67 protein-coding genes and 2 pseudogenes are annotated in these 112,832 nt (G+C 45.1%); 29 read left to right on the forward strand and 40 right to left on the reverse strand.

Annotated features, from left to right (window positions below; translation table 11 throughout):
* Together QZ918_RS01645 and QZ918_RS01650 are read left to right on the forward strand one after the other, a co-directional pair.
* Positions 1–282: hypothetical protein (locus QZ918_RS01645; RefSeq protein WP_293330288.1), on the forward strand; the 282-nt coding region annotated here is incomplete at its 5' end.
* 731 nt (positions 283–1,013) lie between these two features.
* Positions 1,014–6,023, forward strand: a complete 5,010-nt coding sequence (locus tag QZ918_RS01650; RefSeq protein ID WP_293330292.1) for a PAS domain S-box protein — start codon at positions 1,014–1,016, stop codon at positions 6,021–6,023.
* Between the two features lie 414 nt (positions 6,024–6,437).
* Here the strand turns inward: QZ918_RS01650 and QZ918_RS01655 are convergent, their stop codons facing one another.
* The 3 genes from QZ918_RS01655 to QZ918_RS01665 form a co-directional block, all read right to left on the reverse strand.
* The gene (locus tag QZ918_RS01655) at positions 6,438–8,105 is read right to left on the reverse strand and encodes a diguanylate cyclase domain-containing protein (protein ID WP_293330295.1); all 1,668 of its coding nucleotides are present in this window, start codon (positions 8,103–8,105) and stop codon (positions 6,438–6,440) included.
* Positions 8,106–8,680: 575 nt separating this feature from the next.
* Positions 8,681–9,148, reverse strand: a complete 468-nt coding sequence (locus tag QZ918_RS01660; protein ID WP_293330298.1) for a response regulator — start codon at positions 9,146–9,148, stop codon at positions 8,681–8,683.
* Entirely contained in the window at positions 9,145–9,294 is a 150-nt protein-coding gene (locus tag QZ918_RS01665) for a hypothetical protein (RefSeq protein ID WP_293149999.1), read from the reverse strand. Before QZ918_RS01665 ends, QZ918_RS01660 begins: the two co-directional genes overlap by 4 nt.
* Positions 9,295–9,303: 9 nt before the next feature.
* Between QZ918_RS01665 and QZ918_RS01670 the strand changes: the two genes are divergently transcribed.
* Complete coding sequence (locus QZ918_RS01670; protein WP_293330301.1) at positions 9,304–9,471, forward strand: hypothetical protein; 168 nt, start codon at positions 9,304–9,306, stop codon at positions 9,469–9,471.
* 165 nt (positions 9,472–9,636) lie between these two features.
* Here QZ918_RS01670 and QZ918_RS01675 read toward each other — a convergent pair whose 3' ends face one another.
* The 9 genes from QZ918_RS01675 to QZ918_RS01715 form a co-directional block, all read right to left on the reverse strand.
* A complete protein-coding gene (locus QZ918_RS01675) occupies positions 9,637–11,544 on the reverse strand; it encodes an ATP-binding protein (RefSeq protein ID WP_293330304.1) in 1,908 nt (635 codons plus the stop codon).
* Positions 11,545–13,482 carry a response regulator gene (locus QZ918_RS01680; protein ID WP_293330307.1) on the reverse strand — a complete coding sequence of 646 codons (1,938 nt, stop codon included), beginning with the start codon at positions 13,480–13,482 and terminating at the stop codon, positions 11,545–11,547. It lies immediately after the preceding gene.
* Positions 13,483–13,923: 441 nt separating this feature from the next.
* Positions 13,924–14,121 (reverse strand): hypothetical protein, encoded by a 198-nt coding sequence (locus tag QZ918_RS01685; RefSeq protein WP_293330310.1) that lies wholly within the window; start codon positions 14,119–14,121, stop codon positions 13,924–13,926.
* Positions 14,122–14,287: 166 nt separating this feature from the next.
* Complete coding sequence (locus QZ918_RS01690; protein ID WP_293330314.1) at positions 14,288–14,464, reverse strand: hypothetical protein; 177 nt, start codon at positions 14,462–14,464, stop codon at positions 14,288–14,290.
* Entirely contained in the window at positions 14,461–17,619 is a 3,159-nt protein-coding gene (locus QZ918_RS01695; RefSeq protein WP_293150005.1) for a PAS domain S-box protein, read from the reverse strand. The genes QZ918_RS01690 and QZ918_RS01695 overlap by 4 nt, the downstream gene beginning before the upstream one ends.
* A complete protein-coding gene (locus QZ918_RS01700) occupies positions 17,616–18,014 on the reverse strand; it encodes a response regulator (protein WP_293150007.1) in 399 nt (132 codons plus the stop codon). Before QZ918_RS01700 ends, QZ918_RS01695 begins: the two co-directional genes overlap by 4 nt.
* 52 nt (positions 18,015–18,066) lie before the next feature.
* Complete coding sequence (locus QZ918_RS01705; protein WP_293330317.1) at positions 18,067–20,640, reverse strand: CBS domain-containing protein; 2,574 nt, start codon at positions 20,638–20,640, stop codon at positions 18,067–18,069.
* A gap of 409 nt (positions 20,641–21,049) precedes the next feature.
* Positions 21,050–27,136 (reverse strand): trifunctional serine/threonine-protein kinase/ATP-binding protein/sensor histidine kinase, encoded by a 6,087-nt coding sequence (locus QZ918_RS01710; protein ID WP_293330320.1) that lies wholly within the window; start codon positions 27,134–27,136, stop codon positions 21,050–21,052.
* A gap of 146 nt (positions 27,137–27,282) precedes the next feature.
* On the reverse strand, positions 27,283–28,407 hold the full coding sequence (locus QZ918_RS01715; protein WP_367275168.1) for an RNA-guided endonuclease InsQ/TnpB family protein: 1,125 nt from the start codon (positions 28,405–28,407) through the stop codon (positions 27,283–27,285).
* A 1,449-nt stretch (positions 28,408–29,856) separates the two neighbouring features.
* Here QZ918_RS01715 and sds point away from each other — a divergent pair.
* The gene (gene sds / locus QZ918_RS01720) at positions 29,857–30,828 is read left to right on the forward strand and encodes a solanesyl diphosphate synthase (RefSeq protein ID WP_293330323.1); all 972 of its coding nucleotides are present in this window, start codon (positions 29,857–29,859) and stop codon (positions 30,826–30,828) included.
* Positions 30,829–31,330: 502 nt separating this feature from the next.
* On the opposite strand, the gene QZ918_RS01725 is transcribed toward sds, so the two are convergent.
* A complete protein-coding gene (locus QZ918_RS01725; protein ID WP_293330326.1) occupies positions 31,331–31,795 on the reverse strand; it encodes a hypothetical protein in 465 nt (154 codons plus the stop codon).
* A gap of 464 nt (positions 31,796–32,259) precedes the next feature.
* Here QZ918_RS01725 and QZ918_RS01730 point away from each other — a divergent pair, with 464 nt between their 5' ends.
* The 4 genes from QZ918_RS01730 (at position 32,260) to QZ918_RS01745 (ending at position 37,480) form a co-directional block, all read left to right on the forward strand.
* Complete coding sequence (locus QZ918_RS01730; RefSeq protein ID WP_293330329.1) at positions 32,260–32,403, forward strand: hypothetical protein; 144 nt, start codon at positions 32,260–32,262, stop codon at positions 32,401–32,403.
* 33 nt (positions 32,404–32,436) lie between these two features.
* Positions 32,437–33,618, forward strand: coding sequence for a heterocyst differentiation protein HetZ (gene hetZ / locus QZ918_RS01735; protein ID WP_293150019.1), 1,182 nt, complete (start codon positions 32,437–32,439; stop codon positions 33,616–33,618).
* Positions 33,611–34,684, forward strand: a complete 1,074-nt coding sequence (locus QZ918_RS01740; RefSeq protein ID WP_293330332.1) for a hypothetical protein — start codon at positions 33,611–33,613, stop codon at positions 34,682–34,684. The genes hetZ and QZ918_RS01740 overlap by 8 nt, the downstream gene beginning before the upstream one ends.
* Before the next feature lie 402 nt (positions 34,685–35,086).
* Positions 35,087–37,480, forward strand: a complete 2,394-nt coding sequence (locus tag QZ918_RS01745; RefSeq protein WP_293330335.1) for a transglutaminaseTgpA domain-containing protein — start codon at positions 35,087–35,089, stop codon at positions 37,478–37,480.
* Positions 37,481–38,012: 532 nt separating this feature from the next.
* Here the strand turns inward: QZ918_RS01745 and QZ918_RS01750 are convergent.
* The 3 genes from QZ918_RS01750 to QZ918_RS01760 form a co-directional block, all read right to left on the reverse strand.
* A complete protein-coding gene (locus QZ918_RS01750) occupies positions 38,013–38,627 on the reverse strand; it encodes a type II toxin-antitoxin system PemK/MazF family toxin (RefSeq protein WP_293330338.1) in 615 nt (204 codons plus the stop codon).
* A gap of 4 nt (positions 38,628–38,631) precedes the next feature.
* Complete coding sequence (locus QZ918_RS01755; RefSeq protein WP_293330341.1) at positions 38,632–39,114, reverse strand: type II toxin-antitoxin system antitoxin SocA domain-containing protein; 483 nt, start codon at positions 39,112–39,114, stop codon at positions 38,632–38,634.
* 419 nt (positions 39,115–39,533) lie between these two features.
* Positions 39,534–40,004, reverse strand: coding sequence for a DUF4079 domain-containing protein (locus QZ918_RS01760; RefSeq protein WP_293330344.1), 471 nt, complete (start codon positions 40,002–40,004; stop codon positions 39,534–39,536).
* Between the two features lie 96 nt (positions 40,005–40,100).
* Here QZ918_RS01760 and QZ918_RS01765 point away from each other — a divergent pair, with 96 nt between their 5' ends.
* Entirely contained in the window at positions 40,101–41,582 is a 1,482-nt protein-coding gene (locus QZ918_RS01765; protein ID WP_293330347.1) for an ankyrin repeat domain-containing protein, read from the forward strand.
* Between the two features lie 309 nt (positions 41,583–41,891).
* Here QZ918_RS01765 and QZ918_RS01770 read toward each other — a convergent pair whose 3' ends face one another.
* A complete protein-coding gene (locus QZ918_RS01770) occupies positions 41,892–42,842 on the reverse strand; it encodes a 2OG-Fe(II) oxygenase (protein WP_293330350.1) in 951 nt (316 codons plus the stop codon).
* A gap of 429 nt (positions 42,843–43,271) precedes the next feature.
* Positions 43,272–44,816: a bifunctional phosphoribosylaminoimidazolecarboxamide formyltransferase/IMP cyclohydrolase gene (purH, locus tag QZ918_RS01775; protein ID WP_293330353.1), complete on the reverse strand. Its 1,545-nt coding sequence runs from the start codon at positions 44,814–44,816 to the stop codon at positions 43,272–43,274.
* A gap of 547 nt (positions 44,817–45,363) precedes the next feature.
* Here purH and QZ918_RS01780 point away from each other — a divergent pair.
* On the forward strand, positions 45,364–47,181 hold the full coding sequence (locus tag QZ918_RS01780) for a PAS domain S-box protein (RefSeq protein WP_293330356.1): 1,818 nt from the start codon (positions 45,364–45,366) through the stop codon (positions 47,179–47,181).
* Positions 47,182–47,317: 136 nt separating this feature from the next.
* Here the strand turns inward: QZ918_RS01780 and glcD are convergent, their stop codons facing one another.
* The 3 genes from glcD to QZ918_RS01795 all read right to left on the reverse strand — a co-directional run bounded on the left by glcD (position 47,318) and on the right by QZ918_RS01795 (position 50,673).
* The gene (gene glcD, locus QZ918_RS01785; protein WP_293330359.1) at positions 47,318–48,793 is read right to left on the reverse strand and encodes a glycolate oxidase subunit GlcD; all 1,476 of its coding nucleotides are present in this window, start codon (positions 48,791–48,793) and stop codon (positions 47,318–47,320) included.
* 13 nt (positions 48,794–48,806) lie between these two features.
* Positions 48,807–49,691, reverse strand: coding sequence for a DUF6671 family protein (locus QZ918_RS01790; RefSeq protein ID WP_293330361.1), 885 nt, complete (start codon positions 49,689–49,691; stop codon positions 48,807–48,809).
* Positions 49,692–50,280: 589 nt separating this feature from the next.
* Positions 50,281–50,673, reverse strand: coding sequence for a DMT family transporter (locus QZ918_RS01795; protein WP_293150051.1), 393 nt, complete (start codon positions 50,671–50,673; stop codon positions 50,281–50,283).
* A 157-nt stretch (positions 50,674–50,830) separates the two neighbouring features.
* Here QZ918_RS01795 and QZ918_RS01800 point away from each other — a divergent pair, with 157 nt between their 5' ends.
* The gene (locus QZ918_RS01800) at positions 50,831–52,009 is read left to right on the forward strand and encodes a glycosyltransferase family 2 protein (RefSeq protein ID WP_293330364.1); all 1,179 of its coding nucleotides are present in this window, start codon (positions 50,831–50,833) and stop codon (positions 52,007–52,009) included.
* A 263-nt stretch (positions 52,010–52,272) separates the two neighbouring features.
* Positions 52,273–52,953 (forward strand): class I SAM-dependent methyltransferase, encoded by a 681-nt coding sequence (locus tag QZ918_RS01805; protein ID WP_293330367.1) that lies wholly within the window; start codon positions 52,273–52,275, stop codon positions 52,951–52,953.
* Positions 52,954–53,431: 478 nt separating this feature from the next.
* Here the strand turns inward: QZ918_RS01805 and QZ918_RS01810 are convergent, their stop codons facing one another.
* Positions 53,432–55,399, reverse strand: coding sequence for a hypothetical protein (locus QZ918_RS01810; RefSeq protein ID WP_293330370.1), 1,968 nt, complete (start codon positions 55,397–55,399; stop codon positions 53,432–53,434).
* Between the two features lie 789 nt (positions 55,400–56,188).
* On the opposite strand from QZ918_RS01810, the gene QZ918_RS01815 reads away from it, so the two are divergent.
* On the forward strand, positions 56,189–56,422 hold the full coding sequence (locus QZ918_RS01815; RefSeq protein WP_293151796.1) for a hypothetical protein: 234 nt from the start codon (positions 56,189–56,191) through the stop codon (positions 56,420–56,422).
* A gap of 538 nt (positions 56,423–56,960) precedes the next feature.
* Here the strand turns inward: QZ918_RS01815 and QZ918_RS01820 are convergent.
* From QZ918_RS01820 to QZ918_RS01830, 3 genes are all read right to left on the reverse strand, one after another.
* Positions 56,961–57,656, reverse strand: a complete 696-nt coding sequence (locus QZ918_RS01820; RefSeq protein WP_293253566.1) for a potassium channel family protein — start codon at positions 57,654–57,656, stop codon at positions 56,961–56,963.
* Between the two features lie 302 nt (positions 57,657–57,958).
* Positions 57,959–59,293, reverse strand: a complete 1,335-nt coding sequence (locus QZ918_RS01825; protein ID WP_293330373.1) for a TrkH family potassium uptake protein — start codon at positions 59,291–59,293, stop codon at positions 57,959–57,961.
* Positions 59,294–59,423: 130 nt separating this feature from the next.
* The gene (locus tag QZ918_RS01830; protein WP_293330376.1) at positions 59,424–59,582 is read right to left on the reverse strand and encodes a hypothetical protein; all 159 of its coding nucleotides are present in this window, start codon (positions 59,580–59,582) and stop codon (positions 59,424–59,426) included.
* Between QZ918_RS01830 and QZ918_RS01835 the strand changes: the two genes are divergently transcribed.
* Positions 59,576–60,529: a methyltransferase domain-containing protein gene (locus QZ918_RS01835; RefSeq protein WP_293330379.1), complete on the forward strand. Its 954-nt coding sequence runs from the start codon at positions 59,576–59,578 to the stop codon at positions 60,527–60,529. The genes QZ918_RS01830 and QZ918_RS01835 overlap by 7 nt on opposite strands.
* On the opposite strand, the gene QZ918_RS01840 is transcribed toward QZ918_RS01835, so the two are convergent.
* Positions 60,509–60,805 carry a hypothetical protein gene (locus tag QZ918_RS01840; RefSeq protein ID WP_293330381.1) on the reverse strand — a complete coding sequence of 99 codons (297 nt, stop codon included), beginning with the start codon at positions 60,803–60,805 and terminating at the stop codon, positions 60,509–60,511. The genes QZ918_RS01835 and QZ918_RS01840 overlap by 21 nt on opposite strands.
* Positions 60,806–60,873: 68 nt before the next feature.
* On the opposite strand from QZ918_RS01840, the gene QZ918_RS01845 reads away from it, so the two are divergent.
* On the forward strand, positions 60,874–61,869 hold the full coding sequence (locus QZ918_RS01845; protein WP_293330383.1) for a homogentisate phytyltransferase: 996 nt from the start codon (positions 60,874–60,876) through the stop codon (positions 61,867–61,869).
* Here QZ918_RS01845 and QZ918_RS01850 read toward each other — a convergent pair.
* Entirely contained in the window at positions 61,808–62,074 is a 267-nt protein-coding gene (locus QZ918_RS01850; RefSeq protein ID WP_293330385.1) for a hypothetical protein, read from the reverse strand. The genes QZ918_RS01845 and QZ918_RS01850 overlap by 62 nt on opposite strands.
* Positions 62,075–62,182: 108 nt before the next feature.
* Here QZ918_RS01850 and QZ918_RS01855 point away from each other — a divergent pair, with 108 nt between their 5' ends.
* Positions 62,183–72,292 (forward strand): tetratricopeptide repeat protein, encoded by a 10,110-nt coding sequence (locus QZ918_RS01855; RefSeq protein ID WP_293330387.1) that lies wholly within the window; start codon positions 62,183–62,185, stop codon positions 72,290–72,292.
* Positions 72,293–72,545: 253 nt separating this feature from the next.
* On the opposite strand, the gene QZ918_RS01860 is transcribed toward QZ918_RS01855, so the two are convergent.
* Complete coding sequence (locus QZ918_RS01860; protein ID WP_293330389.1) at positions 72,546–75,749, reverse strand: glycosyltransferase; 3,204 nt, start codon at positions 75,747–75,749, stop codon at positions 72,546–72,548.
* Positions 75,750–75,948: 199 nt separating this feature from the next.
* Between QZ918_RS01860 and cobA the strand changes: the two genes are divergently transcribed.
* The 3 genes from cobA (at position 75,949) to QZ918_RS01875 (ending at position 79,795) form a co-directional block, all read left to right on the forward strand.
* On the forward strand, positions 75,949–77,538 hold the full coding sequence (gene cobA, locus QZ918_RS01865; protein WP_293330391.1) for a uroporphyrinogen-III C-methyltransferase: 1,590 nt from the start codon (positions 75,949–75,951) through the stop codon (positions 77,536–77,538).
* A gap of 403 nt (positions 77,539–77,941) precedes the next feature.
* Positions 77,942–79,129 (forward strand): tetratricopeptide repeat-containing S1 family peptidase, encoded by a 1,188-nt coding sequence (locus QZ918_RS01870; RefSeq protein WP_293151773.1) that lies wholly within the window; start codon positions 77,942–77,944, stop codon positions 79,127–79,129.
* Positions 79,130–79,216: 87 nt separating this feature from the next.
* Positions 79,217–79,795 carry a Uma2 family endonuclease gene (locus QZ918_RS01875; protein WP_293330393.1) on the forward strand — a complete coding sequence of 193 codons (579 nt, stop codon included), beginning with the start codon at positions 79,217–79,219 and terminating at the stop codon, positions 79,793–79,795.
* Positions 79,796–79,910: 115 nt separating this feature from the next.
* Here QZ918_RS01875 and QZ918_RS01880 read toward each other — a convergent pair whose 3' ends face one another.
* Genes QZ918_RS01880 through QZ918_RS01890 form a run of 3 tightly spaced genes read right to left on the reverse strand, consistent with a single transcriptional unit; the run spans position 79,911 to position 86,380 of the window.
* Positions 79,911–80,603, reverse strand: coding sequence for an SDR family NAD(P)-dependent oxidoreductase (locus QZ918_RS01880; protein ID WP_293330395.1), 693 nt, complete (start codon positions 80,601–80,603; stop codon positions 79,911–79,913).
* Positions 80,604–80,639: 36 nt separating this feature from the next.
* On the reverse strand, positions 80,640–81,224 hold the full coding sequence (locus QZ918_RS01885; protein WP_293151763.1) for a YdeI/OmpD-associated family protein: 585 nt from the start codon (positions 81,222–81,224) through the stop codon (positions 80,640–80,642).
* A gap of 29 nt (positions 81,225–81,253) precedes the next feature.
* Positions 81,254–86,380 carry a CHAT domain-containing protein gene (locus QZ918_RS01890; protein ID WP_293330397.1) on the reverse strand — a complete coding sequence of 1,709 codons (5,127 nt, stop codon included), beginning with the start codon at positions 86,378–86,380 and terminating at the stop codon, positions 81,254–81,256.
* A 207-nt stretch (positions 86,381–86,587) separates the two neighbouring features.
* Here QZ918_RS01890 and coaE point away from each other — a divergent pair, with 207 nt between their 5' ends.
* From coaE to QZ918_RS01905, 3 genes are all read left to right on the forward strand, one after another.
* Positions 86,588–87,316 (forward strand): dephospho-CoA kinase, encoded by a 729-nt coding sequence (gene coaE / locus QZ918_RS01895; RefSeq protein ID WP_293330399.1) that lies wholly within the window; start codon positions 86,588–86,590, stop codon positions 87,314–87,316.
* Between the two features lie 536 nt (positions 87,317–87,852).
* Positions 87,853–88,056, forward strand: coding sequence for a heterocyst-inhibiting protein PatX (patX, locus tag QZ918_RS01900; RefSeq protein ID WP_293151754.1), 204 nt, complete (start codon positions 87,853–87,855; stop codon positions 88,054–88,056).
* A gap of 193 nt (positions 88,057–88,249) precedes the next feature.
* The gene (locus tag QZ918_RS01905) at positions 88,250–88,486 is read left to right on the forward strand and encodes a hypothetical protein (RefSeq protein ID WP_293330401.1); all 237 of its coding nucleotides are present in this window, start codon (positions 88,250–88,252) and stop codon (positions 88,484–88,486) included.
* A 353-nt stretch (positions 88,487–88,839) separates the two neighbouring features.
* Here the strand turns inward: QZ918_RS01905 and QZ918_RS01910 are convergent, their stop codons facing one another.
* A complete protein-coding gene (locus tag QZ918_RS01910; protein WP_293330460.1) occupies positions 88,840–90,243 on the reverse strand; it encodes a TldD/PmbA family protein in 1,404 nt (467 codons plus the stop codon).
* A gap of 283 nt (positions 90,244–90,526) precedes the next feature.
* On the opposite strand from QZ918_RS01910, the gene QZ918_RS01915 reads away from it, so the two are divergent.
* Positions 90,527–92,116 carry a sensor histidine kinase gene (locus tag QZ918_RS01915; RefSeq protein ID WP_293330402.1) on the forward strand — a complete coding sequence of 530 codons (1,590 nt, stop codon included), beginning with the start codon at positions 90,527–90,529 and terminating at the stop codon, positions 92,114–92,116.
* Positions 92,117–92,438: 322 nt separating this feature from the next.
* Here QZ918_RS01915 and QZ918_RS01920 read toward each other — a convergent pair whose 3' ends face one another.
* Entirely contained in the window at positions 92,439–94,637 is a 2,199-nt protein-coding gene (locus tag QZ918_RS01920) for an ATP-binding protein (RefSeq protein WP_293330404.1), read from the reverse strand.
* Positions 94,638–95,159: 522 nt separating this feature from the next.
* Between QZ918_RS01920 and QZ918_RS01925 the strand changes: the two genes are divergently transcribed.
* The 3 genes from QZ918_RS01925 (at position 95,160) to QZ918_RS01935 (ending at position 97,686) form a co-directional block, all read left to right on the forward strand.
* The gene (locus QZ918_RS01925; RefSeq protein WP_293330406.1) at positions 95,160–95,288 is read left to right on the forward strand and encodes a hypothetical protein; all 129 of its coding nucleotides are present in this window, start codon (positions 95,160–95,162) and stop codon (positions 95,286–95,288) included.
* Between the two features lie 139 nt (positions 95,289–95,427).
* Entirely contained in the window at positions 95,428–96,243 is an 816-nt protein-coding gene (locus tag QZ918_RS01930; protein ID WP_293151744.1) for a hypothetical protein, read from the forward strand.
* Positions 96,244–96,738: 495 nt separating this feature from the next.
* Positions 96,739–97,686, forward strand: a complete 948-nt coding sequence (locus tag QZ918_RS01935; RefSeq protein WP_293151741.1) for a DUF1350 family protein — start codon at positions 96,739–96,741, stop codon at positions 97,684–97,686.
* A 49-nt stretch (positions 97,687–97,735) separates the two neighbouring features.
* Here QZ918_RS01935 and QZ918_RS01940 read toward each other — a convergent pair whose 3' ends face one another.
* The 7 genes and pseudogenes from QZ918_RS01940 to QZ918_RS01970 form a co-directional block, all read right to left on the reverse strand.
* The gene (locus QZ918_RS01940) at positions 97,736–99,007 is read right to left on the reverse strand and encodes a hybrid sensor histidine kinase/response regulator (RefSeq protein ID WP_293330408.1); all 1,272 of its coding nucleotides are present in this window, start codon (positions 99,005–99,007) and stop codon (positions 97,736–97,738) included.
* Between the two features lie 18 nt (positions 99,008–99,025).
* Positions 99,026–101,818, reverse strand: coding sequence for a hybrid sensor histidine kinase/response regulator (locus QZ918_RS01945; protein ID WP_293330410.1), 2,793 nt, complete (start codon positions 101,816–101,818; stop codon positions 99,026–99,028).
* A gap of 151 nt (positions 101,819–101,969) precedes the next feature.
* The gene (locus QZ918_RS01950) at positions 101,970–104,687 is read right to left on the reverse strand and encodes an ATP-binding protein (protein ID WP_293330412.1); all 2,718 of its coding nucleotides are present in this window, start codon (positions 104,685–104,687) and stop codon (positions 101,970–101,972) included.
* Positions 104,688–105,021: 334 nt separating this feature from the next.
* Positions 105,022–105,288 (reverse strand): annotated as a pseudogene (locus QZ918_RS01955) (ATP-binding protein); the annotation flags it as partial.
* A gap of 171 nt (positions 105,289–105,459) precedes the next feature.
* A complete protein-coding gene (locus QZ918_RS01960) occupies positions 105,460–106,953 on the reverse strand; it encodes a UDP-N-acetylmuramoyl-L-alanyl-D-glutamate--2,6-diaminopimelate ligase (RefSeq protein ID WP_293151726.1) in 1,494 nt (497 codons plus the stop codon).
* A gap of 100 nt (positions 106,954–107,053) precedes the next feature.
* Positions 107,054–108,328 (reverse strand): annotated as a pseudogene (gene iscB / locus QZ918_RS01965) (RNA-guided endonuclease IscB).
* 241 nt (positions 108,329–108,569) lie between these two features.
* The gene (locus QZ918_RS01970; protein WP_293151810.1) at positions 108,570–108,875 is read right to left on the reverse strand and encodes a glutaredoxin family protein; all 306 of its coding nucleotides are present in this window, start codon (positions 108,873–108,875) and stop codon (positions 108,570–108,572) included.
* A 215-nt stretch (positions 108,876–109,090) separates the two neighbouring features.
* On the opposite strand from QZ918_RS01970, the gene QZ918_RS01975 reads away from it, so the two are divergent.
* The 3 genes from QZ918_RS01975 to QZ918_RS01985 all read left to right on the forward strand — a co-directional run bounded on the left by QZ918_RS01975 (position 109,091) and on the right by QZ918_RS01985 (position 112,650).
* Positions 109,091–110,143: an acyltransferase family protein gene (locus tag QZ918_RS01975; RefSeq protein WP_293330414.1), complete on the forward strand. Its 1,053-nt coding sequence runs from the start codon at positions 109,091–109,093 to the stop codon at positions 110,141–110,143.
* A gap of 491 nt (positions 110,144–110,634) precedes the next feature.
* Entirely contained in the window at positions 110,635–111,918 is a 1,284-nt protein-coding gene (locus tag QZ918_RS01980; RefSeq protein WP_293330416.1) for an ATP-dependent DNA ligase, read from the forward strand.
* 159 nt (positions 111,919–112,077) lie between these two features.
* On the forward strand, positions 112,078–112,650 hold the full coding sequence (locus QZ918_RS01985) for a Uma2 family endonuclease (protein ID WP_293330418.1): 573 nt from the start codon (positions 112,078–112,080) through the stop codon (positions 112,648–112,650).
* The last annotated feature ends 182 nt before the right edge of the window (positions 112,651–112,832 follow it).

The following is a 112,832-nucleotide window of genomic DNA, read 5'->3' on the forward strand; positions in this document are numbered from 1 at the left end:
GACTTTAGTCCTTCTTTATTAAAGGTTCGTAGTGAGGACTTTAGTCCTTCTTTATCAAGGGTTCGTAGTGAGGACTTTAGTCCTTCTTTATTAAAGGTTCGTAGTGAGGACTTTAGTCCTTCTTTATTAAAGGTTCGTAGTGAGGACTTTAGTCCTTCTTTATTAAAGGTTCGTAGTGAGGACTTTAGTCCTTCTTTATCAAGGGTTCGTAGTGAGGACTTTAGTCCTTCTTTATTAAAGGTTCGTAGTGAGGACTTTAGTCCTTCTTTATACAAAAGATAGGAATAAAGTTCTCACTACAAACTGGCGTTACTTGTCAGTAATTCAACCGAGACAATTTGATAGTATGTTCCGTAAATTCACTGTAACTGAGCTAGGTTCGCAGTCAGGAATGTAGTCCTTCTCCATCTGCGATGTTTTGCCCAGTCTCTTGCTATTTCCTTGCCAAAAGTTGTAAATTAAAATAGAGTAGATTTGCAAGATCGCTAAAACTACGATAAATTTGGGTAACCAGGTTTGGAGTGAGGCCGACAAATTGCAGCAAATAGCTCAATTATATAGTAACCGCCACATCGGCGCGGACGTAAATAACCTCATCAATAAAGCCTAGACTTGTTTATGCCTCAACGCTTTAATTCCCCTACTTAAATGTCAACTGTCCCAGGTCAACTGTCAAGGCATACAAATAAATCTCGGGCGTCTGCAAGCACTCAGCCACCCTACAGCCTGCGGTTCAAGTTTCCCAAAAATGATGCCATTCCCTCAAAAGAATGCAACTCGCCGTACTCTCAACCATGAGAGTCATCCACTATTTCCAATTATTCAATTTTTTAAATTTTTAATATAAAATGATAGGAGCTAGGTAGCTGCATCCGCAGCAGTTTTTATTGGATAAATAAAAGTAGCAAACTGATATCGCTCGAAAAAAATAATGCAACTTTAGACAAGCGCGAAACCCGACACTCATCAGTAATTCCCAAATCTAAAATCTAAAATCTAAAATCTAAAATGGTATGACCTCTGTTCTTGAATCAACTTTAACGCCTGCTTGCTTGAAAGTTCTTTTAGTAGAAGACTGTGCCCAAGATGCAGCACTAATTCAAGAACTGCTGTCCGACGATCGCGAACTGAGAGTATCAATTGAGACAACCAATGTAGTTCGCATCGGGGAAGCGATAGAAATTTTAAGCAGCGATGTTTTTGATGTAATTTTATTAGATTTAACCCTCCCTGATAGCCCAAAATTTAATACTTTCTTCCGCCTCCAAGATGGCGGAATCAATATTCCGATCGTCATTTTGATAGGGGCGGATGAAGAAGAATTGGCTGTCAATTTAATTGCCGCCGGCGCTCAAGATTATCTGGTGAAAAAAGAATTAGACAGCCGACTGCTGGTGCGGACGATCGAGTGCGCGATCGCCCGCCAGAAGCGACAAGCAGAATGGCAAAAAAGTCAAGGAAAATACCCCCAGGTTTTTGACAAGATCAAAGAAGTAGTTTTTGAAACAAATATTGCGGGCAATTGGACTTTTCTCAATCCTGCTTGGACGAAAATTACCGGATTTACGGTTGATGAAAGTTTAGGAAATTTCTGTTTGAGTTACATTCATGTTGACGACCAACACCAATATTTAAATTCCTCTAAAAATCTGACCGAAAATCAAGAAATATCCTGTTGCTATCAAATTCGATATCTTACCAAAAATGGCGAAATTCGCTGGGTAGAAGTTCAGGAATTTTTGATTTTTGGCAAAAACGGCGCGGCGCAGGGAACTACTGGGACTATTAACGATATTACGGATAAAATTTTAGCCAGAGAGGAAGCGGAAGCTAATAAATCTTTTTTGAATTATACGATCGATGCAGTTGCGGATCCAATTTTTGTCAAAGATGAACAGCACCGCTGGATACTGTTAAATGATGCTTTTTGCAAGCTGATAGGCAAGCAGCGCGAGGAACTGCTAGGTAAATCGGATTACGATTTTTTTCCCAAAGAAGAAGCTGATTTTTTTTGGGAGAAAGACGAACAAGTGTTTGGAACTGGGGAAGAAAACAACAGCGAGGAAATATTTACGGATGCGAGCGGTGCTAAGCACATTCTTTCTACAAAAAAAACCGTATTTAAAAATACTGACGGCAGTAAAATACTCGTCGGAATAATTCGAGAGGTAACAGAGGATAAGCGGAAACTATTAGCACTGCAAGAAACCCAAGCTAGACTCCAGCAAATTGCTGCCAATTTGCCGGGAGTAATTTATCAATTTCGCTTCTCAAGCGACGGCAAACAATGTTTTCCTTACATTTCTTCTGGCAGCCGCGATTTATATGAATTGGAACCTGAAGATATTCAGGAAAATTCGGAACTTATGTTCAGTTGCATTCATCCAGACGACCTCCCAAAAATTCAAGAATCTATTGTTTATTCTGCGGCAAATATGGAGCCGTGGCAGCAGGAATGGCGCGCGATTATGCGGTCTGGAAAACTTAAATGGATGCGAGGTGTTTCGAGACCGGAACGAGTTAATTTGACGACGCTCATAGGGTCCGAAGGCGATATTGTTTGGGAAGGGATGATACTGGATATTACTGATTTAAAAGAGACGGAAGCGGCTTTGCGGGAGAGCGAAGCAAGATTTCGATCGCTAATTGAGAATATTCCGGGCGCTATCTGTCGCAATTTATACGATGCTGATTGGACGATGGTGTTTGTGAGTGACGAACTTGAGGCAATTAGCGGCTATGCTGCTGGGGATTTTATTCACAACAACCGCTTGAGTTTTGCTAGCATCATCCATAAGGCAGACAGGGAAATGCTCGATCGACAAATCAGAGCGGCGGTAGACTCGAAACAGCCGTATCATGTAGAATACCGGATTGTGCGTGCTGACAGGTCGGTGCGCTGGGTGTCCCAAAGGGGTAGGGCGACTTACAATCCAGAAGGGTTGGTTTTGTGGCTTGACGGAGCGATTTTTGATATTACCGATCGCAAAAACGCCGAATATACCCTGTGTTTGGTAACTCAAGCTGTAGACAGTGCTAGCGATGCGATCGCGATCGCAGATTTAGACGGCTATTCAATTTATCACAATCAAGCATTTATTCAACGCTACGGCTATACAGTTGAGGAACTAAATAATGCCGGTGGCCCAGCAGTAATGTACGCCAAATCTCAAGAGTTAAGAAAATTATTTAAAGTCCTGCGGAAAGGTTTGTCATGGAGCAATGAAATTGCACTCAGGGCTCAAAACGGCGAAATTATCGAAACTCAATTGCGAGCTGACTGCATTAAAGATAGCGCCAGCAAACCAATAGGAATGATGGCAATCATTGCTGACCTTACAGACTTAAAACGCGCCGAATCAGCCTTAAAATTCAGTCAAGAGCGATTGCAGTTAGCGGTTTCAGGCAGCTCTTTGGGGCTGTGGGATTGGAATATAGCTACTGGCGAAACTTATTTCGACTCGCAGTGGAAATCAATGCTCGGTTACGCAGACACTGAAATTGACAACAACTTTCAAGGTTGGGAAAATTTGCTGCATCCCGAAGACAGAATCAGAGCAAGAGAATCTTTAAATTTATATTTTGAAGGTGGCATCGAGATCTATGAATTTGAATTTAGGCTCCTCAACAAAGCCGGAAATTGGCAGTGGATTTTGGGGATGGGCAAAGTAGTCGAGTACGACGAATGGGGTGCGCCATTGCGGATGACGGGTACTCACAAAGATATCAGCGCCCGCGTTGAAGCCGAAGCCGAAAAAACGCAGTTAATCGCATCTCTACAAGAACTTGCCGACCAATTGCAATATGCACAAGAAATTGGCCGCATGGGAAATTGGGAATTCGACATAGATACCGGTCTTGTTAATTGGTCTACCGAAGTGTTTCGCATTTACTGTAGAGAATTTAATTGGCAGCCGACAATGACACAAATTTTAGAGCAAATTCATCCCGATGATAAGGAAAGCGTTACAGAAGCTTTGCAAAAGGCGGTGAATGAAGGGATAGCTTTCGACATCGACCACCGCATATATTGTCCACCAGCAGAAATCCGGCACGTTAACTGTAAAGGACAAGCTGTTAAAAATGACTTCGGTCAGGTGGTGCGACTGTTTGGCACGGAAATCGATATTACCGATCGCAAAAAAGCAGAAATTGCTTTGCAAGAAAGCGAACAGCGATTTCGGGCTGTATTTGAACAAGCGGCGATCGGGATTGTTAAAGTGTCGCCCGAAGGTAGTTTCTTGAATGCAAATCAAGGCTTCTGCAAGATTATCGGATACTCAGAATTGGAACTAAAACTGCGAAATGTTTGGGAAATTTCTCACCCCGAAGATGTAGAAGCAGATGTCGAGTCTGCCCAAAGACTGTTAGCTGGGGAAATTTTGAATTATTCACTTGAGAAACGCTTTGTGCACAAAGACGGTTCATTTGTTTGGGCTAATGTGACTGTATCTTTAGTGCGGGACGGGTTTGGGGAACCAAGCTACGGAATTGCTGTGATTGAAGATATTAATCACCGCAAACTTGCCGAGTCTATCTTGCGCCAGCAATTAAAACAAGAACGCTTGGTGGTAGGGATGCTGGAACGCATTCGCTCTTCTCTAAATTTAGAAGAAATCTTGACAAAAGCTGTTGCTGAAGTACGACATTTTCTGCAAACAGACCGGACAATTATTTATCGGTTTAATCCCGATTGGAGCGGTTTTGTAGCAGTTGAGGCGGTGGGTGAAAATTGGCGGTCGCTTCAGGGAATAAGTATTAACGATTCTTGCTTTAAAGACAGCTATGGTTCTGCTTACCAAAACGGTCGCACTGTAGCTGTGGATGATATTTATAAAGCTGGTCTTTCTGAGTGCTACATTAATTTATTAGCTCAATTTCAGGTGCGAGCTAATTTGGTAGTGCCGATTTTGCAAGGTGAGAAGTTGTGGGGCTTGTTGATTGCTCACGAGTGCGCTGGCTGCCGCCAATGGCTAAAAATTGAGGTGGAGTGTCTCAAACAAATTAGCGTGCAGTTAGCAATCGCGATCCAGCAATCGACGCTTTTTGAGCAAGCACAAACTGAAATTGCCGATCGCAGACAAGCGGAGTCAGCTTTGCAGGAATCGGAAGCGCGCGAACGTTCAAAAGCGCGAGAGTTGGAAGCAGCTATTAACAAACTCAGAACCACTCAAGCTCAGCTCGTTCAAAATGAAAAAATGGTGAGTTTGGGTCAGTTAGTTGCTGGTGTCGCTCACGAAATTAATAACCCAGTTAGCTTTATTCACGGCAATCTCAGTCCGGCTCGCCGTTACAGTTTAGATTTGTTGGAATTGATTAAAATTTATCAAGATTACTGTCCTAATCCTCCGGCTCAAGTGTTAGATAAACTCAATGAAATAGACTTGGATTATATTGCTGACGATTTCCCGAAATTGTTTACTTCTATGCAAGTAGGAACCGAGCGAATTGTCGAAATTGTCAAATCATTACGCAATTTTTCCCGGTTGGACGAGTCTGCTGGTAAGTCGGCGAACATTCACGAGGGAATTGACAGCACTTTGATGATTTTGCAAAATCGCTTGAAATCTCACAGCAGCCGTCCGGGGATTCAGATTGTTAAAGATTACCAGTTATTGCCGCAAGTTGAATGTTTTCCGGGCGAGTTGAATCAGGTATTTATGAATATTTTGATTAATGCGATCGATGCTTTGGAGGAACGGGACAAGGGGCGGACGATCGAGGAGTGCGATCGACATCCCAGTACGATCGCGATTCGGACTTATGAGGCTGCTGCGGGCTTCGTAGCGGTATCTATTGCGGACAACGGCGGGGGGATACCGGAGCCAGTGCGATCGAGGCTGTTTGACCCGTTTTTCACGACTAAGCCTGTGGGCAAGGGTACGGGCTTGGGACTGTCGATTTCTCACTCGATTGTAGTCGATCGCCACGGTGGCAGATTGACCTGTATTTCGACACTGGGAGAGGGATCGGAGTTTTTGATTGAAATTCCCGTGCGATCGAATTTAGCGAATACAAACTAAAATTTGGGAGATTTGGTAATACTAATTTTATAGTGCAATACGGTTGACTTAAGAAGGATCTGACTTGCCAAAAAATCCTGTACTGCCTATAAAATCGTCAGATGAACTTCCCCAAAAAGTGTTAAGTAAACCGTATTGTTTTATAGTGGTCATTCATGTAACTGGATCAGATATCAACCCAAAAACCCCGGCGGTTGGAAACCGCGTCTACACAAACAAAACCTGCCTCCGCAGGTTCAAGAGTCGTAGCGTAGCGGGGCGTAAGCCATCGCATATTTCTCTCGAATTCCATATTTCTTAGTCCGCCTCCGCAGGTTGAAGAGTCACTCGCACATTTCTCTCAAATTCCATATTTCTTAGTCCGCAGAGGCGGACATCGTTTGTGTAGATGCGGTTTCCAACCGCCCAGCATTTCTACAAACCGAGAGCGGTTAAAGGGGAAGATTCCGGCTTGCTGGCGTGACAAATACGATTTTTGCCTTCGGTTTTGGCTTGATAAAGGGCGCTGTCAGCGCTGCGAATTAGGCTGTCAGGAGATTGCTGGGCAGAAGGAATCGCTGTGGCAATTCCGCAACTGACGGTAACGTAGGAACCGATCGACGATCGCGCGTGGGGCACTTGCAAGCTGGCAATGCGATCGCAAATTTTCCGGGCGACAATGTTTGCCCCTTCAGCGCTGGTGTTGGGCAGCACTATGGCAAATTCTTCGCCGCCGTAGCGGGCCGGCAAATCCCCAGCCCGCTTGGCACAAGAGGCGATCGCCCTGGCAACTTGGCGCAAACAATCGTCGCCGCCGAGGTGCCCGTAAAAGTCGTTATAAAGTTTAAAAAAGTCGATGTCAAACATAATTAAAGACAGCGGCAGTTCCTCTCTTGCCAATCTGCGCCACTCTAACATCAAAACGCGATCGAACTGGCGGCGGTTGGCAATGCCCGTCAGTCCGTCAGTCGTGGCCAGTTCCTGCAATTTTTGATTGGCTATTGCTAGCTGGCGGTAAAGTTGAGATTGTTCGATCGCGATCGCTACTTGATTCGCCAAGTGCTGTAAAAAATCTATTTCCCACTGCTGCCATTCCCTCGTCTCGCTGCAATTGTATGCTGTCAGCATTCCCCACAAATTATTGCGATTTTCTCTCTCTAAATCCGGCGCACTTTTTCCCTGTGCCTGCGGTTTGCCAACAGCCGGCAGCGAGAGATAATTTTCGGCTGCATATTGATTTTTTTCGGCTTCCCAAACAGTGCCTTCTAGTCTTTGGTTTGCCGTTTCCCAGTCGCCCGATTGCCAAATTGGCACGCTTAAAACTGCTGCAATTTCACAATCTGCCAGCAATTCTTTGCAACTCCCAGACAATGCGGCAGTGTTGACATCTGCTATTGCTTGTACAGACTGGGATTCAACCAAAACTAAACATGACACCGCCAAAGCAGCATTAATATTTTGGTTTTCAATATAACCGTCTGGCAAACCGTCACCTGCGACGATCGCACCTTTTTGCTCTTCCCCGTCAAATTGAGACGCCCAATCCTGACAGCGATAAATTAAAACCCGGTCTGTTTTGAGAAATTGGCGCACTTCTGCTACGGTACTTTGAAGAATGCTTGCCGCGTCTATTGACGATCGAATATGTTCGATCATTTGTCCCAACAGCCGCTCTCGGATCGCCTGCTGTCGCAATTGTTCTTCGACTTGCTGGCGTTCGATCGCGTAATGGATTGCTCGCACCAGCAGAGTTCTCTGAAATCTTCCCTTTACCAAACAATCTTGAGCGCCCGATCGCAATACCGACAGCGCCGTATTCTCATCATTGCTATCCGTCAGCACCACAACTGGCACTGTGGGCGATCGGGCTTTCAAGACGGCGAGATCCTCGCTTCCCCCCAAGCCGTCTGACACTGACAAGTCTAATAGTACGGCGTCAAACTTTTCTGCTTCCAGACACGCGAGTCCCCTCTCTAGAGATGTAACAGTTTGGAGGCGAAACAGAGCATCGCTGAATGACCCTAAAAGATCTTCGATCAGCGTCGCATCTGCGAGGTCATCCTCAACCAACAAAATTTTCAGACATTGGTTACGTGTTAACACAACTATAGCGTTTGGAGCAGGTTTAAGGAAAGTTTTTGTTTTGAGAGCGATACGGGCGATCGGCACTAAACAACAATAATATCTTCTAGCGGCGGGTTGAACCCGGATGTTTAACTAGCAGGCCGTGGAGCCTTGCTCTCACCCAACCTCCCCATCAGCCTGTTTATTTGTACCTACCTACTTATTTGCTTATTTGCGATCGGGCTATTTATTCCCCGAATATCCCCTAAATCCCCCTTAAGAAGCGGAACTTCGATCGGATTCTTATCCCCACCTTTTTAAGGGCAGTTAGGCAGGATCTGCCTTAATAGAATCGTATTGCAGCAATATGTCGGTCTATCAAATTCAGTTTAGCAGAAATAATTGGTTGAAAGCCGAAATCCTTTTAGGAACAAGTTAAAAGAAGACTATTCATTACTCCAATCCTCTTCCTTTTAAGTAGAGGTCGCCCTCTTGCGGTCAACTGTCAACTGTCAACTGTCAACTATCAACTGTCAACTATCAACTATCAACTGTCAACTGTCAACTGTCAACTGTCAACTGTCAACTGAAACTATCTAGCCATCAATTAAAGCTTACAGATCGGGGGGCGGGAGCGAAACGATTTCAAACCAATACTGGCATAAAATCTTCATTACTTCCACCAATCCTTGAAAAGTGACTGGTTTAGATATGAAAGAATTCGCACCCAAGCGGTAGCAAAGCAAGATATCTCCGCTGCGGTGCGACGTTGTGAGAATCACCACCGGAATTTGTTGAAACTGGGGGTCATATCTGATCGAAGTTAGTGCTTCTCGCCCGTCAAGCCTCGGCATATTCAGATCCAAAAGTATCAGGTCTGGTCGATGCCAATTGCTGCCACCAGCATATTGACGGCGACGGTACAAATAGTCTAGCACTTGTTCTCCATTTTCCACAAATTCGCTTCTGATTGGTAATCGAACTTCTCGCAGTGCTTCCTCCACCAAAAAGCGCGTGTCCTCGTCATCGTTTGCTATTAAAATAGTAAATTTTTTCTTTTCATTTTTCTTTGGATAATTCACAGCTTGGCCTCACGACTAACTAATTTTGTGAGGTAGCGGGACTTGAAGCGGTTTGCGATCGCCTGCAAAGCATCTGTTGCCACGACGATCTGGCAAATCTGGCCCATAACACTGAATTTGTGTTGCAGCAATTGGCGGTTTTGCATAATTCGCAAATGTTTGTCACTAATCTTTGTTTCACTTGGCAGTCTCTCCGAGCACCGGCAAACGGCAAAGACATCAGAAATGCTTGTCCGCAAATTACTACTAAAACTACTGCATCCCAAAGCCAGATGATCTGGATACAGTGGAAACAAACTGACAAGTCTGGCGCACACCGCTGATTTTTAAGTTGTATAGAGATCGAGCTAATATCATTATACTGAACGATTTTTAGCTTGATGTCATCAGTGAATATGCTAAAATTTATGAGTATTTGTGTAAAAAATGATAAAAATATTTATAGTTTAACTAAATGACTGCTGACCGATCCAAGCAGAATGCTGATTTCACGGTGCAACAGGAACAGAAAAATAAAAAGTCGAGCCTCGACCGGGTGCTGATTCTACCCAAAGCCGGCCGCCATGCCGCTCGACAATTCTCAGACAAATCGCTAAACCGATACCTGTTCCCGAATACTCTTTTTGGGTGTGCAAGCGCTGAAAAATCTGAAAAATTCGTGGATGGTGCTGTTCGGGAATGCCAATACCGTTGTCCTGCACCGCAAACACCCAGTTATCTCCCTGACGCGCAGCGCCCACCTGTACCACCGGCGCCTCGCTGGTACGGTATTTAATGGCATTGCCAATTAAATTTTGAAACAGTTGCAACAGTTGAAAACAGTCACCTCTTACCATTGGCAAATCGCCCCTAGTTACAGTAGCTTGATGCTTGCGGATTGCCAACTGCAAATTAGCGCAAGCATCCTCAAAAACCTGATTGCAATTTATCAGCTCAAAAGGTTTCTGACTGCGGCCCACTCGCGAATACTCCAGCAAGTCATCAATCAGCGCCTGCATCCGCACGCAAGAATTAACAATATTGCCGACAAATTTATTCCCCTGGGCATCAAGTTGGTTTTGATAGCGCCGTTCTAATAGTTGAGCGTAGCCTGCAATCGTGCCCAAAGGTGCTTGCAAATCGTGAGAAGCCACGTAGGCAAACTGTTCTAATTCGGCATTAGAACGAGTCAGTTCTTCAGCATAACGGGTTTGAGTTTCTAAACTCGCTTGCAGCAATTCTTGTACCAGCTTGCGCTCGGAAACATCCTCGATCGCACAAATCAAATATTGCGCGGTTCCCTCAGCATCGCGCATTACCGAAACAGTAACATTCGCCCAGCACACTTCCCGATCTTTGCAGATCAAACGCTTTTCCCGAGAAAAAGTTTGAATTTCCCCGGATAACAGCAACCGCACGTATTCTCTGCCAGCTTCGATGTCATCAGGGTGAGTAATTGCCTGCCAATCAAGCTGCAACAATTCCGATTCTGCATAGCGGACAATTTGGCAAAAGCCGGGATTTACTCGCAAAAATTCACCTAAAAGTGTGGTTTTAGCGATGCCGACTGCTGCTTGCTCAAATATCGCGCGGAAACGTTCTTCACTTTCTCGCAGGGCAATTTCTCCTCGTTTGCGATCGGTGATATTGCGAAATGTTACTGCCAGACCGTCGTTTAATTTGACCGCGACAATGTGCAGCCAAGCACTTGTCTCTGAATTGTGTTCGTAATAAAATTCTTGGTCTAAAATTTCTCCGGTTTCTACGACAGAAACGTACAAATCAAATAATCCATTATTCCGAACCTCGGGAATTTCTGCCAACAAATGATTGCCAACGATCGCATTTAATGGCCGACCAGAAATATTGTTGGCAGCAGGGTTGACTAACAACCACAGGAAATCTACAATCTTTCCCTGACTGTTGCGGACGGCAGAATAAGCCACCACACCATCTAAGGAACTATTTAAGATGCTAGCAAGCAGCGACTGCGACTGTTGCAGTTCAGTGTTTTGCTCTTTTAGTTGCTGTTGCAGTTTTTGCAAGCAGACTTGCTTGTCGATGCGCGCTAAAACTTCTTCTACTTGAAATGGCTTGAGAATATAGTCGGCGCCGCCCACTCGAAAAGCTTGTAATTTATCATTAATCTCATCTAATACACTTAAAAAAATCACCGGAATTTGTTCGGTTTCCGGTGTAGCTTTCAGTCTCCGACAAACTTCATAACCGTTCATTTCCGGCATTCTGATGTCGAGCAAAATTAAATCGGGGCAATGGGCGATCGCAGCCTTCAACGCCAGTTTACCGCAAATAGCCCGACAAACTTGATACCCCTGGGCAGTTAGCAGCTCGGATAAGAACCGCAGATTGCTCGGTTGGTCGTCAACCACCAATACTTTAATTTCACTATGCTCCATTTATTTTAAAATAGATTGAGTTAAATCCATTATCCTGTCGAGTCGGTAATCTGCCAGCAAATCTTTTAAGGCCTCAGCTAACGTTGGATGAGTTTCCGAAATGCGATCGACAATTTGAATCGCCAGATCTTCATCAACATCATTAACTGCGTCGTAGAGTTCCTGCACCCAACTTCGAGGCATCTGGGCGAGCAGCGGCGAGAAAAATGAATCTGGTTTTTCGCTCACAAAATAACGCCGTAAAGCCCCGATAGGGAGCGCGGGCCATTCTTGATAGATATAGCGCACTCCCAAGTAAGAAGCCATCTTATCAAAGAGCATTTGCTCTTGAAAAGGTTTCCGCACAAAATCGTCGCAACCTGCGGCAAGAATTTCGCCTTTTTTTTCCTCAAAGGTGCTAGCAGTCAGAGCAATAATTACAGTTCGACGCTCAGATGGTTTCTCTTTAGCTCTAATTTGTCTGACGGCTTCAAAACCGTTCATTACAGGCATTCGCGTATCCAGCCAAATTAAATCAGGGTGCCAACTTTCCCAAAGTTCAACAGCTTGGAGGCCGTTTTCCGCTTCTCGGACTTCAAAACCAATTGGTTGCAGCATTTTCACCAGCAGCAGCCGATTTTCTTGATTGTCGTCAACTGCTAAAATCCGATAAACCGGTTGATCTGGTTGTAGTGCGATCGCCCGCTGCAATGTCGCCACTGTTATTTCAGACGAAGTAGCGGGAAATACTCGGATATTAAATTTAAAAATGGTTCCCTCACCTAAAACACTGTCTACCTCAATATCTCCGCCCATGATCTCTACATATTTTTTAGTGATTGTCAAACCCAATCCCGTACCGTCAGCCGCTTGTTTGCCAGCTTCTGTTTGCACGAAAGCCTCAAATAACTTGTCAATTTCTGCTGTTGCTATGCCAACTCCCGTGTCTTCAACTTCAAACAAAATAAAATAGGAATCGTCCGAATTAGAATTAGGATCCACCTCCGATTTTGCAGGCTGCTGGTTGGCTTGCACGCTCGCGCGCAGCCAAATATTACCGCAATTTGGTGTAAATTTTATGGCATTTCCCAGCAAATTAATTAAACATACGCGCAGCTTTTTTTCATCAGTTTTGATGTATTGGGGAACATTCGGCTGCACGGAAAATCTTAGTTGCAAATTTTTGGTTTCAGCTTTGATTTGAAACATCTCTTCGAGAGTGTCGAGAACTTGATAAAGGTCAAAGCTGCGTTCATCTAAGCCAATGATCCCAGCTTCTATTTTGGACAAGTCTAAAACATCGTTAATTAATTCCAGCAAATGTTGACCGCTGCGGTTGATAATTCGGAGATTTTCAATATTTTCGTGGCTGAGCAAAGAGTCGCGGCTCATGACTTGGGTAAAACCCAGGATGGCGTTCAGGGGAGTCCGCAATTCGTGGCTCATGTTGGCAACGAATTGACTTTTTGCTAGGGATGCAGCGGCTGCGGCTTCTTCGGCTTTTTTGCGTTCTATTATTTCTTGTTGCAGTTCTGTATTGCGATCCATCAATTGTTTTTTCAGTCTTTGGATGGTCAGTTGATGTTCGATTCTCGCTAAAACTTCTGCTACATGAAATGGTTTGGTTATAAAATCTACCCCTCCTACTTTAAAGGCGGTTACTTTGTCTAATACTTCATCTAAAGCGCTAATAAAAATAACTGGAATTTCTGATGTTTTCGGATCGACCTTGAGCTGCGTGCAGACTTCATAGCCGTCCATTTCTGGCATTTTTATGTCGAGCAAAATCAAGTCTGGAGAACCTGAACGCGCGGCTCTGATTGCCATTTTGCCGTTGATTACGCCCCGGACTTTGTAGCCGCGATCCGACAGCGTTGCTGATAAAACTTGCAAATTTTCGGGAGTGTCGTCAACAATTAATATGTTGCCTTTATTATTGTGTGTTTGAGTGGTGGTCATTGATGGTATTTTTGTTAAATTTATAATTGCTGAAATTATGAAAACCAATTAAATCGTCATAAAAAATCGGTAAGTGGGAAAGGAGCGAGTCTTTAGACCTGAGAGGAAAACGACTCGGCGATTTCAATCGCCTTGAATCCCCTTTCGGGGTTAGAGGGGTATGGTTGCCCCTCTGTGGAGATATGGTTGTCTCCGAATCCCTTTCGGGTAATGTTCGCCTCGACCTGGTTATAAAGGCTTGTTAGACCTGCAACACTGTTTCAGTGACTTTAAAACTATTTAATTGCAGATGACAGAGCGGAAAACTGGCGTCGCATTCTCCGGTGTCGTGACCTAAATAACGTCTCCTCGACAAGAGGGGTCTGGTCAGAACAGCTTGCAATTTCTTACAAGCTCAGTGGCTTGAGCCCTGAGTTCCTGACTATAGCACTCGCTCCAGCATCAACTACTTCTATATTTACAGAACTTACCTACAAAAAACCGAGAAACCGGGTTTTTCAACCAAGATAGAGAGCCTTCAACAGTTGACAGTTGATAGTTGACAGAAGGAGAGCGACCTCTACCTAGAAAGAAGAGGATTGGAGTAATGAATAGTCTGATTTTAATTTCTCCCTCGAAGGCGGGCGGGCTTTCAACCAATTCTTTCTGGTAATACGATTTTAGATTTTAGATGGGGAATGAATGATTCTATAAGGGTTTGGAGCGCTGGCAAAGCAGTTGCTTTTTTTGTGTAACTGGTATAACGAGATATTTTCGTTATAAGACCCAGTTTCTTCGTCCACCTTTATACTGATTTAAATAATTATCAAAGATAGTTTAGCCGATCGCCCAGGAGCAAGTTTAGCAATAGTCGATCGACCTCAACCATCAACAATCCCGAACCCGCCCCTCTCCCCTCGAACCTCTCCCCTCTAACCTCAACATCCGTTAAATCCGTTACATCCGTTATAAAATCCGTTGCCGAACTTCCTTCTTCCCTCAAACATTTCTAAATTCCTCAATCAAATCAATAATCCGATCGCACCGGAAGTTATTCGCCAAATCGGCAATCGCGCTGCGGTAACCAGCATCAACAGGAGGAATCGACAACAGCAGCCGAAAAATCTCCTCGTTATCAACCGAATCCGCCGCCTCGTACAACTCATCAACCCATTGGAGAGGCATAGCTTCAAAAAATGAAGAATTCAGCGCAACAGGCAAAGGAGCCGTCACAGTCGGCGCCGAAACGTCACCACCAGCAACAGGATCGGAACTTAGCGAAGCTTCTCGATCGTAAACATAGCGGACACCCAGATACTTAGCCATCTTTTCCAGAATGACTTGTTCCCGAAAAGGCTTAGCGACAAAATCATCGCACCCAGCAGACAAAATCACCGATCGCTCTTCATCAAAAGCACTCGCCGTCAGAGCAATAATCACCGTTGCTTGACCCTTCAAATGCGCTTTAATCTGTTTAGTAGCTTCGTAGCCATCCATCACCGGCATCCGCATATCCATCCAAATCAAATGAGGTTCCCAACTCGACCACACGGACAAAGCTTCAACGCCATTTTCAGCCTGCCGCACAGTAAAACCGAGAGATGACAGCATTCTCACCAGCAACAAACGGCTTTCCAGGCGATCGTCCACAGCTAAAATGCGGTATTCCGGCTGTCCGGGTTCCAGGCCCACAACGCGACGAGTTGTTTGAGCAACCTGAATTTCCACTGCATTAGGGAGCGAAACTTTAACATCAAATCTAAAAATACTGCCGTTAGCGACGCTGCTTGTCACCGTCATTTCTCCTCCCATTAACTCAACGAACTGTTTGCTGATCGGCAAGCCTAAACCAGTTCCTTCATGAGCTTTTCTTCCGCTTTCTGTCTGAGCAAAAGGCTTAAACAAACTATCCATTTCTTGGGCAGAAATTCCCGCCCCCGTGTCTTCCACTTCAAAGAGCAAGCAGCAATTTGCGATCGGCCCAATCTCTTCGTTATTTCTGTTTGACAACAGCTCATGTTTGATTCTCAAGTTAACACCACCTTCTGCCGTAAACTTGATCGCATTTCCCACCACATTAATTAATACTTGACGCAACTTACTTTCATCTGTTTCTACATATTGAGGGAGGTTGGGCGCAGCATCACAAATTAACTGCAACCCTTTTTTTTCGGCTTGCAGCTTCAGCATATCTTCAGTATTTTCTAGCATTCTGTGCAAGTCGAAGGTGCTGTTATTGAGTGTCACCAGCCCGACTTCGATTTTTGACATTTGCAGAATATTGTTGATCAGATCGAGCAAATGTTCCCCGCTGCGGCTAATAATTCCTAAATATTGCTGTTGGTCACTACCGAGGGCTGCGTCGCGCGCCAGCAGTTGACTGAAACCGAGAATCGCGTTGAGGGGAGTTCGCAATTCGTGGCTCATATTCGAGAGAAATTCACTTTTAGCCTTGTTGGCTCTGTCGGCTTCTTCTTTGGCTTTTTGCAGCGATATTTCTGCTTGTTTGCGCTCAGTAATATCGCTGGCTGTGCCTGTGGTACCGATGATATTTCCTGCTGCATCCAATCGCGCGATCGCCTTTGTATTGACATCTATCTGCCTGCCGTCTTTCCCTAATACTATACTTTCGTACTGAAACACAGCATCTCCCGTCAGCAAGTGCTGCTGAAGTTCTCGGTTCCGGTCTATTTGGGCAGGCGCCAAGAAATCGCTAAAAGAATAGCCTAGCATTTCTTCCGGCTCATAACCGTAGATTTGTTTGACAGCTTGGTTGACAAAAGTCAGGTGTCCTTGGGCATCGCAAGACCAGATAATATCTTGGGAAGTTTCAACTAAATGACGGTATTTTTCTTCGCTTTCTGCTAATGCTATTTCCGCCAGCTTGCGGGCAGTAATGTCCATCAAAGTTGTGAAGAGTTTAGTCACTTGCCCTTGTTGGTTGACAACTACTTCTCCTTTGGATTCAATGTAGCGGATCGAGCCGCCTTCACTTGTCTGTGACGGGCAAGTATCCGCAGCAATTGTCGGTTCCGGGCGCAGGATGCGATATTCCAAACTGTAGGATTTGCCGCTAGCAATAGCAGCGTCGATCGTTGTTTGCCATTTTTGGCGATCGTCCGGATGCACGTATTGTGCAAATTCACTTAGTGTTGGCGCAGCCTCGGTTGCATCGAGATCGAAAATATGAGATAATTCTTCCGACCAAGTAGTTGTATTGGCAGAAAAATCGCATTCCCAATTGCCGACGCGGGCGATTCTCTGCGCTGCTGCTAAGGATGCAGCTAGAGCCCGGAGTTTTTCTTCTGCCAATTTGCGATCGCTAATATCTTGAATCACAGAAATCACGCAGGTTTCGCCGTGAATGTCAATGATTTCAGCAGACACCAGCCCGGTTCTGAGTTCCCCAGTTTTCGTGCGCCAATCAAATTCGTAGTTACGAACAATTTTTTGTTCGTCTAACATTGCAAACAACTTGGCGCGGGCTGGTTCGCTTTCCCAAAGATTCAAATCAAGCGCCGTGCGATCGATAATTTCTGCTATCGAATAACCAATTGTCTGACAAAAAGCCTCATTGACTTCTAAATAACGACCGTCTTTAAGTCGGGCAATAGTAATCGGGTTGGGAGAAGAACGAAAAGCTTTAGCAAACTTTTCCTCAGACAAGCTCAGTTGTGCAGTCCGCTCCTCAACTAAAGTTTCCAATTCTTGATTCAGCTTTTGGAGTTGAGCATTTTGTTCCCCTAATTGCTTCTCCATAAAATAGCTGTTGACCGCTTCTTTTAAGGTCAACTTCAAATCTTCTGACTGCCAAGGCTTAGATATGTAGCGGTACAATTTAGCATATTTAATAGTATTCGCCACAGCTTCGAGGTCTGCTTGCCCCGTCAGCATGATTTTGATGGTTTTTGGTGAAATTATGTGAATCTGCTTCAGTAATTCGTCCCCTTTGATATTGGGCATCAGGTAGTCGGAAATCACAGCCACGATTTCGCAACCCTCTTCCAGCAATTCATCTATCAACTCTAAAGCCTCTTCGCCGCCTTCGGCTGTTTCTAATAAATGTTCTTCTCCTAGGGCTTTTTTTAACTCAATCTTCAAACTTTCAAGAATGATCGGTTCGTCATCCACGCAAATAATCACAGGTTTATTGTTCATATTTTTGCTAAACCAGATTTTATAGTTTCTACTAATTCTTGACCGTCCCACGGCTTGTACAAACAGCGGTGCAAGTTTGCCTGCTCTTTCACCCGTTCTATTGCTATTTCGTCAGCTTGCCCGGTCAGCATAACTTTCACAATATTGGGATATTTTTGGTGAACCCGGATCAAAAATTCATCTCCTTTAAGACCCGGCATCAACCAGTCAGATACTATGACCAAAATATCGCTTTCCTCTTCTCCTTGAATTTCCTCAATAATTTCGAGAGCTTCATCGGCATTTTCTGCTACTTCATAGAGGTAATCATCACCAAATTCTTTTTTCAGTTGAATCTTCAAGCTGTTTAAGATTACAACTTCATCGTCAACACACAAAATTACTGGTTTTGGCATAAAATTTTACTCTTTTTTTATTTTAAAATGGACGGGCAGATTGAGCCAAATTTTAATTTCTCTCAGTGATTTCGATAGGCAAGGATACAGTAAATTTGGTTTGACCTGGCACGCTTTCTACTTGCAGTTTACCTTGGTGTTTTTTAATGATTTTATGAACGATATCCAATCCCAAACCGCTGCCTTCTCCAGGAGGTTTAGTAGTGAAAAATGGCTCAAAAATTCTAGGCATAATCTCTGGAGGAATGCCGGGGCCGCTGTCGGTAATACTGACTGATATTGCGTTATCTTGGTGTTTGACCTCAATTTTTAACATTCCTTTGTTGCCCATCGCTTGTAAAGCATTATGAAGCAAATTTGTCCAAACTTGATTTAGTTCATCAGGATAGCATAGCATAGAGGGTAAATCATTACCATAATTCCTGACGACTTCCACACCATGTTTGATTTGGTAGTGGTAAAGCGTTAAAACAGTATCAATCCCGTCGGTAATATTGGCGATCGCCTTGGAACCCGACTGGTCGTAACGAGAATAGCTTTTCAAGGCAAAAACAATTTTGGCTGCCCTATCTGTCGCAGTAACAATATTTTTAGTGCTTTTTTGTACCGTAGCAAATTCGTAAGCGGTTTGTAAAATATTTGGACTTGCGCTGTCTTTCAACAAAGGTAAAAAACGTTCGAGATTATTGCAAATACCAATATCTAACAAGGTACAAGCAAGGCTGTCAGCGTCGTCAATTTTTTCTAATTCTAATTGCCGCTGCAAAAGTTTTTTCAACTGACGTTTTTCTTTGCTAGATAAGTTGTCTGTTTCCGTAGTTGAGTTGTACAGCAGGGCAAAGAAATCCTGCTGCCGTTCCGGAGATAGTTGCTTGAAAAATATCGGTAACTGGTGCAATTGTTCGGCCCAGAAGTCGGCGATGTTCTGCACCGAGGAGCGAATCGCCCCTAAAGGAGAATTGATTTCGTGGGCAACTCCGGCAATTAACTGTCCGAGGGCTGCCATTTTTTCTGATTGAATCAGCTCTTGTTGAGTGCGCTTCAGTTCTTCTAGGGTATGAGCTAATTCTACATTTTTTTTGCACAGCGCTGACTCTGCTAGTTTGCGGGCGCTGATGTTGCGGGCAACCCAAATCACTGCATCTTTTGAGAACAGAGAAATACAGGCGGAAAACCAAATTTCGCGATCGCCAACTGTTAAACTGTAGTCGAAATTGAGGGTTTGTTGCGTCTCTAGCACTTGCTGAACTAGCATCCACCAATCATCGGGGTTGTCGTCGTCAAAAAAATGTTCGACCGTCAGGCTGACTAGATCGCAATCCGGCTCATAAACTGCCGCCGTATTAGTCGGCAAAACCTCTATGTTGCCATGAATATTTAGTACGAGAACGATGTCTGTCATCGCTTCAAAAACAGCACGAACTTTGGTTTCAGAAAAGTGTAATTTTTCTTCTAGCAATTTGCGATCGCTAATTTCTTGCTGTAATTCTTGGTTGCTGGCTCCTAGTTGAACCGTGCGCTCTCGAACTCGCTGCTCCAGTTCGGTGTTGAGGCGGCGCACTTCAGCTTCGGCGGTGGCGCGGTCTTGTATTTCCTTCTTTAATTGACTGTTCGTGTTAATTAATTCTACAGTACGCAGCTTAATTTGCTCTTCTAAGTTTTCATTTAATAACCGCAACTCTTCCTCTATTTCGGTTCTGCGAAGCGCTTCTTTTTGCAATTGTTCGTTCACTTTTTTTAACTCCAGGATATTTTCGGCAACTGTTTCCTGCAAAAGCTCGACATTCGCGTGCATTTCTACCGGGTCTAAGGCTTGCAGCAGGCTACTTTGGGTGATAATTCCGGCTAAATATCCTCCCTCGTCCACCACCACCAAGCGCCGGATGTGGCGATCCTGCATGAACTGGTGAGCCTCCCACAATGTGGCTTTTGCCTGCAACTGCATCAGGGGAAAACTCATGGCGGTGGCGGCCATCGTGCCAGCGAAATCGAGTCCGGCAGCTTGGAATTTAACAATGTCCCATTCTGTAATGATGCCGACTGGTTTCTGATTTTTGTTGTCGGACTCATTGCAAATGACTATGCAGCTTTTGCGGTGAGTTGCCATCTGTTTTGCCACTTCTAAAACTGAGGTGTTAGTTGAGGCAACTCTTACTTCTGCGGTCATAATTTCTTCGGCGCGCCGCATTTGCAGCAAGTCGCCCGGTTTCAGGATTTGACGGATGCTTTCTCCGGTGATGGCGCCCAGCAAGTTTCCGCTGTTGTCTGTGACGGGCAAGTGACGGATTTTTGTCGTTAGCGCAGCCCTCGAAGAGGATCGCAATATACTCAATATTTTGAAGATATTCCCCGCTTTATCCAGGGAAATGGCGATCGGCTTTTGTGTCATTACCTCAGAAATTGTCATCCCTGCTAGCGGCATTTCGCTCGCAGTGATTTTCACAACATCGCGCTCTGTAAAAATTCCCATCAGTTGCCGATCGAACGCGATTAAAATGCAACTAGCCCTCGCCTGAGTCATGGCGGCGATCGCGACTTTCAAGGGTGTATCAGGAGGGAGTACCGGCGGTTTGCGGTCGATCGCCTGTTCTAAGAAGCTTTGGCTATCAGAAACTGTTATTGACATGGGCAAATCAAGGGGGAGATGCAGGTGGAACCGGCAATTAATGCCATTTTAGCTTTGAGCTTTGACAATGGCCGCACCCTGACCGCGATCGAAGTCTGACATCCGTCTCATACCATTTTAGATTTGAGAGTTTAGATTTGAGATTAAAGAATTGAAGAATTGGAAATCATCGCCGATCGCATAACGGTTTGGAACACTGGCCTAATTTCCATTTTAGTTTGACCTTCCAAAAAATGGATACCGTCCCACCGACTCAAGTCATAGAGCACGAAAAATTTTAGACTCCTGTTCAAGCTCCCAGATTCACGGCACTACAACTAAATCTAAATTCTCAAATCTTAAATCGAATGACATCGGTCTAGAGTGGCATTTTTGGTCGCGACTCGGTAAAATTTCTAGTGCTATAGCGCTAAACGGCGATCGGAATTGACACGATAAAGCTCGTTTGACCGATCGCAGATGTTACTTCTATATTACCCGAATGTTTTTCGACAATTTTCTTAACAATATCCAGTCCCAAGCCGCTGCCTTCTCCGGCGGGTTTTGTGGTAAAGAAGGGTTCAAATATTCGCGGCAAAATTTCCGGGGGAATTCCTGTGCCGTTATCCCTAACGCCCACCAACAGGATCTGATTTTCTACTCTAACATCTACTGTTAAAATTCCGCAATTGTTCATTGCTTGTAAAGCATTGTGAATCAGATTTGTCCAAACTTGATTGAGTTCGTCTGGATAGCACAGCAATTCCGGCAGTCCATCTTGATAATTCCTCACAACTTCTACTCCGTGTTTGAGTTGGTTGTAATAAAGAGTTAATATAGTTTCAATTCCCTCAGTAATATTGGTGATAACCTTTTCTCCCGTAGAGTTAGAGCGAGAATATGCTTTTAGGGCAAAAACTACTTTTGCAGCTCTATCTGTAGCTGTGATAATAGTATTCGTACTTCTTTGCAAAGCAGTAAATTGATAGGCTTGCTGTAAAATATCCGAGCTAGTGGGGTCTTGCAGCAAAGGCAAAATTGATTCGATATTGTCGTAAATGCCGATATCAACTAAAGTGTCAGCTATTGTTTCTGAATTTCCCACAGAATTGTTTGATAGCTGCTGGATCAAAGCTCTTTTAAACTGGCGTTTTTCTCGGTTAGAAAAGAGCATCGCCTGCGACTGGTATTTGGGGAGCAGCGTCAATAAATCAGAGTAACGTTCCGGGGACATTTTGTGGAAAAAATCCGCGATTTGGGCCAGATTTTGATTGAAAAAATCGGCTAAATTCTCGATCGACGATCGAATCGCACCCAGGGGAGTATTGATTTCGTGAGCCACACCAGCAACTAGCTGTCCCAATGCTGCCATTTTTTCGGATTGAATGAGTTCTCGTTGCGTTGCTTGCAGGTGTTGCAGGGCTTCCGAGAGTTCTCTGGTGCGATCGGCTACTTGCATTTCCAAGGTTCTGTTGTACTCTGCTACCAGTTTCTCAGCTTGTTTGCGATCGGTGATATCGCTGAAAGCAGTAATCGCATAGACAATATTGTTTTTGTTGTCAAAAATCGGTTGCGAGTGCATTTCCAAAGGCACAATCTTCCCATCTCTGCGGACTTCTAAATTATCGGCGATCGCACTTTCGCCATTGAGAGCTCGCCAAGCCGGCAGTTGTTGTTCAGAACAGGGGCTTTCCATTCCTGATATATAAATTTCAGAAGCTGATATCAACTCTTCACCTGTAGCTGACGGCGCCAAAATTTGATCCAGCAACCGCTGTCCAGTTTCATTGATGTAAGATACCTTACCCTGGGGATTAAGTACAGTTATTCCCACAGGTAAAGCTTCTAAAAACTGCGTCAACTTGCTCTGACTTTCCCGCACTTCTGCGTAAAGTTTAGCATTAGCAATAGAAACAGCAGCCTGCGTCGATAACAGTTGCAAAACCTCTACCCTGTCATCAGTAAAAGCACTCGTAGTGAGATTGTTCTCTAAATAAACCATCCCAATTAATTGACCTTGATTCAGCAAGGGCGCGCACAATATAGATTGAGAATTATGTCTGACAATATACGGATCGCGCGTAAATCTTCCTTTGTTAGCTGCGTCACTTTCTACAACATTTTGTTTCCTACGAGCGACATAATTAATAATGGAAACAGGCAGGCACTTTTCAGCAGGAACCGACTGCAAAACATCCACGCGGTCGCCATCTAATTTTCCCGAAGCTTCTACCAAAAACTTACCTCGGCTTTCCAAAATCAAAAAACCATTTTCTGCCCCCGCATTTTGCAGCATAATTCTCATCAACTTCGCCAGCAACTTGTCCAGCACAATCTCGCTAGCGATCGCACCAAAGGCTTTCATCACTGCCGCCAAATCAAAAGTTTGGCCCGAATCGTGGCTGCTGGAAATATTAGTAACTGTAGCGCTGTCGCTGGTAATGCTAGTTGACACTGGAATTCTGATTAAAAATTGGGGATACTGTGTTTCCAAATCCTCAACTTTAGCTTGAGCTCCCCAGTGAGTGTAACCATAGTGAGCATCAGCCAAATAAACTCGTGCAATCTTCTCTTTTCCCCAACCGATATAGAACTTAGCTGCAAGTTCGTTAGCGAGAGCTTCTTCGTTAAGATATTCGTTTTGCTTCGCCAAACCAATCGCGCGATCGTACTCCTCCATTGCCTGAAAATTATCGCCCAAAACCCGATATTTCTCAGCCTCAACCAGATGAAATTTGTGCAAGTGATTCATGGGGGCGCGTGCAGCCCATGTCTGCATTTTCTTTTGGTTTTCTCCTACTCTTTCGAGCAGCATCTCTCTCTCCAATACATCCGCCTCAGAACAAGCAGCTAGTGCAGCCAAAGAATCATAAAAATGGAACACCGGCACAGTTAAAAAACCAGTTCCTCCCATTAAACCTTGTCTAAATTTACCTGCATTTTCCAGTGCTTGGCACAAATCCCCGAATAAATAACACAGTATGAGCTTGTGCAAATAAAAGTAATGTATTCCCGTGCGATCGTTCGCTTTCGCCAGCAACGGTAGCAGATGCTCTTCTTCGCAAGCTGTCCCCGATAAATTGCAAGGATTCTCTGCTTCACCCAGCAAGTTAAGCACCGCTTGATGAAATATTTGATTGCACTGCAAGTTGATTGATTGCTTGAGTTGAGCCAGCAGGTTGCTAGATTCAGCAATTTCGACTTTTAGATTTGTAAGTTCTTGCCCTACCAAATAAGCATATTGAGATTTTTGTTTTGCACAATAAGCGACAAACTCAAAATCTCCGTTTTTGAGTGCACTTTGATAGCTTTCTCGGAACATTGGCAGGGTTTCCCTGACATGATATTTGCTGTGAGCGATACAAGCTGCTACTATATATAATATCTTCCCTCGGAGGCTTTTTGCATTGAACATTGATGCTAAGTTTAAAGCCAATTCCCCTAACTTATTTGCCGATTCAATGTCTTGAGATGCGTAGTTCATAACTACGCCCCAAGCTGCGTAGAAAAAGGCAGAAAGCGGTGAATTTCCATACTGAATACATGAATTAATCTGTGACAAAACCAACGGAGTTAATAGTTGAGGATCGCAGTGAAATACCGCAGGAACTATGCTTGCTGCGATCCGCCTTGCTGCCAGTTGTTCGGGAGATGTCATCAAAGGCAGATTAATTAAGTCTTCGATCTTCTTTCCGGCTAATTTTGCCGCTGTTTGCTCTAATTCCCACTGAATGTTTAACTCGCTAGGATTATCGGAAAAAGTTACGCCAAATTGTGCTAGCACTTCTCTGGCGATCGCGATCGCTTCTGGCTGTCTCCTCTGCACGATATAAGCTTGAATTTTTACCTCATAAACTTTGATTTTGTCCAGCAGAGTTCTGCCTTGTTGCAGCACAGTCCCAGCCAACTGTTCCATCAGCTCAAATGCGCCGCTAAAGTACGCTACCTCAACGGATTCTATATAAAGATTTAAAGTTAACTCGTACTGATTTTCCCAGCTCGAATCTGCCAGCAATTGACGGCTGACATTTAAATACATCACCGCAGCAGCATAAGCGGCAGCAGCCTTAGCTTTTCTGCCAGCAATCAAATTAAAATTAGCGATTCGATCTCGCTGTTCCTGAGTAAATGTCGGTGTTAAATCTAAACCATTTTCTATGCCAATGTTAATCTGATCGACTATTTTAAAGATATCATCTGTCAGCGAATTTTCCTCCGTATTTTTCCATAAAAAGCAACCTATTTGCCAGTGAACTATTTTTTTATGGTCCTCGTCAATCAAAGCATAAGCGGCTTGTTGTACTCGATCGTGCAAAAACTTAAAATTCACAGTTAACAGCTCGGCATTTACCTCAGAAACTGCTAAAATCAAACCAGATGCCAGTGCTGCCTGGAGGTCAGCAAACACTAACTGAGGAGACTTTTCGCAAATCGCAGACAGCAGGTGCAAATCAAAATCTATTCCCACGCAAGCTGCTAAGCGTAAAATTTGCTGCGTTGACTCTGGCAGTTTTTGCAATTTGCCAATCATCAACTCCACCACATTATCGGTAATTTCCATCTCCTCAATTTGAGCTAGATCCCACTGCCAGCCGGCTTGAAATTCGGCGCAATTATTGACATAATCTGAGGCAGAAGTTGCGAATGAGGTAGCATCAAAAGTCAACTGTGGACAGCTAGGAAAACTAAAATTTATTAAGTTTTCGGAGTGCAGCATTTTCAGGAATTCGCTAACAAAAAAAGGATTGCCCCCTGTTTTTCGTTTCACCAATGCTGCTAGGGGTGCTGCTGATTTTTTGTCGCTGCGTAATGTGTCAGCAATCAAATTAGTAATATCTGCTATTTCCAACGGAGGTAAGGTAATTTGATTTACCGTTGCTCCCTGTTTTCGCAATTCTGCCACAGCCACCATCAAAGGATGAACAGGACTGACATCTCTGTCGCAATATGCTCCAACAATCAATAAATATTCGGGCTGTACTAGAGATAAATTCTCAAGGGTTATTGGTTGGAAAATTTCAATATTTTCGTGGTTTTGGCTGGTCATTGAACCCGCCACCATTAGTTGAATTAATTTGAGGCTAGCGGAGTCAGCCCACTGCAAATCGTCTAGAAAAATAACTAAGGGATGTTTCTCTGAAGAAAATACCCGCAGAAATTGGATAAATACTAAGTTAAAACGATTGGTAGCCTCATTTGGATCTAACTCTGGCACAGCAGGTTGTTTGCCGAGAATCAATTCTAAATCCGGCATCACATCAATAATTACTTGAGCATTTGGTGCAAGAGCAGCTAAGAGTTTGGCGCGCCAGTGCTGAAATCTATGTTCGCTTTCTGCGAGAATTTGTTGCAGAAGTTCTTCGCAAGCTTTGACTAGGGCACTGTAAGGAATTCTTGGCTGCGATTTGTCGAATTTTCCGGCGATTGAATAGCCTTGCTTTTCGATGATTGGCTGGTAAATTTCTTGTACCAGCGATGACTTTCCTGTACCGAAATCACCTGCTACTAACATCAACTCTACACGTTTTTGCCTGGAAAGTTGGGGGTCATTGTTGGTGATTCGTTCAAAGGCTGCCAGTAATGTTTGAATTTGTGTTTCGCGTCCGTACAGTTTTTGCGGAATTTGAAATTTATCGGAAATATCTTGGTTGGCTATGGAGATTTCTGATATTGTACCGTGGGTGTTTAATTGGTTGAGACATTCTTCTAAGTCTGCTTTGATGCCCCAAGCACTTTGGTAGCGGTCTTCTGCGTTTTTGGCTAATAATTTGGCGACGATATGAGAAACTGCTGCGGGAATTTGTCGATCGACTTCGGCGACCGGTTTTGGCTGTTTGGCAATGTGGCAATGTACTAATTCTAGGGCACTACTGGTTTCAAACGGCAGTTGGCCCGTCAGCATTTCATAGAGAGTTGCGCCGAGAGAGTAATAGTCGGTGCGATAATCTAGGCTGCGGTTCATTCTGCCAGTTTGTTCTGGAGAGATATAGGCGAGAGTGCCTTCTAGAATATGGGGATGCTTGAGGGTGGGTTGTTCGGTTAATTTGTCGGGCGCGAAGACGCTGGCTATCCCAAAGTCAATGATTTTGAGTTGGTTGGTGCTGGGATTGAAAACTATGTTGGCAGGGTTGATATCTTTGTGTATAATATTGGCGCTGTGAATGTCGCCCAAAATGTCAGCTATTTGAATGGCAAAGCTGAGAGATTCGGATAGAGTAAAGGGGCGAGAGTGCATCAACCTTTTCAAAGATTCTCCTCCGAAGTCTTCGAGTACGATCGCCAAAGTGCGATCGTACTGTTCTAAGCTGTAAGCTTGGACGACTCCTGGGTGATTTAAGCTGCGGATGATGTCATATTCTTGCTTGTGACGGGCGAGTGCAGCCGGGGTGGGGTACTCTTGCTTGAGTATTTTGAAGATTACGCGCTGACTGTCGGCCGATCGCACGCCCCGGTAAACTAGAGATCGATCGCTTTCATAGATTTTCCTGAAAATTTTGTAGCCTGGAAAGTGAAGCATAACCGCAGAATCTTAGAGAGCAGCAGCGTTTATCCTAGTTTGACAAACCTCTACCTAAAGGCGAGAGGATTCTTGCTTCATTGGGATTCCGACGAATTTACTTGCTAGCAAGCATCTTCACCGTATGCCCTACGGCTGCAAGTCCTCTAATTAGAACTAAAGCGAGCTGCTGCAACATCTCTATCGGTTGTATAACCGCAATTTGAGCAACTATGAGTACGCTGGGCAAGCTCTTTTTTGCCTGTTGCGACACCGCAATTTGGACAAATCTGACTGGTTTTCTTCGCATCCACTTTTTGGAAGTACACCCCGCGTTTCCAACAGGTTTGTTCCAAAATAGTGAAAAATTGACCCCATCCAGCGTCTAAGCAGTGCTTGCCCAGCATCCCTCTAGATAGTCCAACTAAATTTAAGTCCTCAACGAATACCATCCCCACATCATTGCAAATTTGATGAGAGATTTTGCGATGCCAATCTTTGCGACAATTAGCAACGTATTCATGCAAAAGAGCAACTTTTTTTTGAGCTTTGCGCCAATTATTTGAGCCAATCTGCTTTTTACTTACACGTTTTTGCAGCAATTTCAGCTTGCGTTCTGCGTCTATAAAAAACCTTGGCCGCTTGACTAAAAGACTGTTAGAAGTTGCTATGAAATTCGTTAGTCCGACATCGATTCCTAGGGGATTTCCGTGTGGCATTACCTCGGGAATTTTTACGTCCCATGCAACGGTCAGCATTACATACCAGCCGGATGCACGATTTACTACCCGTGCCTGCTTAATAATTCCACCATCGGGAATCGTTCGAGATTGCCAAAATCTTACCCAACCAATTACAGGCAGTTTCACACTACTATTTTGAATTGGGTTTAAACTTAGTTGTGGAAACACAAAAGACCTCATAGTTCCCCTTTTTTTGAATCGGGGAAATCCGTGGTTTTGTTCCCACATACTTACAAATGCCTTTTCTAGTCGGCGCAGCACTTGTTGTAAAGCTTGAGCATTAATACGTTGTAATGCAGGGCTGGTTTTCCTGTATGCAGTTAAGGCTTTACATTGAGTTGAGTAAGTTGGTCTGGGCGTGTCAGCTCTGATGATGAATTCCGAGCGAAGGGAACAAGCGTCAATCCGACATTTTCGCGAATTATACCAATCTTTACGTTCTTGCAGGGCATAATTATATACCTTGCGACATTGTTCCAACCAATCCTCAAATATTGCTACTTGTGTTTTTGTTGGTTTCAATTTGAATTCATAAGTCAGATTGAACACTTGCATCACCTCCTTGTTTGATTTTACTAGATTTCTACAAAATGGCAAGAAGATTTATAGAATAAAGTCGTCCTGGAAGGACGAGGCTCTAACCCCCTAATTTTGGTAGCGATTGATATGTGTTCGCAGCTACCGCCACCAATATTTTCAGACTTGCCTGTGACCCACATTCGGCACCCGCCTAGCGGTAGACAGTATAATTATTCATAATAATAGCTGTTTAAGGTAATAAGTGATACCTTTTAAAAAAAATATATCCGTTAATATACGGTATAAAAGTATAATTTATAGATTAATGGCTAGATAAAAATAAGTAAAAACCGATTGTGACAGTTGATGGTAACGAATGTATCTGCCAGCTCTAAACCACGACCTTCATCAATCATTCGCCAATGTTCAGTGTAAAATCTAAAATCTAAAATCAAATAACCCTGCCTTTGTACGCAAGCATTCAAGGCAGGGTTATTGTTGAATATTCGGAATTCTGAGCGAGTAGTCCATGGCGGGCGAGGCCGGATTCGGCTGCCAAGCATTGCACTACTCGCCCAATCGAGTTATTTTAGAGCTACGTTCGGCCAACATCAGCACTATATAAATAGTCATTACATAACCGGCGGCTAGAATGGGAATAATTAGAGGAATATCGCGATAAATCATAATTAGAACCAAAAGTCAAGGACGAGGAGGAGGACGGGACAAGTTCAAGACCTACTACATTAAGTCAGCACGCAAGACTATGCCTTGGTTCTGAAGGCTACTTTTCCATATCAGGCTTGCCGAAAAACTTAGGCGTTCCCGGTGAGTCGATTTGAGATTTTCCATTTTTCGATTTTAGATTTACTCGGCAGATAAATCTGGGAGCTTCAACTAAGATCTAAAATTTTGGGCTACCCACGACAATTGTCGTGGCTTCTACCCGTTTTTGGGCGAGGTCAATAATGATTTACTGCTTTACAGATGCTGGAACAGCGTAAAACCATCCACTTTAGCTGCTTTGAGCTACCGTGCACATCTCATGCGCTAGTCTTAACTCCTGAAAATTTTTAGCCACAAGGAACTAAAAATCTGTCCCAGAAATTTTCGCTGCGATCGACTAACAAGGCTGGCTCTACGAAACTCTTACAGGCATCTGAAAGCTACCTGCCAGCCAGGCTCAATTACAGCCTGTGCTTAATGTATAGAATTGTTTAAATCCTTAATACCTATGATAACACAGGGTTTCTGGGATTTAGTTATTTTTTGGCAGTGTACTTAACAATTCGATACAATAGGGGCAACCCCTCTGCCAGCGGGTCATTCACCGGAGGTAGTGGGGTGACTCTTAGCCCCTAGCAGATGACAAATAACTGCCGATCGGCTAGATTTTTCTTCCCTATTGCAGAGAATTGTCTTAAAATAAAGATATGATATGTAAAATTTTGTTACTTTACGGCTTGAGTCGGCGTATCCATGATCTCTAGCACTCTCCTATTTTCCTCGGTTGAAGAAGACCTGCGACTGTTGACAGAAAACTTAAAACAGTTAGTGGGTGCCCGTCATCCCATCTTGTACGCGGCTGCAGAATACTTATTCGGCACAAAGGGAAAACGGGTGAGACCCGCAATAGTCTTGTTGATGGCCAAGGCGACGATGCCCGATCGGGAAATCACCGAAAAACACCGCCGCCTCGCGGAAATCACAGAAATGATCCACACAGCCAGTCTAGTCCACGACGACGTGGTGGACGAGTCGGATCTGCGACGGGGAGTACCGACAGTACACAGTCGGTTTAACAACCGAGTGGCAGTATTGGCGGGAGATTTTCTGTTTGCTCAATCTTCGTGGCACTTGGCAAATCTGGACAACCTGCCAGTAGTCAAACTGCTTTCAGAAGTGATTATGGATTTAGCTGAGGGCGAAATTCAACAGGGACTAAATGGATTTGACACCAGTTTGTCGATCGCAGCGTACTTAGAAAAAAGTTATTACAAAACAGCGTCTTTAATTGCCAACAGCTCTAAAGCAGCGGGCTGTTTGAGCGAGGTTTCAGCAGAAATAGCAGATGATTTGTACAACTACGGTCGCAACATTGGTTTAGCATTCCAAATAGTAGATGATATATTGGATTTCACTGCTTCAACGGAAACTTTGGGGAAACCCGCAGGCTCGGATCTGATCGGCGGTAATCTGACAGCACCAGCGCTATTTGCCCTAGAAGAAAAGCCTTATTTGGAAGTTCTGATAGAACGCGAATTCGCCCAAGAAGGAGATCTACAGCAGGCTCTGGCACTGGTACACGAGTCTAGGGGCATAGAGCGATCGCGAGAACTAGCAACAAATCACGCACAAAAAGCTGTCGAATACTTAGCTGCGCTACCCCATTCAGAATCCCGTCAAGCCTTGATTGATTTGGCAGATTACGTTTTGAGCCGGCTGTATTAGAGGTTAAAAAGTTGCACTTTATTGGTAATGGGTAATTGGTGTAAACAACCAGGTCAAATGTAGTCCCAGACTGCTTTGACGCTGAGGCCCAGATCCCCCCTAACCCCCCTTCTTAAGCAGGGCGGTTTTATTGTCGTCAGACAAATTAGGTACGTAGTTGCGATCTTTGCGCTCTTTCTTAATCCTATAAAGAGCGCTTTCATCGCAACTACGTACCTTGGCCGATCGCGCGAGCCGACCTTTGAGCGATACTTTTGGTAGTTTTATATCTCCTATCCTGACAATTAATCCACCCTGCCTAACCCCCCTTCTTAAGGGGGGAACAAGAATTTTCTCAAAGTCCCGCTTATTTAGGGGGATTTAGGGGGATTTAGACTCAGCGTCAAGCGAGATTTATCAATGGTTTCAGTCTTAAGTTGACACTAATTGGTAATGGGTAATTGGTAATGGGTAATACCCGAGGCCTAATGCCCGATCGCCAATTAATAACAAATTGATTTGTTTAAGCAATATCCGACGGTGGAGCCGATCGATACTGTTGCAAGTAAACATTTATTAAGTCCTGCACTTGTCGGCGAGGGATTTCCACCCCGACTTCTTGATTGCCGGGATTTTCAAAAAAAACAATACTGTCGAGACCTTCAAGAGCAATCATCTGAAATAAAATGTGAGTGACAGGCAACTGTACGGGCTTGACGCTCCCGCCCCCAGCCGCCGCAGCGGAGGACGCATCTTTAAGAGTGGGAAAAGCATAAATCACCTTCTTCTCCCGTCCTGGTTGCTTGAGATTGCTCAAAACCACGATCGCCCAACTTTCGTCTACCGATTGCAGGATCGAGTATTCGAGGTGCTGTAGCTGTTGGGCAATTAAAACCAGCGCTGGGGCGATCGCCTCTAAGATTTGTGGCGTCGAACCGTCAGGCGGAGCTTGCTCGATTAGTGCTTGAATCTGTAGATCTAAATCCATCAGTGAGTTAATTGGAAATTTGAGTTTAATAATGTCAGGGTGACAGGTGCAGGTGCAAGTATGTAATACTTAGCACTGCCCCATATTAAGCTAAAATGCGAAATCTGAAGTCCCATAAATTTGATTAGACCTCTTGCAAAAGTATTTTTGCGGTGTTGTTTGCATTAATTCTTGTTCAGTGTTCCCTGTTCCCTGTTCCCTATTCCCGACTTTTGCAAGAAGCCTATTGATAAATATAAAACATATACCCAAATATAGCCTTTTTTCGCAAAAATTCTGCATTTTTTAGATTAATTCACGCTTGACCCTTCAAAGTCAAAAAATATTGCGTCTCGTCCTCGATTTAATTGATGCGGGTGTCGGTGGCGGATCCAAATTTTATACTTATGTACGAAAAAAAACGGTTTCTGCTAAAAATTATCTCGTCCTCACCACCAAAAACCCCTGGTTAAACCTGGTTGGTGGTGGATAGTACATCCGGGACACATCAAGAAAAAGCAGCCGTCACTGTTTTTGTAGAACCGGAGATCGAGGGCATTGCAGTTTGTCCTGTGCCGGAAATACCGGAGCAAGTAGCGGTAGAAAAAAAATCTCCATACTGCTACTAACTGTGCTAATTTCAATGTGAGCTGTAAACAATCATGCGGGAAATCTGCCAGAGCGTGGAAACCATATTTCAACTGCTGTTAGACGAACTCAAAAAGTCCACTCGCGCATCTGAGCAAAACTGCCAAGATGTAGCAGGGCGACTCGCAGCAGAAGTCAACAGGATATGCACAGAAAGTCAGCGAATTCAAAACTCGGGAGACATAGAGGGTTCAGCCCAGAGCCTAGCTCAGCACCGCTTGCAACAATGCCTCCACTACTATAGTTTAGGCTCCGGGCCCGGGCGAGTAGAATTGCACAGTACCCTCAGCGCGATCGTCTATCGCTACATCACCCCTCCACAGGTGCAGTCTAGCTATCAGGCGCGAGTAGAACTGATCAAAGATTTCTTGCAAGGATTTTATCTGGAAGCTTTAAAGGCATTCCGGCGGGAAACCCAACTGCCACCTACCTACAGTCCTCGCACTCGCTTAGAACTAGCAGAGTACATGGCCTTTGTAGAGCGTTTTGGCAAGCGGCGCATTCCCTTGCCTCGCAACCGGAGCCAGCAACTAATTATTTTGCGGGCCCAAACCTTTTCCCAGCAGCAACCCAAAGAAACCTCGGTGGATATGGAACAAGCCGCCGATGGAGGGGCTTCAGATTCCGACCAAACTTGGAACGACACGTCGGTGCACTCCGTGCGGGAAGCCATGGCAGGACAGGGTTCCTCGGCAATTCGCCCCCAAGGCGAAGAGTCAGAATCTCTGCGGCAAAATGTGATTGATGAATTAGTGGCGTATTTGAAAGAGCGCAACCAACAAGAATGCGCTGATTATTTCATATTGCGCTTGCAAGACTTGCCGACTAATGAAATAGAGTCGCTTCTAAACATAACTCCCCGTCAAAGAGACTATTTGCAGCAACGCTTTAAGTACCATTTGCTCAGGTTTGCCATGTCGCACCGCTGGGAACTGGTTCACCAGTGGCTGGAAGCAGACTTAGATAAAAATCTGGGTTTGCTGCCTTCCCAGTGGCAGATCTTTGGCGAGCAAATCGGCCCAGAGGGTCAGCGTTTGTTAAAGTTGAAGCAACAGGGTCTGTCGGAGTCAGCGATCGCGCAAACCCTCGGCAGCACGGTAGCCCAGGTACAGAAACGGTGGTTTAAATTACTCGAACTTGCCTGGGAATTACGAAATCGTTCAGATTCCGGAGAAGGGGCATCTAGTGATGAATAACGAAACGAACAGGGATGCAGAGGCTTTCGAGCGCCATTTCTTAGACTGGGTATTGCAGGCGCCGATCGAGAATGCCTCTAGCGAAGATGAGGAGAGCTTCAATCTGCCCCCTTATTCAGAAGAGTGGGGCAACGAAGACAATTCTGGGGTGGAATACTGGGAATGGGACGAACCAGACCCGCTGGATTATCAAGTGAGGGCGCACAGCAATGCACCCGCACAACCGCTGACAATTGGAGATATACCGACCGTGCAAGACCGTTTTCAGACCTTGTTAAAAGAAAGGCTTAGAGCCGAAATCGAATCCAACCCGCCTCTGTTCCCCTGGGAAACAGAAATTAAAAGTTACGACCACGACTACCCAGACGATGTAGCCCCCCAATGGGTTCCCCCCCTACATATCTGGACTCCCCAACTACAAAATATTAGATGGGGTCGCCTGCCAATTCCGATCGCCCAAGGGGTGTTTGCTCAACTGCTAGAACCTTGTCAGGAATTGGTCATGTCGTCACTGCGGGAAGGAGCAAAGTTAGTCCGTGCTGTAGATAGCTTGTTTCCCGACCAATCTCAGGAACTTAACGAATTAGCTGGTATCGTACTCCTGGGTGCGACAAGAGGAATTACTGCTTCAGAAGTAGAAGATTTACCGAATTACTCCGAGGCAACTACCGATCAACAAATGCTCATGTCGCTGTTGGCCGCCCGAGAAATCCTTGACTCTCTAACTTTGAATTGTCCTGTAAATCAGCCGCCGGTTTGCCGAGAATGGTTGACAGCTTTGGGTTCGCTGACTCTGCAAGCTCAATATCTGTCCCACCGCAATACAGAACCACCAAGGCCGTGTTTGAGAGTTGAATGCGAATTTCCTGGGGGAGGAAGTTTGGAACTCAAGGGAGGAGATGCTGAAGCAACTGCACACCGTCCGAATTCGGGGCATTTAAGTGTGGAGTTGTTTGACCCGCAACCGGATAAGACTTATGCTTTAGAAGTTCGATTCCAAAATTTCGAGACCAGACCTCTGATGTTTGCTATTCGTCCAACTTTGGAAGAACAAGATAGCAACTAGAATAGTAAAATTAGAGTAAATAATTGAGATTTTTACTCTGCGGTTTGACCTCACACAAAAGACGGATGCAATCTGCCGAATTCTGTCATGGAAAGCCAAAAAATTTAGATAGTAGTTCAAGCCCCCACATTTATATGTGGAGTGAATCTAAAATCTAAAATCTAAAATCAACTGAATTCTGTTGTGGAAAGCCAAAAGTTTTAGATATTAGTTAAAGCCTTCCTAGATTGAGAAGATTAATCTGTGGAGTGAATCTAAAATCTAAAATCGACTGACTTCTGTCGTGAAAAGCCGAAAAAATTAGATTTTAGTTAAAACCGTCTCAGATTAATCTGTGGAGTGAATCTAAAATCTAAAATCTACAATCTACAATCTACAATTGACTGAGTTGGATGGGTGCACATGACAACTGATAACCTGCGAAAGATACCTGTTTTGGGTAAGCTGTGGGAGCAGATTGAGGCCATGCCTCCGCCGGTGATTGAGGATTCTTTACTGCTGCGAATCCTGGTTCAGTTGTTGGTAATTGTGGGCATTGTGGCGACAGATGTTGCTGCTGAAGAAGCGCTGAACCTGTGGGCTGTGCCTGTTAGCATTGTGGGGGCAACTTGGAGTTGGTACCGCCGCCGCGATCGCAATGTGGCTGCTAAGTTCTGCATAGCTATTGCCATGCTGGTGGCGCTGTTCGCTTTTTTTGCCCGTTTGATAGGAGAGTTGAACGATACTCGGTTAGTTTTGGCGCAACTGTTAATTCACATTCAAGTGCTGCACAGCTTCGATTTGCCCCGCCGCAAAGATTTGGGCTATTCGATCGTGATCGGGTTGATTTTGTTGAGTGTAGCGGCGACTATCAGTCAAACGCTGACTTTTGGGCCGTTGCTAGTGGTGTTTTTGGCTTTAGCGCTGCCGACTTTGGTGTTGGATTATCGATCGCGCTTGGGACTTTCCAAAGCAGACGATAGCAAGCAGAAAGTAGAAGGTGCAGCCAAAAATAAGAACTGGTCACTATTTGCTGCTACTCTATCCCCCAAGTATTTTGGTTGGCTGCTAGCGATCACTGTTGGGTTGGGGCTGGCTATTTTTGCGTTTTTGCCGCGCCTCCCAGGCTATCAGTTGCGGACTTTTCCTGTCAGTGCTCCCATTGAATATCAGGGGGAATTTGACTCGCGCAGCATTTTAAATCCGGGGTATGTCAGAGGGGGAAACCAACAAGGGACTGGCGGAGGAAGGGGGAGAAACCCAGATACAGGGCCAGGAGAAGTGGACTCTACTTTTTATTACGGTTTCAATCAGCGCATCAATCAGAATTTGCGGGGGGAAATGAAACCGCGAGAGGTGATGCGGGTGCGATCGCAAGCGGCGGGTTTTTGGCGGGTGTTGGGCTTTGACAAGTACACTGGTCAGGGTTGGGAAATTTCTCGCAACGAACAAGCTCAAAAGGTTACTAGACCTAGCTGGTCTTATCAATTTTACCTGAATCCATTTCCTAATGCGCCTCGGACTCAAGAGGTGATTCAAAGTTATACTATTATTGCTCAGTTGCCGAATTTGATTCCGGCTTTAAACAAACCAAAGGAACTTTATTTTCCAAGTCCAGAGGTGGCGGTTGATGCGGAGGGGGGTTTGCGAGCGCCTGCGGAATTGGGAGAGGGCGTGACTTATACGGTGATTTCTAATGTGCCTTTCCGCGAGCGGGCTGAGTTGAATAAAACTGGTACAGATTACCCGAAAAACATTCGCAAATTCTATTTGGACGTGCCGCCGAAAATTGCAGCCAAGGTGCGGGCAAAAACTGAGGAAATTTTGCAGGCTAGAACTAGGGTATCAAAGTCGGAAAGAGCGATCGATTCTCCCTACGAAAAAGCTTTGTACTTAGCTCAATACTTGAAGCAAAACCCTAATTATAAAATTGAAAAAGCCTTGCCTTATTTAGAAGAAACTGAAGATTTGGTTGAGGGTTTTCTGTTTGGCTATCAAAACACCCAGGATGGCAAAAAAGTGACTGGTGGATATCCAGATCACTTTGCGACGGTACTGGCAATTATGCTCAGATCGATCGGGATTCCGGCGCGAGTGGCTGGCGGTTTCGACACGGGGGAGTTCAACCCGTTTACTGGTTTGTATGTGGTGAAAAATACCGACGCTTTCATGATGACGGAAGTATATTTTCCCAATTACGGCTGGTTTGGTTTTAATCCGATTCCAGGTTATCCACTGATTCCCGCTTCGGTGGAAGATAACCAGACTTTTAGCGCGCTGGAATCGTTTTGGAAGTGGATCGCGGGTTGGCTGCCGACGCCTCTGAGAAGCGGATTAGATTCAGTCATCGGTTTTGTAATTCGCTGGATTAGTTTGATTGTGGGCTGGTTTTTGGGGCAGTTTGCGAAGGGTTGGGTTGGGTTGTTTACTGGGTTAATTAGTGCGATCGCATTTGGCTTCATTGGCTGGTTAATGTGGCAAGGGTGGCGCAAGTGGCGCTACCGGCGCTGGCTGGGTAAGTTGCCAGCAGTAGAGGGGGTTTATCAGCAAATGTTGCAGGATTTGGCGAGTCGGGGATTTCCCAAGCAGAAAGCTCAAACGCCTTTGGAGTATGCTGAGGCAATGCGCGGCCATCATGCAACCGATGAAGCTGAGGTAATTGAGGAAGTTTCGCAAGCTTACGTGCGGTGGAAGTACGGTGGCGAAGCGGGAAATTTGGATCAGTTGCGGCGGTTGGTGGATAATTTAAGGCGATCGCACTTAAAGAAACTGAAAAACCGCTGGTTGTCAAAATTCGCAACCCCCAACGTCAGGTAAAGGTTCGTAGTGAGGACTTTAGTCCTTCTTAAAGGTTCGTAGTGAGGACTTTAGTCCTTCTTAAAGGTTCGTAGTGAGGACTTTAGTCCGCAAGTAAAAGTTCGTAGTGAGGACTTTAGTCCGCAAGTAAAAGTTCGTAGTGAGGACTTTAGTCCGCATCAATCAGAGGACTCACATTCCCAGCGATCGAACCGATTGTATTAGGGTTTATAATCCCCATTCCGCACCCCTGGAAAACCTAGGAAAAATAGATATTGCAATTGCTTCGTCCCTCGCAATGACAATTTATAACTCGATACGGTTTGGTTAATTCTCTTCTCTCAGAAATGAAGAAGTTTTATCTCTCCGTGGTTGGGATTATATTCTGTGGCTAAATTAAGTGCAAGTTCAGAGATAGTTTATATTATATCATGTTCGGTCGATTGACTGCAATAAGTAAGGTTCGTAATGCGGACTTAAGTCCGCATTACGGCTGCGGACTTAAGTCCGCACTACGAACCGTTTTTGTAATGGTAATCGACGGGAAATAATATTACCATAATTCTAGATCGCTTATGACTTTTTCTAAATCAATCTTTTTCGTCATATCCTTCGGCAAATAATCAAAGACTTTCTCTAAAACTTCCACAGACACATTGTTCATCAACCAATCATCACTAGAATTATTCCCAAGATTCAAAAAATACTTTAAACGTTCCTCTATCGACTCCTTATCTCCTTTATCCACTTGTCCGACTCGATCGAGCCAATTCCCTTGGGAGTCCTTAAAACAATTAGCATCAACTGTACATATCTGATGCACTAAAGCCAATGAATTGCGATCGAGACCATTTTTGCTAGTCGAGTTAATCGGGTATGCTGTTGGCAAACCTTTGCAAATTGTTTGGAAAGTTAAGGGAATCACCGTAAAAGTCTGCAAGCATTCAGACTGCTCTTGAGATTGGTCAATTTCCCAAAAGAGATAATGATGCTCTCCCCGCAAAACCCTACGAGAATTAATTATTAGTTTACAATCAACTGTCTTGCATTCCATCTCGTCTGGTTCGTTTAGATCGTAAATGCGATCGTGATTGCGTTGGCAACGAAGAGATACTTTTTGGGGATTTACTAAATAAATCCAACCTTGGCGAGGTGTTTTTCCAGCCACATTATCACCCTAATTCATTGATTAATTTTTGTCTTTCTGTCTCAAGATTCAGCCTCACCACTTGCTCTTGTTGATGGCTATCTTTAACCTCCATCATTGGCGCAGTGCTGTAGATATACTTTAGTAACTTCTGGCTTTTCTCCTGTCCTGAACCTGCCCATTCTCTGCGAATGTTTTCCAGCATTAGTTTTAGTCCTACGGGCAATTCTAGATCGTCGATATTACCTGCTTCGGCACCAAGTCGGATAAATATCGTTTCTCCCACAAATTCTTGAACAATTGTTTTGCCATTCATTTGATTTAAGGCGACAATTATGTTTTCGTTCCAAGGGCTATAGTGATAATAACGCCAATTGAGCTGCGTAAGTTGTTTATTTGTCCACTTGACAGCATAAAGATCGGCTAAATATAAGAATTTGATTAATTGGTTTTTTGTAATGTGGCCTTTGGTGCTGTAAACAAAATAGTTGATGAGGGTTTCTAGCATGGCTTTGATTCTTGGTAGGGTGCGTCGCTATAAAAATTAATTAATTCCATCGATAATCTGATTGCGACGCACCTTACGACAGTTGCGAAAGACTAAAAGATAGGGTTGTTTATTCAATTGTTGAATAAGTAAGGTGCGTCGCTATGAGATTGTCGATTTTGAGCGAGGGATTATCCATGGCGACGCACCCTACGACTGTTACTAAAAGATAGGGTTGTTTATTCAATTGTTGAATAACCAAGGTGCGTCGCTGTGAGATTGTCGATCGCGATCGAGGTATTATCCATGGCGACGCACCCTACGAGTGTTACGATTAAAGAAACCGCGTTTTTCGCAAAATTTACGTCTACAATGCGTATTTTCGTGAAAAACCCAGTTTCTGGAGATCCGCACGCAAGTCCTGAATCTTGCTCTAACGGTTACATTTTACTGATGATTCTTTGCAGGATTTCTACACCTGTTAGTGCCTGCCAGCCAAATAGCCCCAACAGCCCCACATTTAGAACGATGTGAGTGTATCTCGCCCAATCTTGACCTTTTTGCATGAACGGAGTCAGAGACGCTGAAATGGCAATTATGACGGTCATTCCCAACCCTGCTATTAAGTGCGGGGCGACAAATAGTTTGCCGTTGTTGATGTAGGTGACTGCCATTGCGCCGATCGCACCTGTTACCATCAAGCCTAGCAGCAAGGAGCCCATCTGATGGTGCTTGATATTGAATTTGCCTTTAATTAACTCTTTCTTGACATCACCTTCCGCACTTCTGGTACGGCGGATTTGAATTCCCAGATACAAAGCATAAAATGAGATTGCTAGCAATACCCACATTAAAACTGGGTGGAAGAATTGACTCCAAATTTTCACAGACTGCGGAATTTCCAGATTCATAGTGTTCTCAGGATTAGTAAACATACTTCATAAAACTTAGCATACCAGTAAGTCCGTCTCGTGCGACGGTACAAATATACGGTATGAGAGACTATTATGGCTGCCACTAAACAAGACGCTGTATTGATCCAAGCTGCCAAGACTGGCAACATTATTCACGTCCAAGCTTTACTCGCTAAGGGCGTTGAGGCTAATGCCAAAGACTCTGAGGGGACGACGGCTTTGATGTTTGCCTCTCAAAAGGGCTATACGGAAATCGTGCGTATTTTACTAAACAATGACGCTAATGTCAACCTCGCAAGCAGACGTTTTGGCCTCACGGCTTTGATGTTGGCGGCGGCTAACAAACAGGCTGATGTTATGCGGCTGTTGTTGGCGGCGGGTGCTGATGTTGGTGCTAAAAATGATGATGGAAGTACGGCTTTGATGGCGGCTTCTCTCAAAGGTGATATCAATGTTGTCCGGCTGTTACTCGATGCTAAGGCTGATGTGAATGTCCGAGATAAAGATGGCGATTCGGCTCTAAAAATAGCTGCTCTGTCGGGACACGAAGCTGTTGTTCAAGCTTTGGCTGATGCGGGTGCTGTTGCTGATAACTCTATGCTATTTTCAGCTATTAGTCAAGGTAGCGCTAAAATTGTCCGAATTTTGCTCGATCGCGCTGCGGATGTTAATCTTAAAAATCTACAGAGCAAAACTCCTTTGATGCAGGCTGCTACGGCGGACAATTTGGCGGTAGTTGAGACGCTGCTAGCTGCTGGTGCTGATTTGGAAATTCGCGACAAAGAGGGCGAAACAGCTTTAACTTTGGCTGCGGATTGCGGTAATGTTGATGCGGTGCGAGTTTTGCTGGCTGCGGGTGCTAATGCGAATGTCAAAAGTGGAGATGGCGGGACGGCTTTGATGGCTGCTGCTGCTGGGGGAAATGGAGCGATCGCACATATGTTACTAGATGCTGGTGCGGATATCAACGCGAAGGACAGAGATGACGAAACTGCGTTGAATTTTGCCGTGGTTGAAGGCTGTCAAGATGTGGTGGAATTGCTGTTAAACCGAGGTGCTTATGTTGGTTCGAGAAATCGGTTGGGCGATACGCCTTTGCTGGTGGCGGCTGTTCACGGTCACAGTGCGATCGTATCCGCTTTGCTGCAAAAAGTAAACTCAAATCGCCCAGATTTCCTGAATGCTAAAAACTTTGGCGAGACAGCTTTGACTCTAGCTGCGTTTCACGGACATACTGAAACGGTGAAAGCCTTGCTTGACGGCGGTGCAGATCCGAATATCCCAGCGGATTTGGGGAAAACTGCTTTAATGAAGGCGTGCGATCGCGGTTATCTGGCGATCGTCCAAATATTAGTCGAAAAAGGTGCAGATGTCAACTTGCTCGATGAGTCTGGCGCCACCGCTATCATGTGGGCAGCCCATCGAGGTTATGCTGATGCAGTTAAGATTTTAATCGCCGCTGGTGCAGAGTTAAATCACAAAAATCCGGGAAATTATACAGCTTTAATGTTGGCTGAATTTAAAGGTTATTCCACTGTCGTGAAATTGCTCAAAAACGCAGGAGCACAGGAGTAATAAGATTTGCGATTGAGTGCGTAGTCGTAGGGTGCGGATACTTGAAAATTGCTATAGCAATCCTTGCATCATTTGCATAATTTTTGTAGGGGTTCTTAAAGAGTCAGGCTGCCCCGATAGATAAGGGGTAGGCACGGGGGCACTACCCCTACAAATCTTCATAAATCATTTATGATTGCTATAACTAAATATTGACAATCTGACTGATCCGTACCTGATATAATTTCCGGTTGTATCGGTATTGTTTAAACACTCAACTGTCAACTGTCAACTGTCAACTGTCAACTGACGGTGCAACCGGAATTGATGTCAATCCGCTTTTCGCACCCAGCCATTAATAGTAAACCTACTGTCAGCAAAAGCTTTCGAGGGACAGTTGACTCGCAAAACTTCGTGCATATAGCGACTCAGAAAAAATACAATGCTATTATTGCGAGGCTCAACCTTTCTGAATGTCTCATCTGCAACATAAAAATTGTTCTCGACTTTGCTGTCGTAAATCAGCAATTCCCCGCCTGAAAAAGCCTTAGGTTCTCGGTTGAAATAATAAACGTAAGTAAAAAATCTACTGGCGGTATCTGGCGAACCGCTATCGTTATGAAGTTTGTAAAAGTTGTTGTCATTGTGCATTGTTAATTGAGCTTCTATGTCACCCAGCGCAAATTCTGGGATATTTAATTTACGCAGCACATCGGGGAGAATTGCTTTAATGCGATTTACCATCAGTGTGGAAAATTCTGGGAAGGAGTGAAGCACCATTGAGCGACGGTAATCTTCGGCATTTGTTGAGGTACTGGTAGTTACAAATTCTGATTCTTTGGCTAAAACATATTTAATTAGTTTGTTCTTTTCTGCGGTTGTCAAAAAGTTATCTATTTGGGCGTAGCGAGATATTAAATCGTCATTTACGGGTGCGGGGGCGGGAATTTCTGCGGGAATTTCTGCGAGAATTTCTGGGACAATTTCTAGGGGGATTGCTGGCTGCTGCGGTTGCGGTTGCTGCAAGAAAATTGGGGGTTCGGTGACTAATCCGACGAGATGTTCGGCGGGAAAGGAAAGGCTGGAACGCCCGTCGTCTATGGGGATTTGGAATAAGCTGGCAAAACCTACTGTCTGTTGCTGGCGATCGACTAATGCTTTGACAAGGCTGTGCAATAATGGTGTGTCGGATTTGAGCGTAATGGTGCACTGATGTCCGCCGGTAAGCAGGATTTTAACTTTTACGTCTTGGGGTTTAATTTGCTGTTCGCTGTAAGTCATAATTTTTGAAGGATACAACTGGGAACTTGTTAGGGATATAACAGTGCTCGTTGGTGTTAAAGTCTTGTCGATCCCCCCTAGCCCCCCTTAAGAAGCAGGTTGGTTCGCGTCTGGGCCAAGGTACGTTGTTGGGCTTCAGCCCTCTTTATAAGATTAGGAAAGAGGGCTGAAGCCCAACAACGTACCTAATTTGTCTGACGACAATAAAACCACCCTACTTAGCCCCCCTTAGGTCGGGGGGGACAAGAGTGTCAAAGTCTCCCGTCTTAGTAACGATAAAAGTGTTTTCTTTCGTCCCCCTTAAGAAGGGGGATCTAGACTCGGATACCAAGGAGAGATACAAAGCTTTTAGACTTAAGTTAAGACCAATGAACACTATTATATCCCTACACTATCGTACACAATTAAGAATTGCTATAGGTATTATTCCTAATGCAAAAAGTGCCGGATATCAGTAAAAACCATTGTGATTCCGAGTTGGTTGGCTGCTGCGATCGAATCTTTATCGCGCATACTTCCTCCCGGTTGGACGATCGCAATTATCCCCGCCTCGGCAGCCGTTTTGACGGAATCGTCGAAGGGGAAGAAGCCATCGCTAGCCAAAATCGCTCCTTTACTCTTCTCTCCCGCTTGTTCCAACGCTAGTTTAACCGATCCTACACGGTTCATTTGTCCGGCACCGACACCGATTGTAGTGCGATCGCGCGTCACAACGATCGCATTCGATTTAACGTGTTTCGCTACTTTCCAAGCAAACAGCAATTCTTCCCACTCTGCCGCAGTCGGTTGTTTCTCGGTAACGGCGCGCCATTTGCTAGTTTCTTCTACTAAATTATCCGATTCTTGTACCAGCAAACCACCTGCAATTACTTTCACAGTTTGCGCTGGGCCTTGAGTCAAATCCGGCAAAATCAATACTCGAACTTTCGCCTTTTTCTTGATAATTTCTTCCGCTTCTGGTTCGCATCCCGGGGCGACGATACATTCTAAAAATGTTTGAGTTAGCGCCGTTGCAGTAGCAGCATCAATCGGACGATTCAGAGCAACAATTCCGCCAAAAGCCGAGACTGAATCCGTGTCAAAAGCTTTTTGATACGCTTCGGAAATAGTCGAACCCAAAGCTGTACCGCAAGGATTTGTATGCTTCAGAATCGCGGCGGCGGGAGTATCGGGAAATTCTACAATTAGCCGCCTTGCTGCTTCTAAATCTACTAAATTATTGTAGCTCAATTCTTTACCTTGCAGGATGGTGCTAGTTGTCCAGCCTGTCGGTACAGTTCCGCTTTGATACCAGGTGGCAGCTTGGTGGGGGTTTTCGCCGTAGCGGAGTGTTTGCAGCTCGGTTCCCGATACGCTAAACTCCAGTGGTAGCTTCGATTCAGGCTCGGATTGGCTGCTGAGATAATTGGCGATCGCGCGATCGTAATTTGCTGTATGCTGAAATGTTTCTAACGCACATTTTTGCCGAAACTCTAAGGATGCTTCCGCGCCATTTTGTCGCAGTTCTGCTAAATAAGTATTGTACTGTTCTGGATTGCACAAAACTGTCAAATGAGCGTGATTTTTAGCTGAAGCTCTCAGCATCGCCGGCCCGCCAATGTCTATCTGCTCAATTGCGTCTGCTAACGTTACGCCCGGTTTGGCAATTGTTTGTTCAAAGGGATACAAATTGACTACAACTAGATCGATAGCCCGAATTTGATTTTCCGTTAAATCCGCGAGGTCTTGCGCTACATCGCGGCGCGCTAAAATACCTCCGTGGATTCGCGGGTGAAGTGTTTTGACTCGCCCGCCCAAAATTTCGGGAGAACCAGTATATTCTGCAACTTTCGTGACAGGGATTCCTGCTTCTTTGAGGGCGCTTGCTGTCCCGCCGCTGCTAATTATGTCAAATTCAAATTCTTCTACTAGACTGCGCGCTAAGTCGATTAGCCCGGTTTTATTGGAGACGCTCAGAAGTGCTAGACGTGCCATTGGTTTGAAATTGCGATCGCAAAAATAGACAGGTTACATTCTATATCAAATCTGGCGGCAGGTAGATAATTTGCTAATTGGTAATTGTGATTATTTCCTGAGACTTCAAGCATGAGCCTGCTTGTATGCCAGCGGACTTACTTCAAAATCATATAATAATTTATACTTGGCAATTGCTTCTAAATATTTATAACAGGGGAGTCGATAGTCTTATTTTGTCCCCTAGGAGGCTGATTGAAGCCATTTCTCGCCTTAATGGTTAGTTTTCCTACTACGTAAATCCCGATGTTGTTGAAATTACTTACTCAAGTGGAATAGATCATTCCATGGAGATAAATATTAAATTTCAAAAATATTTTAGGATGAATCATAAAAGTAATGTGTTAGCATCGAAGGGAAATTGTTTTCTGCCTAGATTAAAATAAAAATTTCGCGATCGCAACACCTTAATAAAAAAATGGTAGGTTTAAATATGTTTTTTCATGAAGCTGATTCAGGAAATAAGGTCAGTAATATTAGAAGTAGCCACAAAACACTTTCTAAAAATATGAACAATAGAATGGACTGTCAAGAGTTACCCCAAAAAATAGCCGATGATTGCATAGAATCCAATTTTGGACAATCTGACAGTATTAGTATTTGCGAAATGCAACAGATGCAGGAAGCAATTGAACAGTTAGAACACGATTTAAAAGCTAGTGAATCTCGGTTTCGGAATGCGATCGCCAAAAATGCTGACGGTATCGCAATCGTCAATAAGCAAGGGCTTGTATGTTTTGCCAACCCGTCAGCAGAAGCGCTATTTAACTGCAAAGCAGAAGAACTTTTAGGTCAAGAATTTTTTGGCACTTTGGTAGTAGAAGGTTCAGCTTGCGACATTGAGATGGACACGGATATTATTCCCCAAGTTGGAGAAACAGAAGCAGCAGGGATGCGTGTCGTGCAAACAGAAGTTGAGGCTATTCGCAGGCACAAAGCAAATGTTGTAGTAGAAATGCGGGTGGTAGAAACGGAATGGGAGGGAGAAATAGCTTATTTAGCCACGTTGCGGGACGTTACCGATCGCAAGCGCGCAGAAGAAATGCTTTGGTTGTACGATCGGGCTATGGCAGCTACCAGCACCGGAGTTACAATTTCTGACGCCACCAATCCAGAACATCCAATTATTTATTGCAATCCCGCCTTTGAAAGCATGACAGGCTATCGACGGGAAGAAATTATCGGCAAAAACTGCCGATTTTTGCAAGGAAGCGATACCGATTCCGAGGCATTAGAAATAATCCGCCAAGCCTTGACAACCGAAAGCGAATGTCAGGTAATATTAAAAAATTACCGCAAAGATCGAACAGTTTTTTGGAATTCTTTATCAATATCTCCAGTGCGCGACAAAACAGGCAAATTAACTCATTTCATCGGCGTACAGAGAGACATCACAGATCGCAAACAAGCCGAAGAATCCTTGCGAAAGTCCGAAGCACAAAGCAGAGAACAATCAGCACAACTAGCAGCAGCACTTGACGAACTAAAAAATACTCATTCCCAATTAGTTCAAAGCGAAAAAATGTCCAGTTTGGGATTGCTGATTGCCGGAGTGGCTCACGAAATCAACAACCCCGTCAGCTTCATTCACGGCAATCTCGCTTACCTCAAAGATTATACCCAAAACTTATTTCACCTCTTAGAACTTTACCAACAACATTATCCCAATCCAGTCCCTCAGATTCAACAAGAAACAACAGAAAACGATCTCGACTTTTTAGCTGAAGATTTACCCAAAATCATGTCTTCAATGAGCGTAGGCGTCGAGCGCATTTGCCAGATTGTGCAGTCGCTGCGGAACTTTTCGCGGCACGACGATTCACAGATGAAACCCGTTAACCTCCACGAAGGTATTGACAGCACGCTGTTAATTCTCAATCACCGCTTGAAAGGAAACGGCGAAATGCCACCAATTCAAATTGTCAAAGAATACGGAAATTTGCCGCTTGTAGATTGTTTCGCCGGGCCTATAAATCAAGTTTTTATGAATATTCTCAGCAATGGAATTGATGCTTTAGACGATCTAAAAATTAGGGAAGATTGTCAACAAATGTCAGAAGATTTCCGCCAGATTATAATTTGTACCGAAGTTATCGACAATTTTGTAGAAATCAAAATTGCTGACACCGGGCCGGGAATAACTGAAGAAGTCAAGCAGCGCATATTCGATACATTTTTTACTACGAAACCCGTTGGTAAAGGCACGGGAATGGGTTTGTCAATTAGCTATCAAATTATTGTAGAAAGACACAAAGGGGAATTGTATTGCACTTCAGAGTTGGGCAAAGGCACGGAATTTGTTATCAAAATGCCGATCGCACATTAGCACGGTTAGCCATAATAAAAAATGTTTGTAGTGAGGACTTTAGTCCTTCTTGATGAAAATATAAGAAAGGACTGAAGTCCTCACTACAAACTGAAAATATAAGAAAGGACTGAAGTCCTCACTACAAACTGGGGATTTAAAAAACTTCCGCACCCTCCAACTTTTTCATAGCTTCAACCTTAGCCTTCGCCGCTTCCCCGCAAGTCTTCGGCGTCGGAAACATCTTCCCAGGATTTGCCAAACCTTTCGGATTAAACACGTGACGCACCCACTGCATCGTCTCCAAATCTACCTCCGAAAACATATCCGGCATAAAACACTTCTTATCAGCACCGATACCATGTTCCCCCGAAAGACTGCCGCCAACTTTCACGCACAACCTGAGAATTTCTCCGCCCAATTCCTCCACCTTTTCCAACGCACCTTTTACCGAATTATCGTACAAAATCAGCGGGTGCAAATTCCCATCTCCCGCATGAAATACATTCGCAATTCGGTAGCCATATTTTTCGCTCAAACCCTCAATCTCTTTCAAAACATAAGCCATTTGCGTGCGGGGAATTACGCCGTCTTGCACGTAATAATCCGGGCTGAGATGACCCGCCGCCGCAAAAGCAGCTTTGCGCCCTTTCCAAATTTTCATCCGCGTTTCCAAGTCATGAGCCGTGGTGATATTTCGCGCTCCATTCTGCTTGCAAATATCCGCAATTCGCTGTTTGTTTGTGGCAACTTCCACTTCTAAACCGTCGATTTCTACGAGCAGAATTGCGGCCGCATCGCGGGGATAACAACCAGTTGCTACGACATCTTCTACAGCATTGATGCTGATATTGTCCATGATTTCCATGCCGCCGGGAATAATGCCCGCACTGATAATATCGGAAACCGATTCGCCCGCTGCTTCTATGCTAGGAAAATCTGCCAACAAAACGCAAATCGATTCTGGCGCTTTCAGGATTCGCAGAGTAACTTCTGTCGCGATACCTAAAGTGCCTTCGGAACCGACAAATACACCAGTTAAATCGTAACCGGGCATCTCAGGAATTTCGCCACCGACATCGACAATCGAACCGTCGGGAAGTACCAATTTCAATCCTAAAACGTGATTGGTTGTCACGCCATATTTGAGGCAATGAACGCCGCCGGAATTTTCGGCAACATTACCGCCAATCGAGCAAATAATTTGACTCGAAGGATCCGGTGCGTAGTAGAAACCGGCACCGCTAACTGCCTGCGTTACCCAGTTATTAATTACTCCGGGTTGTACGACTACTTGCTGATTTTCTAAGTCTACTTTCAGGATTTTTCGCATCAGGGCGGTGACAATCAGCACGCAGTTTTCTACAGGTAAAGCGCCGCCGGAAAGCCCCGTTCCTGCGCCTCTAGCCACCCAAGGAATCGAATTGCGATCGCAGATTTTGACCGCATTTGCCACTTCCTCCGTAGTTCGCGGCAATACCACCAGGGCGGGGCGCTGGCGGTAGCTGGCGAGTCCATCGCACTCGTAGACAATCAATTCTTCGCGGCGCTGCACTACGCCGTTTTTGCCGACTACAGCCTCAAATTCTTTAATAACGGGTTTCCAGTTGCGTTCTGTTGCTACGGCTATCATTAGTAACTTATTTTTAAGGGTTGCAATACTGACACTGACCGGGATCGGCAGTCTCTCGACCGTCGGGAAACAGTTCTTCTTTAGTATAACCGCAGTTTTTGCATAGATAAATTTGCGATCGGACTAGCTGAGTCGGAAAATTGCAAAGTCCGCAGGGCAACCCGATTTTCCTGTCTGCAATCTCGAATCCCGGCCAACCGCACTCCGGGCACAATTGCTGGAAATTTTTCACTAAATCGAGAGTTGCATTTTCAATATTTTTCATCCGAGTGGGATTGTACATCGCCCGCATATCTGTTTCGACGTGAACTTTGCCAGTTGAAGATTTTTTCAAGCCTGCTGATACAGCATCAAAAAGTTTTTCTTCTGTCACAATGCCCTTGACAATTTCACCCTTGCCGAGTGCAGCATCGCCAACTACAACCACCAGTCCGTGTGCGGGAAATCCCGCTTTTTGTGCAAAATACTCGGCTTCTTCTATACTTGCAACTAACTGGTGACTGTAATTAGTTTCCAATGACAAAGATTCGCCGACAAGTTCGATATTGTTAGCTCTATCTAATAAAATTACAATTTCTCTGTTGGCTGGCAGATACGGCATCATTGGGTGAGGGCCAAAAGTACCTTCGCTCGCAAATGCTAGAGTTTCGCCCGCAACTTCTAGACCTTTTTCTGCTTTCTGGCGAGCCGCTTCTATTTGAGTACCTAAACGCTTAACTTCTCTAGTGAACGTGCCGAATGCGTCAGTGTCAAAATCCGCAGGTACGCTAATTATGACGCCTAATTCTCGTTCCAAAATCGGAGCCATCACCCGTTCTTTTTGGTGCATAGTAGCAAGAACTGCCGTGCGACTTATTAATAGTTGATGTGGATTCATAGACTCAGAGGACAGAGACATATAGCCTTTCTCAAAAAAATGAGTTACTCATGGGCATAGGGCATAGGGCATGGGGCAAAGAGGGCATGGGGCAAAGAGGGCAAAGAGGGCATACCTCACCACGCTTGAAAACCGCTATATTGCAGGATTATTTCATAACAGAGGACTCACATATACCCTGCGACCTAAATTATCAATTCAGCACTCAATTATCAATCTTATACCATTTATCTTAACTGTTGCTACAACATAATTTTTGAGTTGGTTTGCTCAATTCGCGATGGCATAGGTGCGTCGCAATGAGACGATCGATTTTATACTATGGATTTTAAATTGCGACGCACCCTACCGCTAAAATTATTCAATCTAAAATCTAAAATCTAAAATCTAAAATCTAAAATCTAAATAGGTGCGTCGCAATGAGACGATCGATTTTATACTATGGATTTTAAATTGCGACGCACCCTACCGCTAAAATTATTCAATCTTCAATCTTCAATCTAAAATCTAAATAGGTGCGTCGCAATGAGACGATCGATTTTATACTATGGATTTTAAATTGCGACGCACCCTACCGCTAAAATTATTCAATATTCAATCTAAAATCGTATTAATTGCCACCAGTCACCCCCCCAGCCTGACCTCTGAGTACAAAAATTACTCCCGTCATAATTAGCCCCACACCTACCAACCGCAGTGGTGGCAAAGGCTCGCCAAATACAATTTTGCCGCCCAAAACAGTAAACAAGTAACTAATTGACAGTAAAGGCGAGACTATGCTAATGTTGGCGCGAGACAAAACTACGATAAAGCCGATCGAAGAAACTGCATACAAACACAGACCTCCAACTATCAAAGGCTGAGTTGCCATTGCGATAACTTTTTCAACTAAATTAGCAGCGCCAATCGGCCCTAATATTTTCGCTCCTGCTTTCAGACTAAATTGACCCACAACACTGCACAAAATAGCAGCGAGCAAAACTAGAAAAACGCTTCTACTCATAAGTTTAAGTAACCTATATTACAGCAAAAATTGCCATTCCTAAAAACTGGAAAAACTTAAATTAAGTTTTGTTTAGTTTTCTTCACCACTAATAATTTAAGCATAGATACTGGAACAGTAAGTATTGTCGATCGCCAGTAACGCCTGGAACAAACATATGGCAGAACAGACCAACACCAGCGACGAATACAGTCTCGAACTCTCGATACTCATGCCCTGCCTCAACGAGGCAGAAACTTTAGAAATCTGTATCGAGAAAGCACAGAAGTCCCTGCGCGAACTTAATATTGCCGGCGAGGTCATAATAGCAGACAACGGCAGCACTGACGGTTCTCAAGATATCGCCACCAGAATGGGGGCCCGAGTCGTACCTGTAGCAGCCAAAGGTTACGGCAGCGCCCTGATGGGAGGCATCCTAGCGGCGCGCGGAGTTTATATTATCATGGGTGACGCTGACGACAGCTACGACTTTTCGCACCTGGGCGCCTTTGTCGAAAAATTGCGGGGAGGCTGCGATTTAGTCATGGGAAACCGCTTTCAAGGGGGCATCAAACCAGGGGCCATGCCGCCGCTGCACAAATATTTAGGAAATCCGGTGCTGACATGGGTTGGGCGGTTATTCTTTTCAAGTCCCGCCGGCGACTTTCACTGCGGGCTCAGAGGTTTCAGGAGAGACTCAATTTTGAAACTCGACTTGCAAACAACGGGGATGGAATTTGCCAGCGAAATGGTTGTCAAAGCCTCGCTGTACAAGTTGGGGATAACTGAAGTCCCAACGGTACTCTCTCCCGACGGCCGCAGCCGCCCGCCACACCTGCGAACTTGGCGAGATGGCTGGCGGCACCTCCGATTTTTGCTGCTGTACAGTCCCCGGTGGCTGTTTCTGTATCCCGGTACGGCGCTGATGGTGTTGGGTTTAATAGTTGGCATTTGGCTGTTACCGGGTACTCAAAAAATCGGGAGCATCAGCTTTGATGTACATACGCTGTTGTATGCTGCGATCGCAATTATCGTCGGTTTTCAAGCCGTAACATTCGCTTTCTTCACCAAAATTTTCGCCATCAGCGAGAAACTGTTACCGCAAGACCCCAAACTCAACAAAATATTTCGCTATGTCACCCTAGAGACAGGATTGATCGTGGGAATCACGCTAATATTAATCGGAATAATTGGCTCGTTCTTGTCATTAACTATCTGGAGCAAAACAGATTTCGGTTCTCTAGACTCCTCTAAAACTCTCCGTTTAGTTATTCCCTCCCTCACGTGCCTGACAGTAGGTTTGCAGATGGTTCTGTCTAGCTTTTTTCTCAGCGTTCTGAGCTTAAAACGCAGGTAAAATAATTCAACCTCAAATCTTATTACAATTGTCAGCAAAGATAATTTGAACCCGCCCAAAAACAGATACAGGCTGCCGGCGCCTGGAGTGGATATCCCCAGACTTTAGACCAAATTTCAAGCTACCCAATTCATCTGTGGAGTAAATCTAAAATCTAAAATTTAAAATTCAGAATCGACAGACTTGTCCAAATGCTGCGTTAAAGCGGTCACGAACAATCAGACTTCACCCATCTAATCTGTACATCGAAAATCTCAAATCCTATGACAGTAACTGAAAACAATTCCAGCGAGTATATCGGCCCCAAGCTAGGCGGTTTCGCAACTAAACTATCTTGGTACGCCCGCCAAAAAATGTTTGATTTGCTCCTGGCATTAGCCAATCCCAGCGACGACACAACCGTCCTGGATGTAGGAGTAACTTCCGACCGTCGCGAAGATTGCAATTTCTTTGAAAAACTCTATCCGTACCCCCATAAAATAACCGCAGTCGGCATGGAAGATGCTGCCTTTTTAGAAGAAGAATATCCCGGTTTAAAATACGTCCGTTCCGACGGGTTGACCTTACCATTTCCCGACAAAAGTTTCGATTTAGTCGTGAGTTTTGCCGTAATCGAACACGTTGGCAATAGAACTCAGCAAAAAGCTTTTGTTCGAGAACTTTGCCGAGTCGGCAAAACTTGTTGCATCACCACTCCCAACCGCTGGTATCCCGTAGAATTCCACACTGCTGTTCCCCTAATTCACTGGTTTCCCCCTTCTTGGTTTCGAGCTTTGTTGAGATTGCTCGGCAAAAACTTCTTTGCCAAAGAGGAGAATCTCAACCTATTATCCGAGAAAGATGTGTTAAAGATGCTGCCAGCAGATGCTCAAGTTTCTACCAAACATTTTCGGCTTCTCGGTTTGATATCCAATCTACTTTTTTATGTTAAAAATCCGCTTTGATTAGATAACACGGGCGCGGTTGAAACCGTTACTACAAAAAGCAAGTTAATCCGTAGGGTGCGTCGCTGCGATATCTTAGATATAACTTGCAAATTTTTGAGTGCGACGCACTTTACTGACGAGAAGATTATGTGTACCAAATATATAGCGGTTATCAGAAAGATGAGGTATGTTGTTGGGATGCGAGCGCTCTGAGTTTAGTGGTAATATAAGCTGTCAGTCATACCTCATATTTTTGAGAAAAGCTATACATGGAATATGCTGTAAGACGGGTGCGGTTGAAACCTGTGAACCTCAAATTCAAATGTGGCGAAGCGCCCGTCATTTGAATTCGAGGTTAAACTACAGAAACTTTCGTCCGCCTCCGGAGACTAAAAAGTAAATTTATTGTAGGGTGCACACTGTCCACCTTACCGCTATGAGTAGCGTATCATGCAAGATTTTTTCAGCTTGCTTTGATTCTAGCAACTGTTTAGAACTACAAACCCATAGAAATGGTTTTAGTTCCCAAATCCAACACAAAATTTTCTCCGTCTTCATAAAGTTTTTTGCGACTTTTTGCAAGTTGCCGCACGTTATCCCGAAAATCGTGAGAGAGTTTTGCTTGCAGTCGAAACCAAGATGACAATCCAGGCCCCGAAGTATCTACATCTGCGGGATGATTGAGACTCCAAGACGAATAAGCTATGTATCGAATAGATTTTGAAACTAAATAGTTTGCTAAGGCTTCAGGGCCTTTGAATACAGGCATACCGGGTGGCAAACTTGCTCCCCCCGGCCAGTCTGCTAAAAAAATTTGATTGCGTTTGAAGTCGAGGATAAAAGGTGCATCTAGTCTGGTCAAAACTGTTTCTCCCTGTGGCACAGACTCCTGCATTGCTACGTACTGCGACTTTTGCTTTGCTGTAACTAATGATGGATTTGTCAGTCCAAATTCTATATTTTTTAGATAAGCTGAATAAGTCTGTTTAGCGATCGCCCAGTTATAGCTAATTGCCAACCCCGCACAAAATACAGCAGCAATAAAAAAGTTGGCTGCTCCGTTTTTGTTTAATGTTCCTGTGTCGGTCATTGCTACCGCGATCAATATTAAAATTGCTGGGAAAAGGTGAGAAAACGAATACCGAAAAGGGTCGGCATTTTCGGTAATTACACCTACAGCAATTGTCGCCAATCCCGCTGCAATTGTCATTGATAAAACTGCTTGGCGGTTCGAGAACGAAGGTTCTTCGGGTAAATTGCCAAACTTCCAAGGTCGGATGCTCAAGCTCAAACAGCCGAGAAATATCAGTATAAAAACGTAAATACCTTGGAATGCTATCAGGGCGCTTTTCGCAGTTCCTAATAACGTCGAACCTGATTTGAAGGTAATGCCGTAGGCGGAGGCGTGATAGCCTTTTCCCAAAAGAGGATACAATAGAGTGCCTGAGGATTGATACATTGAAATCATCCAAGGCAGTAGAAATACTCCCACTAATACTGTTGTCAAAACCATTTCAAATACAGCTTTTTGTTTGGATTCGGAGCTAATTAAATGGCAAATATAGCTCGTGGCAAATAGAAAGACACAGGCGGGTATTAACGAGGATTTTAAAGCACAAATAGCCGCAGTAATTAAAGCTAATATACAAGCATTTGCTGCCCAATGGTTGTCTTCTATTTCTTTACTGTCAATGGTTCTGAACAAACTTACAAATAAAGCAACGGGTAGCATGAGACTTGTAGTGTTGGCTTTGGGAAGTGGAATCAAAAGCAAGAATAAAATAGTGAAGACGATTCGTTTGGTTGAAACTTTATTTTCTTTGAAAAATCCTAGAATTAATCCGACAGTAATTATCAGGGGTAAAGCGGGGTCGATGAGGTTGAGATTAGTGTCGGAAAGTCCGCTTAAAATCAATGCTTGCAGAAATGACTGCCCACCTAAAGATACTATTCTTCGTTCGCTAAAAGGGTCTGAACCCATGGAACCGAGTTGCAGCATTTTGTGGGGAAATACTAAGTAACCGTGGTAGTCGTCGCTAGTATTAAATCCGTCAGCATAGACCATATTTGCAAAGTTGTGTCTACCTGTATAAAGCCATCCGGCGTATTGAATTAAAATTAGTAGACTAACTATGGCAATGCCTGCTAAGATGACTTTGTCTTGGCGGCATTCTTGAAATACGTGCAAGATATTATTAATAATTAATTGTCTGTGATTTACTAAATCTATTAGACAGTAAATGAGTCCCAAACCTAAAAAAAATAGAATTGTGGTTTGGGAAATAGTCCAGGTTGCATTTAAGATGCCACCAATTAGAACGCTAAAAGCTAGACCCCAAGCGGATCTTTGTCCCCAGTCAATTCGCTGGTTGGGAAACAGGATGTGGTTGAGGACTTTTCCCCAACCGATGAGGGATAGTAGCAGGCAAATACCGTAGAAAAATGAGATGAGGTATGACATCATTGCTGTAGGAGTTGTATCTATTAAATAGTTAACTTTTTAGTTGATTAGTTGTCAAGTGTCGGCTATTTTTATAGGCAGGGTTTTCGATCATACAATAGGGGGTTATTTTAGTCAATTTATTGTTGATTATTTATATTAATTAATGGCTGCAAAAAAGGCGGTTAATGGCTTGGGAATTTATACCATTTCTCTAAAATGGTGCAACAGCCTTCGACCCCCCCTAGCCCCCCCCTTAGTAAGGGGGGGGGACAAGAATACTGTTATTTCTTTTTAAATTGGTTTTATTTTTTAGTGAAAGATGGGGAAGCAAAGATCGATCGCACGCTGGAACCAAAAAGATCGCCCAGCAATATCTTCTTTCGTGCGATCGAGGGAATGGTTAGCGGGGCGATCGGCATTCTACTGATTTTCGGTTGTTGTTGAGTCTGGCGGGCGAAAGCGATCCTCCAGACATCATATGTGTATAAATACCTAAGGGCAGGCTACCGGAAATCAGCCCAACCTTAATTTATTCCAGAAGTGCGATCGAGGGTGCATCGCAGTTCATCTCTAGGTATTCGGGTGCGATCGCCAGTGCCGAAACCAAAATTCCCAAATTCTGGCTTCAGTCGAGCTACTTCATGCCTGCGGAGAGGGTTGCAGCTAAAAATTAAACGAGTGTCGGCACAGTATATTTATTGACGTAACATTAAATTTTATCAAACTTTTTGGCACAGTCACGAAGTTTTCATGTATCGTTACAATATGCTCATCTGCCATATCTAAAAAAAATTTAATGAGGTAAAAGCCATGATCGCAAGTTGCTTGATTCCGTTTACGCTCTGCTTGCTCGCTGGGCTGGTGACTGCTGGGACTGACAAGAGAACGCTAGACGGGATTCCGGCTCCGATAGCTGCAATTATTGGGGTGTGTTCGTTAATTTGGTTTTTTGCGGTCTGTCCTTGGCCTGTTGAACTCGCTCTAGTCTTGGTGGTGCTGGTTTTTGGCAAAGCTTACCTGCAAGATATCTTGAAAGTCGGTTGAATTTTGACGGCTAGCGCTCCTAGATTTGGGCGAGCGCGACGATCGATTTTTGGGTGCTTCTATTTTCTTCAAAAATTTTAGCTTGTGGCGATGGTTTCCGTTATGTTTTGCGAGCAAGCCACCACGGGCAAAGCAACCGCAGTATTGGTAAAATTCTTCTTTAGATATTTCGGCTATAAACTATAGCCTTTCGATCTCCCATATGAGGTACTCATGGGAATAGGGGATAGGGCATAGGGCCTAGGGCATAGGGCCTAGGGAATAGGGATAGGGCATAGGGCCTAACTCACTTTTTTAAGAAAGGCTATATATCAATACCGTTTACTGGTATAGTGCCCTGGAGGTAAAATCCGATGAGAAATAGATACGGAGATTGCTTCGTTCCTCGCAATGACTATCTTAAGTCAACCGTATTGGGCTATATATAACATTAAGAAACAAGATTCGTTAAATCCTTGCAATCAAATTTTAGGACTGGCTCTCGGGCCCATCCTACAATTTTTAAGGTGCGCTGGTGGCGCACCTATAGATCGAGCAATTAAATTGGCAAGCGATTGATATCTTTATTAGAACCAATTACTACCATCACCTCGCCGTTTTTCAAGCGTTCGTTTGGCTGGGGATTGATCTCGAAATTGTCGCCGCGACCGACTGCGAGCAAGTTCAAACCGTACCGGCGCCGGAGATCCAAATCGGCAATAGTTTTACCGTCAAATTTTTCAGGAACGAGCAACTCAACAATGCTGTGATTTGGGTCGAGGTCAAAGCGTTCTAAAATGCTGGGTTGTGTAAGAATGCGGGCTAAAGAACAGCCCATTTCTCGTTCGGGAAAAACTACATGATCGGCGCCGACTTTTTTCAACAGTTTTAAGTGAGTTTCCGAGGAAGCTTTGGCGATGACGTGAGTTACCCCGCCTTCCTTGAGGTTGAGGGTGGTGGTAATGCTTTCGGCGAGGTAATTGCCGATCGCCACAATCACTGTTTCAAATTCAAATATACCTGCTTCCTGTAGAGCGCTAGGCTCTGTAGAATCTAACTGCAAAACGTGAGCCGAAATGCGATCGCTCAAAGCTTGAGTTACTTTTTTTTCGTCGGTGTCAACCCCGAGGACTTCGTAACCCAAGCCGTGCAGAGTCGAGCACACTGCTCTGCCGAAACGTCCCAAGCCAATGACTGCAAATTGCTTGTTTTCGGCGCGCAAACTGCGGAAAAATTTTAAAGATGAAAGGTTCACGCTCATATTCAGCGCTGAAGGTATGGATATTCAAATTTTAGCATAGACAGCGCTGCCTCCTTTTGATTTTTGAGTGAATTGTAAAAGTTGATTTGGGTTTTTATATCAATTTAATGTGAAGTTGCACATATCTGGATCCCCCTCGCATCCCCCTCAATTCGGGGGACTTTGATCGGAATCTTGTCCCCCCCTTATTAAGGGGGAGTAGGGGGCAAGCTAAGGGGGGATCGGATTCGGGAGCAGCCTCATAAAAAATTGGTATTACCCATTGTTTAGATTATCAGGAACGAGGCAGGATTTTGCTATCCGACTAACAAACTTTCCTCAGCATACTTAAAAGTTCTGGGTTTGGGGTCGCCGACAGCGGCACTCATCAGCAGCAGCACGCCAACACGACCTATGTACATGGTAGCAATCAAAATTAATTTGCCGATCGCCGAAATCTTAGCTGTAATCCCTGTGGAAAGGCCGACGGTGCCAAAAGCTGACACGGCCTCAAACAGCACTTGGATAAATTCTAGTTCGGGATTGGTCAGTTCAATTAAAGTTGCAGATCCGATCGCGACCAACAGGGAACCGAAGACGACGCTAATGGTTTTCAGAATCAGTGCTGGTGGGATTTGACGTTGATAGCACTCCACCTGTTCCTGACCTTCGAGAACTGCTGCGGTACAGCTAAACAATATCCTAAAAGTTGTGGTTTTGATGCCGCCGCCGGTGCTGCCGGGACTGGCGCCGACAAACATCAGCGCGATCGTCATAAATAGCGCGGCTTCGCTCATTTTTCCAATGTCAATTGTATTGAATCCAGCCGTGCGGGGCGTCACAGATTGAAACCAAGCTGCCATCACCTTTTGAGGGAAATTTAGAGGGCCGAAAGTTGCTGGGTTGTTGTATTCCAGCACCAAAAATCCTAGGGTTCCTAAAATTAAAAGGACAGCAGTTGTGCTGGTAACGACTTTGAAATTCAGGGAAAAAACTGTACAGATGGGGCTTTTCTTGAAGCGATCGCGCAGCCACAGGTACATTTCCATAATTACTTGATAGCCGATGCCCCCAAATACGATCAAGCCGGTGACTGTGAAGTTAATTACAGGCGAATTGACGTAGCGGATTAAATTGTCTGAGTAGATGCTAAATCCGGCGTTATTAAACGAATTTACACTGTGAAAAATAGCTGACCATAGACCGTCTTTAAATCCGTATTCTGGGACAAAAACTAACATCAGCAAAAATACTCCGGTCAATTCAAACAAAGCGGTTGTTGCTAGAATAGACTGCACGAGTTGTACTACTCCGGCTAGTCCCGATTTGTCAAGTGATTGTTGCAGGGCAATTTTGTCTTTTAAACCAAAGCGGCGGCCCAATAGCAGCAGTAAGAAAGTTGTGGCTGTCATGTAGCCCAAGCCTCCTATTTGCACCAGTAACACGAGGCACAGTTGCCCCCAAAAAGAGTAATATTTTCCGACATCTACAACCGACAACCCTGTGACGCAAACAGCGGAAGTAGAGGTAAAGAGTGCTGTGATTGGATCGCTCCAAGTTCCATCAATTGTGGAAAATGGCATCATTAGTAGTAGAGCACCTGCGGTAATGACGGCGAGGAATCCTAAACAAATAGTTCGCGAGACTGTCATTCGATTTTAGATTTTAGATTTTAGATTGGGGATTTTGAGATTTGAGGATGTGGGATTTGGGATTTGGGATTTGGGATTTGGGATTTGAGAGGGAACCCACAAATCGATTTTAGATTGGGGATTTACGATTTTAAAGGGAACTCACAAATCGATCGCCCGGCCCGAAATCAGGATATCTCTGCGAGTGCGAGTGCGGGCTGTCGATCGCACTTTCGCTGCCAAGTTCGATGACAACAACGGGAAAATCACGGTAGAATTCCTGTAACAACTTGCGATCGTGCGATGACATCAACACTTTACCAGCAAATTCAGCAACTCTACGACGCTTCTAGCGGTTTGTGGGAGCAGGTGTGGGGCGAACATATGCACCACGGTTACTACGGCCCGGATGGCAATTTGAAAAAAGAGCGCCGACAGGCTCAAATAGATTTGATCGAGGAACTGCTCTTGTGGGCCCAAGTGCCGACAGGCGGAGAGCTATCAGAACCTTACCGCATTCTGGATGTCGGTTGCGGCATTGGTGGGAGCACGTTGTATTTGACCGAAAAGTTTGGTTCGATCGCGCAAAATAATTTAAAGTCTGATGATGGGGTCGATCGCGATTTTAGTCGATCGTCTCAACCAAATCAAATGGGCGATCGGGTGACAGCTACCGGCATTACGCTGAGTCCGGTACAGGCCAACAGAGCAAAGGAACGCGCTAAAATTGCTGGACTGGAAAGCAATGTTAACTTTTTAGTAGCAGATGCTTTAAATATGCCTTTTCCTGATGAGTCCTTTGACTTGGTTTGGTCGCTGGAGAGCGGGGAACATATGCCCGACAAAATTAAGTTTTTACAGGAATGCTGCCGCGTGCTCAAGCCGGGAGGAACTTTGATTTTGGCAACTTGGTGTCACCGCCCGCTGGGAGAAATAGCGGGAGAATTGACTGATGCAGAGAGGAAGGAATTGGCAGAAATTTACCGAGTTTATGCTTTGCCTTATGTGATTTCTTTGCCGGAATATGAGGAGATTGTTCGCAGTTTGCCTCTGACAAGTATTCGCAGTGCTGATTGGTCAAAAGCTGTGGCTCCTTTTTGGGATGTGGTGATCGATTCTGCTTTGACTCCGAGCGCGATTTGGGGTTTGTTGACGAGCGGTTGGACGACTATTCAAGCTGCACTTGCTCTAGGGTTGATGAGTCGCGGATATGAGAGCGGATTGATTCGTTTCGGGCTAATTTGTGCTGTAAAATAGATCGGAAGGATTAGTTGACAGTTGACAGTTGACAGTTGACAGTTGACAGTTGACAGTTGACAGTCGATCGAAGAAGGAAGTTCGGCAACGAGCAATGTACGGGATGTAACGGATGTAACGGATAGAAGGAAGGAAGGAAGGAAGGAAGGAAGAAAGAAAGAAAGTAGGAAGGAAGAAGAAAGTAGGAAGAGTTGACAGTTGACCGAAGAAATGAAGTAAAAATGAATGAAGGAAGAAGGAATGAAGAAGTTCGGTTGACGATATTTCTGGCGGCAAGTTCAATCAAGTAAGGTGGACAATTTCCATCTTACTTAATATTATTTTTTGGTGCGTTTGTAGGATTTATGGGCAACGATTCAATTGGTAAGTCTTGGGTTGATGAAAATGGCTCGGCTCCGCAAAGCTGGGTGAGGGCTTTTTGGGAGTTTTGTCGGCCGCATACGATTATCGGCACTACCTTGAGCGTACTGGCTTTGTATGCGATCGCTCAAAGCACTCGATTATTTGTGAATCCTATACTTCTGCCGCTAGCTTTTGCTTGGTTGGCTTGTATTTGCGGCAATATTTATATTGTGGGATTGAACCAGTTAGAAGATGTTGAAATTGATAAAATTAATAAGCCGTATTTGCCGATCGCCTCGGGAGCGTTTTCTCGCAAAACTGGGGAGTCGATTGTAATTGCCACGGGAATTATAGCGGTTGTGACTGCTGTTTTGCAAGGCCCGTTTTTGCTGGCTACAGTTGGCGTTAGTTTGGCGATTGGGACTGCTTATTCTCTGCCACCAATTCGGTTGAAGCGGTTTCCTTTTTGGGCGGCGCTGTGCATTTTTACGGTGCGCGGGGCGATCGTCAATTTAGGGCTGTTTCTACACTTTAATTGGGTTTTGGGTTTGGGAAGGGCAAAAAGCGTTTTTTCTGGCTGGAGCTTAAATAGTCTGTCTTTGGCGATTCCGGCGGAAGTTTGGGTGCTGACGGTTTTTGTGATCGTCTTTACTTTTGCGATCGCCATTTTCAAAGATATCCCTGACATGGAGGGCGACAAGCAATACAATATTACTACGTTGACGATCGAGCTGGGCAAGGCTGCTGTCTTTAATTTATCTCGCTGGGTATTGACGGTTTGCTATTTGGGCGCTACTTTGGCGGGAGCAGTCGTGTTGTCTAATGTTAATTTAGTGTTTTTGGCGGTTGCTCATTTGGTGTCTTTGGGTTTGATGTGGTTTTGGAGTGTTAAAGTTGATTTGGACGAGCAGAAAGAAATTGCTAGTTTTTATCAGTTTATCTGGAAGTTGTTTTTCTTGGAATATCTGATTTTTCCCGCAGCTTGTTTGTTGGGATAGAAGGAACAGTTGACAGTTGACAGTTGACAGTTGACAGTTGTAGGGGCGGTGCCCCCGTGCCCGCCCTCTTAGTTGACAGTTGATTGAAGAAATAAGGAATAGTTGACAGTTGATAGTTGACATAAAGAAGAGGGAAGAAGGAAGAAGGAGCAACTAGATTGCCTAAAAAGCGTTGATTTTTTAAGAGTGCGAGACGGCACACCAAAGCGTAGATCTTTATCCCGCACAGCAAATGCAGAAGGTAGGAAGAGTTAACAGATTAGAATAAGTTGGTAATTACAAGTTAGCGAGCTCCCAAACAACAAAGACAACTATGGCTTCTAAGAAAAAATTGCAAAAATCTGCCGTCAAAATGCGTGGTGAAGATTCTTTGAACATAGCTTGGGAATATCATCAAGCGGGGCGTTTGTTAGAAGCTGAAAATTTGTACCGGGAAATTGTGGAAGCGCAGCCGGAGTCAGCAAACGTGTTGTGTTTGTTGGGAATTGCTGTCAGGCAGCAGGGAAAAGTGGCTGAGGCGATCGACTTTTACGATCGCGCGATCGCCCAAAACCCGGATTTTGTAGAGGCACATTTAAACAAAGCTCATGTTTTGATGGATGTCGGGGCTACTCAAAGGGCGATCGCCAGTTACGAACAAGTTATCAAAATTCAGCCCAATTCGGCACTAGCATACAACAATTTGGGCTGGCTCAAACAGCACTCGGGCGAAATTGACTCGGCAATTTCATATTATCAAACAGCGCTCGGACTCGATCCAAGCCTGGTGGAAACTGCACACAATTTAGCAGGCTTGTTAAAAGACAAAAATCAATTAAATGAGGCAGTTGCCTGTTACCTGCACGCTTTAAAAATTAATCCCAGTTTGACATATTCTCTGATCGGCTTGGGAAGGATTTTTCAGCAGCAAGGTAAATTGCCCGAAGCTTTTGACTGCTACCAGCAAGCTATAGCTTTAGAACCTCACAATCCGGAAGCTCAGAACAATGTCGGAGCATTTTACCACGAGCAAGGCAATACTAAAGCAGCAATTTCCCACTACCGACAAGCATTAAAACTGAAGCCGGATTTTGTGGATGCGATTAACAACCTCGCCCACGCTTTAGTTGATTTAGGGGAATTTCAAGAGGCTTTTGCTTGTCACCATCGAGCTTTGGAATTGCAGCCAGACAATGCGATCGCACACCTGGAATTAGCGTTGACTTTGCTATTGTTTGGAGATTTCCAGCGCGGTTTTGTTGAATATGAGTGGCGGTGGTGCACTTCGCAAGTACAAGCAAGACAATTTCCACAGCCGCTTTGGGATGGTGGGGATTTGCAGGGTAAAACTATTTTACTCCACCTCGAACAAGGCTTTGGCGATTCGATTCAGTTTATTCGCTACGCGCCGGTGCTTCGCAGCCGAGGCGCTAAAGTTATCGTGGCTTGCTATCCGGATTTGATGCGGTTGTTTGCAACAGTGGCCGGGATTGAATATTTATCAGTTTGTTTTGAGGATTTGCCAGCATTTGACGTGCACGCACCGCTGATGAGTTTGCCGAGAATTGTGGGGACAACTCTGGAAACAATTCCGGCAAATGTTCCTTATTTGGCTCCGCCTGCTGAGTGCAGTTTTGCACTTGCTTCTGATGCTAAGTTAAAGGTAGGGATTGTGTGGGCGGGAAGCCCGCAGCGGCGTAAAGATCATCAACGTTCTTGCAGTTTAAGCGATTTTATTCAATTCTTGGATGTTCCGGGAGTTGCTTTTTATAGTTTACAAAAAAACTTGTCGGAGAGCGATCGCACTTTGTTGCACCAGCATCTAGTCCCGGATTTGAGCCCGCATCTAAACGACTTTGCTGATACGGCTTCTGCGATATCTCAACTGGATTTAGTGATTAGTGTCGATACTTCTGTAGCGCACTTGGCTGGTGCTTTGGGTAAACCGGTTTGGGTGCTGTTATCTTTTGCTCCTGACTGGCGCTGGCTGCTGGATCGCGAAGACAATCCTTGGTATCCAACTGCAAGGCTTTTCCGCCAAAGTCAGCCGGAAGGTTGGGAAGAATTGTTTGGGGATGTGCAAGCGGCTTTGAGTTTGTTTGCGATCGCAAATTCTGCTACTTCTGCTGAGGATGTTGCGAAAAGTCTGCCGCTGGAAATGACAGGCGCTAGCTTGGTTGCGGAAAACCAACAAATATTTATGACTGCGGGTGAAGCTTTAGGAAATGACTCCGCCCTCAAGCATTCCCAGGGAATTGAGACATCTGTTGTGGCAACGGGCGATGAAAATTCGGCTGTTTTAGAGGATTTATTGCAACAAGCAGAACATTTAATGGAAACAGGCGACAAGCTAGAGGCGATCGCACTTTACGAACAAATTATATCTCTCGCTCCCAAGTGTTTCCAAGCGCGAATTAATTATGGTTTTCTCAAACACGAAAGTGGAGAATTAGATGCAGCAATTCCGCATTACCAAGAAGCTTTAGCGCTCGCTCCCAATATTCCTCAAACAGCTTACAACTTGGCAAAGATTTTTGAGGAACAAGGTAAAGTGGAACAGGCGATCGCACTTTACGAACAAGCTCTGGCTGCGGAACCGGATTTCGTGCCCGCACTGATTAATTTAGCGGTGGCGCTGCAAGAAAAAGGGGAATTGTTAAAGGCGCTCGATCTGTACCGCCGAGCGCTGGAAATTCAACCCCATAGCTGGGAAGCTTACAACAATCTGGCAACTGTTTTGCAAGAACAGGGCAATTTAGAAGAGGCACTGGAGTATTATCACAAAGCGCTGGAATTGCTGCCGGATTTTGTGGAGGCTATCAATAATTTAGGTAGAACTTTTCTGGAAAAAGGCGCAGTTGCAGATGCGATCGCCTGTTACAAAAGAGCGATTTCTCTGAACCCGGATCATGCTAGCGCTCACCTGAATTTGTCCTTGGCTTTGCTGTTGGCGGGAGATTATGAAAACGGCCTCGCCGAATACGAGTGGCGCTGGGAAATTAAAGAATTTAAAACAGGTCATTCCTGTTATTTGACGGCACCGGGAAATACGCTTTCGGCAAGAGAATACCGGCCGCTGTGGGATGGTTCCAATTTGCAGGGAAAGACTGTTTTGCTGCACGCCGAACAAGGTTTAGGCGATTCGCTTCAGTTTATTCGCTACGTTGAGATTGTCAAAGATCGAGGCGGTAGGGTAATTGTTGACTGTTACCCGCAATTGCACCGTTTGTTTGCCACGATCGATGGCATTGATTTGTTGATAGTTAGAGGTGAACCGCTACCGGAATTTGACGTGCAAGTGCCAATGTTGAGTTTACCCTATGTTCTCGGTACAAGGTTGGAAACAATTCCGGCAACTGCTGCTTATTTATCTCCGCCTGCGGATGCTGAATTTGGACTTTTGCCCGATCGCAATTTGAAAGTTGGGATTGTCTGGGCGGGGAATCCCAAACACCGCAAAAATATGCAGCGTTCTTGCGGTTTAAGTCAGTTTCTGCCGCTTTTGGACGTTTCGGGGGTAACTTTTTACAGCTTGCAGAAGGAGGTTTTAGAGGCCGATCGCGAGTTGTTGAATGAAACGCCGATCGTCGATTTGAGCCCGCATTTTGGCGATTTGGCCGATACTGCTGCTGCGATCGCCAAACTGGATTTAGTAATTACTGTGGATACGGCTGTCGCCCATTTGGCGGGCGCTTTGGGCAAACCAGTCTGGATTTTGCTGGCGTTTTCCCCGGATTGGCGGTGGTTGTTGGAGCGCGAAGACAGTCCTTGGTATCCGAGTGCAAGGCTGTTTCGGCAACGGGAAAGAGGCGGCTGGGAGGGCGTTTTCGCTCGGGTGGCGGAGGCTCTAGGCGCTGTTGCTGCTGGATTTGTGCCGTCGGAGGCGGCGGATTGGGAGTTGCGGTTGGGCCGAGATTTGCAACAGCAGGGTAATTTGGGCGGGGCGATCGAATGTTACGAGCGGGCGATCGCGATCGATCCGAATTATGCAGCCGCCTACAGCAATTTAGGTGTTGTCAAACAGCAAAGCGGGCGGTTAATGGAGGCGATCGCGCATTACCGACAAGCCTTAGAAATCGATCCGAATTTGGGGGAAACTGCGAGCAATTTGGGCAGTGCCCTGGCGGAAGCAGGGGAGAACGAAAGTGCGATCGTCCAATACCAGCGGGCGCTGTCTTTGAATCCGAATTGCGCGGAAGCGATGGTTAATTTGGGCTTGCTGCGGGAAGAGCAGGGGGATGTGGCGGAGGCTGTCAGGTTGTACGAGCAAGCGATTCAAGTCAATCCTGATTGCGCTGTGGCTTATTTGAATTTGGGGATTGCTTTGGAGGAACGAGGAGAGGAAACGGGCGCAAATTACGATCGCGCGATCGCGCATTACGAACGGGCGATCGCTCTCGAACCCAATTATGTAGACGCCTTGCACAACTTAGGATACGCCTCGATCCGGCAAGGCAAAATTGCCGATGCGATCGCCTATTACGATCGAGCGATGGCACTGCAACCAGATTTAGCCGAAACTCTGATCGGTTTGGGAAGTTCCCTGCACCAGCAAGATAAGTTAGATGAGGCTCTAGCCGTTTGCCAGCAAGCAGTTCAGCAGTTGCCAGCCAATGCTAACGCTCGCTGCAATCTGGGAATTGTCCTGCACAAACAGGGGAAAATTGTAGATGCGATCGCCTGTTACCAGCAAGCTTTGAGCTTACAACCCGAGTTTCCCGAAGCTTTGAACAATCTGGGTAAAGCTTTTGAGGAAGCCGGAAATATGGCAGAGGCAATCGATTGTTACCGTAGGGCGATCGAGTTAAAACCTGGTAACATGAATCCCCTCAACGGTTTAGGAAAAGCGTTGCACCAAGGCGGCCAATTTGCGGATGCTGTCACCTGTTACAGTCAAGCAGTTCAATTCAATGCAACTAACCCGGAATCTCACCTAAATTTAGGTTTGGCTTTGCTGCTGTCTGGAGAGTTGCAGCGCGGTTTTTCCGAGTACGAATGGCGGCTGCTGATTAAAGAAAAAGAGTTTCCTTCCCACAACTTTATGCAGCCGATTTGGGACGGCAAAGATTTGGAGGGAAAGACTATTTTGCTTTGCCCGGAACAGGGTTTGGGCGATGCCATTCAGATTATCCGCTACGCAGACTTAGTCAAGCAAAAAGGCGGCAAGGTAATTGTTTGGTGTTTGCCGCACTTGCAGCGGTTGTTTGCCCAAGTTTCGGGAATCGATGGGTTAATAATTAATCCCGACGAGGCGCCGGATTTTCAAGTTCACGCGCGGTTAATGAGTTTGCCGCACATTCTAGGAACAACCTTAGAAACTATACCGGCTAAGGTTCCTTATTTAGCTCCACCACAAGGTTTGGAATGCGCTTTGCCAAACACTCCTAATTTAAAAGTAGGGATTGTGTGGTCTGGAAATCCTCAACATTCACAAAATAAGGTAAGATCGTTCCCGCTAGATTTGTTGGCAAAACTGTTAGAGATTCCCGGAGCGGATTTTTACAATTTGCAAAAGCAAATGACAGCAGACGAGGGTGCTTGGTTAGAGCGAATGCCCGTCACAGATTTAAGCTCTAATTTACACGATATGGCAGTTACTGCTGCCGTAATCTCGGCTTTGGATTTAGTAATTACTGTCGATACTTCTGTAGCGCATTTGGCTGGTGCTTTGGGCAAACCCGTCTGGATTTTGCTGTGTTTTGTGCCGGATTGGCGGTGGATGTTGACGCGGGAAGATAGTCCTTGGTATCCGACAGCGCGCTTGTTTCGTCAGTCAGCAGCGGGGGATTGGGATGGAGTTTTAGATCGGGTTACTTTGGCGCTGCAAGCAAAAATTGCTGAGCGTCAGGAAGCTCTACAGTCAATAGAAATTCAATCTAATATTCAGTCTAATATTGCAGATCTGTTTCAGCCTCTTGTAGGGGCGGTGCCCCCGTGCCCGCCCTCCGAATTGGTAGGGGCGGTGCCCCCGTGCCCGCCCTCCGGGTTGGTAGGGGCGGTGCCCCCGTGCCCGCCCTCCGGGTTGGTAGGGGCGGTGCCCCCGTGCCCGCCCTCCGAATTGGTAGGGACACTACCCCCGTGCCCGCCCTCCGAATTGGTAGGGACACTACCCCCGTGCCCGCCCTCCGGGTTGGTAGAGGGGGTAGGCACGGGGGCACTACCCCTACGAGATCGCGATCGCCCTGAGAATGAAACAGCCCAGTCTAATATTGAGTTAGCGAAGAAACAATTCGATCGCGCAAATCTGCTGAAATCCCAAGGAAAGCTGGCTGATGCGATCGCATATTTTAAGAATGCTTTGGTTTTGCAGCCAGATTCCATCGAATCCGCTACTAATTTAGCCGTCACGCTGCACCAAACAGGCGATTTAGCCGAAGCTGCCACCTATTATCAGCGCGCGATCGAAATTGACCCCAACTGCGCTCAAGCGCAAAATAACTTGGGTATTTTGCTGCAAGATCGGGGGAATATAGCCGAGGCGGTAATTTGCTTTCAAAAGGCGATCGCCCTAAATCCCGTTTATGTCAAAGCTTTGAACAATCTCGGCGCGACTCTCCAGCAGCAGGGCGAGCTCCAAAGTGCGATCGTCTATTTTCAGCAAGCACTTTCTTTTAATGCCAATTACGTACCCGCCCTAGTGAATTTGGGCGTGGCGATGCAAGCAAAATGTCAGCCAGCCGAAGCTCAAAGGCTTTACCAGCGGGCAATTGCAGCAGAACCGAACAATCCTCAAGGACACTATAACCTGGGAAATTCATATTTGGCTGCTGGCGAAATAGAGCAGGCAATTTCGAGCTTTGAGCGAGCAGTTTCTTTGCAACCAAATTATGTAGAAGCCCTGACTAATTTAGGCAGTGCTGTAGAACTATTGGGAGACGTAAATCGGGCAGTTTCCTGTTACAATCGAGCTCTCGCAGTCGCTCCCAACTGTGTTAAAGCTCACTTCAATTTAAGCTTAGTCTTGCTGTTGACAGGTGACTTGCCGTGCGGTTTAGCAGAATACGAGTGGCGGTGGCACACAGATCAGGCGAAAAAATTGCCGCGGTTGAATTTTGACAAGCCGGTTTGGGACGGTTCAGATTTGAACGGACAAACTATTTTGCTCCGCTGCGAACAAGGTTTGGGCGATGCAATTCAATTTGTCCGCTACGCCGCCATTGTCCAGCAAAAAGGTGGCAAAGTCATTATATCTTGCTATCAAGAACTGAAGCGTTTATTTAAGCAGATTCCTGGCATCGAACAAGTGGCGGTGCGGGTGGAAGAATTGCCAGATTTCCAAGTGCAAGCACCCTTGATGAGTTTGCCGCACATTCTCGGAACAACTTTAGACAATATACCCGCCAATGTTCCTTATTTAGCAGCGCCGCCGAATTGGCAATTTTCGCTAAATTCCGATGGCAATTTCAAAGTAGGAATTGTCTGGGCTGGAAGTTCGGAACATTTGAAGGATTTTATGCGATCGATCGATTTCAGCTATTTCTTGAAATTCTTAGATATTCCCGGTGTCACTTTTTACAGTCTGCAAAAACAAGTGTCGGCGGACGATCTTACTTTGTTAACTCAAACTGCTGTCATAGATTTGAGCGACAATTTGAACGATTTTGCCGATACTGCGGCAGTGATATCGCAACTAGATTTAGTAATTACTGTCGATACTGCTGTCGCACATTTAGCCGGTGCGTTGGGCAAACCAGTCTGGATTTTGCTCTCTTTCATGCCCGATTGGCGGTGGATGCTGACACGGGAAGACAGCCCTTGGTATCCGACTGCGCGGTTGTTTCGGCAGTCACAACCCGGTGATTGGGATGGCGTGGGCGATCGCGTAAAAGTCGCTTTGCAAGAGTTAATTCCCAGCCAAGCGAAACCAGCATCAAGTGCGATCGCTCCCAACACACTAACAGAAATAGACGTACAGTTTCACACAGCCAAGGCATTACAAAAACAAGGCAACCAAGCAGCCGCCGCCGCGCGTTACGAACAAGTAATCGCCGCCTCGCCCAACCACGCCGAAGCCCACACATATTTAGGTTATCTCAAACAGGAAAACGGACAAACAGCCGAGGCAGTTTCGCACTACCAGCAAGCACTAGCAATTAATCCCAAGCTGGGCAAAACCAACTTATATTTAGGCTATGCCTTGGAAGAACAAGGAAGAGTTGCGGAGGCGATCGACTGCTATACTAAAGCAATTCAACTATCTCCAGAATCTCCAGACTTGCGTTTTAGACTAGCATTTGCTTTGCTGTTAACTGGCAATTTCCAGCTTGGTTTTGCGGAGTACGAATCGCGCTGGCAAACTCAAGAATTGGAGCCACGCTATTGCGATCGCCCGCTGTGGGATGGTTCCGATTTGCAGGGAAAAACAATTTTATTGCACCCAGAACAAGGTTTTGGCGATGCGATTCATTTTATCCGCTACGCACCTTTAGTCAAGCAAAAAGGCGGCAAAGTTATAGTTGCTTGCCATCAATCGCTCAAGCGTTTGTTTGAAAAAGTCGCAGGCGTAGATACTGTAGTCACAAACCCGCAGAATTTGCTAGATTTTCAGGTGCAAGCACCGCTGCTAAGCTTGCCGCGAATTCTGGGAACGACTTTAGAAACAATCCCGGCAAATATTCCTTATTTGACAGCGCCCGATGATTGTATACTTTCCCTAGAATCGAACAATCAACTAAAAGTAGGTATTGTGTGGGCGGGCGGGCCTCTGCACCGCAAAAATCACGATCGATCCTGCAAACTGAGCGACTTTATGAAGTTTTTAGATATTCCGGGCGCGAGTTTTTACAGCCTTCAGAAAGACTTGTCTGCGGGCGATTTAACTTTATTGAATCAACAACAAATCCCCGATTTAAGCGAATATTGCGTCGATTTTGCCGACACCGCAGCGATTGTTTCACAACTAGATTTAGTAATTTGCGTCGATACTGCGATCGCCCACTTAGCCGGTGCGTTGGGCAAACCCGTCTGGATTTTGCTCTCTTTCATGCCCGATTGGCGGTGGATGCTGACACGGGAAGACAGCCCTTGGTATCCCACTGCGCGGTTGTTTCGGCAGTCACAGGCGGGTGATTGGGATGCTGTGGGCGATCGGATCGAAGCAGCCCTAGAACAGCTAATTACCAGTTTCCAGGCTCAAACTGAAAATTCCCTCCCACAAACTCCGCAACAAATAACAGAAAATACTCATTTCCAGACTCTACCTGGTAACATATATCCAGAAGTTCTGCCTCAAAATATCCCCCCAGAAACCCCGCCACAAATAACAGGAATCGGCATCAGTTGGCCAGTCAGCATCACCAGCGGCTGGGGAATTTACGGCATGAATTTAACACTGCAACTGCTGCGAAATCCCGCCTGGGAAGTTGCACTTTTAGTACCGCCGTCCATTACCTCAGAATCCATCAACCCGCTTCACAAATCCCTCTTATTACCCGCAGTAGAAAAGCAAAGACAATTTCAGGAATTAGTAACAGCAAATTCCGACAAACAAATCAGTTGTAACTTTCCCGTACTTTACGCATTGGGGAATAACTTAGCATCCTCGGGAGTTGAAAATCACCTAATCAGCCCTTGTCAAGTAGGAGTCATCTTTTTTGAAGACACCCGCATCACCGCAACAGCGCTAGAAACAGCCAAAAAATATCGCGCCATCGTTGCCGGTTCCCACTGGAATGCCGATGTTTTGAGAAGCTGCGGCTTAACTAACGTCGCCATGGTAAACCAAGGAATTGACCCCACAATTTTCCATCCTGCACCTAAATCTAACTTATTTGGCGATCGCTTCGTCATCTTCTCCGGCGGCAAATTAGAATATCGCAAAGGCCAAGATATTGTCATCGCCGCTTTCAAACAATTTCGTTCCAAACATCCAGAAGCTTTACTACTAACAACCTGGCACAACTTCTGGCCTCAATATATGCTAGGAATCGAACAAACCGGAAATGTTGCGGGACTTCCCAATATTAACCGCGACGGAAGTTTAGGGATTTCGCAATGGTTGGCGGCTAACGGCTTACCAGTTGAATCTTTTATCGACATCGGTTTAATTCCCAATCACCTCGCCGGACAAATTTTGCGAGAAGCCGACTGCGCTGTTTTTACCAACCGCTGCGAAGGCGGTACTAATTTAGTCGCCATGGAAAGTATGGCCTGCGGAATTCCTACTATTTTATCAGCAAATACCGGACATTTAGATTTGATTTATAGCAACATTTGCTATCCTTTATCGAGTCAAGGACGAGTCAAACCGACTGCTCATTTTCCCGGTGTAGAAGGTTGGGGAGAGTCAGATGTTGAGGAAGTTGTCGAGGCTTTGGAGCAAGTTTATACTAATCGCGAAGCAGCGAAAAGTCGGGGTTTGGCTGCGGCGAATTTCATGTTAGATTGGACTTGGGAAAAACAAGTTAAGCGTTTTCTTGATGTTATTGGCGGGCTATATACATAATTCCCGTAGGGGCGGGTTCACCAACAATAATCGCCTCAAAACCAACAATTTCAAAAACCCGCCCTCACCCAACAAACAATATTAATGTACATTCAGATTTACGGTGGGGCTTTAGATAATCGGATAAAGAAGGACTGAAGTCCTCACTACAAACCTGAAGAAGGACTGAAGTCCTCACTACGAACCTGAAGGACTGAAGTCCTCACTACGAACCTGGTTTGTAGTAAGGACTTTAGTCCTTCTTTTTTTTCCCTTAATTACCTGCTTCCAAGAATTTCTCAGCATTCTTCACACTTTCAATATCGTAAATATCGCGGTTGTAACAAACAATTTGTGCTACCAACTTTTCATGACATTTCTGAGCTTTGTCCAACATAGAACCCTGGGAACGCCGATAATTGACAACTACTTCTTTCGTTCCCAAAAATGCGATATTATGTCTGTGACAATTCACCCAAAACTCCCAATCTTCGTAACCTTCTTTCATCCCAACTTTATAACCTGCCACTAAATCCAAAATAGATTTGTGATACAGTGAAGACGGGTGAATCATGTTAGAGTACTTGATGTTTTCCGGCGAATACAAATCGCAACTCGGTACTGTGCGATTTTCTGTGCCAAACATTTGATAAGAACCAAATGCTACACAAGGTACATGAGATTTTAAGCATATTTCTAAAAGACTATTCAAGGCATTTTCAGCTAAAATATCGTCGGCATCCAAAGGCATGATGTATTCACCATTTGCTGCTGCTATTCCAGCATTTCTTGCCAGAGACAGCCCTTGATTTGTTTGTTCTATCAGCCTGATTTTATGCTGGGGATTTGCTGCTATTAAATTTTTGGCAACTGTGCTGGTAGTATCTAAGCTGCCATCATTGACAATGATAATTTCCCAATTTTTGTAAGTTTGCTTAATTGCGCTAGTTACCGCTTGTGGCAAAAAATGAGATTGATTGTAGCAGGGAACAATCACAGATACCAAAGGTCGATTTTCCAATTGCTGGGATGCAGAAATTTGCCTGAAACTTTCTGTTTGGGCTGACTTTTGAGCAGCTTGTAAACTATAAAAATAAATTTTCGGATGAACAATTGCTAATTGATTCAAATCGTTGTTTTGATATTCACTTACTAACATTGGATATCTGGATAAATATTCTTGTTTAACAAAAATAAATATATTCTGAGCGTACCAAGGCTCTACTTTGTCATTGTTCCATATTTTTCTCCTCAAGCAATCCACGACTGCAAAACCTTTTGTATGAAAATAATTTACCCAATATTGCGGCCACTGTTCGTTAACGTGTTCGACACCTCCTTGAAACGGTATCGCAGCCGAAAACAAAATTACTGGTGCTAATTGAGTGAGAGAATTAACAAAGGTTTCAGCACAGGTAGCTGGTAAATGTTCTGCAACTTCTAGAGAAATTGCTAAGTCAAACTTTCTTGTTAATTGCAGCGGTTGCTTTAAATCTGCGGATTGGAACTGATTTAAAGGAATTTGTAAAAGAGTGCGATCCACATAATCGCCATCTATTCCCAAACAGTCAGCAATTCCCAATTTATGAAAAGCAGCTAACCAACTTCCCGTACCGCAGCCCACATCCACTACGCTTTTAGGTGAAGTTGGTTGCAGCAAGTCTAACAACAGGGGAATAATTTGTATGGCGGAACTGCGAGTTCCTTCTCCTATTAGTTGGTAAAAATCTCTTGTATAATTTGATTGTTTTGTTTTGTTTTGCTTGGTGTCTGTGGTTGAATTAATACCCTCTAAGCCGCTAATTTTATAACCCTGCAAATGTGTTGGCAACTCCCAATAAATATTGGCATCTGGTTGATGTTTTACAGGCTCGACATTCCCCCGCCAAGCTGCACCCATAATTTGCATTGTTTGATATACTATCGTTTGCCATCCCTGTTGTTTTAAGTAATCTAAACCCTTAGCAACAGCCGGAGCAGCTAAATCGTGAAATAAAATTATTGCATCTTCTTCAGCTAATTTTTCGCAGGCGATCGCATCATTTAACGGCCCATCTCCTTCGTGTTCTCCGTCAATAAAAATTAACGACCATTTCCGGTTCAAATCCTGTGCTAATTGCTCTACTCTTTGGGGGCTGTAACCGGGTACTAGCGTCACAGAAGTTTGCACGCCAGACGCATTGAGAGCGCCTTGAATTGAATCGATAACGCTTTGTCTGATGTCCTCTCTTTCTAATAGCGGATCTACGACATCTAACTCAACTCCGGCGAGGGCTAAATGACAGGCCGACCATCCCAGCCAGCAGCCAATTTCTAGTGCTTTTTTGCCTGCAAATTGCAGGGCTGTATTGTACAGGATATGTGCTTCGTCGCGACTGAGAAATCCCACTGAACTAGCACGGCGATCGACATACCAATTGTGCTCGATTTCCCGGCGCAGATACAGCCACGGACAAGTATTAGTATCGCCCACAATCATGTTGGGAAAGTACGCATCTGGGAGAATAACTTTTAATCCGGGTGAGACGTAATCTCCGACAGGTAATAGATTATTTTGAATTTGAGAGGGTGGTTGTACACTCATTTTTTCTGATTTTAATTGTGGGGATACTGGCTGTTGAATCGGTTGGTAGCGGAGACTAATTTCTACTTGATTCCCGTCTGTTGTTGCTAATTTTACCAAGTCGTGCTTGTGACCGGTGATGTGCAGAATGCCGATCGCCCCGTGCGGCAAATACGGCTCTACAAAACAGCCTAGCTGCTTGTCCCAGACGGGCAAACCGAAGTTACAGCTCCAATTGCACGCAGCCGGCAGCATCTCCGTGCGATCGAACATTTCAGTACCGTAAACCAGCCGATTTAACGCTATTTGGTCAGTCATCAAAGAAACGTGCCGCTGCAATCCCTCCTCCAGATATTGGGCCCAAAGTTCCCAATGCGGCGCATCTTTGTGCAGCGCAAAGATACCTGCATTGATAGTTGGATAGCTGTGCAACTGTTTGGCAACTTCTTCCCCAAAAGCTGCTTGATAATCGCGATAAACAAATTCCCAGTACCAAGGCAATTTGCCATAAGCTAAATAATAGCCTCTATCTAATTCTGGAACAACTGCTAAACCCCGTTTTGCCGCACCTTTTACGAATAATTCCACAGCTTGCCAATCCTGCACCCAAGCATCAGCGTCTATCCACAGGTAGATATCAAAATTGGGGAAGTAACGGCGCAGAAACGGACGAGCTAAAAGTCCTTTGAGATAGTGAGGTGCTTCATTTCTGCCGGGAAAGTTGAAGTCCCAATCGGGTTTTTTAATGAAATTAACTCTTGTTTCCAGCCACTGCAATTGTTCGGGAGTGCAGCCGAGATCGAAAAAGCCGATCGCAATATTTGCACTTTCTGGTTTTTCCCGCACCGATAAAATAGTGCCTCGCACCAGTTCAAAGTAATTTGCATCGGCCGCCGCAATGATGATAATCTGCATAAGAAGGAAGAAGGAAGAAGGAAGAAGGAAGAAGGAAGAAGGAAGAAGGAAGAATGCTTATACAGCCTTATTACTTAAAATTGTAGAGTTCGTTCGGTGAATTTATCAAAAAATTATGCAGGGTTTAAATATTTGAACCACCTTACTAATTGTGAGAATTGCGTAAGTCCCAATTAAAGTATACCACGGAGGAAGAATCGTGAAAAACTCAAAAGGAAAAGTTTATCTAGTCGGTGCGGGGCCAGGAGATTGTAACTTGATGACAGTGCGATCGCAAAAACTGCTCTCCCAAGCCGAAGTCTTAATCTACGACGCACTCATCGACATCCCGCAACTCGCATTAATTCCAGTAACTTGTCAGAAAATCGAAGTGGGGAAACGCGGCGGCAAACCTTCCGCGCAGCAGCAAGAAATTAACCGTTTGCTGGTAGAACATTGCCAACTTGGCAAACAAGTAGTGCGACTTAAAAGTGGTGACCCATTTATTTTTGGTCGCTCCAGTTCCGAAATTCAAGCATTAATTATCGCAGGCTGCGAATTTGAAGTTGTGCCGGGAATTTCGTCAGCATTTGCGGCACCTTTACTAGCAGGAATCCCGCTCACAGATCCGGTGATGAGCCGCTGCTTTGCAGTGATGAGCGCCCACGAACCGGATGCGCTGGAATGGGAAGCTTTAGTGCGGATAGAAACTCTGGTAATCTTGATGGGAGGGCGCAATTTAAGCGAGATAGTCTGGCAATTACAAAAACACGGACGATCGCCCGAAACTGCGATCGCCATTATCCGAGATTGCGGCCGCCCCGAACAGCAAATCTGGATCGGCACGCTCTCGCACATTGTACAGCAAACAACAGGTGAATCTCTATCGCCTTGCGTCATCGTCATTGGGGAAGTAGTTAGATTGCGCGAATTTTTAATCCAGCCAGAAAGCACAAACATGAGCCATACACCTGTCACCGCTAACACGAGCCAACCGCTAGCCGGAAAAACGATTTTAGTCACCCGCGCGGCTTCCCAGTCCGGTCAATTTAGCGATCGACTCCAGCAACTCGGTGCCCGCGCGATCGAAATGCCAGCCTTAGTAATTGGTGCGCCTTCAAGTTGGGAACCGTTGGATAGCGCGATCGACCAAATGTCAAGCTTTCACTGGTTAATTCTCACTTCCCACAACGCCGTAGACTGGTTTTTTGCAAGATTGCAAGCAAAAGGCAAAGACGCGCGGAGCTTGTTTGGCATTAAAATCGCAGTAGTTGGGAAAAAGACAGCAGAAAGTTTGCGATCGCACTCACTACAACCCGACTTTATTCCCCCCAACTTTGTCGCCGATTCCCTAGTCGAAAACTTCCCCGACAATTTGCCAAACTGCAAAATCCTATTTCCCAGAGTAGAAAGTGGGGGAAGAGAAGTTTTAGTCAAAGAATTTACTGCTAAAGGAGCAGAAGTAATCGAAGTACCCGCGTACCAATCTTGCTGTCCCGAAACAATCGATCCGATCGCCCTAGCCGCACTCCAGAATCAAGCCGTAGATATCATAACCTTTGCCAGTTCCAAAACCGTACATAACTTTTGCCACCTGATCGATACAATTCCCGAATTCTCCTTATCTCAGAATTGGCTAGAAAAAGTTTGCATCGCCTCCATCGGCCCGGAAACCTCCAAAAGCTGCCAGAATTTATTGGGCAAGTTAGACCTAGAAGCGACAGAATATACATTAGATGGGTTGACTGAGGCGATCGTCCAATGGGCAACAAAACATCAAATACATAGTTGCGCTCTTGAAGGTACGTAGTTGCGCTTGAGCGCTCTTGAAGGTACGTAGTTGCGCTTGAGCGCTCTTGAAGGTACGTAGTTGCGCTTGAGCGCTCTTGAAGGGCTCGCATCCCAACAACGTACCGCTTCAACTTTTGCATCCAACAATTAGCGAACAAGCTACCACATAGCAATGAATCATCCATAGTGAGTAGGGTTCGTCAAAGGCCAAGCCTAATTTATTGTAGACATTGCAAGCCTGACATACCTTACAACTGAATGTCTAGATAGGAAATCGCGGAACAAAAAAGCGAGTAAAATTATCAGTAAAGAACAAAGCCGATCGCCAATAGCGTCAAAACATTAATCAAACTAAAAACCCAAAAAGCCCAAACCACCAACCGCAGCGAACTCCAATACCAAACTACCAATTAGCAACAGCCATGAATATAAACTTTTCTCGTTACGACACCTTAACCACCTTGCTAGCAGGAACCACCGCAGCCTTAACCATAGTCATCAGCCAACCGGCGATCGCCAAAACACCCCAAGAAGTCGCCAGCATCGCCGGGCCGCTGACAGTACAAATCAATAGTTCCCTAGGAGACGGTTCCGGGGTAATTATTGCCAAAAACGGCAAAACTTACACAGTTTTAACAGTCAATCACGTCGTAGAAAAAGCAGACGTGAAATACACCGTTCGCACGTCGGCGGGCAAAAACTATCAAGTAAGCAACGTCACCCGCTTGCAAACAGCCCCAACAGATCCGGATTTAGCAGTAGTCAAATTTGAAAGTCCCGAAGAATATCCAGTGGCGACGCTAGCCGATTCTGACAAAGCCGTCATCGGCACTCAAATCTTCGTTTACGGCTATCCCGCTACGGGCGGACTCTTTGGCGCTGAAAGAGAACCAGAAATGTCTCCCGGACTCGTTACCAGCCGCCCGCGCGATCGCCGGGAAGGTTACACTTTGCGGTATCAAGCCGTCACTTGGAGTGGGATGAGTGGCGGGCCAGTTTTCGACTCCGAAGCCCGAGTCATCGGTTTGCACGGACAAGGGGAATTCGGTTTCGCCCAAATCAGTAACGGCGAAGTCGCCCCGATTAAAACAGGATTTAATGCAGCAGTTCCCATTAATACATTTATCGCCAAACTGGTGGCGGCGGGAATTAACAAATCCGAGTTGAAAGTAGACAATACTCCCACAACTATCGGCCCGGTATCCACCGCCAATCCGCAAGACGCCCAAGCCTATTATTTTCGAGGGCTTTCCCGCTTAGATGAAGGAGATGCTTGGGAGGCGATCGCCGATTTCAACAAAGCACTCACTTTCAATCCTAAATACAGCCCAGAATTGCATTTTAATATCGGCAATGCCCGCACTTTCATTACTGCCGGCTTGCCACAACCCGACCCCACCCGCGGTGGAACCGCTATTCAAGCATACACGCAGGCGATCGCAGCCAATCCCGGTTTTGCTGACGCCTACTACAACCGAGCTTTAGCTTACCTGACAGAAGACAAAGCCAAAGCAATTGCCGACTTTCAAAAAGCAGCGGAACTTTACAAGCAAGGCGGCAGAACAACTGCATATCAAGACGCCCTCAAGCGCATCCAACAATTGCAGTAGAATGATAAGTTAAGAATTAAGAATTAAAAATGAATTCTCCCATTTTTAATTCTTAATCGAATTCATACAAACAGCAGGTAAATAATCATGACTGCTATTACATTAAATCTCAATTCCATTATCCAACTAACTTCCGAACAGTTTTATCAACTGTGTGAAGAACACCCAGAATTGAAACTAGAACGCAACGCCAACGGAGAATTAATCGTCATGCCACCAACCGGAGGAGAAACAGGGAAACGCAATTTAACAGCAGGCGCTCAACTCTGGATCTGGAACGATCGAACCGAACTCGGTGAAGCCTTTGATTCCTCCACAGGATTTACTCTGCCGAAGGGCGCCGATCGCTCTCCTGATGCGTCTTGGGTAGAAAAATCGCGTTGGCAAGCTTTGACACCGGAACAAAAAGACAAATTTATCCCCTTATGTCCTGATTTTGTCATCGACTTTCTTTCTCCGAGTGACAGCTTGAAAAAGACTCAGGAAAAAATGCAAGAATATATGGATAATGGCTGCCGCTTGGGTTGGCTGATTAACCGCAAAAAACGAGAAGTAGAAATTTATCGCCCCGGTCAAGCAGTTGAAGTTTTACAATCTCCTCTCACCCTTTCTGGGGAAGATGTTTTGCCTGGATTTGTACTTAATTTCAAAAAAAATTGGAATTAGTAATATCAAACTATAACTTCGTCTATCTTCGGTTCGTAGTGAGGACTTTAGTCCTCATCAAAGAAGGACTGAAGTCCTCACTACGAACCAATTTGATTGCGCGTAATTGAGCCGATTAGGCCCCCGTGCCAAGCATTGCAGGTAAATCGATTTCTTTGACGCAAGTTGCACGCGATAAGGACAACACGCAGTCGATAATACAAAGTAAATCAGCGAGTGGAATTGCATTACCGCCCAGCAATCCTTCCGCTTCCAGATCCGCAAGTACCTCCGGCGTTCCCACATTACCCGGATTAATGACAGTGACACCTATTTGTTGCGATCGCAATTCCTCCCGCAATGCGTGAACCACTCCTCGCAATCCGAACTTGGATGCCGAGTTTGCAACCTCGCGGGCAGGGAAATTATCGCGCCCAGACAAAGCACCCAAAAACACAATTTTCGGATTGTGCGATCGTCTGAGTGCAGGTAACAGCCCTTTAACCAATCGAATTGGTGCAATCAAGTTAACAGCAATGACTCGTGCAATGTCTTCATCCGAACAATTTTCAAAGGAATATTTGCGAGTAAAAGCGTTAGTTTCCCAAGTACCTCCCATATACAGCAAGGCATCGAGTACATCACTGCCAATTGCCTGCACAGTTGTCTCCACACCAGTCAAATCTGACAAGTCAGCACTTATCCATTCTCCGTTGGGTGAAGGCGTGCGGGATACGGCTAGCAAACGGCGGGACTGCGACGCGAGGTGTTCGGCAACCGCCAGCCCAATTCCGCGACTTGCTCCTGCAACAAGAATGGTGTTGAACATTTTCTAAATTTCTAGCGTATAGTTCTATCGGGTATATTAACGAATCAAGGGATTTTTGTTTTGTGCGATCGCAAATATCGTTTTCTCGATTCTACTCAATCTCGTCTCTGGGCGTTTAGCACTTTGAATCCAAGATAGAATATTTTTTTTAGTTGTTTTGTTGAATCCTGCAAAGTTTCTGTTTGCAGTATCGTCTGTTTCTAAAGCTTCTTTTAAGTCTGCTGGAATCACTAATGCTTCAATCAAATCTAAACTTGTCCATGAGCCATCTTGTTTAGCTGCTATAATTTTTTCTAACCCAGCTTCGGTCATCTTCCCTTCAGCAATTAATTCTTCGATATATTGCTTGTTCAATTTTGACCAGACACTTTTTGGTTTTCGAGGCGTGAAGATTTGTCGGTAACTTTCTGCATCCAATGATTTGACTTTGCTGTCAATCCAGCCAAAGCAAAGTGCTTCTTTGACTGCTTCGCTATACTGCACGCTAGGTTTGCCACTTTTGACTTTGTAATAAACCAGCCAAACTCCGATCGCATTTCCAGAGTTTTGCTGCAACCACTGCCGCCAGCAGGCTCGATCGCTAGCGTAAACTATATCGAGTTGGTCTTCAAATTTCGGCATAACAGGAAAGAGATTTAACCAAAACTATCTTACCAAGGCGAACCAATCATTGTAAAAGCGGCCCAATAATACGGATGCGACAAATTACGATCGCCCCTAGCCGTCAATTCCGCAGGCAAAGGCAGAGGTTGATTGTTGCCCGATCGCACCAAATAACCATCCTGCAACCGCACTTCCCCGCGCAACATCGTCAACTGCGCTTGCCGCAAAGCCTCAGCCTTAATCGGTGCCGTCCGCAACTGCTGGTAAAACTCGGTCATCAACCCCAAAGTTCCAGCATCTGACACATACCACAAACTCGCCAAAGCCGATTTTACCCCCGCGTGTACCGCCAATCCCGCAAACCCCAACTCAGCCTGTTCGTCTCCCACCGCCGTAGTGCACGCACTCAAAACCAACAACTCCACCTGCGGGTTAGATAACTTCAACTCTTCCAACTGATTTAACCGCAACTTAGTATCCCAAAACTGAATGTAAGAATTTTGGGCACCACCAGGCTGAAAATCGCCGTGAGTAGCTAAGTGAATAATTTTGTATTGGGATTGATTGCGTTTTTCCTTCAAATTTGCCAGCGTAAAACGTTCGTTGAGAAAAGACGCACCATGCCAAATCTTGCCCACAATTGTTGATATTTCGAGCGGCACCGCAGGTAAAGGATTTTGATCGTATTTTTCAGGAAATTTCGACGCACCCATCGCCAAAACTTCCGAATCCTTAACATCGGCATAGCGAGTATCAGTCAAACTCAAACTGGGAATCAGCGCCAAACTATACTTTTCCACTAAAAACTGTTTGCCGTCAAACAGAGCAGCTAAAGGTAAAGTTCGCAAACCGGCATCCATCGAAAACGCCAAGGTGTCAATTTTGTTAGCATCCAATTCCGCTTGCAGCGGTGCAATTAACCACTGGTAAAGTTCCTTGGCAGGTTCCTTGTAATCAGAACCAGTCAATGTCTTGGGAGTTCTGATAGCATTAGTGAATTCCTTAGCAACTTGCAGCACTGTTTCGCGACTTGCAGGCACGCTTTTAAACACATTTTTGCCGTCTGGCAATAACAACACAAGTTCTAAATTCTTGTCTTTCACCCAGACGTAAACGATTGCCGGTTTAACTCCCGTCAAGCGATTGACGCTGCTGAGAGTATCTCGGATACTTTGCTGCGTGATTGACTTTCGATCGAGATTTCCACCAAAGTAACGTTCAAATTCCCGGCCCTGAGCTCTATCCCTTTGCTGCACTGCGTCGATCGGACTTATTTGCGCGATCGAAGTCGATCGAGAAATCTCAGGCAGCCTCAAACTCGCGATACTGTCTGTATTGCCACTTCCAGGTTTTTGTGCAGTTGCTGAACTGCCGTTTTCTGTCGCACTAGACGCACCCACATTGTCTTTTAACACCGACTGCGACAGCAGAACAGAGCCGGCAGCAGTCTGGTTCGACTGTTCCTCAACAGGCACAGGAGTCTGCCGTGAGGATACATTTGCTGTACCGCTCTTGGGCACAGGCTCTGCGGGAGTCTGAGTGACAATTTGTGGAGAATTGCCTGTATTTTTTAGTCCCACAGTGGTAGTTGGTGCTGGACTCGGCAGGCTCAACAGGGGCGCGGTAGCAGTAGTTGAGGAGGTAGCGTTCGACTTCGAGTTTCCTGTCCCAACAGTCGTGGTTGTGCAGTTTCCCGACGGGCAAGTGCTTTGCAACAGCGTCAGCGAACCCGATCGCACCTGTCCGTCTGTAGAAATGCTAACGCTGGTGCGATCGCTCGTCGTTTCGCTTCCGGCAGCCCGAAACAATCCCCCAGCCTCGATTGCCACATCGCCGCCCGTATTGCCGTTAGCTTTGATAGAAACAACTTCAACATCTTTCTGCCCGGTAATCTTGCTCGAACCGGCACTTCCCGACTGCGAACTAGAATTGATCACCCCTGTCACGATCCGGCCCGGCGCCACGATCGAGATATCTCCGCCGCTTTTTGCACCGAAAGCATTGACATTGCCAGCTTCTACCGAGCCCGCGCTGCGGATGTTGATATTGCCCGCCGTCCCATTTGCCGATCGAGTGGAAACCATACCAGCAGTCACATTACCTTGGCTGCTAGTGATGTTAATCCCCGCATTCGAGGTAACGTCTCCCACTGCCACACTACCGCCCATCAGAGCGATGGTGGCGTTATCTGTTCCCGCGATCGCACCCGTTCCCACGATCGCACCGCTTCCCAAGGGCGATCGAATCGTCGTCGGATCTTGAAATGTCACCGCCGGCGTTGAATTGGGCGTTGTGGTTGCCGGAGCAATCGCGATCGAGCCGCTGCCGTCAGCACGCCCGATCGCGATTGAAGCAAACCCGTTTCGCAGCGAGTTCAATTCCGCAGCAGTCAAGTTCAAAGCCTCAGTCTCAGCAGCACCAGCGATCGTCATATTTTGAGTTGGATCGACTGGTTGCAGCACCAGATTGCCGTTGCTGGCGATCGAATTGTTGCCGCCCGTCAAGTCAATTTCATTGCCTGTCAGAGTAATATTTCCACCTGTTTCCGAGCCGCCAGCTTCGATCGCGCTAACAGTGACTCCGCCGCGGCCAGTCAGCGTCACATTCCCCGCGCGATCGCCCCTAGTGTCGATCGCGCCAGCAGTCACCGTACCCTCGGCGGTAACGCTCACATCTCCCCCCGACGTGCGCGGCACTTTGGCAGAATTGACAGAAGTGTTGATGCTGGGGGGACTTCCTGTGCGTAGCGCAGCCGTAGTCACATTGCCGGTTGTGCTATTGATGCGAATTTCCTGATTGTTGGTAGTGATATTTCCGGTGCGGATATTGCCCTCAGCTTTCAGACTAATTGAGGCATTGTCTGCCCCTGTCAGGGAACTTGTGCTCGTAATTGTTCCCAAACCCGCCGGCGATTGAATAATTAGCGGATCGTAAAATGTGAAATTATTAGCAATCAGAATCGAACCGCTACCGTTGCTGCGGCCGATCGTAATTCCAGCAAACCCATTTTGCAAATTTTCGAGTTCGTTTGCTGTCAGATTCAAATAAGTATTAGTCCCGACATCTCCAGAACCAGCGATCGCAATATTTTGACCGGAATTCCAAGGTTGGAGTACCAAAAATCCCGTCCCGCTGACCGAATTTTTGTCCCCTTTCAAATTAATTTCATTACCAGTTAAAGTAATGTTTCCCGAACCACCGGCGATCGAACTAACTCCCAGAATATTCCAAGCCGTCAAAGTTACATTTGCCGACGATTTAGAACCGCTAGCATCAAGTTTTTGGGCTGTGACGTTCAGGCCTTCGATCAAAATATTGCCGCTGTTGCCGCCGCTGGAATTCGATGCCGAAACATTTGCTGCAACGGTTGTTCCGGGACTTATCAAACTAATATTTCCGCCGTTGCTGGACAAATTACCCGCAGTAATTTGACTTCCCTCCAGGGAGAGCGCGCCTCCGCGAGTGCTAATTGTATCTCCAGCATTCATTGAAAAAACACCCGCACCGTTGCGATCGGCATCTGCTCTCAATGTTACCGATCCAGTAGTTGCGGCAAAGCTCAACTTATTATCCGCCAAATCAGCAATTTTAATATCATTCAGGGCTTCCAGAACCACATTGGTTGTCCCCGAGATACTTTCCAAAGCTCTTCTGGAAATAGTCAGCGAAGAATCGTCCTGGTTTTGCTGCCCTGGTGAACGCGTTTGTGTTGCCAAAATATTACTACTATTAGCAATAACTGCCGCATCCCCCGCAGCTTCTGAGGAATCTGTAATTAAAATATTTTCAGGATCGAAGAGCAAAGTCCCCAAACCGTTTGTCCCGGAAGTATCGACAGTGCCGTTAAACATCAATCTTTGCTTGCCGGAAATTTCCACAAACCCGCCAACACCGCTGCTAGAAGTTGCAGAAACGCCCGTTGCGCTGATGCGGCCCAAAAATGCTGTTGTGTTGTCCGCCCAGACAAAAACTCTGCCGCCGTTACCCGATTTAGTGGCGTTGGCTGCGATCGAACTTTTGCCATCCACGTAAGTCATTCTGGCATTCGGCACAGTTCCCTCGCCTCGGTAATCTCCCCCGATCCGCACCGTACCGCCGCCGTCGGGCCCCGAAGCCTCAATCTTCGCTGCCAACAGCCCTACCTTGTCGCCCAACACGTTGACAGTACCTCCCGCGCCAGACGGGGCAGACACGTCCGCAACACCCGATACCAAAGCAGTTCCAGCCCCTGCCGGTATTGTTTGGCCGCCCGTAAGTACGACTTCACCGCGATCGTTCGTAGTTATACCAGTAGCGCTAGCCGCGCCGGAACCCGAGAGTAACTTTGGCAAACTCAGAGGAGAAAACGGCAGAGCTTCCGAACCTGGCACTCCCGCAGCCGGAGCAATTTCTAAACTCAGCAAAAGTCCGTTTTGACTCAACCGCACCAGATTTTCGCCGGGGACAGCCGCCACCGTAATTTGACCCCCCGGCGCTGAAAGTCTTCCCGTACTGATGACAGTGCCGCCCAGCAAAGTCAAACTCTGCCCGTTTTCCACAGCCAAGTCACCAGCATTGACAATACTCCCCGGCTGTGCGCCAAAAGCAAAAGTATTCGGTGCTCCTACTAAGCCCGCATAGTTATTCGCCCCCGTACCGTTGAACCAGCCGCTGTCAAAACCGATACCGCTAGCGGTGGTAGCCAGAAAAGACCCTGGTACGTCTAGTCGCGCATTACTGCCAAAAATAATCCCTGCCGGGTTCACCAGGTACAAGTTAGAATTGCCACCAGTAACTCGAATTAGACCATTAATTAAGGAAGCGTCGCCACCGACAACGCGGCCGAGGATATTTTTAATGTTTGGGTTGGAGAGGAAATTGGCAGTTTCGCCAGGATTTAAACCAAATCGAGTAAAACTGTGGAACAGATTTGCTCCGTCTCTGGAACTTGTGCCACCTGTAATATCGTAGCGAGAGGGCGACGCACCGGGCGTGGTGATGGTGGTTCCGGTGCCGTCTGGGGCTGCCATAATTGGCTGTGCCGCAGCAATTTGAGATTGGCGATAAATTGCCACAAGCACCCATCCGCTGCTATCTTCTTTGAAGAAAACCAGGTTGGGGAAAAAATCTAATATCAAAAATCCAGCCAGGGGAATTGCTGCCAGAATCGATCGCACAGCAGATTGAGCATTCATAAAATTTGCCTCGATCTAGACCTGAATTCGAGTTTTAAATGGAGATTTTAGGTAAAAAACAGTCGATCGCACCCTCATGCTGACCATTCCTAGGGCTAACTCTCGATCGCCAATTCCCAAGTTTTAGTCCGATTTTGATTGTGCCACCAACATAGCAAACACTGACACTAAGTGTCGAAACACCGTTGAGTTTAAACAGAGAAAATTATGAGCGATCGAATTGTCCGCACGATCGGTTTAACTGGGGGCATCGCCACCGGGAAAACCGCTATATCTAATTATCTGGCATATACCTATGGATTTCCGATTTTAGATGCCGATATTTACGCCCGCGAAGCTGTGCACCCAGGTTCGCCAATACTAGACTCTATTGTAGAACGATACGGTGCCGTTATTTTGCTCCCCGACGGCAATTTAAATCGGCCAGAGTTAGGAAATATTATTTTTTGTAACGCAGCGGAACGGCAGTGGTTGGAACAACAGATTCACCCTTATGTGCGCCGCCGGTTAGTGGAGGAAACTCAAAGCTACATTGCCGCCTTAAATCTGGTATCCCCAGACACAGATGAATTAGGTACAAAAACTCAAGAAAGCCGATTTGGGGAAGGCGATCGACAACTAGAACCAAGTATGGTTGAAAAAAAACCAGGTTTCTGGGCCCAGACTGACAGGTTGACTTTGGTGTTGGTAGTGCCGCTGCTGTTTGAAGCTAACATGACTGACTTGTGTACCGAAATTTGGGTGGTGTACTGTTCGCCCGAAGTGCAGTTACAACGGCTGATGCACCGAGACGGCTTGAGTTGCGATCGAGCTAATGCACGCATTAACGCCCAGATGCCGCTAGCTAACAAGTGCCAACAAGCTGATGTTGTTTTGGATAACTCGTCAACCCTCGACTCTCTATTCCTACACATAGATTCGCAAATCAGATCTTAGCCTATGTTACGCGCGACATTCTGATGTGGCATTAGCTTGTCTTTGATCCGAAGCTGCATCTCGATATCAATAAATTATGAAGTTAATCTGAAGACTCGTAAATATCTACAATTTCAGGAATCTGATTCAACAACATATAAATATATAGAGTGCCCAAGCAGCGCCCAGGATACTGTGTTTTTGTGTCTTTAATCCGAGGCTGCATCTCCATATCAATAAATTATGAAGTTAATCTGAAGACTCGTAAATATTTATAACTTACGGTTTCGTTTCCTGGTTGCAAGAGTGTCGCAAAAAGATGGGAAGCCTTGACTGCTGGTGGTTTCCGGCAATGAGTAGGTAACTTGAACTTACAACTGAAACAGTGAGGGAAACGAGGGGTTTTACCCCGTTTGACTAAAATTCAAAAAAATGTATGGGTCATCAATTACCAATTGATGATTTCGCGGCAATTCAAATTTTTTTTTACCTGTTTTTGCCCTGATAGCAGAGTACAGGCTGCGTATCAAGAAATAGAAAATACGACACGGAACTCTATGATGCGCCTTTACTCTTCCATGCTGATGTCAACCCTGCTACTGAGTAGCACAGCAGTTAACGCTCAAAGCTTAGAAACCCGATCGACCTTTTTCTCTCAAGACAAACCTGCTCCCGAAATTACGAGAGTCCAAGCCAACGCTCAGATATTTTACGCAGATAACGATAAAGATACCTTGCCCGAACGAGGCAGCGGGAGATAAACCCAAACAATGGATGTTTTTCCTAAACAAAGCAAAATAAATCGGCCGATTACTTTGAGTATTTTTCCCTACTCTGTCGAGGGAGATAAATAAGTAATGAGGGCATTCTTAAACGAAGAGTTAAACGCAATTACTTCCAGATTAGCTGAAGCGATGTTGGATCGGGGAACAAAAATCTCTGAAAAAAAATACAATGAATACTACCATCAAGTTAATTTGTTTGAGTACGCTATTAGGTAGCGCTTTTGTGATTCCTCAAAAAGCAGCAAACAGTTCAATTGCAGAACATCAGTTCAATAAATCGCAACAACTGCTATTAGCAGGTAAAGATGCCAAAAGCGATGCACAACGGTGTAGAACTTCGCCATCTCCGGGGTGTTCTCGCCGAGACTCGCACGCGATCGCAGAAACCAGACTTTTTGAGTCTTGAGACTTTCTCGACTGATGCTGATGCCGTCAGTCATCCAAATCAAAAATCAAAAATGGTACGATCGATTCATATGATGTCCGATCGATTGACCCCAATAAGCAAGGTTTGTAGTGCGGACTTCAGTCCGCTTTATGCTGCGGACTGAAGTCCGCACTACAATAAGTAAGGTTTGTAGTGCGGACTTCAGTCCGCTTTATGCTGCGGACTGAAGTCCGCACTACAAACGGTTTTTGTGATGGTAATCAACCAGACATGATATCACCCTAAAATTTCAGATTTGAGATCAAAAAAAAATAGGTAAAGCGCTAGTAGGAATCTGGCGCTTTACCTAGATATTCCACAGTTTAGAAGCTTTAGTCTTCCGCCGCTTCGCCACCAACCACGACATCCCGAATCCGCAAACTCGGGCCGCCGCAGCCCACGGGTAAACCGCTTTGTCCTCCCTTCCCGCAGCCGCCGGATTCATCCCAGTAGAAATCGTCGCCGATCGCCTCAATATCCGCTAAAGTGCTGAAAACATTACCCGAAAGAGTCACATCCCGCACCGGATTGTCCAGTTTGCCATCGCGAATCATCCAAGCTTCGCCGGCACTGAAAGTAAACATTTCGCCATTAGTCATGCCACCTTGCCAATTGCGTGCGTAAACACCCTCTTTGATCCCAGAAAATAAATCCGCAACCGGCGTATCGCCCCGTTCGATCCAAGTATTCGTCATGCGGACGATCGGCGGATAGTGATAATTTAAACAGCGAGCATTGCCCGTAGGCGTTTCTCCCAACTTACCCGCAGTTTCCCGCGAGTGCAGCCGCCCAACTAAAGCGCCGTCTTTAATTAACTGAGTCGTAGTCGCCGGAGTCCCTTCATCGTCATAGAAATAGCTGCCACGGTGTCCCTGTGGCGCAGCACCGTCGAAAATTTGCAAGTTTTTCGGGCCGAACTGGCGGCCGAGGGTCATAATTTCCAAAATGTCGGGATTTTCGTAGGCCATGTCAGCTTCTGAAAGATGTCCGAAGGCTTCGTGGACGAACAATCCGCTGAGTATTGGGTCAATGACGACGGTGTAGGTGTTGCCTTGGACGGGGGGCAAGGCTAGGGAGTCTACGGCGCGCTGGGCGGCACTGCGAACTTGGGTTTCAAGTTCGGTTAAATCTTCGTAAGCTTTCCGCGAACCAGTGGTTTCGCGGCCGGTTTGTACGGTTTCCCCGCTGCGGGCTGTGGCGGCAAAGCGCATTTCCATGTCTGCCCAACCTTGTTCGAGCATGGTGCCTTCGGAGGTGGCGAGGAGCGTGCGCTGGGTGCTGTCGCCGTAACGCACGGAGATGGTGGCGATGCGGGGGTCTATGCTCCGCAGGATGGCTGCGTAGCGATCGCACAATTGCTTTTTATCAATTAGCGGCACCAGACGGGGGTCTGTTCCTGTCAAAGGCAGGAAGCAAATGTCTTGTACTGGGGTGACAGGCGCGAGAATCGTTTCTTCTTCGCCGATCAGTTTGGCTGCGGCGATGGCTTCTTCGATTCTTTCGGCGAGGGTGGAAAGTCGGTTAAAACTGGCAAAGCCCCAGCCGCCTTTGTGACAAGCTCGGACTTGGCCTCCGATTGAGACTCCTTCGCTGAGGGTTTCAATTTTTTCGCCCCGCAGCAGGATGTCTGTGCCTTCGGCTTCTTCGAGTCGAATTGCTAGATAATCTACTTGGTTGCGGTAGCGTGCCATTAACTCTGACAACAGATTTTTCGAGTCGGCGATCGAGGTGGGCATAAGGAAAGCACGGTGTTTAACTGCTTTCATTTTGCACTTTTGCCAGGGCGATCGGGTGGGTTGGTCAAAAATATCGCCCGCAGCGCGGAGATTGCGACTTAATTTGTACGGTTCTGCCAATAACGATAGTTGACAAATGTAGATATCCTGTGAGTTAGGAGCAAAGCGCAAGAAATTATGCGGGATTTTTGGGTTCTGCTGGTGCTTGAATTTTTACTCCTGAACATTCCTATAAATAAATACTTCATCCTTCATACCTGGTGAAGGTGGGTTTATACCTACTGTGAATACTTACTTTTTACCGACAATCAGCGAGATTTTAGCCTCCGAGGCCTTAGAAAATGACCTCAGTCTGTTTGATGTGAAGTTGGCTGGAGAAAAAAACCGCCCGAAGTGTCCTGGGAGTCGTGCTGCTTCCCGGCCCAAAGCTGAACAGGAATGGTACGGCGCGATCGCAACTTTGAATCAAATGCTCGCGAAGCAAACACACTGTCTCTCGCCATCCTCCGTCCCCAATTCCTGTCAGGGATTGATTTTGTCGGGCCCATCTTCGGTTTTGACTGAGCCGGTGGTGGCTTCGGGTTTTGCTAATTGGATTTTTACCAGTATTCCTGACAACGATGCAGCTTTGTGGTCTTTTCGTGCTAGACAAACTTTAGCTTTGCTACCGGCCGCTGACAAGCAAAGATCCGTGCCTGCGACGGCCCCGACTTTGGCTTTGGCGATCGGCGATCCTTTGGCAAACGAACAATTTTGTGTGGTTTTAACGGCTAGTTTTAGTCTGGTGATGGTTTTGGGTGAAAATGCTGCGGGAATGCCAGCTTTTCTATTTTCCTTCGATCCGCAAGTCGTCGCCAAAGCTTGGGAAGTTTTGCGGCGCCGCGTGACTGAAAGTGAATGTTTGCTTGCTAATTCTGACGGCGGATTGAATTTGCCATCGCACCAATTAACTCCTAATTCTACTCACGATTCTACTCAGAAATTAGATGCGCTATTCCAGCATTTTTTGCCTGTTGCTCCCAAATATCAAACAGTCACGCTCTTCGCCAGCTTGTTGTTAAATAATTTGCCTGTTGGGAAAGAGGAAGCAGGCAGGCTCAAGGATGAAAGAGTTGAGGATAGCCCCAAAGGTAGGCAAGATATCAAGTGCAAGTCTGCAATTCCTCACGCTACTAAAGAGGTGGAGTTGCTACAGGCGATCGCCCACGAAGTCCGCACTCCTTTGGCCACCATCCGCACCCTGACTCGGTTGCTGCTGAAACGCCCCAAACTCGATCCAGTGGTGGTGAAGCGTTTGGAAACCATCGATGCTGAGTGTACCGCTCAGATCGATCGCTTCGGTTTAATTTTCCGCGCCGTAGAAATGGAAATGTCGCAAGCTAAAAATTCCGCATTGCAGCTAACAGCCATGTCCCTCGGTGAAGTGCTCCAAAATAGCATTCCTCGCTGGCAAAAACAAGCGATTCAGCGCAACCATACTTTAGAAGTTATTGTGCCCCAAAAATTGCCGGCGGTAGTCAGCGATCCGACGATGTTGGATCAGGTGTTAACTAATTTGATTGAAAATTTTACTCGAACTTTGCGATCGGGAAGTCGCATTCAGGTAGAGGTGACGTTGGCAGGAAGTCAATTAAAATTGCAGTTAGAATCGGAACACTTACCTGAAAGTAACGGCGTATCGACTTTTGCCGGATCGGCTAATGCTCCCTTGCGATCGATCGGGCCTTTGCTCATGGTACAGCCGGAAACAGGAAGTTTGAGCTTAAATTTGAGCGTCACTAAAAATCTATTTCGCGCTGCTGGCGGGAAGCTGGTAATTCGCCAGCGCCCCCAAAAAGGTGAGGTAATGACCGTATTTTTGCCGTTGCAATAGTTAGGGCTAGAACAATCCTAAATCATTTGTGGACTTCTTCTTACTCCTTCCCCTTAATAAGGGGAGGGTTGGGGTAGTTTTATTGTCGTCACACAAATTAGGTACGTAGTTGCGCTTCAGCGCTCTTTATAATATTAGGAAAGAGCGCTAAGATCGCAACTACGTACCTTAGCCCAAGCGCGAGCCGATCTTTGAGCGATACTTTTGGTAGTTTTATATATCCTATCCTGACAATAAAACCACCCTACTTAATAAGGGGAGGGTTGGGATGGGGTAAAAAATTTACGACTCCTGCAAGGATTGCTATAGAGCACAAGGCATTTCAAACAAGCGGTAGCACGATCGCAAATTCTGTTCCTTCTCCCAATACCGAATCACAAGTCAAACTTCCCCCGTGCATTTCTTCCACAATTTGTCTGCTGATTGATAAACCTAAACCAGTTCCTTTCCCAGCAGCTTTCGTTGTAAATAAATGCTCGAATATTTTTGACTTCACTGACTCTGACATTCCCTTGCCATTGTCTTTAATTGCGATCGTGACACAGCCAGTCTCCTCAGACAATTGAGTTTTAATAGCAATCATATTAGGATTTATTTTGATCTGAGCAAAACTCAAACCTTGATTAGTTTCTTCCAAGCTATCGATCGCATTTGCGAGCAGATTCATAAATACCTGATTTAATTGTCCCAAATGGCAAGTTACTGGTGGAATATTACCATAATCTTTAATAACTTGAATAGCCGGACGCTGACTGTTAGCTTTCAATCGATGCTGTAAAATAGTCAAAGTGCTGTCAATTCCGTCGTGAATATTGGTAGCAACTTTTGAGTTAGTATCGGCACGGGAAAAAGTTCTGAGAGATATACTGATGTTGTGGATGCGTTCGACTCCATTTTTCATAGATGAAAGCATTTGTGGCAAATCTTCTAAAATATAATCTAACTCAATTTGCTCTGCATCTTCCTCGATTTCTTGTCCAGGATTTGGCAACTTTTGCTGATAAAGTTTCAAGTGATTAATTAAATCTTGGGCGGCGATGATAGATTGGTCGAGATTCCCGCTAATAAACCCAACAGGATTGTTAATTTCATGGGCAACGCCTGCCACAAGATTGCCCAGAGCAGACATTTTTTCACTTTGAATCAGTTGCAGTTGAGCTGCTTGCAAGTCTTTCAAGTATTGTTCTAGCTGTTGGGATTTTTCTTGCTCTCGCAACAAGAGTTCAGCATTGTCTTGATTGGTTTTTTGCAAATTCATGAAAGCTGTTTGGAGTTGAGCAGCCATGCTATTGAACGTCCTTGCTAAAACTCCCAGCTCGTCTTTTCTGTTGGCAGCTAATGTTAATTCTAATTGACCATCTGCCAGAGCTGTAGCAGCATTTCCAATCTCAAGAATTGGTTGAGTAATCCAGCGAATTGTTAGGATACCAACAATTGTAGAGACTACTAAGGCTGACAGGCAGAGAATGATAGTAATGCGAGTATTAGCATATATTTTATCCATAAAACTTGATTGTGGAACTACGACAACAATCAGCCAATCTATACCTCGACTGTCAGAAAATGGAGTTACTTGCACAAATTGCCGATCGCCATTAATTTTAAAATCAAGTTGTTGGTTGCTTGAAATTCGATTAAACTCGTGAAAGCGTTCGCTCAAATGCTTGGCTGTCAAACTAATTATGGGTACTTTGCTGTCTCTTGCCTGAATTCGTTTAGAACTCTTGCCGTCAGCAGCGACGACAAAAGGTTGTTCAGTGGTGGAAGAAGCAATAATATATCCAGAGCGATCCACAATAAATGTTTGTCCCAATCGTCCAAATTTCACTTGTCTTAAAAACTCACTAATATCAGATAAAACTAAAGCAACTCCTAGAACTCCTACCAGTTTTCCTGACTTGTAAACTGGTAGACCGGCATCAATACTAATATTAGGAGTTGGAGCTACCCATACAGAAATTGGACTCCAGATAGCTTTGCCTTCCTTGGCTGCAACTTTGTACCAAGGTAGAGTCCGGGGATCGAAGTTAGGAGTAACTGACAGCAACTTGCCACGTTCGCCAGTATTATTGGTTTCATAATTATAAAATTTACCGCTAGCAGACTTTTCTACAATTCCCAGATTCAATGTGCGATCTGCCAATCTACCTGTCCCGATAAATTCTCCAAATTCATTACTATAATGAATGTAACTAACAGTATCAAATCTCTGCATTTGCTGCGAGAAGTAGCGTGCAAGTATTCCCCTGTCTTCTATATTTAAAATTCCGAGACTAATGGCATCTAAATTAATTTGATTGATTGTCTGAGGCTGTGCTAAAAAAGTGTTGAGATGCTGTTGAATGCGGGAAGTAACTTCGCTTCTTAGTTTGATTGCCACATCGTTAACGGCTTGTTGTCCGCTGTTAAAGGAGAGACAACCCACTATCGCTACTGTGCCGGCAATTTCTACAAGAAAAGGAACGAGCAGAGCGGTTCGGAGAGGAACTTGGCTGAAAATTCGGGAGAGAGGTAATACCATTTTAGATTTTAGATTTTAGATTTTAGATTTGGGAAAATGTTATCAATTTTTCATTCCCGCTCGATATTTTTCTAAATACTCATGTTAGCAATCTCCCGCCCGCTCAAACTCACTAGCCGATTTGATTTTTGTGGCAATATTTTTGTTCCAGTTTCAGAGGGTATTGTCGGAGACTTGCAGGATTTTACCAGCTTTTAGGCGGGGTGAAATAAGCTGTGGAGCATTTAAATCACTAACGGGGTAAGTAGGGTGCGTCAGCCATAATACTTACGCTTAAACGGGAAACTCTTTGGACTGACGCACCCTACAATCTGTTTTAAATGTTCAACAGCTTAGCGGGTCATTGTATTGATTTGGATGTTCTACGGCATTCTACTAATTTATTTAATGAATTTGATTGCTTTGAAGTTACAGTTCGCGATCGCAAAAGTAACGTATTTCTGTTATTGTTCGCGCTCGTCTCGAAATCTCAAAGCCTTGCCACACATTCATCCTGCGTGCAGGACTGACTTATTATAATCTATGGCAACTGCCAATACATCCGTTAAATCTAAATTGCTCGTTGCCAAAGTTCATTTTTCCTTGTGCCATAAAAACGATCGCCCTTTTAGCAAATTCTATATTCACTGTCAACCAGCACGGTTGAGCTAGCCCGATCGGGTTAGCTCAAATGAGTGTCACTCAAAAAAGTGACTGGTAACTAACTTGTACCCCCGGTTATCAATAGATATAGCGAGGGAAAAGCAAAAAACAAAACTTTTGTGCTCGTACAACTTACTTAGATAGACACATGGAAATTTCAACTTTTGAACTCTTGGCAAAGCCCATTGCACCTCCAGTACCCACAGCACCAGAACTCACTCCCGTACTTCGCCGAGTCGTTCAAGGATACTTTCTCACCATCTCTAATCTCGAAGCGATCGACTTGCGATATCGGATTGAGTTTGCCGTTAGTTTGCCCGTACCGCCAGATCCTAATAAAATCCCGATCGACGGCGTTAACGTTCGTTTAATTATTGACGTTGAAGGCGCTAACACCTCTTTATCTCTGACTCAGATCGGATCTAGTAACAGATATCGCGGGGTTTTCACAATACCTGCTGGCAAAACTGCATCTGTTGAATTGTTACCTCTTGTGCCAGCAGTGCTCACTCCGGGTAGCCTAGAAATACGGGGATATGTCTCGCTGTTTTTGCACGCCCGCCGCTTCTTTCCAGGCCCCGTACCTCCAACCAAACCAGCCAGAGTGTTGCTGAATCCAGAAATTCGGGGTACTTTTTTGCCGAATGATTTTCCAGGTGTGCTTGGGGATCTAGACTTCGATCAAATCAATTACACTCTGGCGATCGCTAGCGGAAAAGCATTGAATGTGCTTCCTCCGGCAATCTCTGGGCCAATTATTATCGATCCACCAATCATACTGCCGGTTTTGGAAGAGTTGCGCGATGGTAATTTGGATTTAGCTAGTTCAGACGCAGACAATTCAGAAAAAGCTCAAATGCTAGTACAACTTCTGGCTGAACTTGAACCAAATGAAGCCAATTTGAAGGCGCTAAATACCGTGATGAACAAGTTCGATATTCCCGTGAAAATGTCTCACTGCTAGAAAATAAGGGAATTATCCACCAATTCTATAGGGTGGGAAATACAGTTCATTTAATGCTGATATCCCCTAACCCCCCTTAAAAAGGGGGGGACAAGAAAGCTCTCAAAGTCCCCCGACCTAAGGGGGATTTAGGGGATCTCCGGGGCATAAATAGTCTTATCTGAACCGTATCGATCTATAGGGTGGGAAATACCTAAAATCTCTTGTATGTAGGTGTGCACGGCTGCATCTGGTGCAAGGCCAATATATCCGTAGGGGCGAAGCATGACCGCAATCAATATCGGATTATAACTAATAACTTATATCCGGTCATGCTTCGCCCTCTTTAAAAACCAGATGCACCTGGTGCACGCTGTCCTCACTACAAACGCTGCGGACTGAAGTCCTCACTACAAACGCTGCGGACTGAAGTCCTCACTACAAACGCTGTTTTTCTGAGGACTGAAGTCCTCACTACAAACGTTAAAAATATAAAATGGTATGAGGATTATTCGGATGCAACCAGTATTTAAGTTTCAGCCAATTTCTTTTAGTTGGGTAGCGCTTCACCCCCAGCCAAAAGGTGTCATTCAATTTATAGGAGGTACTTTTTTTGGCACTTTTCCTACTGTATTTTATCGAGATTTCTTAAAAAAGTTGTTTGCAGATGGGTATACAATTGTTGCTTTGCCGTTTAGGTTTAGTTTTCGCCACTGGCCGATCGCAATTAGTTTATTGCAAGAACAGGAGATACTTAGGAAAGAACTAACGGAAGTTGCGAAAAAATTGGGTTGGGAGTCGGATATTTATCAAGAGCGATCGAGCTATTTTTGGGTGGGTCACAGTTTGGGATGCAAGTACATCGCTCTTTTAGAGTTTTTAAGCGATGCAAATTGGCAAAATATTGCGAATCAATGTTATGGCCAAGATGAAAACCGACAGATTCAAAAGTTAATCTATAATAGCAGTATCGAGACACCTTCAATTAAAGGTCAACCCTCTTTATTAATTGCTCCCGATATCAGCAACACCGAGAGTGCAATTCCGATTCGAGCGCTCGCAGTGCTGTTAGACAAACTAGGTTTGGGAGTGCGGCCGACAAGAGCAGAAACTCAGTGTTTTATTGCTAGCAGTTCTTTGTTTAATTTAACTGCACTGATTTCGTTCGATCGAGATGACATAGCAGGCTCAGTTAGGGATATTGACAAAAGTTTGGAAGTACAAAAAAACAGCGATGTGCTGTGGTTGGTTGAACAGTTAAAAGCTAGAGATTTACCAGTTTTAACTCGGGAAATAGAAGGCACTCATTTATCCCCTATCGCTATCGAAACTGGCAATTATATTGTTGGTTTAAATCATTTTAATGCCTTCATCAAGCCGATTAAATACCGATTGCTTGAAGCTGAATGTGTTAAATTTTTAAGCGCTTTGAAGCTCAAGTCCGCACCCAAGGTCGATCGATAATATCACATCCGATCGCGCGATCGAGCGACTGGGCGCAATGTAATATTTTTTACACCGGAAGTTCGATCGCAAATTCTGTCCCTTCACCCACCGCAGAATGGCAGATTAACTTGCCGTTGTGGGTTTCTTCTACGATAGACTTAGCGATCGCCAATCCCAATCCCGTCCCCTTGCCAACCTCTTTCGTAGTAAACAGATGGTCGAATATCCGCGATTTTACTGAGTTTGGTATACCATAGCCGTTATCTTTGATACTAATTTTTACGGTGGAAAGGTCGATCGACCTGGAAGTAGAAATAATAATTCGCCCAGGATCGGCTTCTAATTCCTCATAGGTTCGCCCAACGCACGCTGCATCCAAAGCATCGATCGCATTGGCGAGAATATTCATAAACACCTGATTTAATTGTCCGGGAAAACAATTAATCTCTGGCACATCGCCGTAGTTAGCAATCACTTCAATGGCTGGACGCAGATTATTTGCCTTGAGGCGATGGCGCAAGATCAGCACAGTGCTGTCAATACCTTCAGCCAGGTTAAATTTCTGCTTTTTATCGCTGTCGGCGCGGGAAAAAGTGCGGAGGCTTTGACTAATAGATACGATGCGATCGCCCCCATCCTTCATGGATTTAACCAGTTTGGGCAAATCTTCCCGCAGATATTCTAGATCGATCGTGTTTAGAGATGCCTCAATTGTCGGGCCGGGTTCGGGGAACTGTTGGCGATATAGATCGATTAAATCAAATAGATCGTTAATGCTATCTTCCACAGCACTGACATTACCTACGACACAAGCAATGGGATTGTTAATTTCATGGGCAACGCCCGCCACCAGTTGTCCCAAAGTGGAGAGTTTTTCTTGGTGCACCAATTGCAATTGGGCTTTCTCCAACTCATCAGTACGTTGTGCCACTCGTTGTTCTAAGGTGTCGGCGAGTTGCTTTAGACGCCAGTGAACTTTCACCCTTGCTAATACTTCCTGGGGTTCAAAAGGTTTGGTAATGTAGTCCACCGCCCCCAAGGATAAGCCTTGGATTTTATTCTCCGTATCTGCCAAAGCCGTCATAAAAATTATGGGGATACCTTGAGTAGCGGGGTCTGCTTGGAGGCGGCGGCAGGCTTCAAAACCGTCCATTTTGGGCATTTGCACGTCGAGTAAAATTAGGTCTGGGTGAGCATAGGCCACCATAGCTAGGGCTTCTTCGCCATCCACTGCCATGCGAATTTTGTAGTTGGCGGATTTCAAGGTTTTGGAGAGGATAGACAAGTTGGTTGGATTGTCATCCACAATCAAAACAAAGGAACTGCTTGAGTTAATCATAGTTTCTAATGCTACACATTAAGCGAGATACTGCTGAATAAATGCCCGTAGTTGTTTGATCTCGCACGCCTCGGCCATCTGGATAAGTTCTCGGACAAAAGCGGCATTATCCCCATCGGAAATTTGCTGGGCGACTTCCATCACTTCCTCTAAATCGCCCATTTTGGCTAGTTGAGCAAGTTGGGTCAAAATGGCGCGAGATGGTGGCTTAATTTCTTGAGCTACATCAAGATCCCAAAGTTGCTCGTCTTTGGGAGCCTGATAAATCCACTCTAACTTTAAATACTTTTGCACTTGTTCTAGCAATATTTCAGCTTGAATGGGTTTGGGTAAAAAATCATTGCCGCCCGCTGTAATGCTATTGTGGCGATCGATCTCAAAGACACTAGCTGAAGAAACTAGCACGATGTGATGTTGTAGTTCTCTATGCGATCGCAATGAGTGCAAAAACTCAAACCCGTCCATGACTGGCATTGCCAAATCGGTAATAATCAAATCCGGTACAGTCTGTAAAACTTGCTGGAGTCCTTCTTGTCCGTTACTAGCTTCAATAATTGTAAAACCAATTGGTTCCAAAAGATTCAGCAATACCGAACGATTTTCCCAGCGGTCATCGATCAATAAAATTTTGCGTCGTTCTCCAGCATAGCCTACGATCGCCCCTTGTGACACAACTCTCGAATCCGCAGCCCAATCCCTAACTTCCGGCAATTGTACTTCAAAGGAAAAGGTGCTGCCTTTCCCGGAAATGCTCTCGACTTTAATTTCACTATCCATTAAGAAGACTATTTTGTGACTAATTGCTAGTCCTAGTCCGGTACCTTCGGATTGTTTTTTGGTATCACCTACCTGTTCAAACGGCTGGAATATCTTCTCTACTTGTTTGGGGGTCATGCCTACTCCGGTATCTGCGATCGCAAATCGAATTCGTGTATTTTTTCCCTCATTTACTGTATCACTTTTCTCTACTCTGAATGTCACTTGACCGCGCTCGGTAAATTTAATGGCATTGCCCAACAAGTTAATCAATACCTGCCGCAAACGCTTTTCATCGGCAAGGACTCCGACAGGTAAGTTGGCATCGGGAAGGAAATCGAAGGTAATGTCTTTTTGTTGAGCGCGAATAAAGTTGATTTCGACAATTCCCTGGAGAAAAGAAGGAAAATGGAAGGATCTGGGATTTATTTCTAGTTTCCCCGCTTCGATTTTAGAGAGGTCAAGGATATCGTTAATTAGGGTGAGCAGGTGGGAGCCGCACTGATAAATGATGTCAATGCCATTACGTCCTTTAGAGTTGATGGATTCGTTGCGTTGCAGAATCTGAGCGTAGCCGAGGATGCCGTTGAGCGGTGTGCGGAGTTCGTGGCTCATGTTGGCGAGAAATTCGCTTTTGGCGGCGTTGGCGTTGTCGGCTGATTCCTTTGCTTGTTGCAGTTCTACGGTACGTTCGGTAACGCGAGCTTCGAGGACTGTGAATGAGGTTTTGAGTTGCACTGCCATTTGGTTGAAAGATCGCCCTAACCCTTCCAATTCCTCGATGCCCTTTACTTCCACGGGGCGATCTAAGTCTCCTGCTGCGATCGCCTCGCTTGCTTTTTGGAGGCGGACAATCGGGCCAGTAATCCACCTAGATGTAAAAAATCCGATGATTGTTGCCAGGACTAGGGCGCCACAGCATAGAAGAATGGTCGATCGGGTATTAGCATTAATTTGCCCCATAAAGTCTGACTCTGGTATCGTCACCACAATCAGCCAATTCAGTCCATACGGATCTTTCCAAGGAGTGACTTGAGTAAAATAGCGCTGGTTGTTGTATTTGAATCTCAATTCGCGAGTTGTCTGAATGGATTGCAATCTGCCCGACTCTTGTTGAATTCGAGTGGCGATTGTTTGAATCAACGGCTCGGGAATGGTGAAGACTGTAAACCTTTCTACGGGATATTTGAGTTTGTTGAGAATCGGTTTTTTGCCAGAAGTTGCCACCATTCTACCATCCGGTTCAACGATAAAAACCTTCCCAGAGTGGCTAATTTTGAGACTCTTTAAAAATCTATTGATGTCGTTAAGCTGCAAATCACAGATTAAAGAAGCTAAAAATTTTCCATTCCGATCGAGGATCGGATAAATTGCTGGAACACTTATATAATCTGAGTAGTCTCCTACATTTTCACTTGCACCTCCAGCCTGTACTTCAGCACCAGTCTCAGACACTTGAATATTGTTAATTGTAACTCCCGAGATGTCTGCCCAGAAAGGTTTTTGGGCTCGGGTTGCTTTGATATACCTGTTTTCTTTGAGAATATCAAAGTCGTAGGTCTGAATCAGCTTGCCCCGGTTTCCTGAAACATCACTGGTGTAGTCTGATGCCTTGCCTCCGGGAAGGTTTTCATAGAGAGTAATATCTTTGGGATTTAAATAGCGCCCCGCCCCGATTTCTCTGCCATCTGGCAGGGCATAACCGAAATAGCTAATCGCGGGGAAGGCTTTTGATTGTCGCCAGAAATAGAGTTCGCTGGCTTTGGGGTTATTTAGGTCAAGTTGCCCGGTAGCGATCGCATCGGCTGTCACTTGCGTTAGTTGTTGCGGCAGGGCTAGATAGCTGTCTAACTGGTTATCTACTCGCTGAGTTGCGCTATCTATCAACTGATTTGCTAGGTCATTGACTGCTTGTTCACCGTTTCTAAAGGAAAAATAACCTACTAACCCAACCGCTGCAAAGATTTGGACGACGAATGGGACAACCAGAACTGCTTGTAGCGGTAAACGACGGATGAAATGGCGATCGCCTGATTTGTTTTCCGAGGAATACATATGAAAAGTTTTGAAAAAGTCAAGTAATATGATTTTTTTTTATATTAATATATTATACATTTTTTGACCGATGCAATGTAATCTCGATCACAAAATCACCAGTGCGATCGGATATTTCTCGACCGTCTACCAGAGTTTTTGCTCCTCGTCATTAAGCGAGATATTGCTGAATAAATGCCCGTAGTTGTTTGATCTCGCACGCCTCGACCATCTGGATAAGTTCTCGGACAAAAGCGGCATTATCCCCATCAGAAATTTGCTGGGCGACTTCCATCACTCCCTCTAAATCGCCCATTTTGGCTAGTTGAGCAAGTTGGGTTAAAATGGCGTGAGATGGCGGCTTAATTTCTTGAGCTACATCCAACTCCCAAAGTTGCTCGTCTTTGGGAGCCTGATAAATCCACTCTAACTTTAAATACTTTTGCACTTGTTCTAGCAATATTTCAGCTTGGATGGGTTTGGGTAAGAAATTATTGCCCCCCGCTTTAATGCTATTGAGGCGATCGCTCTCAAAGACACTCGCTGAAGAAACCAGCACAATGTGATGTTGTAGTTCTCTATGCGATCGCAATGAGTGCAAAAACTCAAACCCGTCCATGACTGGCATTGTTAAATCGGTAATAATCAAATCCGGTGCAGTCTGTAAAACTTGCTGGAGTCCTTCTTGTCCGTTACTAGCTTCAATAATTGTAAAACCAATTGGTTCCAAAAGATTCAGCAATACCGAACGATTTTCCCAGCGGTCATCGATCAATAAAATTTTGCGTCGTTTCCCAGCATAGCCTACGATCGCCCCTTGAGAAACAACTCTCGAATCCGCAGCCCAATCCTTCTCTTCGGGCAATTCTACTTCAAAGGAGAAGGTGCTACCTTCCCCGGAAATACTCTCGACTTTAATTTCACTACCCATCAAGGAGACAATTTTATGGCTAATTGCTAGTCCTAATCCAGTACCTTCGGATTGTTTTTTGATATCACCTACCTGTTCAAATGGCTGGAATATCTGCTCTAGTTGTTGCGGGGTAATTCCGACTCCGGTATCTTTTACTGAGAAACGGAGAGTGCAAAAATCCGGTCGATCCGTTTTTTCAACTCTCTCAACTAAGAAGGTCACGCTGCCTTGATTCGTGAATTTAATGGCATTACTCAACAGATTAATTAGTACCTGACGCAAACGCTTTTCATCCGCCAGGACTCCCATAGGTAAGTTATCATCTGGGAGAAAGTCGAAGGTAATTCCTTTTTGTTGCGCTCGAATACTGTTGATTTCTACAACGCTTTGGAGAAAGGAAGGAAAGTAGAAGGAGGCGGGATAGATTTCTAGTTTACCGGCTTCGATTTTAGAGAGGTCAAGGATATCGTTAATTAGGGTGAGAAGGTGCGAGCCGCACTGGTAGATGATGTTAACGCCGTTACTTCCTGTGGAGGTGAGGGGTTCGCTGCGTTGCAAGATTTGAGCGTAACCGAGGATGCCGTTAAGGGGTGTGCGGAGTTCGTGGCTCATATTGGCGAGAAATTCGCTTTTGGCGGCGTTGGCGTTGTCGGCTAATTCCTTTGCTTGTTGAAGCTCTACAGTACGTTCGGTAACGCGAGCTTCGAGGACTGTAAAGGATGTTTTGAGTTGCACTGCCATTTGGTTGAACGATCGCGCTAACCCTGCTAATTCTTTGATATCGTTAATTTCGACTGTGCGATCGAGTTCACCTGTGGCAATGGCTTCACTGGCTTGTTGCAATTTCATAATCGGATCGGCAATCCATTGGGAAGTATATATACCGAGAACGGTTGCCAAAACCAACGCACCCAAACAGAGGACAATTGTGGTGCGAGTGTTGGCATTGATTTGTGCCATGAAAGTTGATTCAGGGACTACAATGACGCCGATCCAATCGATACCTCGTTTGTCGTTAATAGTTGAAATTTGAATAAACTGACGTTGGTTTCCCAGCATAAAATCAAGCTGTTGACTTTCGGCAATGTTGTTAAAAGTGCCAAGTCGTTTGAGGATTGCTTGGGCTGTTTCACGCATTACATAATTTTCAGACTTGACGGCAGGAATTTGTTGTAATTCATTTTTTTTGCGATCTATAATATAAGGCTCTTCGATCGTGGAACTTGCAATCAGGTTGCCCGATCGATCGATGATAAACGTTTGTCCTGTTTGATTCACCTGTAGATTGTTGAGAAAGCTATGAATCTTGCTAATCCGAAAAATATTGTTTTGAACTCCTAATAAATTTCCATCGCTGTTGTATATCGGCTGGGTTAGAGCAATTGTCGCCTTCTTCGTCGTCTGGCCCAAGTAGGGCCCAGATGTCCAGATTGGTTTTCCGGCTTTCAGTGCAGCTAAATACCAGGATCGAGTCCGAGCGTCAAACATTGGTTGAGTTTCTATCAACCTAGTCCGTTGACCTCGATCGCCCAGACTGTAGATTTGACGCTGAGGCAGATTCGCTTTGTCACCAACCCGAGAAACGATGCCATCCTTTAATGTATCCTCTAAGGTAATACTTGTGCCATCAGTTAAAGCAATTTGCATGAATTCGACAGTATCTTGGCTGACCAACCGCCAAAAAGTCCGTTCTAGTTTGGTGACATCTGTTAAATCTAACCGCCCCTCTTGACCCGCGGCCACGATCGTTTGCCCTACAATATAAGGCTTGTCTAGATAAGCCAGGACTTGTAAATTGAGGCGATCGCTAATCTCTTGACGCAACTGACTGGAAACATCATTTACTGCTTGCTGTCCGTTACGCAGCGACAGATAACCAGTCAGTCCGACTGCGGCAAAGATTTGCAAGACAAACGGAACTACGAGTACAAGTCGTAAAGGTAGAGTTTTAGCGGGATGAGCCTTTGACTCGATCATGGTTAGTAGGTTTTAAATTTCAGATTGGAGATTTTGAGATTTTCCCAAAATTATGCAACAGTATTTGTCGGGTGCCCAGCTACGAACAATCTTTCAGATTTAATCTAGAATCTCATAGATTCGCACCTTACACGTTGGGCAGAATAAACTAAAACAACAATTATATTGTACCAAGCTTTTTTGTCAACGGTATTACTTACAGCATTGAATCTGGGATCTTGAAGTTTAGTCTTCAAATCCTGCGTTTACCGACATCGTACCCTGAGCTTTGCCACCAATGCTTCGATCGCTATCCCCTATTTTAAGTTTCGATCGCAAGCCATTTTATTAACTTTTATATATTGCCTTTAATTGGGATCGAGATTATAAACTCAGTACCTTCCCCTAGGGTGGAATTAACCTTGATACTACCTTGATGAGTTTCTTATACTATCTGTCGGGCGATCGCCAATCCCAATCTCGTCCCCTTGCCAACCTCTTTGGTAGTAAACAAGTGGTCTAATATCCGCAATTTCACTGACTCAGGTATACCAGGGTCGTTATCTTTGACCCGAATTACTACTGTTTGTAGGTCGATCGACCTGGAAGTACAAATCATAATTCGCGCAATTACTTTTTTTATTATTTTTGATCTAACTATTATAATCTAGTAATTATCCAATAATGCCAGTAAAAATACTTAAAAAAATCACAAAAATGATACCCAGTAAGCCGTTAATAGTTAACCAAATTTGGTTAACTATTAACACTAAGTGTAATGGGGTTAGTCGAATCAGTTCATTCTGGCTGTCAAGGCATCTCGTGCTTGTTCTCGATCGTCAAAATGGACTTTTTCGGTGCCTAAAATCTGATAATCTTCGTGTCCTTTGCCTGCAATCAGCACGCCATCTCCGGGTTTAGCGTCCATAATAGCAGTGCGAATGGCTGCGGCGCGATCGCACATCACGACCGGTTTTACCTCAGCGGGAATGCCTGCGAGCACATCTTCCAAAATGCGATCGGGATTTTCGGTACGCGGATTGTCGGAGGTAACAACGGCTAAGTCGGCTAACTCTGCCACGATTTTACCCATGATCGGGCGTTTCGTGCGATCGCGATCGCCACCGCAACCAAACACACAAATCATTTGACCGGGAATAAACGGCCGCGAAGCCTTCAACAAGTTCTCCAAACTATCGGGAGTGTGCGCGTAATCGACAATTACACTAATATCTTGATCGGAACTAATTTGCACCCGTTCCATCCGTCCCGGCACTCCCGAAAACAGAGCTAATTTCTCCACAATTGCGGACAAATCTAAACCCAATTCTAAAACCGCACCGACAGCAGCCAGCATATTGGATAAATTGAACTGACCGACTAAAGGCAAAACAAAAGCAGTTTCGCCCTTGGGAGTGTGCAGCATTCCCTTAACTCCATTGGGCTGATATTGCAAATCAAAAGCATACAAATCAGCAGTTTTGTCCGTAGTGCTGTAACTCCATACTTGCTCGGATTTGAGGCTTTCAACAATCCGCCGTCCGTAGGAGTCGTCAATATTAATTACAGCGCGATTTGTGAGATAATTTTGACTAAACAAAAGCGACTTTGCCTCAAAATAATCCTCCATATCGCGGTGATAATCGAGATGATCTTGAGTCAAGTTGGTAAACACAGCAACTTCAAAAGTACAGCCCAACACTCGCTGCTGTGCTAAAGCATGGGAACTGACTTCCATCACCCCGTGTTTGCATCCAGCAGTTACAGCTTCTGCTAGCTGTTTTTGCAAGTCGATCGCAAAAGGTGTAGTGTAAAGTGCAGTTTGTTGAAAACCCGGCCAGCGAGTGTAAAGCGTGCCGAAAATTGCTGCCGGCAACTGCATTTGATTGAGCAAAAATTCGATTAAATGAGTTGTTGTAGTTTTGCCGTTAGTCCCCGTAACGCCGACAAGTTTTAATTTGCTAGCAGGATTGCCGTAAAATGCGGTGGCTATTTGACCGCAAATTTGAGCCATGTCCGTTGCCACAATCACGCAGGTATCCCCGTCTTGGGGGGGTGTTTTCTCGGCGGCTGAAGTGGAAATTATGGCCGCAATTGCACCGCTGGCGATCGCACTTTGCCAAAAATCTCCGCCGTCTACCCGCGTCCCCGGCATTCCCAAAAACAAATCCCCCGCCTGACAAGCATGGGAATTAGTAGATAAACCCTTGACTTCGGCATCGAGAGCCCGATGTTGGGTGTCAAAGGAAATGCCAGGAAGTGTTGCTAATAATTCTCTCAATTTCATCTGAAAAACTCCTCATAAAAATCAATACGGGATGCGGGAAACTCAGAGACTTCAGTCCTGAGAGGAAAGCGACGCGAGGGACTTTCAGTCCCCGTCAGTCTTAAAATGCGTAACTGTAGCCATCTTTTCTGTGAACTATTTTGCAGTATTTATGGCTAATCCCTTGCACCAATCCTGATGCTGAGATATTGAACGAACCCGTCGTTCTAACCGCAACCCGACCAACATATTCACCTATTTTCTTGCCACTGGTAACGACTGATTTTACAATGTCACCAGTTTGAAAACCTTTAACAAACTTGTTTTGAGGAACGTACCGAGATGGAAAGCCAAACCTGTCTGTGCGACACATTTGACGAGTTCCGTGTCCAGTTGCTTTGATTAGCAGTGGTTTGTTTGTTAACACCTCTAGCGATTCAATTTGACCGATCGCCCGTGCAGCATCAAGCCAATGAGTTTTAGGTAATTGTAGTCTAGTACGATTGAACTTAGTCAGTCCCCCCGAACCAGTCACAACAGGCAACCCCGTTTCTCTCAGTCGAGAGAACAGCGCCCATCGGGTCGAATTCACGGCAGCAGCGTCTTTAAGTGGACGTTTGGCTTGTGCAATAATCTGTTTCAAAATGTCAGGTTTCTTGGCTAAGAATTGCTCAATATTTTGAGTACCTTTCGTGTGGTTGCATTTCTCGCAAGCAAGGCAGAGATTAGAAATTCGACTGCTTCCACCCTTAGCTTTTGGATGAATGTGCTCAACTTGCAAAGGTACATTTTGAATGTTGCACTAAGTGCATTTTCGGTTCCATTTGTTAAGCAAATATTGCCGAACTTCGTAACCCTGTAGTTCGCCTTACTGATATTCAATACCTGAGATTTCAGGATTCTCTAATTGTTGCAAGTCAAATCTGACCAGCTCTTGAACAATTAAGTCGATAGGTACCAGTCTGCGTAATTTGTTGACCCAAGTCAAGGTTGTTTCTACGCGATGCTGCAAAGATGGTGCTAACCAACCTTTTTTGCGGGTGCGGTTTAAAAACCTTGCTTGGCGGTAGCGAGTATGACGGTTTCGCCTTCCTCGACGCAGTGAACGACGAGAATCAAGACTTGCTTTGATAGCTTGACCGCGATGGGTTAGTTCAGCTCCAAAAATAACTTTTTCGCCTTGCAGTAAAGCGATGCCAGTAGTCTTAGAACCTGGATCTAACTTGAGACTAATTGATTCAACAGTTCCTGTTACCGCTTTTTTGAGAATAATGGTACACGGGAATCTTCTGAAAACAGCCGCTTTACCAGCGATTAATAACTTACGAGCCATTGATGGCTTGCAAGGTGTGAGTGGTTTCTTGTTTGCATCAAGTACGAAAATAAAATTGGACATTTTTGTGTCCTTCCACTTGCGTGTAATGTTAGCTTCGCCAATGTTATAAGAGCTTGTTAGACCTGCAATACTGCCTCAGTGACTTTAAGACTGTTTAATTGCAGATGACAGAGCAAGGAACTAGCGAGAGCATTCGCTTGGTGTCGTGACTCAAATAACGTAGCCTGTTAAGACCTAGGCCCGTCAGCACAGCTTGCAATTTCTTACAAGCTCAGTCTATGAGAGAGCTGAGTTACTGACATTATTCTGATCGATCGATTTGCAAATATTTCTGTAACATTTGCTCCAATTGTGGAACTGTACAGCGGGGAGAAGGACGAGGTAATTGTTCTGCGGGGGAAAATGCAGCATCGCCACCAGAACTTTTTTCTTGGGACTCCACTTTAAACAAAACTGGCACTTCGTACTGGTAAGCTTGAAACCAGTCATCACGTTCGGTAATGTCTCGTACTTCCAATTGAAACTTGAGGCTTTCAATCTGTTCGAGTTTTTCTTGCAACCCTTCGCACAAGTGGCATCCGGGTTTGCTGTACAAAATCAATCGCATCATCAGAGTACAATTAAACTTGATGTTAAATTCTCGAAAGTGCAAAAAGTGCGATCGGAAGTTGGCGAACCAGACTTCGCAAAAAGCCAGCCCCGGCATGATTGACCTCAACGCACGATCGAGGCTATCTTAGCATTGGTGGCGAACCGATTACTACAATTTGCCATCTCAATACAAATGCCAGCCGATCGAACCCTACACTTTTTCTGTAAAAAATGCAAATTACGCCGGAAATATCTTGCCGAATTAAATTATTGCGTCTGCCTCTAATCGTTGGGATTGTTACTATTCACTCGTCCATCAATTCTGTGGGATATGCTGACAAATTTTTCCAGACGTTGGTTGCCGGGACTTGGGGCGGTTCTTGCGTGGCTTTTTTGTTCATGCTTTCAGGCTTCCTGTTTTTCAGGAATTTTAATTTATCGCTGAATTCTTACAAGGAAAAGCTCCAATCTCGGTTTTGGACTCTCCTGGTTCCCTATTTGTTTTGGAACTTGGCTTTATTGACACTCGTGTTAATTGTGATCAACGTACCGGCAACGAGTGGAATTATCCAAGGGCATTACAAAAAATATATTGGAGACTACAGTTTTGCCAACTTTATAGATTGTTTGACCGGATATAAAAGCCTTTATCCGATCGCATTTCATTTCTGGTACGTCCGGGATTTGATGGCGATGGTGATTCTATCTCCGGTATTTTTGCTGATTGCTAGAAAGATACCTTATCTAGGTATAGCTTTGTTTGCCACGCCTTGGTTGCTGGATTTTCAAATTGGTTTTAGCATCCAGTGGTTGGGGCCGTTGTTCTTTTATTTAGGATGTCTGATTGCTGTTCAAAAATTGGATCTAACTTGGCTCGACCGACAAAGAAGTGCGATTATCGGTATATACTTAGGGATGGCTCTTGTGCTGGCAATAACCCAAACAGCCGACATTAAAACTTTCCAACACCAGTTAGAATGCTGCACGAGAGTAATGGGTACGGCGGCGATTTGGTGCGCTTCAGATTTGGTGTCGGGAAAGCTAGAAAAAGCCTGTTTTAAATTTTCGGGTTTGGCATTTTTTGTTTATGCTATTCACGAACCGACCGTAACAGTTTTTAAGGAAGTTTTTAACAAGTTGTCAAAGCCTTCCAATTCGATAACTGTGATTGTATACTATTTATTGACAATCATTCTGGCAACTTTGATAACGCTGGCGGTGGGGAGTTTTTTACAAAGGTATACGCCTAAGTTCTTTCAAACGATCACAGGTGCAAGGGGATAATTCAGTTGACAGTTGACCTGGGACAGTTGACCTGGGACAGCGTTAATCAGTTGACCTGGGACAGTTGACCTGGGACAGCGTTAATCAGTTGACCTGGGACAGCGTTAATCAGTTGACAGTTGATAGTTGATAGCGTTAATCAGTTGACAGTTGACAGTTGACCTGGGACAGCGTTAATCAGTTGACAGCGTTAATCAGTTGACAGCGTTAATCAGTTGACCTGGGACAGCGTTAATCAGTTGACAGCGTTAATCAGTTGACAGCATTAATCAGTTGACAGTTGTAGGGAAGCGCCCGTGAGAGTTCTATACAGTTGACAGCGAACTCTCCTTTGTAGGGATAAATGATATCAAATGCGGTAATCTCCTCCTTATTTATATCTCTATTTTCTCCCTCTGTGTCCTCTGTGTTCTCTGCGGTTAAATCATTCCCTTGACTAATGAATCAAGTTTAGGTATAGTGTACAAATAACCGTACCAAAAGGAGGAATTATGGACTGTACCGAATACGCAGAAGCTAAGCGAAAATCAGCCAAAAAAATTAGCGCCGATATTCGAGAACGTTGGAACAATCGCATTGTCACGCGGGGATTGCACTTAATGGGTGAAGCGGGGGCGGTGCAGTATTTAGCTGATTACGGGCGGGGAATTGGTACGGCAAAAGTTATTAGTTTTGCACTGTGTGCGGAGTCGGAAGGATACCCGGAAGTTGCGATCGGCTTTTGGAAAAGAGCGTTTGAATTGGAAACCGGAGAAAAGCCGACTAAAAACACTCCAAACAACTCTACCACCAATGCTGCTCCTGCGGCAAAATCAAAGGCTGCTGCCAAAGTTGAGAAAGTTGAGACTGTCAACAATCCGATTGTCCCGGAATTACCTCCGCACTTGCAGCCGGGAAGGATTGTGACGATGCAGCCGGTTGACGCGCCCAGCGAACGTTCTTATTACATCGAAAATGCCGATTATTGGGGACAGCCAAAACGCGATGGCAATCGAGTGGTGGTGGTGGCGACGCCAGATAAAGTATACTACCAATCGCGATCGACAAACCTGCGACAACAAGCGTCAATTGCGATCGATCGCACTTTAACCGACACAGCAGCTAAAATTGGCATCTTTGTTTTAGATGGCGAACTGTATTACAAAAGCTGTACGGGCAGCGAACACCGCACGGGCGCCCAAGCTGCTACAGTTAATATTGAAAGGGGTTTTCCGACAACCCAGCCAACGGCAGTTTATGCCATTTTTAAAGCTTTGTTTTTCAAAGGAAATGACCTGACAAAAACCGCCGAATCTGAAAGAATTGCCGCCGGAGTTGAAGTTGGCGAAATGCTAGTGAGTTTATCTACGGAATTTGAAATTGTACCGACATCTCGCACCGCAGGCGAAAAACTTTTACTGGCGCAGCAGCAGGAAGTTGAAAACAGAGAAGGCGAAGTTTGGGTTTTGCACAACAGCCTCTATGTCGGCGGCAAAGATGTTAAGAAATTTCCGATGGTGAGGACTAAATACTGTCAGGAATACGACTTATTTATTGTCGGGCTGACTCCGACAAAAGTGGCGGGGCGGCCGTTTAGTGCGATCGAAGTTGCACAAGAAATCAATGGCAAGTTAGTACCGATCGGAACAGTGGGAACGGGCTTCAGCAGCGGGGAAATGCTAGAAATTGCCCGACTCTACGAGGCTAACCCTCGCGGAGTCAAAATCAAAGTGCGATCGCAAGGATTGACAGAAAGTGGCAAACTGTGGCACGCCCGATTTTTGGAGGTTTGTTGAAATAACACGGCGGTTGAAACCGCGTCTATACAAACGATGTCTGCCTCCGCAAACTTAAGAAAATAACATAATTTTAGCCGTCCGGTATTCAATCATGTCATAGCCGTATCTATGAATTTCAACAAATATTATCGCACAAAATCAGGCGAGGACAAATCAATGGTTATCAGCAAAAACAATTTCTATATTTCACCAGAAGAATACCTAGAAGGCGAACGAGTAAGTCCCATCAAACACGAATACAGACGCGGACACGTTTATGCAATGACGGGGGCAAAAAACCCTCACACTATTATTTCTAGTAATCTAATTCGCCTGTTGGGAAATCATCTTCTGAATACGCCATGCTTAGTTCTTACCTGTGATGTCAAAGTCAGACTGGAAGAGGCAAATTGCTATTATTATCCTGACGTGGCGGTAACTTGCGACGAAAGAGATACAAGTTCAACCGAAGACTTCATTCTCTATTCATCTCTAATTATTGAGGTGCTATCTCCTTCAACTGCATCTTTTGACAGAGGCGATAAATTTGCCGATTACCAAACTGCATCGAGCTTGCAAGAATACGTACTCATTACTCAATCCGAAATCAAAATAGAATGTTTTAGACTCAACGCTGAGGGCAATTGGGTTTCTCAGATTTACCGACAAGGAGATGAGTTAGAATTAACGAGTATAAATTTTCCCTGCCCGATTGCCCAAATTTATCAAAAAGTTCCAGGTATTATATGATGAAATATGAAAGCAGATCCTCTGTACTTTACAAAAATCTTAAACCTGGTTCGTAGTGAGGACTTTAGTCCTTCTTCAGAATCCAAAGAAGGACTGAAGTCCTCACTACGAACCTAAATTAAGTCCTCACCTTGAAAAGTATAAACTTTCCCTGCCCGATTGCCCAAATTTATCAAAAAGTT

Source organism: Microcoleus sp. CAWBG58 (assembly GCF_020883045.1).
In the GTDB taxonomy this organism is placed as follows: domain Bacteria; phylum Cyanobacteriota; class Cyanobacteriia; order Cyanobacteriales; family Microcoleaceae; genus Microcoleus.

Bases quoted from the DNA above. Each gene is read 5' to 3' on its own strand.
- QZ918_RS01725 (WP_293330326.1), bottom strand. From the start codon at position 31,795: ATGGATTTAGATCTACAGATTCAAGCACTAATCGAGCAAGCTCCGCCT.
- QZ918_RS01815 (WP_293151796.1), top strand. From the start codon at position 56,189: ATGATCGCAAGTTGCTTGATTCCGTTTACGCTCTGCTTGCTCGCTGGG.
- QZ918_RS01860 (WP_293330389.1), bottom strand. From the start codon at position 75,749: ATGCAGATTATCATCATTGCGGCGGCCGATGCAAATTACTTTGAACTG.
- QZ918_RS01970 (WP_293151810.1), bottom strand. From the start codon at position 108,875: ATGCGATTGATTTTGTACAGCAAACCCGGATGCCACTTGTGCGAAGGG.
- QZ918_RS01925 (WP_293330406.1), top strand. From the start codon at position 95,160: ATGGCAACTGCCAATACATCCGTTAAATCTAAATTGCTCGTTGCCAAA.
- QZ918_RS01760 (WP_293330344.1), bottom strand. From the start codon at position 40,004: ATGAATCTGGAAATTCCGCAGTCTGTGAAAATTTGGAGTCAATTCTTC.
- QZ918_RS01795 (WP_293150051.1), bottom strand. From the start codon at position 50,673: ATGAGTAGAAGCGTTTTTCTAGTTTTGCTCGCTGCTATTTTGTGCAGT.
- glcD (WP_293330359.1), bottom strand. From the start codon at position 48,793: ATGATAGCCGTAGCAACAGAACGCAACTGGAAACCCGTTATTAAAGAA.
- QZ918_RS01800 (WP_293330364.1), top strand. From the start codon at position 50,831: ATGGCAGAACAGACCAACACCAGCGACGAATACAGTCTCGAACTCTCG.
- QZ918_RS01835 (WP_293330379.1), top strand. From the start codon at position 59,576: ATGACATCAACACTTTACCAGCAAATTCAGCAACTCTACGACGCTTCT.
- QZ918_RS01890 (WP_293330397.1), bottom strand. From the start codon at position 86,380: ATGAATGCTCAATCTGCTGTGCGATCGATTCTGGCAGCAATTCCCCTG.
- QZ918_RS01985 (WP_293330418.1), top strand. From the start codon at position 112,078: ATGGTTATCAGCAAAAACAATTTCTATATTTCACCAGAAGAATACCTA.
- QZ918_RS01875 (WP_293330393.1), top strand. From the start codon at position 79,217: ATGACTGCTATTACATTAAATCTCAATTCCATTATCCAACTAACTTCC.
- QZ918_RS01825 (WP_293330373.1), bottom strand. From the start codon at position 59,293: ATGACAGTCTCGCGAACTATTTGTTTAGGATTCCTCGCCGTCATTACC.
- purH (WP_293330353.1), bottom strand. From the start codon at position 44,816: ATGGCACGTCTAGCACTTCTGAGCGTCTCCAATAAAACCGGGCTAATC.
- QZ918_RS01930 (WP_293151744.1), top strand. From the start codon at position 95,428: ATGGAAATTTCAACTTTTGAACTCTTGGCAAAGCCCATTGCACCTCCA.
- QZ918_RS01885 (WP_293151763.1), bottom strand. From the start codon at position 81,224: ATGCCGAAATTTGAAGACCAACTCGATATAGTTTACGCTAGCGATCGA.
- QZ918_RS01765 (WP_293330347.1), top strand. From the start codon at position 40,101: ATGGCTGCCACTAAACAAGACGCTGTATTGATCCAAGCTGCCAAGACT.
- QZ918_RS01675 (WP_293330304.1), bottom strand. From the start codon at position 11,544: ATGGAGCATAGTGAAATTAAAGTATTGGTGGTTGACGACCAACCGAGC.
- QZ918_RS01790 (WP_293330361.1), bottom strand. From the start codon at position 49,691: ATGTCTCTGTCCTCTGAGTCTATGAATCCACATCAACTATTAATAAGT.
- QZ918_RS01920 (WP_293330404.1), bottom strand. From the start codon at position 94,637: ATGGTATTACCTCTCTCCCGAATTTTCAGCCAAGTTCCTCTCCGAACC.
- QZ918_RS01830 (WP_293330376.1), bottom strand. From the start codon at position 59,582: ATGTCATCGCACGATCGCAAGTTGTTACAGGAATTCTACCGTGATTTT.
- QZ918_RS01710 (WP_293330320.1), bottom strand. From the start codon at position 27,136: ATGCTTCACTTTCCAGGCTACAAAATTTTCAGGAAAATCTATGAAAGC.
- QZ918_RS01810 (WP_293330370.1), bottom strand. From the start codon at position 55,399: ATGATGTCATACCTCATCTCATTTTTCTACGGTATTTGCCTGCTACTA.
- QZ918_RS01705 (WP_293330317.1), bottom strand. From the start codon at position 20,640: ATGTCAATAACAGTTTCTGATAGCCAAAGCTTCTTAGAACAGGCGATC.
- QZ918_RS01905 (WP_293330401.1), top strand. From the start codon at position 88,250: ATGAATACTACCATCAAGTTAATTTGTTTGAGTACGCTATTAGGTAGC.
- QZ918_RS01680 (WP_293330307.1), bottom strand. From the start codon at position 13,482: ATGACCACCACTCAAACACACAATAATAAAGGCAACATATTAATTGTT.
- QZ918_RS01845 (WP_293330383.1), top strand. From the start codon at position 60,874: ATGGGCAACGATTCAATTGGTAAGTCTTGGGTTGATGAAAATGGCTCG.
- QZ918_RS01695 (WP_293150005.1), bottom strand. From the start codon at position 17,619: ATGAACAATAAACCTGTGATTATTTGCGTGGATGACGAACCGATCATT.
- QZ918_RS01650 (WP_293330292.1), top strand. From the start codon at position 1,014: ATGACCTCTGTTCTTGAATCAACTTTAACGCCTGCTTGCTTGAAAGTT.
- QZ918_RS01980 (WP_293330416.1), top strand. From the start codon at position 110,635: ATGGACTGTACCGAATACGCAGAAGCTAAGCGAAAATCAGCCAAAAAA.
- QZ918_RS01950 (WP_293330412.1), bottom strand. From the start codon at position 104,687: ATGATCGAGTCAAAGGCTCATCCCGCTAAAACTCTACCTTTACGACTT.
- sds (WP_293330323.1), top strand. From the start codon at position 29,857: ATGATCTCTAGCACTCTCCTATTTTCCTCGGTTGAAGAAGACCTGCGA.
- QZ918_RS01940 (WP_293330408.1), bottom strand. From the start codon at position 99,007: ATGATTAACTCAAGCAGTTCCTTTGTTTTGATTGTGGATGACAATCCA.
- QZ918_RS01805 (WP_293330367.1), top strand. From the start codon at position 52,273: ATGACAGTAACTGAAAACAATTCCAGCGAGTATATCGGCCCCAAGCTA.
- QZ918_RS01855 (WP_293330387.1), top strand. From the start codon at position 62,183: ATGGCTTCTAAGAAAAAATTGCAAAAATCTGCCGTCAAAATGCGTGGT.
- QZ918_RS01665 (WP_293149999.1), bottom strand. From the start codon at position 9,294: ATGCAAAACCGCCAATTGCTGCAACACAAATTCAGTGTTATGGGCCAG.
- QZ918_RS01745 (WP_293330335.1), top strand. From the start codon at position 35,087: ATGACAACTGATAACCTGCGAAAGATACCTGTTTTGGGTAAGCTGTGG.
- QZ918_RS01755 (WP_293330341.1), bottom strand. From the start codon at position 39,114: ATGCTAGAAACCCTCATCAACTATTTTGTTTACAGCACCAAAGGCCAC.
- hetZ (WP_293150019.1), top strand. From the start codon at position 32,437: ATGCGGGAAATCTGCCAGAGCGTGGAAACCATATTTCAACTGCTGTTA.
- coaE (WP_293330399.1), top strand. From the start codon at position 86,588: ATGAGCGATCGAATTGTCCGCACGATCGGTTTAACTGGGGGCATCGCC.
- QZ918_RS01910 (WP_293330460.1), bottom strand. From the start codon at position 90,243: ATGCCCACCTCGATCGCCGACTCGAAAAATCTGTTGTCAGAGTTAATG.
- QZ918_RS01960 (WP_293151726.1), bottom strand. From the start codon at position 106,953: ATGAAATTGAGAGAATTATTAGCAACACTTCCTGGCATTTCCTTTGAC.
- QZ918_RS01780 (WP_293330356.1), top strand. From the start codon at position 45,364: ATGAACAATAGAATGGACTGTCAAGAGTTACCCCAAAAAATAGCCGAT.
- QZ918_RS01880 (WP_293330395.1), bottom strand. From the start codon at position 80,603: ATGTTCAACACCATTCTTGTTGCAGGAGCAAGTCGCGGAATTGGGCTG.
- QZ918_RS01740 (WP_293330332.1), top strand. From the start codon at position 33,611: ATGAATAACGAAACGAACAGGGATGCAGAGGCTTTCGAGCGCCATTTC.
- patX (WP_293151754.1), top strand. From the start codon at position 87,853: ATGATGCGCCTTTACTCTTCCATGCTGATGTCAACCCTGCTACTGAGT.
- QZ918_RS01700 (WP_293150007.1), bottom strand. From the start codon at position 18,014: ATGCCAAAACCAGTAATTTTGTGTGTTGACGATGAAGTTGTAATCTTA.
- QZ918_RS01870 (WP_293151773.1), top strand. From the start codon at position 77,942: ATGAATATAAACTTTTCTCGTTACGACACCTTAACCACCTTGCTAGCA.
- QZ918_RS01945 (WP_293330410.1), bottom strand. From the start codon at position 101,818: ATGTATTCCTCGGAAAACAAATCAGGCGATCGCCATTTCATCCGTCGT.
- QZ918_RS01670 (WP_293330301.1), top strand. From the start codon at position 9,304: ATGTTTGTCACTAATCTTTGTTTCACTTGGCAGTCTCTCCGAGCACCG.
- QZ918_RS01770 (WP_293330350.1), bottom strand. From the start codon at position 42,842: ATGACTTACAGCGAACAGCAAATTAAACCCCAAGACGTAAAAGTTAAA.
- QZ918_RS01935 (WP_293151741.1), top strand. From the start codon at position 96,739: ATGCAACCAGTATTTAAGTTTCAGCCAATTTCTTTTAGTTGGGTAGCG.
- QZ918_RS01975 (WP_293330414.1), top strand. From the start codon at position 109,091: ATGCAAATTACGCCGGAAATATCTTGCCGAATTAAATTATTGCGTCTG.